Annotated in this window: 88 protein-coding genes and 2 pseudogenes (1 of these 90 only partly in view); 57 read left to right on the top strand and 33 right to left on the bottom strand. The window is 72.6% G+C overall.

What is annotated here, in order from left to right; translation table 11 throughout:
• Positions 1-146: 146 nt before the first annotated feature.
• A pseudogene (locus ACIBNE_RS29215) lies at positions 147-956 on the top strand (serine hydrolase); the annotation flags it as partial.
• A 244-nt stretch (positions 957-1,200) separates the two neighbouring features.
• Here ACIBNE_RS29215 and ACIBNE_RS29210 read toward each other — a convergent pair.
• Positions 1,201-2,184, bottom strand: a complete 984-nt coding sequence (locus tag ACIBNE_RS29210; protein WP_399276719.1) for a DUF4184 family protein — start codon at positions 2,182-2,184, stop codon at positions 1,201-1,203.
• Positions 2,185-2,380: 196 nt separating this feature from the next.
• Between ACIBNE_RS29210 and ACIBNE_RS29205 the strand changes: the two genes are divergently transcribed.
• The 5 genes from ACIBNE_RS29205 (at position 2,381) to ACIBNE_RS29185 (ending at position 10,853) form a co-directional block, all read left to right on the top strand.
• On the top strand, positions 2,381-4,117 hold the full coding sequence (locus ACIBNE_RS29205; RefSeq protein ID WP_399276718.1) for a lytic transglycosylase domain-containing protein: 1,737 nt from the start codon (positions 2,381-2,383) through the stop codon (positions 4,115-4,117).
• 194 nt (positions 4,118-4,311) lie between these two features.
• Positions 4,312-4,449: an SPW_0924 family protein gene (locus ACIBNE_RS29200; RefSeq protein WP_399276716.1), complete on the top strand. Its 138-nt coding sequence runs from the start codon at positions 4,312-4,314 to the stop codon at positions 4,447-4,449.
• Between the two features lie 60 nt (positions 4,450-4,509).
• Entirely contained in the window at positions 4,510-5,505 is a 996-nt protein-coding gene (locus ACIBNE_RS29195) for a DUF3068 domain-containing protein (protein ID WP_399276714.1), read from the top strand.
• Between the two features lie 60 nt (positions 5,506-5,565).
• A complete protein-coding gene (locus ACIBNE_RS29190) occupies positions 5,566-6,447 on the top strand; it encodes a hypothetical protein (RefSeq protein WP_399276712.1) in 882 nt (293 codons plus the stop codon).
• Positions 6,444-10,853: a caspase family protein gene (locus ACIBNE_RS29185; RefSeq protein WP_399276710.1), complete on the top strand. Its 4,410-nt coding sequence runs from the start codon at positions 6,444-6,446 to the stop codon at positions 10,851-10,853. Before ACIBNE_RS29190 ends, ACIBNE_RS29185 begins: the two co-directional genes overlap by 4 nt.
• Here ACIBNE_RS29185 and hrpB read toward each other — a convergent pair.
• Together hrpB and ACIBNE_RS29175 are read right to left on the bottom strand one after the other, a co-directional pair.
• A complete protein-coding gene (gene hrpB, locus ACIBNE_RS29180; RefSeq protein ID WP_399276708.1) occupies positions 10,825-13,323 on the bottom strand; it encodes an ATP-dependent helicase HrpB in 2,499 nt (832 codons plus the stop codon). The two genes, ACIBNE_RS29185 and hrpB, sit on opposite strands and share 29 nt — an antisense overlap.
• Positions 13,324-13,381: 58 nt before the next feature.
• The gene (locus ACIBNE_RS29175; RefSeq protein ID WP_399276706.1) at positions 13,382-14,224 is read right to left on the bottom strand and encodes a class I SAM-dependent methyltransferase; all 843 of its coding nucleotides are present in this window, start codon (positions 14,222-14,224) and stop codon (positions 13,382-13,384) included.
• Positions 14,225-14,687: 463 nt separating this feature from the next.
• Here ACIBNE_RS29175 and rpsA point away from each other — a divergent pair, with 463 nt between their 5' ends.
• The 4 genes from rpsA to ACIBNE_RS29155 all read left to right on the top strand — a co-directional run bounded on the left by rpsA (position 14,688) and on the right by ACIBNE_RS29155 (position 18,371).
• Positions 14,688-16,193 carry a 30S ribosomal protein S1 gene (rpsA, locus tag ACIBNE_RS29170; protein ID WP_399276704.1) on the top strand — a complete coding sequence of 502 codons (1,506 nt, stop codon included), beginning with the start codon at positions 14,688-14,690 and terminating at the stop codon, positions 16,191-16,193.
• Between the two features lie 207 nt (positions 16,194-16,400).
• A complete protein-coding gene (locus tag ACIBNE_RS29165; protein WP_399276702.1) occupies positions 16,401-17,339 on the top strand; it encodes a PAC2 family protein in 939 nt (312 codons plus the stop codon).
• 42 nt (positions 17,340-17,381) lie between these two features.
• Positions 17,382-17,987, top strand: a complete 606-nt coding sequence (gene coaE, locus ACIBNE_RS29160) for a dephospho-CoA kinase (protein WP_399276700.1) — start codon at positions 17,382-17,384, stop codon at positions 17,985-17,987.
• Between the two features lie 21 nt (positions 17,988-18,008).
• Complete coding sequence (locus ACIBNE_RS29155; RefSeq protein ID WP_399276698.1) at positions 18,009-18,371, top strand: tetratricopeptide repeat protein; 363 nt, start codon at positions 18,009-18,011, stop codon at positions 18,369-18,371.
• 121 nt (positions 18,372-18,492) lie between these two features.
• Here ACIBNE_RS29155 and ACIBNE_RS29150 read toward each other — a convergent pair whose 3' ends face one another.
• Positions 18,493-18,771: a DUF6343 family protein gene (locus ACIBNE_RS29150; protein ID WP_399276696.1), complete on the bottom strand. Its 279-nt coding sequence runs from the start codon at positions 18,769-18,771 to the stop codon at positions 18,493-18,495.
• Positions 18,772-18,919: 148 nt separating this feature from the next.
• Between ACIBNE_RS29150 and ACIBNE_RS29145 the strand changes: the two genes are divergently transcribed.
• The 5 genes from ACIBNE_RS29145 (at position 18,920) to ACIBNE_RS29125 (ending at position 23,328) form a co-directional block, all read left to right on the top strand.
• On the top strand, positions 18,920-19,825 hold the full coding sequence (locus ACIBNE_RS29145) for an acyltransferase domain-containing protein (RefSeq protein ID WP_399276694.1): 906 nt from the start codon (positions 18,920-18,922) through the stop codon (positions 19,823-19,825).
• Positions 19,826-19,896: 71 nt separating this feature from the next.
• Positions 19,897-20,595, top strand: coding sequence for a class I SAM-dependent methyltransferase (locus ACIBNE_RS29140; protein ID WP_399276693.1), 699 nt, complete (start codon positions 19,897-19,899; stop codon positions 20,593-20,595).
• A 111-nt stretch (positions 20,596-20,706) separates the two neighbouring features.
• A complete protein-coding gene (locus tag ACIBNE_RS29135; protein WP_399276691.1) occupies positions 20,707-21,147 on the top strand; it encodes a DoxX family protein in 441 nt (146 codons plus the stop codon).
• A gap of 207 nt (positions 21,148-21,354) precedes the next feature.
• Positions 21,355-22,764 carry an alpha/beta hydrolase gene (locus tag ACIBNE_RS29130; RefSeq protein WP_399276689.1) on the top strand — a complete coding sequence of 470 codons (1,410 nt, stop codon included), beginning with the start codon at positions 21,355-21,357 and terminating at the stop codon, positions 22,762-22,764.
• 99 nt (positions 22,765-22,863) lie between these two features.
• Complete coding sequence (locus ACIBNE_RS29125; protein WP_399276687.1) at positions 22,864-23,328, top strand: hypothetical protein; 465 nt, start codon at positions 22,864-22,866, stop codon at positions 23,326-23,328.
• A 39-nt stretch (positions 23,329-23,367) separates the two neighbouring features.
• Here the strand turns inward: ACIBNE_RS29125 and ACIBNE_RS29120 are convergent, their stop codons facing one another.
• Entirely contained in the window at positions 23,368-23,721 is a 354-nt protein-coding gene (locus ACIBNE_RS29120; protein WP_399276685.1) for a hypothetical protein, read from the bottom strand.
• A gap of 126 nt (positions 23,722-23,847) precedes the next feature.
• On the opposite strand from ACIBNE_RS29120, the gene ACIBNE_RS29115 reads away from it, so the two are divergent.
• Positions 23,848-25,356, top strand: coding sequence for a carboxylesterase/lipase family protein (locus ACIBNE_RS29115; protein ID WP_399276683.1), 1,509 nt, complete (start codon positions 23,848-23,850; stop codon positions 25,354-25,356).
• A gap of 31 nt (positions 25,357-25,387) precedes the next feature.
• On the opposite strand, the gene ACIBNE_RS29110 is transcribed toward ACIBNE_RS29115, so the two are convergent.
• Complete coding sequence (locus ACIBNE_RS29110) at positions 25,388-25,633, bottom strand: DUF2087 domain-containing protein (protein WP_399277163.1); 246 nt, start codon at positions 25,631-25,633, stop codon at positions 25,388-25,390.
• A gap of 250 nt (positions 25,634-25,883) precedes the next feature.
• Here ACIBNE_RS29110 and ACIBNE_RS29105 point away from each other — a divergent pair, with 250 nt between their 5' ends.
• From ACIBNE_RS29105 to ACIBNE_RS29095, 3 genes are all read left to right on the top strand, one after another.
• Complete coding sequence (locus tag ACIBNE_RS29105) at positions 25,884-29,006, top strand: SNF2-related protein (RefSeq protein WP_399276681.1); 3,123 nt, start codon at positions 25,884-25,886, stop codon at positions 29,004-29,006.
• On the top strand, positions 29,003-30,280 hold the full coding sequence (locus ACIBNE_RS29100) for an SWIM zinc finger family protein (protein ID WP_399276679.1): 1,278 nt from the start codon (positions 29,003-29,005) through the stop codon (positions 30,278-30,280). The genes ACIBNE_RS29105 and ACIBNE_RS29100 overlap by 4 nt, the downstream gene beginning before the upstream one ends.
• A gap of 208 nt (positions 30,281-30,488) precedes the next feature.
• The gene (locus ACIBNE_RS29095; RefSeq protein WP_399276677.1) at positions 30,489-32,582 is read left to right on the top strand and encodes an NB-ARC domain-containing protein; all 2,094 of its coding nucleotides are present in this window, start codon (positions 30,489-30,491) and stop codon (positions 32,580-32,582) included.
• Here the strand turns inward: ACIBNE_RS29095 and ACIBNE_RS29090 are convergent.
• Entirely contained in the window at positions 32,548-34,053 is a 1,506-nt protein-coding gene (locus tag ACIBNE_RS29090) for a hypothetical protein (protein WP_399276675.1), read from the bottom strand. The two genes, ACIBNE_RS29095 and ACIBNE_RS29090, sit on opposite strands and share 35 nt — an antisense overlap.
• 407 nt (positions 34,054-34,460) lie before the next feature.
• A complete protein-coding gene (locus tag ACIBNE_RS29085; protein ID WP_399276674.1) occupies positions 34,461-35,042 on the bottom strand; it encodes a TetR/AcrR family transcriptional regulator in 582 nt (193 codons plus the stop codon).
• Positions 35,043-35,266: 224 nt separating this feature from the next.
• Here ACIBNE_RS29085 and ACIBNE_RS29080 point away from each other — a divergent pair, with 224 nt between their 5' ends.
• Complete coding sequence (locus ACIBNE_RS29080) at positions 35,267-35,896, top strand: HXXEE domain-containing protein (protein WP_399276672.1); 630 nt, start codon at positions 35,267-35,269, stop codon at positions 35,894-35,896.
• Here ACIBNE_RS29080 and ACIBNE_RS29075 read toward each other — a convergent pair.
• The 4 genes from ACIBNE_RS29075 to ACIBNE_RS29060 form a co-directional block, all read right to left on the bottom strand.
• Complete coding sequence (locus ACIBNE_RS29075; RefSeq protein WP_399276671.1) at positions 35,800-36,333, bottom strand: hypothetical protein; 534 nt, start codon at positions 36,331-36,333, stop codon at positions 35,800-35,802. The two genes, ACIBNE_RS29080 and ACIBNE_RS29075, sit on opposite strands and share 97 nt — an antisense overlap.
• A 114-nt stretch (positions 36,334-36,447) precedes the next feature.
• Positions 36,448-37,104, bottom strand: a complete 657-nt coding sequence (locus ACIBNE_RS29070) for a DUF2293 domain-containing protein (RefSeq protein ID WP_399276669.1) — start codon at positions 37,102-37,104, stop codon at positions 36,448-36,450.
• 146 nt (positions 37,105-37,250) lie between these two features.
• Complete coding sequence (locus ACIBNE_RS29065; RefSeq protein ID WP_399276667.1) at positions 37,251-37,871, bottom strand: peptidase; 621 nt, start codon at positions 37,869-37,871, stop codon at positions 37,251-37,253.
• A complete protein-coding gene (locus ACIBNE_RS29060; protein WP_399276665.1) occupies positions 37,868-39,079 on the bottom strand; it encodes a pyridoxal phosphate-dependent aminotransferase in 1,212 nt (403 codons plus the stop codon). Before ACIBNE_RS29060 ends, ACIBNE_RS29065 begins: the two co-directional genes overlap by 4 nt.
• 66 nt (positions 39,080-39,145) lie before the next feature.
• Here ACIBNE_RS29060 and ACIBNE_RS29055 point away from each other — a divergent pair, with 66 nt between their 5' ends.
• The gene (locus tag ACIBNE_RS29055; protein ID WP_399276662.1) at positions 39,146-39,961 is read left to right on the top strand and encodes a winged helix-turn-helix transcriptional regulator; all 816 of its coding nucleotides are present in this window, start codon (positions 39,146-39,148) and stop codon (positions 39,959-39,961) included.
• A gap of 36 nt (positions 39,962-39,997) precedes the next feature.
• Here ACIBNE_RS29055 and ACIBNE_RS29050 read toward each other — a convergent pair whose 3' ends face one another.
• On the bottom strand, positions 39,998-40,495 hold the full coding sequence (locus ACIBNE_RS29050; protein ID WP_399276660.1) for an excalibur calcium-binding domain-containing protein: 498 nt from the start codon (positions 40,493-40,495) through the stop codon (positions 39,998-40,000).
• A 276-nt stretch (positions 40,496-40,771) separates the two neighbouring features.
• Between ACIBNE_RS29050 and ACIBNE_RS29045 the strand changes: the two genes are divergently transcribed.
• A complete protein-coding gene (locus ACIBNE_RS29045; protein ID WP_399276658.1) occupies positions 40,772-41,416 on the top strand; it encodes a uridine kinase in 645 nt (214 codons plus the stop codon).
• A gap of 26 nt (positions 41,417-41,442) precedes the next feature.
• Here ACIBNE_RS29045 and ACIBNE_RS29040 read toward each other — a convergent pair whose 3' ends face one another.
• The 3 genes from ACIBNE_RS29040 to ACIBNE_RS29030 all read right to left on the bottom strand — a co-directional run bounded on the left by ACIBNE_RS29040 (position 41,443) and on the right by ACIBNE_RS29030 (position 44,941).
• The gene (locus ACIBNE_RS29040) at positions 41,443-42,405 is read right to left on the bottom strand and encodes a carbohydrate kinase family protein (RefSeq protein ID WP_399276656.1); all 963 of its coding nucleotides are present in this window, start codon (positions 42,403-42,405) and stop codon (positions 41,443-41,445) included.
• Between the two features lie 88 nt (positions 42,406-42,493).
• Complete coding sequence (locus ACIBNE_RS29035) at positions 42,494-43,405, bottom strand: pseudouridine-5'-phosphate glycosidase (protein ID WP_399276654.1); 912 nt, start codon at positions 43,403-43,405, stop codon at positions 42,494-42,496.
• 78 nt (positions 43,406-43,483) lie between these two features.
• Positions 43,484-44,941, bottom strand: a complete 1,458-nt coding sequence (locus tag ACIBNE_RS29030) for a WGR domain-containing protein (protein ID WP_399276652.1) — start codon at positions 44,939-44,941, stop codon at positions 43,484-43,486.
• Between the two features lie 140 nt (positions 44,942-45,081).
• Between ACIBNE_RS29030 and ACIBNE_RS29025 the strand changes: the two genes are divergently transcribed.
• Positions 45,082-45,447: a cupin domain-containing protein gene (locus ACIBNE_RS29025; RefSeq protein WP_399276650.1), complete on the top strand. Its 366-nt coding sequence runs from the start codon at positions 45,082-45,084 to the stop codon at positions 45,445-45,447.
• A 55-nt stretch (positions 45,448-45,502) separates the two neighbouring features.
• Here the strand turns inward: ACIBNE_RS29025 and ACIBNE_RS29020 are convergent, their stop codons facing one another.
• The 3 genes from ACIBNE_RS29020 to ACIBNE_RS29010 form a co-directional block, all read right to left on the bottom strand.
• Positions 45,503-46,774, bottom strand: coding sequence for an MFS transporter (locus ACIBNE_RS29020; RefSeq protein WP_399276648.1), 1,272 nt, complete (start codon positions 46,772-46,774; stop codon positions 45,503-45,505).
• A 120-nt stretch (positions 46,775-46,894) separates the two neighbouring features.
• Positions 46,895-47,440 carry a methylated-DNA--[protein]-cysteine S-methyltransferase gene (locus ACIBNE_RS29015; RefSeq protein ID WP_399276646.1) on the bottom strand — a complete coding sequence of 182 codons (546 nt, stop codon included), beginning with the start codon at positions 47,438-47,440 and terminating at the stop codon, positions 46,895-46,897.
• Positions 47,441-47,515: 75 nt separating this feature from the next.
• Complete coding sequence (locus tag ACIBNE_RS29010; RefSeq protein ID WP_399276644.1) at positions 47,516-48,436, bottom strand: glycerophosphodiester phosphodiesterase; 921 nt, start codon at positions 48,434-48,436, stop codon at positions 47,516-47,518.
• Positions 48,437-48,680: 244 nt separating this feature from the next.
• On the opposite strand from ACIBNE_RS29010, the gene ACIBNE_RS29005 reads away from it, so the two are divergent.
• The 6 genes from ACIBNE_RS29005 (at position 48,681) to ACIBNE_RS28980 (ending at position 56,351) form a co-directional block, all read left to right on the top strand.
• Positions 48,681-49,565 carry an MHYT domain-containing protein gene (locus ACIBNE_RS29005; protein ID WP_399276642.1) on the top strand — a complete coding sequence of 295 codons (885 nt, stop codon included), beginning with the start codon at positions 48,681-48,683 and terminating at the stop codon, positions 49,563-49,565.
• 39 nt (positions 49,566-49,604) lie between these two features.
• Entirely contained in the window at positions 49,605-51,743 is a 2,139-nt protein-coding gene (gene uvrB / locus ACIBNE_RS29000; RefSeq protein WP_399276640.1) for an excinuclease ABC subunit UvrB, read from the top strand.
• 136 nt (positions 51,744-51,879) lie between these two features.
• Positions 51,880-52,458, top strand: coding sequence for a TerD family protein (locus tag ACIBNE_RS28995; protein WP_399276638.1), 579 nt, complete (start codon positions 51,880-51,882; stop codon positions 52,456-52,458).
• 179 nt (positions 52,459-52,637) lie between these two features.
• Positions 52,638-54,677, top strand: a complete 2,040-nt coding sequence (locus ACIBNE_RS28990) for a TerD family protein (protein ID WP_399276636.1) — start codon at positions 52,638-52,640, stop codon at positions 54,675-54,677.
• A gap of 223 nt (positions 54,678-54,900) precedes the next feature.
• Positions 54,901-55,884 carry a TerC family protein gene (locus ACIBNE_RS28985; protein WP_399276634.1) on the top strand — a complete coding sequence of 328 codons (984 nt, stop codon included), beginning with the start codon at positions 54,901-54,903 and terminating at the stop codon, positions 55,882-55,884.
• A 164-nt stretch (positions 55,885-56,048) separates the two neighbouring features.
• Positions 56,049-56,351: a hypothetical protein gene (locus tag ACIBNE_RS28980; protein WP_399276632.1), complete on the top strand. Its 303-nt coding sequence runs from the start codon at positions 56,049-56,051 to the stop codon at positions 56,349-56,351.
• 53 nt (positions 56,352-56,404) lie between these two features.
• Here ACIBNE_RS28980 and ACIBNE_RS28975 read toward each other — a convergent pair whose 3' ends face one another.
• From ACIBNE_RS28975 to ACIBNE_RS28960, 4 genes and pseudogenes are all read right to left on the bottom strand, one after another.
• On the bottom strand, positions 56,405-57,670 hold the full coding sequence (locus ACIBNE_RS28975) for an MFS transporter (RefSeq protein WP_399277161.1): 1,266 nt from the start codon (positions 57,668-57,670) through the stop codon (positions 56,405-56,407).
• Positions 57,671-57,850: 180 nt separating this feature from the next.
• A pseudogene (locus ACIBNE_RS28970) lies at positions 57,851-57,994 on the bottom strand (LD-carboxypeptidase); the annotation flags it as partial.
• Positions 57,973-58,629 carry an MBL fold metallo-hydrolase gene (locus ACIBNE_RS28965; protein WP_399276630.1) on the bottom strand — a complete coding sequence of 219 codons (657 nt, stop codon included), beginning with the start codon at positions 58,627-58,629 and terminating at the stop codon, positions 57,973-57,975. The gene ACIBNE_RS28965 and the pseudogene ACIBNE_RS28970, both read right to left, overlap by 22 nt.
• Before the next feature lie 41 nt (positions 58,630-58,670).
• Positions 58,671-59,366 carry a maleylpyruvate isomerase family mycothiol-dependent enzyme gene (locus tag ACIBNE_RS28960; protein WP_399276627.1) on the bottom strand — a complete coding sequence of 232 codons (696 nt, stop codon included), beginning with the start codon at positions 59,364-59,366 and terminating at the stop codon, positions 58,671-58,673.
• Between the two features lie 190 nt (positions 59,367-59,556).
• Between ACIBNE_RS28960 and uvrA the strand changes: the two genes are divergently transcribed.
• The gene (gene uvrA, locus ACIBNE_RS28955) at positions 59,557-62,598 is read left to right on the top strand and encodes an excinuclease ABC subunit UvrA (protein WP_399276625.1); all 3,042 of its coding nucleotides are present in this window, start codon (positions 59,557-59,559) and stop codon (positions 62,596-62,598) included.
• Between the two features lie 268 nt (positions 62,599-62,866).
• Positions 62,867-63,316 (top strand): Rieske (2Fe-2S) protein, encoded by a 450-nt coding sequence (locus tag ACIBNE_RS28950; protein WP_399276623.1) that lies wholly within the window; start codon positions 62,867-62,869, stop codon positions 63,314-63,316.
• Positions 63,317-63,404: 88 nt separating this feature from the next.
• Here ACIBNE_RS28950 and ACIBNE_RS28945 read toward each other — a convergent pair whose 3' ends face one another.
• On the bottom strand, positions 63,405-64,334 hold the full coding sequence (locus ACIBNE_RS28945; RefSeq protein WP_399276621.1) for a hypothetical protein: 930 nt from the start codon (positions 64,332-64,334) through the stop codon (positions 63,405-63,407).
• Positions 64,335-64,570: 236 nt separating this feature from the next.
• Between ACIBNE_RS28945 and ACIBNE_RS28940 the strand changes: the two genes are divergently transcribed.
• From ACIBNE_RS28940 to ACIBNE_RS28865, 16 genes are all read left to right on the top strand, one after another.
• Entirely contained in the window at positions 64,571-65,227 is a 657-nt protein-coding gene (locus tag ACIBNE_RS28940; protein WP_399276619.1) for a papain-like cysteine protease family protein, read from the top strand.
• Positions 65,224-66,084, top strand: coding sequence for a hypothetical protein (locus ACIBNE_RS28935; protein WP_399276617.1), 861 nt, complete (start codon positions 65,224-65,226; stop codon positions 66,082-66,084). The genes ACIBNE_RS28940 and ACIBNE_RS28935 overlap by 4 nt, the downstream gene beginning before the upstream one ends.
• Positions 66,085-66,313: 229 nt before the next feature.
• The gene (uvrC, locus tag ACIBNE_RS28930) at positions 66,314-68,293 is read left to right on the top strand and encodes an excinuclease ABC subunit UvrC (RefSeq protein ID WP_399276615.1); all 1,980 of its coding nucleotides are present in this window, start codon (positions 66,314-66,316) and stop codon (positions 68,291-68,293) included.
• The gene (rapZ, locus tag ACIBNE_RS28925) at positions 68,290-69,228 is read left to right on the top strand and encodes an RNase adapter RapZ (RefSeq protein WP_399276614.1); all 939 of its coding nucleotides are present in this window, start codon (positions 68,290-68,292) and stop codon (positions 69,226-69,228) included. The genes uvrC and rapZ overlap by 4 nt, the downstream gene beginning before the upstream one ends.
• Positions 69,225-70,247, top strand: coding sequence for a uridine diphosphate-N-acetylglucosamine-binding protein YvcK (gene yvcK / locus ACIBNE_RS28920; RefSeq protein WP_399276612.1), 1,023 nt, complete (start codon positions 69,225-69,227; stop codon positions 70,245-70,247). Before rapZ ends, yvcK begins: the two co-directional genes overlap by 4 nt.
• Positions 70,238-71,233, top strand: coding sequence for a DNA-binding protein WhiA (gene whiA, locus ACIBNE_RS28915; protein ID WP_399276610.1), 996 nt, complete (start codon positions 70,238-70,240; stop codon positions 71,231-71,233). The genes yvcK and whiA overlap by 10 nt, the downstream gene beginning before the upstream one ends.
• Before the next feature lie 206 nt (positions 71,234-71,439).
• A complete protein-coding gene (locus tag ACIBNE_RS28910; protein WP_399276608.1) occupies positions 71,440-74,382 on the top strand; it encodes a M14 family zinc carboxypeptidase in 2,943 nt (980 codons plus the stop codon).
• Positions 74,383-74,570: 188 nt separating this feature from the next.
• On the top strand, positions 74,571-75,578 hold the full coding sequence (gene gap, locus ACIBNE_RS28905) for a type I glyceraldehyde-3-phosphate dehydrogenase (protein WP_399276606.1): 1,008 nt from the start codon (positions 74,571-74,573) through the stop codon (positions 75,576-75,578).
• Between the two features lie 124 nt (positions 75,579-75,702).
• The gene (locus ACIBNE_RS28900) at positions 75,703-76,914 is read left to right on the top strand and encodes a phosphoglycerate kinase (RefSeq protein ID WP_399276604.1); all 1,212 of its coding nucleotides are present in this window, start codon (positions 75,703-75,705) and stop codon (positions 76,912-76,914) included.
• Positions 76,915-76,919: 5 nt separating this feature from the next.
• Positions 76,920-77,696: a triose-phosphate isomerase gene (gene tpiA / locus ACIBNE_RS28895; RefSeq protein ID WP_399276601.1), complete on the top strand. Its 777-nt coding sequence runs from the start codon at positions 76,920-76,922 to the stop codon at positions 77,694-77,696.
• A gap of 96 nt (positions 77,697-77,792) precedes the next feature.
• Positions 77,793-78,029, top strand: coding sequence for a preprotein translocase subunit SecG (secG, locus tag ACIBNE_RS28890; protein ID WP_399276599.1), 237 nt, complete (start codon positions 77,793-77,795; stop codon positions 78,027-78,029).
• Positions 78,030-78,153: 124 nt separating this feature from the next.
• Positions 78,154-78,489, top strand: a complete 336-nt coding sequence (locus ACIBNE_RS28885; RefSeq protein ID WP_003957010.1) for an RNA polymerase-binding protein RbpA — start codon at positions 78,154-78,156, stop codon at positions 78,487-78,489.
• 178 nt (positions 78,490-78,667) lie between these two features.
• Positions 78,668-79,894, top strand: coding sequence for an MFS transporter (locus ACIBNE_RS28880; RefSeq protein WP_399276597.1), 1,227 nt, complete (start codon positions 78,668-78,670; stop codon positions 79,892-79,894).
• An 87-nt stretch (positions 79,895-79,981) separates the two neighbouring features.
• Complete coding sequence (pgi, locus tag ACIBNE_RS28875) at positions 79,982-81,634, top strand: glucose-6-phosphate isomerase (protein WP_399277159.1); 1,653 nt, start codon at positions 79,982-79,984, stop codon at positions 81,632-81,634.
• A gap of 4 nt (positions 81,635-81,638) precedes the next feature.
• Positions 81,639-82,136, top strand: a complete 498-nt coding sequence (locus tag ACIBNE_RS28870; RefSeq protein ID WP_399276595.1) for a PH domain-containing protein — start codon at positions 81,639-81,641, stop codon at positions 82,134-82,136.
• A gap of 83 nt (positions 82,137-82,219) precedes the next feature.
• Positions 82,220-83,710, top strand: a complete 1,491-nt coding sequence (locus tag ACIBNE_RS28865; protein ID WP_399277157.1) for a PH domain-containing protein — start codon at positions 82,220-82,222, stop codon at positions 83,708-83,710.
• Positions 83,711-83,777: 67 nt separating this feature from the next.
• Here ACIBNE_RS28865 and pgl read toward each other — a convergent pair whose 3' ends face one another.
• From pgl to tkt, 5 genes are read right to left on the bottom strand one after another with little or no spacing between them, the layout of a single operon-like run.
• Entirely contained in the window at positions 83,778-84,563 is a 786-nt protein-coding gene (gene pgl / locus ACIBNE_RS28860) for a 6-phosphogluconolactonase (protein WP_399276593.1), read from the bottom strand.
• Positions 84,560-85,624: a glucose-6-phosphate dehydrogenase assembly protein OpcA gene (gene opcA / locus ACIBNE_RS28855; protein ID WP_399276590.1), complete on the bottom strand. Its 1,065-nt coding sequence runs from the start codon at positions 85,622-85,624 to the stop codon at positions 84,560-84,562. Before opcA ends, pgl begins: the two co-directional genes overlap by 4 nt.
• A complete protein-coding gene (gene zwf, locus ACIBNE_RS28850; RefSeq protein WP_399276588.1) occupies positions 85,621-87,153 on the bottom strand; it encodes a glucose-6-phosphate dehydrogenase in 1,533 nt (510 codons plus the stop codon). Before zwf ends, opcA begins: the two co-directional genes overlap by 4 nt.
• Positions 87,154-87,158: 5 nt before the next feature.
• The gene (tal, locus tag ACIBNE_RS28845) at positions 87,159-88,277 is read right to left on the bottom strand and encodes a transaldolase (protein ID WP_399276586.1); all 1,119 of its coding nucleotides are present in this window, start codon (positions 88,275-88,277) and stop codon (positions 87,159-87,161) included.
• Between the two features lie 35 nt (positions 88,278-88,312).
• Complete coding sequence (gene tkt, locus ACIBNE_RS28840) at positions 88,313-90,406, bottom strand: transketolase (protein ID WP_399276584.1); 2,094 nt, start codon at positions 90,404-90,406, stop codon at positions 88,313-88,315.
• Between the two features lie 298 nt (positions 90,407-90,704).
• Here tkt and ACIBNE_RS28835 point away from each other — a divergent pair, with 298 nt between their 5' ends.
• The 3 genes from ACIBNE_RS28835 (at position 90,705) to ACIBNE_RS28825 (ending at position 93,253) form a co-directional block, all read left to right on the top strand.
• Positions 90,705-91,658, top strand: coding sequence for a heme o synthase (locus ACIBNE_RS28835; protein ID WP_399276582.1), 954 nt, complete (start codon positions 90,705-90,707; stop codon positions 91,656-91,658).
• A gap of 91 nt (positions 91,659-91,749) precedes the next feature.
• Complete coding sequence (locus ACIBNE_RS28830; RefSeq protein WP_399276580.1) at positions 91,750-92,112, top strand: hypothetical protein; 363 nt, start codon at positions 91,750-91,752, stop codon at positions 92,110-92,112.
• A 79-nt stretch (positions 92,113-92,191) separates the two neighbouring features.
• Complete coding sequence (locus ACIBNE_RS28825; RefSeq protein ID WP_399276578.1) at positions 92,192-93,253, top strand: amidohydrolase; 1,062 nt, start codon at positions 92,192-92,194, stop codon at positions 93,251-93,253.
• 79 nt (positions 93,254-93,332) lie between these two features.
• On the opposite strand, the gene ACIBNE_RS28820 is transcribed toward ACIBNE_RS28825, so the two are convergent.
• The 4 genes from ACIBNE_RS28820 to ACIBNE_RS28805 all read right to left on the bottom strand — a co-directional run bounded on the left by ACIBNE_RS28820 (position 93,333) and on the right by ACIBNE_RS28805 (position 97,357).
• Complete coding sequence (locus ACIBNE_RS28820; protein ID WP_399276576.1) at positions 93,333-94,331, bottom strand: heme A synthase; 999 nt, start codon at positions 94,329-94,331, stop codon at positions 93,333-93,335.
• Positions 94,332-94,427: 96 nt separating this feature from the next.
• A complete protein-coding gene (locus tag ACIBNE_RS28815; protein WP_399276574.1) occupies positions 94,428-95,195 on the bottom strand; it encodes an ABC transporter permease in 768 nt (255 codons plus the stop codon).
• Entirely contained in the window at positions 95,192-96,118 is a 927-nt protein-coding gene (locus tag ACIBNE_RS28810) for an ABC transporter ATP-binding protein (protein WP_399276572.1), read from the bottom strand. The genes ACIBNE_RS28815 and ACIBNE_RS28810 overlap by 4 nt, the downstream gene beginning before the upstream one ends.
• A gap of 426 nt (positions 96,119-96,544) precedes the next feature.
• A complete protein-coding gene (locus tag ACIBNE_RS28805) occupies positions 96,545-97,357 on the bottom strand; it encodes an aminoglycoside N(3)-acetyltransferase (protein WP_399276570.1) in 813 nt (270 codons plus the stop codon).
• Positions 97,358-97,507: 150 nt separating this feature from the next.
• Between ACIBNE_RS28805 and ACIBNE_RS28800 the strand changes: the two genes are divergently transcribed.
• The 7 genes in view from ACIBNE_RS28800 to sufU are tightly spaced (at most 59 nt apart) and all read left to right on the top strand, a layout consistent with a single transcriptional unit that may run on beyond the window.
• The gene (locus tag ACIBNE_RS28800) at positions 97,508-98,236 is read left to right on the top strand and encodes a helix-turn-helix transcriptional regulator (protein ID WP_399276569.1); all 729 of its coding nucleotides are present in this window, start codon (positions 97,508-97,510) and stop codon (positions 98,234-98,236) included.
• Positions 98,233-99,657, top strand: a complete 1,425-nt coding sequence (sufB, locus tag ACIBNE_RS28795) for a Fe-S cluster assembly protein SufB (RefSeq protein WP_399276567.1) — start codon at positions 98,233-98,235, stop codon at positions 99,655-99,657. Before ACIBNE_RS28800 ends, sufB begins: the two co-directional genes overlap by 4 nt.
• Positions 99,658-99,716: 59 nt before the next feature.
• Complete coding sequence (sufD, locus tag ACIBNE_RS28790; RefSeq protein WP_399276565.1) at positions 99,717-100,895, top strand: Fe-S cluster assembly protein SufD; 1,179 nt, start codon at positions 99,717-99,719, stop codon at positions 100,893-100,895.
• Entirely contained in the window at positions 100,895-101,215 is a 321-nt protein-coding gene (locus tag ACIBNE_RS28785; RefSeq protein ID WP_399276563.1) for a non-heme iron oxygenase ferredoxin subunit, read from the top strand. Before sufD ends, ACIBNE_RS28785 begins: the two co-directional genes overlap by 1 nt.
• A gap of 7 nt (positions 101,216-101,222) precedes the next feature.
• Complete coding sequence (gene sufC, locus ACIBNE_RS28780; protein ID WP_399276561.1) at positions 101,223-101,987, top strand: Fe-S cluster assembly ATPase SufC; 765 nt, start codon at positions 101,223-101,225, stop codon at positions 101,985-101,987.
• Positions 101,984-103,240, top strand: a complete 1,257-nt coding sequence (locus ACIBNE_RS28775) for a cysteine desulfurase (RefSeq protein ID WP_399276559.1) — start codon at positions 101,984-101,986, stop codon at positions 103,238-103,240. Before sufC ends, ACIBNE_RS28775 begins: the two co-directional genes overlap by 4 nt.
• A 14-nt stretch (positions 103,241-103,254) precedes the next feature.
• Positions 103,255-103,417, top strand: the 5' portion of a protein-coding gene (gene sufU / locus ACIBNE_RS28770; RefSeq protein WP_399276557.1) for a Fe-S cluster assembly sulfur transfer protein SufU. It continues 293 nt past the right edge of the window; 163 of the gene's 456 nt are visible here — the first part of the coding sequence; it begins with the start codon at positions 103,255-103,257; its stop codon lies beyond the right edge, outside the window.

Here is a 103,417-nt window from a genome sequence, read left to right as displayed (position 1 = left end):
CGGGGGGGCCGGGGGGGGGGGGGGGGGCGGCGGGGGGGGGGGGGGGGGGCCCCCCCCCCGGGGGGGGGGGGGGCCCCCCCCCGGCCCGGGGGGGCCCGCCGTCCCGTATTCCGCACGTCCCGTATTCCGCACGTCCGCACCGCCAGATGGCGCAGCACCCCCATCCCTCTCGGCGACCGCGCTCCCAGACTGGGCGCATGCGTCACCTCACCTGTGCCGTCACCCTCCTCGCCGCCACCCTCACCCTCCCGGTCACCCTTCCCACCGCCACCGCCACCGCCACCGCCACCGCCACCGCCACCGCCACCGCCACCGCCACCGCCACCGCCACCGCCACCGCCCCGGCCCACGCCGTGTCCCGGGGCCGCCCCGCACCCCTCTGCACCTCCGCGCAGGACCCCGATCTCGCCGCGCGTCTCGCGCGCGACATCCGGAGGGCGCTCAAGGGCCGCGCGGGCACCGTTTCCGTGGCCGTGCACGACACCCGCCGCGGTCTGCGCTGCGGGCTCCTCGCCGACCGGCGCTACGACGCCGCCAGCATCGCCAAGGTGCTGATCCTTCAGGGCGCCCTGCGCCGCGCCCAGACCGGACACCGCCCCCTCACGGCCCGCGAGAAGCGCCGCGCGCACGCGATGATCACCCGCTCCGACAACCGCGCGGCGTCCGCGTTCTGGTGGAGCCTGGGCCGCGACCGCCTGCGCACGGTCCTGCGGCTGACCCGCGCCCACGACACGTCCCTCGGCCACCGCGGCTACTGGGGCCTCACCCGCACCACCGCCCGCGACCAGCTCCGCCTGCTCTCCGCGCTGACGTCGTCCAAGAGCCCCGTGCTCGACAAGGCGCACCGCGCCTACGGCCTCAGGCTGATGGGCGCGGTCGTGCCGGGCCAGGCGTGGGGCGTGTCGGCCGGAGTGCCGCAGGGCGTCGGTGTCCACCTCAAGAACGGCTGGCTCAAGCGCGCCACGCACGGCTGGCGCGTCCACAGCGTCGGCGCCTTCACCGGCAGGCCCCGGGCCGGCGGGTCCAAGACGGGCGGGCCCCCGGCCGGGAAGGCCCAGGACTACCGGATCGCCGTCCTCAGCCAGGGCAACCCCTCCATGGGCCACGGCGTACGCACGGTGGAGCGCGTCGCCCACGCCGTGCACCGCAACCTCAACACCGGCAGGTCGGTGGCGCGGGGCTTCACCCCGGTCGGCTCGATCAGCGAGAGGTCCGACGGGAGCGCCCCGCACGAGAACGTCCCGTCCGACGGTCCGGCCCGGGACCCGCTGCCGACACCTGTCGCCCCGACCCCGACCTCGACCCCGACCCCGTTCCGTACCGCTGCCGCATGGCCAACCCGTACAGGATGAGCCCCTGCGCGAGCCCCGCTCCCGCCCCGAAGCATGCCGTGGGAACGATGTCGAGCGGGGTCTCGATCCGGCCCCAGTAGTCGTACCAGCGCAGGCAGCGGTGCACGACGCCCAGCAGTACGCACAGCGCGATGAAGCCGATCGACAGCCGGCGGGTACGGACCGACAGCCGGGGCACCCCGGGAGGCGGCGCCCCCGCCGAGCCGCCCGCGGCCCCCGCCGCGTCAGCCGGATCCGCCGGGTCCGCCGGGTTCGCCGGGTTCGCCTGGTCCGCCGGCGTCCGGCGCAGCAGTGACGCCGTGAACCACGCCAGCCCCGCCAGGGCCACCGCCGAGCTCCCGTACTGCGCGAACAGGTACAGCGGGAAGCCCGCCACCGTCTCGTCGAGCACCGGAAGCAGCCTGGTGCCCCACCGGTCGAGGTGCGTGAAGGCGTCCCACACGACGTGCGTCAGCGCGCCGATCACCGCCGAGACGTAGAAGCGCGCGAGCAGCGGCCCCACCGGCACGTCCCGCCACCTGGCGCCCCGCACCACCGCGTACACCCGCCCCTGCCACCCGCCGGGCAGCAGCGCCACCAGCGGCTCGCGCACCAGCAGCCAGAGACCCACCAGGGCCGCCGTGACCAGCACGTCCACCGTGAAGAGCCCCACAGGCGCGTGCGTGACGTCACCGAACTCCATCGCCCCGGGCAGCATCGAGTCGGCGAAGTACGTCATGTCGGGCGCGAACGACCCCGCGACGAGCGCGGAGACGCAGAGCGGCCCGCGCGCGGTGCCGTCCCTGCGTATCGCGGGCAGCACGGCGGCCGCGTGGCTGAGCGTGAACGGCATGGTGTGGCGATCCCCTCCCGGTGCGGTGCCGTTCAGTATGCGGGACTCCTGGATTCCGGGATTTGGGCAACGGTTAGGTGATGAACACATGAAAATAGGGCTGGGCGCGCTGTGCTCGGGCCATCGGTTGACGTAATGTCGCCTGAGTCTTCGCGCTGGGGAGTGCGGGGAGCGTAGATGGGGAGGGTTCAGAGGTATGGCAGCGCAATTCGGCCGTCGGCTGCGCAGGGGGGCGACCACCACCGCCGTGGCAGCGCTCGCCGTCGCGGCGCTCACCGCGTCCCAGGCACCGGGCGCCCCGCTCGCTCAGCAGACCACCGACGACGGCCACTCGGCCGCCGACACCACGCCCTCGCCGGACACCCCGGTCAGCGGAAACTCCCCGTACTACACGGACCTGCCGCCGCTGCACACCCCGAACCCGCCGGGCAACACGGTGACCAACACCCCGATCGGCACGGGCGCGGCCGAGGCGGGCCTGCCGGCCACGGTCCTCGCCGCGTACAAGCAGGCCGAGCTGACCGTCCAGGCGGAGGACCCCGCCTGCCGCCTGCCGTGGCAGCTGCTCGCCGCGATCGGCAAGGTCGAGTCGGGCCAGGCGCGCGGCGGTGCCGTCGACGCCAACGGCACCACGCTGACCCCGATACTCGGCCCCGTCCTCAACGGCGTCGGCTTCGCGAACATCAGCGACACCGACAACGGACAGTACGACGGCGACACGACGCACGACCGTGCCGTCGGGCCGATGCAGTTCATCCCCTCGACCTGGGCGACCTGGGGCCAGGACGGGAACGGCGACGGCGCCAAGGACCCGAACAACATCTACGACGCGGCCCTCGCCGCGGGCAAGTACCTCTGCGCGGGCGGCCGCGACCTGACCGTGCAGGCGGACCTGGACAAGGCGATCCTGGGCTACAACCAGTCGCAGGAGTACCTGCGCACGGTCCTCGACTGGTTCGAGTACTACAAGAAGGGGACGCACGAGGTGCCGGACGGCTCCGGCGTGCTCCCCGACACCCGGACGCCCGACTCCCTGCCGACGCACCCCGGCCCCGTGCCGAAGCCGAGGCCGACTCCCAAGCCCCACCCGTCGAAGCCCGCGCCCAAGCCGACCCCCGACCCGCCGAAGCCGAACCCCGACCCGACCAGGCCCACGCCCAAGCCGACGCCGACCCTGCGGGTGCACCACATCGAGGACGCGGGCTCCGGCACGCTGTCCGCGACCGCGGGCGAGGAGTTCGGCGGCAGGGCGAAGGTCCGCGCGGAGAACTCGCGGGGCGCGGTCGTGCCCGGCGCCCACATCCGGTTCGAGATCATCGGCGCCACCGACGCCCGCTTCAACGGCGGCGTCAGGCTGGCCACGATCATCACCGGCGCCTCGGGCACGGCCACGGCACCGGTCCTGAAGGCCGGCGAGACGACCGGGAAGTTCACCGTGCGCGCCACGGTCCTCGGCCGTGACGTGCGGGCCGTCGACGTCGCCGCGGCGGTCACCGCGCGGGTGGCCGACACCCTCACCCGTACCGACTCGGACGCGCTGACGGCCAAGGCGGGCGAGAAGTTCGCGAACCGGGCCACGGTCAGGACCACGTACAAGGGCGTGGCGGTCGGCGACACCGCCGTGACCGCGACGATGGTCGCGTCCGCCGACGCGACCGAGGCCAACACCAAGGGTCCGTCCTTCAAGGTCGCGGGCAAGACGGCCTACAGCTTGAACCTGACGACCGGCGCGGACGGCACGCTCCAGCTGCCGGAGATGTACGCGGACGGCGAGACGGGCACGTTCTTCCTGCGGCTCACCACGGCGAGCGGCGCGGTCCTGACGATCGAGCTCAAGGTCGAGGCCGCCCCGACGACCACGCCCAGCCCGTCGTCGAGCCCGTCGTCGAGCCCGTCCCCCTCGGCTTCCGCCTCCGCCTCGCCGGGCGCGTAAGCGAGCACGGAAGCACCAGAACCTCGAACCGCCCCTGACCCCCTCCGGGACAGGGGCGGTTCGGCGTGTTCCCACCGCCGCGTCCGGCCCGTTCCCACCGTCGCGCCCGGCCTGTTCTCATCTCGCGCCGCCGTTGCTACGGTGCCCCAACCCACCTGACGAAGCATCAGATCCAGGTTCCAGGGAGGCCGAGCATGCGCGCCCTCATCGCCGCCGCCGTCGGAATGGCCGCAGCCCTCGCCCTCGTCCTCACGGTCACGGCCATCGGGGCACCCTCCGGCGAAACCTCGCCCAAACCCCTGCTGACGACCGTCCCGGGCCCCAAGAAGTAACCGGCCGCAGCCCCCTGGCCCGTGGAACGCCCGGGGAAACAACCGAAGGGACGGCCGGTCATGCGCCGCAGAGCCAGCCTCGTACTCCTCGCCCTCGCCTTCTTCTTCGCCGCCATGGCGCCGCTGCTGCGCTGGTACGCCTTCCCCCGGCTCGCCAAGGTCCCGCCCGGCCAGTACCAGGAGGTCGTCCTCGAAGCGAAGGACGCGACCCTCCTCGACTACTACGGGGGCATGAAGGCCAAGAAGGTCCCCAAGGTCACCATCGTGCAGACCCTCAAGGGCGACGTCGCGGCGTCGGAGGAGATCGAGAAGAGCGCGGGGCGCGACGTCGTCGTCTGGAACACCCTCACCCACATCGTCGACGACAAGGGCCGGATGGTCTCCCAGATCCCCGAGCGCTACATCTTCGACGCCCACAGCCAGGCCCCCGTCCACGCCACGGGGGAGTCGGTCGACGGCGCCCCGGTCAGGCGCGAGGGCATCGAGTTCAAGTGGCCCTTCCTCACCGAGAAGCGCGACTACGAATACTTCGACGCGCAGGCCCGCATCACCGCGCCCATCCACTACAAGGGCACCAGGAAGTTCCGCGGCCTGGAGGTCTACTACTTCGAACAGACCGTCCCCTGGCGGCAGGTCCCGATGCCCAGGAAGATGCCCATTCCCGACATCAGCGCCGAGGCCGTCACCAAGACCGGCATGACCCGCTGGTACACCACCAAGCGGATGTTCTGGGTCGAGCCCGTCACCGGAGCCCCCGTCAACGGCGAGGAGATCATCGACACCGAGCTGCGCGACGCGAGGAAGATGGGCCTGTCCGAGGACACCGTCACCGCCTTCGCCGGGCACGTGAAGATGCGCGAGGACTACATCGCGCACACCGTCGACCTGGTCAAGTCCCAGCGCACCCTGGTCCTCCTGCTGACCAGCCACCTCCCACGGGGCTTCGGCGTGCTCGCCGCCCTGCTCATCGCGCTCTCCCTCTGGCTGGAGGCCCGCTCCCGCCGCCCCCGGAGCCCCGCGGCCGAGCCGCAACCGGAGCTCGCGGCCAACTCCTGAGCGGGCCGGGCCAGTTGTACGATCCCACCGAGTGCAACGGCCCGGCGGGGGGAGCGCGCGATGGCGGCGATCGTGGTCGTCCACGGAATCGGCAAGCAGTACCTGGGCGCGCGGACCCAGCACGACACCCTCGCGGCCCCGCTGATCGACGGCATCGTCCACGCGGGCGGAGCCCCGCCGGACCCGGCCGACGTCCTGATCGCGCACTACGGGCACTGGTTCAGGCCGCCCGGCGCCCCGGCCAAGGGCGAACGGGCCTGGACCTACCGCGACGTCGCCGAAGGCCCGGAGCGGGAACTGCTGTACGCGATGTGGGCCGAGGCCCACCGCACGGACCCGGCCCGCGTCGAACCGCCGGGCCCCGCCCCCGGCACCAAGGCGATCACCCCCGTCACCGTGCAGCGCGCGCTGTACGTGCTCGGCGGGCTGCTGCCCGCCAGGTTCACCGACCGGTTCCTGATCGGCGTGCTCAAACAGGTCGTGGGGTACCTCACCGACGACGCCGTCCGCGCCCGCGTCCAGCAGGAGGTCGCCGCGGTCGTCGGCCCCGACACCCGGGTGCTCGTCGGCCACTCGCTGGGCAGCGTCGTCGCGTACGAGGCGCTGTGCGCCCACCCCCGGTGGCCGGTGCGGACCCTGGTCACGCTCGGCTCGCCGCTCGGCGCGCCCACCGTGGTCTTCGACAGGCTGCGGCCCGCCCCCGACCCCGCGTCCGGTCGGGGCGCCTGGCCCGGCGGCGTGCGCTCCTGGACCAACCTCTGCGCCCGGGGCGACATGGTGGCGCTCGCCAAGGAACTCGCGCCGCGCTTCGGAGCGGGGCGCGGCACGGAGCCGTACGTACGCGACGTGCTCCTCGACAACGGCTGGGCGACCCACGACCTCGTCCGGCACCTCACCGCCCCCGAGACGGGCGCGGCGATCGCGGCGGGACTGCGGCGATGACCGCACCCGAAGCCGTCCGCAGGGTCCTCGTCGTCAGCGGCACGGCCCGCTACGACCACGAGGACGAACTCCCCGAACTCCCCGGCGTCGACGCCGACCTGTCGACCGTCGCGGACGTCTTCGGCCGCATCGGCTACGCCGCGTCGCACCGCCTCCTGGACCCCACGGCCGAACAGCTCAGACGCGGACTCGCCCACTGGGCGTCCCTGGAGGACCGCACGGACGACGTCGTCGCCGTCTACGTCAGCGGCCACGGCGACCGCGACGCCAAGGGCCACTTCCTGATGTGCCGCGACAGCGTCCCCGGCCAACTGCGCAGCTCCGCCGTCGAATCCGAACGGGTCGTGGAGATCCTCGTCGAGAACGGCTTCAGCCGCATCCTCCTGCTCATCGACACCTGCTACGCGGGCCAGGGCGCCGTCGACGCGCTGCGCTCGCTGGCCGACGACCTGATCAGCCGCCGCTCCCTGGACGAACAGCGGCTCGACGCCTTCTCCGTCATCGCCGCCACCCGCCCCCAGGAACTGGCCGCGGACGGCGCGTTCGCCGCGGCCCTGCGCGAGGCCGTCGACGGGCTGCTGCTCGGCGGCAACCAACAGCCCAAGCTGTACCTCGAAGCGATCGTCGACCGGGTCAACCAACTCCTCGACCGGCGCGGCACCCGCCAGCGCGCCACCCTCGCCATGCTCGCGGGCGACGGCTTCCCGTTCGTCCCCAACCCGCGCTACGACCCCGACCTCCACCCGGGCGAACTCGACCTGGCCGAACAGCGCACGTGGATCAGCGCCCCGGCGCGCGCGGCCCGCGCCCGGCGCGACCCCCGCCAGCAGCGCGAACTCGACAGTCACTTCGGCCCGCGCGGCCGGGGCAGCGACGCGCTCCCGGGCCGCGCCTCCTACTTCACCGGCCGCACGAGCGCCATCGGCGAACTGGCCGCCTGGCTCGACGGCGACCCGGCGGGACCCGGCAGCGCCGTCCTGGTCACCGGAGGCGGCGGCGTCGGCAAGTCCGCGCTGCTCGGCCGCCTCGTCCTGCTCGCCGACCCGGCCCTGCGGACCGCGCTCGACGACATCGACCCCGCCGTACGGCTGCCCCTGTGCCCCGTCGACGCCCACGTCCACGCGCGGCACCTGCGGCTCGACGAGATCGTGGCCGCCGTCGCCGATGCCGCGGGGCACCCGGGCGCGGACGTCCCCCGCCTCCTCGCCGCGCTCCGCGAGCGCACCGAGCCGTTCAGCCTCGTCGTGGACGCGCTCGACGAGGCGGGCGCGGTCGGCGGCGCCGAGGAACCCCGGCTCGTCGCGACCACGTTCCTCCGGGAACTGGCCCGGGTCCCCCGCGTACGGCTCCTGGTCGGCGCCCGCCGCTCCGTGGACGCCGCGCTCGGCCCCGACTTCACCCGCATCGACCTCGACGACCCCCGCTGGCTCGGCCCCGACGACATCCGCCGCTACGCCCTGAAGCTGCTGCACGCGCCCGACGGCGAGGGCTCGACGGGCCTGTACGGCCCCGACGCCGAGGCGCTCGCGCGGCACGTGGCCGACTGGGCGGGCGACAACTTCCTCGCGGCCCGCCTGGTCGCCAGGGAACTGGGGCGCGACAGGGGCCGGGGGACCCCGAGCCCCCTGCCCGGCGAATCCGGCACGCGCACTCCGGTGGCGGACGCCTTCCGCTGGGCGCTGCGCCAACGGCTCGGCGCGCGCACCGACTTCGGCCGCGCCCTCCTCACCCCGCTCGCCTTCGCCGAGGGAGCGGGACTGCCCAGCGGCGGCGTCTGGCAGGCGATGGCGACGGCGGTGCTGGAACACGACGTGCGGCCGGAGGACCTGGAGTGGCTGCTCGCCGAGGCGGGCGCGCACATCGTCGAGTCCACCGTCGACAACCGCGCGGGCGAGCCGGTCTCCGTCTACCGCCTCTACCACGAGTCCCTCACCGCGGAACTGCGCGCGGAGGCCGACGAGGGGCTGCCCGAGCGGCTGGCCCGCGCACTGGTCGCCACCGTGCCCCTCGACCCCGGCACCGGCGTCCGCGACTGGGCCGCCGCCGATCCCTACGTACACGCCCACGTGGCGACGCACGCGGCCGCCGCCGGACTGCTGGCCGAACTGCTGGGGGACCCGCACTTCCTGCTCCACGCCGAACCCGCCGCGCTCTCGGCGGCCCTGGCCGAGGGCGGCCCGTTCGACGAGGACGTGGCGGCCACCGCGGCCGCGTGGCAGCGCTGCGCCCCCGACCTGCGCCCGGAGATCCCCCTCCCCGAGCGCGCCGCACGCCTGCGCCTCGCCGCGTTCCCCGCGGGAGCCGACGAACTGGCCCGACGGTTGGGCGAAGCGGTCCCCGCACTGCCGTGGGACGTGCGCTGGGCCGACGTACGGCCCACCGATCCGTACCGCGCGCTCGGCACCTTCGACCGGGCGGTCAAACACGTCGCCGTACTGCACCGCGAGGAGCGGACGCTGATCGCGACGGCGGAGGAGGGGAACAGGGTCCTGCTGTGGGACTTCGACACCGGGCACCTGGTGCGCGAGATCACCGGCCTGCCCGAGGGCCGGGTGTGTGGGCTGGCCGCCTGCCCGGTGTCCGATCCGCCCCGTCTGCTGGTGCGGAGCGGTCACGGGGCCCGCCGCGGCGGGGTGGAACACCTGACCCTCTGGGACGTGACGACGGGTACCCCGCAGGGGCCGGGGTTCACCACCGAAGCGGTCCACGCGGCACTGACCGAAGCGGGGGGCACCCCCGTCGCGGTGGTCCTGGCTCCGGACGCGACGGTCGAGGTGGTGGACCTGCGGTCGGGGGAGGTGCGCGCCGAACTCACGGACCTCGCCGGGACGCCGGGCAAGGTCCAGGCGCTGGACTGCTGCGTGGACGACGGGATGCTGGTCGTCGTCGCCGCCGTGGGGCACGACCGTCAGGACCGCCAGCGCGCGGCCGTCGCCCGCTGGACCCTGGATCCGCGGCACGGCTGGAGCGCCGTGCGGTTCGGCACCTCCCGGCTGACGGACCCGTCGGTCTGCGCGCTCCGGGCCACGGCGGGGGCGACGGACGCGGTCACCGTCGGCGATTCCAGGCCTCCCGGCGTCCAGGAGGCCGCCCCGCCGGACGGCCGCCCGCTCTTCGAATGGCGGCTCGACGTCCTGGAGGACCCGGCAGGGTTCGCGACAGCCGAAGGAGGCGCCCCGGTCCTGGTCCTCACCGACCGCCGCGGCCTGGTGGCGCACTGGGGCGGCGACGCACCGCACCGCGTCGACGTCGCCGCGCGCGAGGAGGGCACCGGCAGACTGGCCCTGGCCCGCGCGCACGACGGCCTGGCGGAGCTCGTCTCGGCGACCACGGGCGGCGAACCGCTCGCGGCGTGGACGGTCCGGCTCGACGGCCGGGACCGTCCGGCCCGCCGGGAACCCGGCACCGGGATGGCGTCCAGCGGCGACCTGGCCATGACGGCCGGGCGGGTGGCGGGCCACGAGGTGCTCGTGATCAAAAAGCCCCTCCAGGTGTATCCGGACACCTACACCGTCGGCACGGGCAGGAAGCGCACCCACCGGGGCGTGTACGGAAAGCTGGTCGAGGGCCGCGTCGACCAGCCGCTCCTGGTCTTCGACTGGGAGTACATCCCGTTCACCCAGTCCCTGCGCAAGGGCAGCATCCGACGGATCGAAGAGGGAGGACGGGCGCGGGAGGTGAAGCTGCGCCGCTACCCCCTGGACTCGCTGACCGTCCTCGCCAGGGCCGGCACCCACGAGGGCGCCCCGCTCGTCGCGGCGCTCAGCGAACGCGCCGCCCACGTGTGGCACGCGGAGACCGGCGCCAAGGTCGGCGGCTGGCGCATGCCGTTCTGCTACGCGCACGAGAGGGTCCTGCACGTCGTACAGGACGGCCCGCACCCCCTGCTCGGCGTCGGCCAGTACTCGCGGCACACCTTCCGGGTGTTCCGGCTCCCCGACGGCAAGGAGCGCCGCACGCTGCGCCTGCCCCACCACCAGCGCGACCGGTACTGGTACGACTTCCGCCCCGTCTGCGCGCTCGGCACCTGGCCGGACGGCCCCGTCGCGGGCTACGAGTCCGCCGACGGGCAGATCGCCGTCCACTGGATCGACGAACCCGACCGCACCCTCACCTGGCACACGCCGGGCGGCCAGCACGTCGCCTGGCTCTGGCTCATGACCTCAGGACGGCGCCCGGCCCTCCTGGCGCTCCTCCACGACCACAGCCTGGTCCTCGCCGCGATGGACGACCTGAACGCGGAGCCGTACCGCATCCCCCTGCGCTCCCCGGTCCTCGGCGTCGTCCCGGTCGGGGAGGACACCGTCGGGATCCGTACGGCGGCGGGCGTCCTGTGCCTGCGGATCCCGGTCCTGGGCCCCGCCGGGCAGCACCCCCTCAGCCCCGGCCCCGCCGCGCGTTGGTGAACCGCGTCGCCGCCACCGTCGAAGGGTCCTCCGGCCACGGATGCTTCGGGTAGCGGCCCCGCAGCTCCGCCCGTACGGCGCGGTACCCGTCCCGCCAGAACGACGCCAGGTCCGCCGTCACGGCGGCGGGCCGCCCGGCCGGCGACAGCAGGTGCACCAGCACCGGGACCCCCGCCACCCTGGGCGTCTCGGCGAGACCGAACATCTCCTGGAGCTTCACCGCGAGGATCGGCTGTCCACCGCCGTACTCCACCCGGATCCGCGAACCGCTCGGCACCTCGATCCGCTCCGGCGCCAGCTCGTCCAGCCGTGCCGCGTCCCCGCTCGCCCACGGCAGCAGCCGGTTCAGCGCCTGGCCCGCGTCGATCCGCCCCAGGTCGGCCGCGCGCCGCGCCCGCGACAGCTCGGGCTCCAGCCACTCGTCGGCACGCTCCAGCAGGGCACCGTCCGACACGTCGGGCCAGGGCCCGCCCACCTCGCGGTGCAGGAAGGCCAGCCGCTCGCGCAGCGCCCGCGCGTCCCCGGACCACCGCAGCAGCGCAAGCCCCGAGCCCCGCAGCCCGTCCAGCAGGGCGTCGCGTACGAGACCGGGGTCGGCGTCCCGCAGCGGGCGCGCCGCCAGCTCCACCGCGCCCAGCCGCTCCACGGACCGCGCGACGACGTCACCGCCCTCCCAGCGGACCTCGTCCCCGGCGGCGTACAGGTGCCCGGCCGCCAGCCGCGCCGTCTCCTCGTCCAGCACCGCGGCGAGCCGCACCCGCGCCGACGCGGAGTGCGCGGGCCGGTCCGCGACGGCCACCGCCAGCCACGGCGCACTGCGCAGCCGCGACCCGTCCCCGAGCCCGGCGCCCGTCCCCGACGCCATCAGGAAGGAGCCCTCGCCACGCGCGCGTGCCACCCGTTCGGGGAACGCCAGCGCGGCCACCAGGCCCGCCGCGTGGTCGTCCGGCGCCGCGCCCGGCCCGCCCGTCCGGCCTGCCCCCTCGGGCAGCCCCCGCTCCAGCCGCCGCGCCTCCGCCTTCCACCGAGCCCCGTACGCGTCGGCGCCCCTGCGCGCCGCCCGCCAGGCACCCGCGAGGTCGTCCCCGTACTCCCGCGGCGGCTCCTCGCTCAACAGCGCCACCACCTCGGCGGCCCGCCGCGCCCCCACCTCGGGGGCGCCGTCCAGCAGCGCCCGCGCCAGCCTCGGGTGCACGCCGAGGCGCGACAGCCTGCCGCCGCGCTCCGTGGCCCGCCCCTCGCCGTCCACCGCGCCGATCGCCGCCAGCACCTCGCGCGCCGCCGCCATGGCGCCCGCGGGAGGCGCGTCCAGCAGCGCCAGCGAAGCCGCCGACGCATCGCCCCAGCAGGCCGCCTGGAGCGCGAACGCCGTCAGGTCGGCCACCGAGATCTCCGGCGAGGGGAACGCGGGCAGCCGCCCGTCCTCGGCCTCGTCCCAGCAGCGGTAGACCGTGCCCGGCGCCTCGCGCCCGGCCCGCCCCGCCCGCTGCCGCCCGGCGGCCCGCGAAGCCCGTACGGTCGTCAGGGCGCTCAGCCCCCGGGCATGGTCCACGCGCGGCTCCCTGGCGAGCCCCGAGTCCACGACCACCCGCACCCCCGGCACCGTCAGCGAGGACTCGGCCACCGAAGTCGCCAGCACCACCCGCCGCCGCTCGCCCGCACTGAGCACCGCGTCCTGCACGGCCGCCGGAGCCCGCCCGTGCACCTGGAGCACGTCCACGTCCGGCACGCCCAACTGCCCGGCCACGCGCGCGATCTCCCCCACGCCCGGCAGGAAGCACAGCACGTCCCCGTCCTGCTCGCGCAGCGCCCGCCGCACCACGGACGCGACGTGCGACAGCAGCGCCGGATCGACCCGCATCCCGTGCGGCGGCCGTACGGTCGCGGACGGCGGCGCCCACACGGTCCGCACCGGATGGGCGATTCCCCCGGTCTCCACCACGGGCGCACCGCCCAGCAGTCGCGCCCAGCCCGCCGCGTCCGTCGTGGCCGACGCGGCGATCAGCTTCAGCTCGGGCCGCAGGGCCGCCCGTACGTCCAGCAGGAACGCGGCGGCCGTGTCCGCGTCCAGGTGCCGTTCGTGGCACTCGTCGATGACCACCACGTCGACGCCGGACAGTTCCTGGTCCCGCTGGAGGCGCTGGAGCAGCACACCCGTGGTGACCACCTCGACGACCGTCCCGCCGGACACCACGCGCTCGCCGCGCACGGTGTACCCGACGCGCCCGCCGACCCGCTCGCCGAGCAGCCACGCCATGCGCCGCGCCGCGGCGCGCGCCGCGATCCTGCGGGGCTCGGCGACCAGCACCCGAGCCCCGGACTCGGCCAGCGCCAACGGCACCAGGGTCGTCTTGCCGGTCCCAGGCGGCGCGCACAGCACCGCCGCCCCGTGCCCCTCCAGGGCGTCCCGGAGCGCGGGCAGGGCGGCGCGCACCGGCAGGGCCAGCCCCTCGGCACGGATCGTGGTCATGGCTTCACTCCCGTACGCGGCACAGTTCTCGGTCCCGTCCCAGTCCCGTACGGTCGGATCAGTCCCGTACGCAGACGAAGATCGCCGTCCCCGGGATCAGGTTCCCGCGCAACGGGGACCAGCCGCCCCACTCCTGGCTGTTCCACGCGGGCCACTCCGGCTCGACCAGGTCCACCAGCCGGAAGCCGCCCGCGACCACGTCCCGCACCCGGTCGCCGACCGTCCTGTGGTGCTCCACGTACAGGGCCCTGCCCTCCTCGTCCTGCTCGACGTAGGGCGTGCGGTCGAAGTACGAGGCGGCCACGCTCAGCCCCTCGGGGCCCGGCTCGTCCGGGAACGCCCAGCGGATGGGGTGGGTGACCGAGAAGACCCAGCGCCCGCCGGGCCGCAGCACGCGGCGCACCTCGCGGAACACCCGCACCGGATCGGCGACGAACGGCACCGCGCCGTACGCCGAGCACGCCAGGTCGAAGGAGCCGTCGGCGAAGGGCAGGGCGCCCGCGTCGGCCTCCACGAGCGGCACGTCGCCCTCGCCGATCCGCAGGGCGTGCTGCAGCTGGCGGTGCGAGAGGTCCAGCGCCACCGGCCTGGCGCCCCGCGCGGCCAGCCAGCGGGAGCACTGCGCGGCGCCCGCGCCGATCTCCAGCACGTCGAGCCCCGCCACCTCGCCCAGGAGTCCCGCGTCCGCCTCGTCGAGGCCCTCGGGGCCCCAGACGAAGCGGTCGTCCCCGAGGAAGGCGCCGTGCTCGCTCTGGTACTCGTCCGCGTTGCTGTCCCACCAGCCCCTGCTGGCCCGGCTGCTCTCCGCGTCGCCCGCGTCGCGCCGCGTGGCCTCCGTGTCCGCGTCGGCGCCCGCCAGGGTCCCTGCCGCGTCTTCGGCCCCATTGATGTCTTGGCTCATCGTGCCCATCGTTGTAGTTTGCGGGAAGCCGCGGTTCCGCGGGGCGGTCGGGGTCCTCCCGGGGTGTCCGCGGGTTCTTCGGGGGCTGCCGGCGGGCCGTCCGCGGATTTTTCGAGGGCCGTCCGGGGCGTGCCCGCGGAGCGCTTCCGGGTCCATCGTGGCCTCGTAGAACACGAGTTGTGCCGGGTATGGGGCGTTCCGCCCCCGGTGTGCACCTTCGCGCATTGACCCTGTCCGGCTGCCCCCGTATGCTAAAGGTTGCGCTGCGAGCCTGCGCGCCTCAGACGTAGCAGGACGCGCTCGCATCTGTGTATGTCCCCTCGGTTGTCGAGGCGCCACCGGCAGTGTTGCAGAACACCGCCCGGGTAGGCGCTTCCCAGGCTGTCCGGTTTCTCAGAGGCGATAACGGGTTCATGGCGCGGCAGTACCTACGACTTCAATGTCCGCCGGAGCCCTTTCCCACATGACGAGCAGCACCGAGACCACCGCCACCACTCCGCAGGTTGCGGTCAACGACATCGGTGACGAGGAAGCTTTCCTCGCCGCAATCGACGAGACGATCAAGTACTTCAACGACGGTGACATCGTCGATGGCGTGATCGTCAAGGTTGACCGGGACGAGGTTCTCCTCGACATCGGTTACAAGACCGAAGGTGTCATCCCGAGCCGCGAGCTCTCGATCAAGCACGACGTCGACCCGAACGAGGTCGTCAAGGTCGGCGACGAGATCGAGGCCCTGGTTCTCCAGAAGGAGGACAAGGAAGGCCGCCTGATCCTCTCGAAGAAGCGCGCTCAGTACGAGCGTGCCTGGGGCACCATCGAGAAGATCAAGGAAGAGGACGGCATCGTCACCGGCACCGTCATCGAGGTCGTCAAGGGTGGTCTCATCCTCGACATCGGCCTCCGTGGCTTCCTGCCGGCGTCCCTCGTCGAGATGCGCCGCGTCCGCGACCTCCAGCCCTACGTGGGCAAGGAGCTCGAGGCGAAGATCATCGAGCTGGACAAGAACCGCAACAACGTGGTCCTGTCCCGCCGTGCCTGGCTGGAGCAGACCCAGTCCGAGGTCCGCCAGACCTTCCTCACGACCCTCCAGAAGGGTCAGGTCCGCTCCGGCGTCGTGTCCTCGATCGTCAACTTCGGTGCCTTCGTGGACCTGGGTGGCGTCGACGGTCTCGTGCACGTCTCCGAGCTCTCCTGGAAGCACATCGACCACCCCTCCGAGGTTGTCGAGGTCGGCCAGGAAGTCACCGTCGAGGTCCTCGACGTCGACATGGACCGCGAGCGCGTCTCCCTGTCGCTCAAGGCGACGCAGGAAGACCCGTGGCAGCAGTTCGCCCGTACGCACCAGATCGGTCAGGTCGTCCCGGGTAAGGTCACGAAGCTCGTTCCGTTCGGTGCGTTCGTCCGCGTGGACGAGGGCATCGAGGGTCTGGTCCACATCTCCGAGCTGGCCGAGCGCCACGTGGAGATCCCGGAGCAGGTCGTCCAGGTCAACGACGAGATCTTCGTCAAGGTCATCGACATCGACCTCGAGCGCCGTCGCATCAGCCTCTCGCTGAAGCAGGCCAACGAGTCCTTCGGTGCCGACCCGGCCTCGGTCGAGTTCGACCCGACCCTGTACGGCATGGCCGCGTCCTACGACGACCAGGGCAACTACATCTACCCCGAGGGCTTCGACCCCGAGACCAACGACTGGCTCGAGGGCTACGAGACCCAGCGCGAGGCCTGGGAGACCCAGTACGCCGAGGCGCAGCAGCGCTTCGAGCAGCACCAGGCTCAGGTCATCAAGTCCCGCGAGGCCGACGAGGCCGCCGCTGCCGAGGGTGCTGCCGCCCCGGCCGCCGGCGCCCCGGCTGCCGCCACGGGCGGTGGCTCGTACTCCTCGGAGTCCGCGGACAACTCCGGCGCCCTGGCGTCGGACGAGGCCCTGGCTGCCCTGCGCGAGAAGCTGGCGGGCGGCCAGAGCTGAAGCTCTGACCGGCGTTAGCCAGTAGTAGTACGTAGTCGGGTAAGGCCCGCTCCCCCTGGGGAGCGGGCCTTACCTGTTGTCCGCGGCAGCGCCCCGTGTTGCCGCGGTGTGACGGCGGTGCTTCAGCCGCGAGTGACCGGCGCGAGCGGGAATGCCCGGCCCCCAACTGCGCGTTCTTCCCTGTGAACACGAGGAGGAGCGGTAATCGTGCTTGATCCGCAGGGTTTGTACGAATGGGAGCCGAAGGGGCTCGCGGTCGTCGACATGGCGCTCGCGCAGGAGTCCGCCGGCCTGGTCATGCTCTACCACTTCGACGGATACATCGACGCGGGCGAAACCGGCGAGCAGATCGTCGGCGGCCTGCTGGACGCGCTGCCCCACCAGGTGGTCGCCAGGTTCGACCACGACCGGCTCGTGGACTACCGCGCGCGCCGCCCCCTGCTGACGTTCCGGCGCGACCGCTGGGCGGGGTACGAGACCCCGACGATCGACGTGCGCCTCGTCCAGGACGCCACGGGCGCGCCGTTCCTGCTCCTCTCGGGACCCGAGCCGGACGTGGAGTGGGAGAGGTTCGCCGCGGCCGTACGACAGATCGTGGAGCGGCTCGGAGTGCGCCTGGCCGTCAACTTCCACGGCATCCCCATGGGCGTGCCGCACACCCGCCCCGTGGGCCTCACCCCGCACGGCAACCGCACCGACCTGATGCCGGGCCACAAGAGCCCCTTCGACGAGGCCCAGGTGCCGGGCAGCGCCGAATCGCTCGTGGAGTACCGCCTCATGGAGGCCGGTCACGACGTGCTGGGCGTCGCCACGCACGTCCCGCACTACGTCGCCCGCTCCGCCTACCCCGACGCCGCCCTGACCGCCCTGGAGGCGATCACCGCGGCGACCGGCCTGGTCCTGCCGACCGTCGCGCACAGCCTGCGCAGCGCCGCGCACCGCACCCAGACGGAGATCGAGCGCCAGATCGGCGAGGGCGACGAGGAACTGGTCGCCCTGGTCCAGGGACTTGAACACCAGTACGACGCGATGGCGGGAGCCGAGAGCCGCGGCAACCTCGTCGCGGAACCGGTCGACCTGCCCTCCGCCGACGAACTGGGCCGCGAGTTCGAACGGTTCCTCGCCGAACGCGAGGGAGATGCCTAGGGGCCAGTGGTGCTCCGCCGGACAGGCCCTAAGCTTCCGCTCATGCTGAGAGTGGGTCTGACCGGCGGAATCGGTGCCGGCAAGAGCGAAGTGTCACGGCTCCTCGCCTCGTACGGCGCGGTGCTCATCGACGCCGACAAGATCGCGCGTGAGGTCGTCGAGCCGGGTACTCCCGGGCTCGCGGCCGTGGTGGCCGCGTTCGGGGAGGACGTGCTCACCCCGGAGGGGACGCTCGACCGGCCCCGGCTGGGTTCGATCGTCTTCGCCGACCCCGAGCGCCTGGCGGTGCTCAACGGGATCGTGCACCCGCTGGTCAGGGACCGCTCAGCCGAACTGGAGGCGGCGGCGGGCGAAGGCTCCGTGGTGGTCCAGGACGTGCCGCTGCTCACCGAGAACGGCCTCGCGCCGCTCTACGACCTGGTGCTCGTCGTGGACGCGTCCCCCGAGACCCAGCTGGACCGGCTCGTCCGGCTCAGGGGCATGGAGCCGGACGAGGCGCGGGCGCGGATGGCGGCGCAGGCCGACCGGGCGCAGCGGCTCGCCGTGGCCGATCTGGTGATCGACAACGACGGACCGCTCGAAGCGCTCGAACCACAGGTCCGCAAGGTCTGGGAGGAGCTGCGCGCGCGGCTCGGCCAGCAGAGCTGAACGACAGGAAGGGACGGGACCGTGCCCGAGTACACGCCGGAAACGCACGTCATCGACTACCGGGCGGCCGAGCGGCTGCTGGACGCCCGCGACCCGCAGGGCGCGGTCAAACTGCTCGACTCGGTCATCGCCGCGCACCCGGAGAACACCGCGGCCCGGCTGCTGCGCGCCCGCGCCTTCTTCGCCTCGGCGCAACTGCGCCCGGCCGAGCTGGAGTTCGAGCTGGTCCTGGAGCGCGAGCCGGACAACGCCTTCGCGCACTTCGCGCTGGCCCGCACCTTCGAGCGGCGCGGTCAGCCGGAGCAGGCGAAGCGCCACTTCCGGCTGGCGGCGGCGCTCGACCCGAAGCCGGAGTACCTGGCGGCGGCGCGCTTCGAGCAGTGAGCCGCGTCCCCGGAGCGGTGATCGGTGAGCGGCTGGCGGCGGGCGGCGCGCTTGGCGCGGTGGACCTTGAGCGGCGCGCTTCGGGCGGTGGGCGTGGCGCGGCCGGCCGAGGGGCGTGCCGTCAGCCGGGCCTTTGGGGCGGGCGCCCGTCCGGGGGTTCGTACGGGGGCACGTCCCGGCGCGGCTGGTAGTGCGGGCCCTGTCGGATGTGCCGCACGACCAGCAGCAGGTCCGTCGCGACCAGTAGCGCCAGCGCCCCGCACGCCAGTGCCCATCCCGTGCCCCCGGCCAGGGCGAAGACCACGACGCCGCACACGCTCCACGCCAGGCCCCACACGCTCAGCCACAACCGCAGGCGCAGGGCACTGCGCGCGGTCACCGGTTCACTTCCCGTACGCATGGCGAACCATCTCCTACTGAAGGGATACCCGTTCGACGGGCCCGTCCCTCACCTCTCCCTCACTCGTCCCCCGTCCGTCCCCCCCCGCTCGTTCCCGTCCGTCCCCCGCCCGTTCCTCACCCGATGCGAACGTGATACGAGTGGGGTCATGCTGGACGCACTGCGCATGGCGGAACTGCCGGAAGCGCTGCTGGACCTCGCGGTCCCGCACGAGGACGTCAACGAACTGCTCGCCCTGAGACCCGCGCTGCTGCGCGACCCCGCCCTCGTACGGACCCTGGAAGGCGCCGTGCGGGAGCTGGTGCGGGACGTGGGGGAAGTGTCCGAGAAGGGGTCGGGGCCCGAGCTGGGGGAGTGGCCCGAGCCCTTCGGTCGCTGCCTGCCGGTGTTCCTGTACGCCGCCGCCCTGCCGTACGCCCGCGCCTACCACCAGGAGCGCGACATCCCGGACGGGATCTCCCGGCGCACCCTCGCGGACCTCGGGCGCAACATGGCGGTGCACCGCAGGAAGCACGGCACGGGCGGGCTGATCGCGGCGGACTGGCCCAGGCTCCACTTCCGGGGCGAGCTCTACCAGTTGGGGCGGCTGCAGTTCCAGCGGGCCAGGCTCGGCGGGCGCATGGGCCGGGCGGTCGCCGACGCGGGGACGGGGCTCGGGCCCGGCGACCCCTGCCTGGAGCTGCACATACCCGACTTCAGCGGGCCGCTCTCGCCCGCCGAGTGCGGCCGTTCGCTGGAGCTCGCGCGGGAGTTCTTCGCGCGGTACTTCCCCGAGGAGACGTACCGCGTCGCGGTGTGCAGTTCCTGGCTGCTCGATCCGCAGCTGCGCACCTACCTCCCCGAAGGCTCCAACATCCTGTCGTTCCAGGACCGGTTCCGCTCCGGGTACCCGCAGGGCGAGCCCGCCGACACCGAGCCCGTGCACTTCGTCTTCGGCGACCGCGACCTCGCGCCCGCCGAACTGTCCAGGCGCACCGCGGTGGAGCGGGCGATCGCCGACCACCTGCTCGCGGGACGCCACTGGTACGGCGGGAACGGCTGGTTCGAGTGGTGAAACGGCAGGCGGGAAGCGGGAGTTGACCTCACTGCGGGAACCGGTGTCCGGAGCCCGGCGTTGAGTGGGGCATGAGCGGACAGATGCGTACGGGACACAAGGGAACGGGACCCGGGGCCATTGCTCCGGACGGCTGTGCCGTCGAACTGTGGGCGCGGATGGTGGCGAACGACGAGCCGGACGTCGTCCAGGGCGCGGTGCCCGCCGGTTCCTCGATCCTCGAACTGGGCAGCGGCGCGGGGCGGGTGACGCATCCGCTGGTCGAGCGGGGCTTCGCCGTGACGGCCGTCGACGAGTCGCCCGAGATGCTGGAGCGGATCAGCGGGGCGCGCACGGTGCGCAGCACCATCGAGGGACTGGACCTCGGCGACGAGAAGTTCGACGTGGTGCTGCTGGCGTCGTTCCTGGTGCACATCGCCGACGAGAAGGTGCGGGACGGCCTGCTGCGGACCTGCCGGCGGTACGTCAGGGACGGCGGCCAGGTGCTGATCCAGCGCGAGGACGAGGGGCGGCACGACGGCCTCCCGAGGGAGCGGCGGCACCCGGCGGGCTACACCGTGCGGGTCGTGTCGTCCGAGCCGGTCGGGGACGGCGTGCGTTCCGTGCACGTCGAGGTCCGGTTCGACGACGCGACGTGGACGCAGACCTTCCTGTCGCGCCCGATGACCAAGGAGCGGTTCGAGGCGCACCTGGACGCGGCGGGCCTCGCGGTCGACGAGTACCTGACGGACGACGGGATCTGGGTGCGCGCGGTGCCCAAGGTGCCCTGACGGCCGTCGTCGCGCGTCCGGATCTTCGTTGCTCCGGGAGCGATGAGTTTCGCGGACGGGTGCGGTCTACCTCTTTGAAAGCACGAGGAACACCCTTCTGAGGAGCACGAGATGACCGCGCCCACCGCTTCCGCCGCAGCCCTCCCCACCGCCGTCGGCGCCCCCTCCCGCCGCACCCACCTCGCCGTGCGCGGACTCCAGGTCCTGCTGGCGCTGTTCTTCGCCGTCCCCAGCGCCTCCCCGAAGCTGGTCGGGCACTCGTCGGCGGTCGAGTCCTTCGACCGGATCGGCTGGGGCGACTGGCTGATGTACGCGGTCGGCGGCGTGGAACTGGCGGGCGCCGTGGCCCTGCTGGTCCCGGCGCTCGCGGGGGCGGCGGCCATCGGCCTCATAGCGCTGATGGCGGGTGCCTTCGTGATGCAGCTGACGGTCCTCGACCCGCCGCTCGCGGTGACCCCGCTGGTCTTCGCGGTGCTGCTCGCGGTCGTCGCGCGGGTGCGGCGCCGGGAGACGGCGGAGCTGATCGCGCGGGTGCGGGGCCGCGCGGCCTGAGGCGGGGGAACGGCACCGTGGCGTCGTACGGCGGGGAGCGGGCTTCAGGGGGCGTCGTACGGGCGGGGCGCGGACCCGCCACACGGAGCACGCGCGCGGCACCGTACGGACGCTCCTTCCCCCTCCCGTACGCAGCCTCCGGCGGTACGGACGGTTCCGCCCCGACCATGGGAGCGACCCGCACCACCGACTCTTCCGGGGGAGTTCATGAAACGCCTCACCCGCGCCTGTGCGGCGGTGGCCGCAGCGCTCACCGTGGCCTCCTGCGTCACGTCCGCCCCCGGTGCGTCGGGCGCCGACGGCCCGCCGGGATCCGGAGCGCCGCGCACCGCCGGACGGCCCGCACTCACCGACCCCCGCCCCTGCCCCGGACAGTCCGGCGCGACCTGCTCCGACCTGACCGTCCCGCTGGACCGTACGGGAGAGCTGCGCGGCACCCTGAAGCTCCGGGTCGCGACGGTCGGTGACGCCGACGCCCCGCGCGGCACCCTGCTCTTCCTGACCGGCGGCCCCGGACAGCCGGGCGTCCCGTTCGTCGGCACCGTCCGCAAGCGCCTGGCCAAGGCCCTTGCCGCGTACCGCCTGGTGATGATCGACCAGCGCGGCACCGGCGGTACGGCCGTCGACTGTCCGCGCCTCCAGAAGGAGGTAGGCAGCAGCGACACCGTCCCGCCCAGCGCCGAAGCGGTGCGCGAGTGCGCCGACGGGCTCGGCGACCTGAGGGGCCGTTACACCACGGCCGACACCGTCGCCGACCTGGAGGACCTGCGGGCCGCCCTGGGGGTGCGGCAGTGGGGCGCGGTCGACGGGGTCTCGTACGGCACCTACACCGCGGGCCAGTACGCACGCAGCCACCCGGACCGTACGAAGCGGCTGATCCTCGACTCGGTGGTGCCGCTGGACGGGGCGGGCGCGCTCTACGAGGAGTCGCTGGGCCGGGCGGGCCCGGTGCTGCGCACCGCCTGCGCCGAACAGTCCTGCGGCTACGACCCGGCGGCCGACGCGGCCGATGTGGTGCGGCGGGACGGAAACGGCACGGGACTGTTCAACCTGCTGGTCGTCGCCAGCATCATCGACCCCCGGCTGACCAACGGGGAGTTGGGCATCCTCCCCGCCCTCCACGCATCGGCGCAGGGGGACCCCGGGCGCCTCGACGGACTGATCGCACAGTTCGGCGGTTCCGACGGGGCCTCGCCCGCCGAGTTCAGCTCGGGCCTGCACGCGGCGACCCTGTGCGCGGACACCTCCTGGCCGTGGGGGGACTCGGCCGCACCGCCCGACGGCAGGGCGGAGGCGCTGCGCAGGGCGGTGAACGCCATCGAACCGCGTACGGTCTGGCCCTTCCAGCGCGAGACCGCGGGCGCACAGGGGCTGCCGCGGACCTGTCTGCCGTGGCCCGTGACCCGCCCGAACAGGGCGGCGCCCGCCAGGCCCCTCACCATGCCCGTACTGCTGCTCGCGGGAGACCGAGACCTGTCCACCCCGCTCGCCTGGGCCGAAGCCGTCGCCCGCCGCACACCGAGCGCCCGACTGGTCGTCCTGAAGGGCGCGGGACACTCCACGCAGAGCAGGTCCGTCGCGGGAGCGAGGGAGGCCGAGAAGTTCCTGCTGAAGTAGCGGGCGGCAGCGGATACCGTGGGTCTGGAGCCAACCGGTGCGCGCGCAACTGGTCGTACGCAACCGGACGTACGCGAACGGAACGGTGAAGGGGGCCCGATGGACGGCGAGTTGGTGGCGCTGGCGTCGACAGGCGGAGCGGCGCTCGTGCAGCACATGGTGTCCGAGGGCTGGGCGCAGGCCAGGGGGCTGATCGCCCGGTTCATCGCGCGCACCAGCGGGGCGGACGAGGAGGCGGTCGAGGCCGAGCTGGAGGCGTCCAGGGAGGACCTGACCGCTGCTCGGGCCACCGGGAACGAGCAGACGGCCGAGCTGATCTCGTCCGAGGTGCGGACCGAGTGGGGCAAGCGGATGCGCAACGCGCTGATCGCCAACCCGGCGGCCGCGGCCGACCTCCGCGCCATTCTGGACGAACTGGACCCGCGGTCCCGCGCGCAGCAGATCGTGTACAACAACACGGTCAACGGGGGGACGCACGCCTCGGTGATCCAGGTGGGCCGGGTGGGGACGCTGAACCAGGGCGGTGCCGCGCCCCCCGCGCCGCGAGGACCCGAGGGGCCGTGACGCGGGCGCCCGGGGCACGGCGGTGCGGTGGCCCCGGGCTCAGTGAACCGTCGTGAAGCTGCGCCACGGGAGGCTGCGCGGCGCGATGACGTTGCTGGCCGCCGAGGCCACGTACGTCGTGTCGCCTCCCGTGCAGTCGGCGGTGCGGTACAGCACGATGTCGACGAGCGTGCGGTTCTCGATCTCCTTCGCACCGGCCGGGGCGAGCCGGTGACAGCCCTTGACCGAAGGGCTGGTGACCGTGACGTGGTGGTCCTCGCCGGTCTTGTACGAGAGCGTCCCCACCATGGTGCGGTCGAGCCCGGAACAGCCCGCGACGGTGACGGCCAGGAGCGCGGCTCCGGTGGCGACGGCGAGCTTCCGGCGCCGGCTCCGGTGCTGGGTGACGGTCATGGGCGATCGTCCTTGTCTCGCTGCGTGGGGAAACGTACTGGTCGATGACACCTTGCCGGGTCCCGTACGGCACGGCATCCGGTGCGCGGCCAGTCAGGCGAAACGGTCGGACGGAAGGAGCACGTGGTGGCGGGTGTCGAGGTGGCGGGCGTCCATGGACGTCCGGTGTGCACGACCCGGCACGGCAAGGTCGAAGGGCGGGTCTCGGCGGACGGTACGGCGTCGTTCCTGGGCATCCCCTACGCCGCACCTCCGTACGGAGGGCTGCGGTTTTGCCCGCCCGTCGCGCCGGAGGGATGGGCGGGAGTGAAAGAGGCGGTGCGGTTCGGCCCGACGGCCCCCAAGTCCCCGTACGAACCGCCGCTGGACGCGCTCATCCCGGAGGAGAACCGGGACGGCGAGGACTGTCTGAACCTCAACGTCTGGACCCCGTCGCCCGGCCCCGGCGCGCGGCTGCCCGTGATGGTGTGGCTGCACGGCGGCGGTTTCGCCAACGGCTCGGGCGGCGCCTGCGCGTACGACGGCAGTGCCTTCGCCCGGGACGGCGTGGTCTTCGTGAGCGTCAACTACCGGCTGGGCGCGGACGGGTTCCTGCACCTGGAAGGGGTGCCGGACAACCGCGGGCTGCTGGACCAGATCGCCGCACTGGAGTGGGTGCGGGACAACATCGCGCGGTTCGGCGGGGACCCGGACAGGGTGACCGTCTTCGGGGAGTCCGCGGGCGCCATGGGCATCGGCGTCCTGCTCACCGTGGAGCGGGCGCGCGGCCTCTTCCACCGGGCGGTCCTCCAGAGCGGCGCCTGCCACCACTGGCTGCGCCCCGCATCGGCCCGGCTGGTCACCGCGCACCTCGCCCGAAAGCTGGGCGTCGAGCCGACGGCCGACGCCTTCGCCGCCGTACCGATGGCCGCGCTGCTGCGCGCACAGGGCGAACTGAGGGCCGAGATCGGCCGCCGACCCGAGCGCGAACTGTGGGGCGAGGTCGCGGTCAACGTGATGCCGTTCGAACCGGTGACCGGCGACGACGGGCTGCCGATGCCGGGCCCCGACTGCGGGGTGGACATCCTGGTCGGCAGCAACCGCGAGGAGTACCGCCTCTTCCTCGTGCCCGTCGGCCGCATCGACGCACTGTCCGGACGGAAACTGCGCGCCATGGCCGCCGCGTACGGGCTCGACCCGCAGAAGGGGCCCGACACCTACCGCGAGGCGCGGCCCGGTGCCTCGGACGGCGAGATCCTGGACGCGCTCGCGACGGACTGGTTCTACCGGATCCCGGCGATCCGACTGGCCGAGGCGGTACCGGGGACACGGGTGTACGAGTTCGCCTGGCGCTCCCCGAGGTTCGAGGGGCGCCTGGGCGCCTGCCACGGCGCGGAACTGGGCTTCGTCTTCGACCGGGTCGACGACCCCGCGTACGTCCCGGTGATCGGCGACGCGGCGCCCCGGGACGTGGCGGACGCGATGCACGGCGCGTGGGTGGCGTTCGCGAGGACCGGCGACCCGGGCTGGGAGCCGTACGACACGGGGACGCGGGCGACCAGGGTGTTCGGCGGCGGTGACGGCGGCGCCGAGGACGGCACGGTGGCGCACGACCCGAGGAGCCGGGAACGGCTGCTGTGGGAGGGCGTGCGCTGAGCGCGGGACGCTGCCGACGGTCCTGGGTGCGTCAGGCGGCCGCGCGCTGGTAGCTGCCGCCGTCCCTGGTGCGGGCCAGCTGGCCGCCCGTGATCAGGTAGCGGCGGAGCGCGGCGCAGTCCTCGTGGACGGTGAGCAGCGCCTCGTTCACCTCGCGCTCGGTGTAGGCGCGGCCCGGTTCGAAGAGCGTGCTGGCGAGGTGGCCGAGCAACTGCTCGCGGCGGGCCGTCTTGCGCGGGATGGCCGTGAGGCGGCCGTCGCGGAAGAGGGCGGCCACGGAGCGCGCGGTGGCGGCGGGGGCTTCGGGGGCGGCGTGCGCCGCTGAGCTGAGGACGTCGTCGGTCACGCCGGGAGCGTCGCGCACCGGCGGCGGCATGAGCAACGCATTTTTGCGCTGACCGCTCTGACCTGCGAGAACGATGAGGTGCGGGCCGTTGTCAGACCCCCGGCCTAGACTCGCCGAGTCGAGTTGATCACGGCTGTCGGCCCGGAACGGGCCCCGTGCGGGAAGGGAGGGTTGGCGCGCGATGTCGGAATCGGATGCCGGCCGGGCCGCACCGGCCTCGCTGACCCGCTGCGCCGCGGTCTTCCTGCCCGCCGCGCTGCCCCGGGAGGGGCGGGTCGCCTTCTGGTCCCCGGACGGCCTCGCGCCGACCGGTGGGACCTCTGAACTGACGGTCGTGCGCGCGCACGGCGCCGCGGGCGTCAGAAGGCGCACCGTGCCCGCCGTACTGCTGCCCCTGACCGAGGCCGTCCCCCTGCTGGTCCGCGCCCGGCACGACCCCGCCGCTCATCCGGCCGCCCGCTGCTGGGGCGCGGCGACGCTGCACGCGCTGCACCTGATCGCGCGCGGTCGGCTGCTGCCGGGCCTGACCGACGACGACCACGACGCGTGGCGGGCCGGGCCCCGCGACGCGGAGGACGCGGCGCACCTGAGGGCGATCGCGGCCGCGCTGCCCCCTGAGGGGTACGCGGTACCGGTCGGCCCCGCAGCACGCCGGACACCCGGCGTCGAGCCGGGCTCTGCGTCCGGCCTCGCGTCCGGCTCCGCGTCCGGCCGTGCGGGCTCCGCGCTCCGGCTGCCCGACCCGGAGGCGCTGGTGAGCGCGTACGTCGACGCGGTCGCCGACTCCCGGCCGCGTACGCCCGCCGCGGCCTTCGCCGTGGGCGCGCCGTTCGCGGCCCGTGAGGCGCAGCGCCTGCCGGGCGCGCGCGAGTGGGCGATCGAGGTCGCGGCGGGCGCGGACGCGGGCGTGGGGGTGTCGCTGCGCCTGGACCTGTCGGCGTTCACGCTCTTCGACGCGGCGGACGACCCCGGGGCGCGGCACGCGGCGGCGGCCGTCGTCCAGGTGCACAGCCTCGCCGACCCCACGTACGTCATCGACGCGGCCGCGCTGTGGCAGGGCGGGGGCGGCGAACAGTTCGGCCCGCGCGCCCAGATCGACGCGGTGCTCGCCCTGCGCAGGGCCGCCCGGGTCTGGCCGCCCCTGGAACGCCTGCTGGGCCAGCCGGTCCCCGACGTCCTCGCCGTCACCGAGGACGAGCTGTACGAACTGCTGGGCGACGCGGCTCCGCGCCTCGCGGCGGCGGGCGTCGCGGTGCACTGGCCGAAGGAACTGGCCCGCTCGCTGACGGCGACGGCCGTGGTCCGCCCGGCCCCCGGATCGGCCACGGACGGCACGCCCTTCTTCGACGCCGAACGGCTGTTCGCCTTCAACTGGCAGCTGTCGCTGGGCGGCGAACCGCTGACGGACGGAGAGATGGACGCACTGGCGGAGGCGCATCGCCCCGTGGTGCGGCTGCGCGACCAGTGGGTGGTGGTCGACCCGGCTCTCGTGCGCAAGGCGCGCAAACGAGAGTTGGGGCTGCTCCAGCCGGTCGACGCGCTGGCGGCCGCGCTCGGCGGAACCGCGGACGTCGAGGGCGCGAGCGTGCCGGTCGTCCCGGTGGGGGCGCTCGCCGACCTCAGGGAGCGGCTGACGGGGGAGGCCGCCGCGCTCGCCCAGCCGCCCGCCCTCGCGGCCACCCTCAGGGACTACCAACTCCGCGGCCTGGCCTGGCTGGACCGCATGACGTCGCTCGGCCTCGGCGGCTGTCTCGCCGACGACATGGGCCTGGGCAAGACGATCACGGTCATCGCCCTGCACCTGCACCGCGACCACCCCGCGCCCACGCTGGTCGTCTGCCCGGCTTCGCTGCTCGGCAACTGGCACCGGGAGATCACCCGGTTCGCCCCGGGCGTCCCGGTGACCCGCTTCCACGGCCCGGACCGCGCGCTGCCGGGGGCCGACGGAGGGCCCGGAAGCACGGGCGCGGGCACGGGTGCGGGGCCGGGCGGCAAGGCGCAGGGCGTCACGGAACTCGTTCTCCCAGGCCTCGACCTCCCGGGGCCCGGCTCCACCGAACCTGGTTCCGTCGGCCCCGGCTCCACCGACCCGGGCTCCGTCGGCCCCCGCTCCGTCGGTACGGGCTCCACGGGCGATACGGGCTCCACGGGCCCCGGTCCCGTCGCGGGGCGGGCCGGCTTCGTCCTCACCACCTACGGCACGATGCGCACCAGCGCCGCCGAACTGGCCGCCCACCCCTGGGGCCTGGTGATCGCGGACGAGGCGCAGCACGTCAAGAACCCGAACGCGACCACGGCCAAGGCGCTCCGCACGATCCCGTCCCCCGCGCGCGTGGCGCTGACCGGCACTCCGGTGGAGAACAACCTCTCCGAGCTCTGGGCCCTCCTCGACTGGACCACCCCCGGCCTCCTCGGCCCGCTCAAGTCGTTCCGCGCGCTGCACGCCCGCGCGGTGGAGAACGGCGCGGAGGACGAGGGCGACGAGGCGGTGGCGCGGCTCGCGCGCCTGGTCCGCCCGTTCCTGCTGCGCCGCAAGAAGTCGGACCCCGGCATCGCGCCCGAGCTGCCGCCCAAGACGGAGACCGACCACCCGGTGCTGCTCACCCGCGAGCAGGTCACGCTCTACGAGGCGGCGGTGCGCGAGACGATGACGCAGATCGAGGCCGCCGAGGGCATCGCGCGCCGCGGCCTGATCATGAAGCTGCTCGGAGCGCTCAAACAGATCTGCAACCACCCCGCGCAGTACCTCAAGGAGCAGCCCACCCGGCTGCACGGCCGCTCCGGCAAGCTGGCCCTGCTGGACGAGCTGCTGGACACGATCATCGCCGAGGGCGACTCCGTCCTGATCTTCACCCAGTACGTGACGATGGCCAGGCTGCTCTCGGCGCACCTCACCGCGCGCGCCGTCCCCTCCCAACTCCTGCACGGCGGCACGCCCGTCGCCGAGCGCGAGCGCATGGTGGACCGCTTCCAGTCGGGCGACGTCCCCGTCTTCCTCCTGTCGCTCAAGGCCGCGGGCACCGGTCTGAACCTCACCAGGGCGTCCCACGTCATCCATTACGACCGCTGGTGGAACCCGGCGGTCGAGGAGCAGGCCACGGACCGTGCGTACCGCATCGGACAGACCCAGCCGGTCCAGGTCCACCGGCTGATCGCCGAGGGCACCGTGGAGGACCGCATCGCCGAGATGATCGCGGCCAAGCGGGCCCTGGCCGAGGCGGTGCTCGGCTCGGGCGAGGCCGCCCTGACCGAGCTGACCGACCGTGAACTGGCGGACCTGGTGACGCTGCGGAGGCCGACGTGACGCGGTACGTGGACGACCGCCGACGCACTTTCGAGAGCGCGCCGCAGGGACCGGAGACCTGGTGGGGCACCGCCTGGAGGGCCGCGCTCGAAGCGCTCTCGCTCGACCCGCGGCGGCTCGCCAGGGGCAGTGCCTACGCCGACGAGGGCAACGTCGCGGCGATCACGGTCACGCCCGGCCGGGTCATCGCCTATGTGCACGGCAGCCGCCCCCGCCCGTACCGCACGGAGATCCGCCTGCGCACCCTCTCCGACGAACAGTGGGAGACCTTCCTCGACGACGCGGCCGCCCACCCCGCACAGCTGGCCGCCCTCCTCGACAAGGACATGCCGCAGGCCCTGGCGGACACGGCGGAGGTCCCGCTGCTGCCAGGCCCCGGCGACCTGCTGCCCCACTGCACCTGCCCGGACCAAGGGCGCCCCTGCAAACACACGGCGGCCCTCTGCTACCGCACCGCCCGGCTGCTGGACGCCGATCCCTTCGTCCTGCTCCTGATGCGGGGCAGGGGCGAGCGCGAGATCCTCGACGAACTCTCCCGCCGCAACGCCTCGCTGGCCGCCCGCGAGCGCCCGGACGCGCCCGCGATGCCCACGGTCCTGGCGCGCGAGGCACTGGCGGTACGCACTCTGCCGCCCCTGCCGCCACCGCTCCCGCTCCCCCCGCACCCGGGCCAGCCACCGGCGTACCCGACACCGGCGGCGCCCGCTGGCGGTCGGCACCCCGGCGGCGCGGCCTCCGGCGGCGCGATGCCCGATCCGCTCTCGCTGGACCAGTTGGCCATGGACGCGGCGGCCGCCGCCCACGCCTTCCTGGCCACCGGCGAGGACCCGACCGCAGGCCTCACGGTCTGGCAGGACGCGGTCCGGCTGGCCGCCGCCCGCCCCACGGCGGGCCTGACGGCCACCACCCGCGGGCTCTACCGCGAGCTGGCGTTCGCCACCCGTCGTACCCCCACCGACCTGGCCCGCGCGGTCGCCGCCTGGCGGCAGGGCGGGCGCGAGGGGCTCGCGGTGCTGGAGGAGCCGTGGGACCCGCCCGCGGGCCCCTTCGACCGGGCCCGCCCTGCCCTGGCCGCAGCGGGTCACCAGAACTTCCGCCCCTGGCGCAACCGTTACACGGGAGGCAGCCACCAGCTCAGACTCGGCCGCGACGCGCGCTGGTACGGCTACGAGTCGGACGCGGACGAGACGACCGGGGGAACCGAAGAGTGGTGGCCCAGGGGAGTGCCCGACGCGGACCCGGTGGCCGTGCTGAGGGCCCTGCGGGACGGCTGACCCGAACGGTCCCGGACCTTCCCCGGGAACCTTCTCCGGGAACCTCTCCCGGAACCGTTCCAGGTCCCCGCCCGGCCTTTTCCCTTGCCGCGCCCGGCTCTTCGGCGCCTGACGAGCCCAACTTCCCCCGGTAGCCTGCTCCTCGGCAGTGCGGACGGACCGACCGGACAGGCCGGACGGACCGACCGAGAGGGACGGGGGCGCGGAGTTGGGCGGCAGGAACGACCTCGGCGGCACGGTCAACGGCCCGGCCGTCCAGGCCCAGAGCATCGGCGCGCTGACCATCAACCACGCGCCGCCCGGGGCACAGGCCACGGCCGTGCCCTTCGCCGTCCCCGGCTGGCCGCCCCCGCGCCTGCTGCCCGCCCCCACCCGCCACTTCACCGACCGTACGACCGAACGGGCGAGACTTTCGGCGCTCGCCGCGGAGTCGCCGGACGCCCCGAACGTCCTGGTCATCTCGGGACCCGGCGGCATCGGCAAGTCGGCGATGGCCGCGCACGCGGCCGCAGCCCTGGCAGCCGACTACGACGACGCCCAACTCCACGCCGACCTGCGGGGCGACGCCGCCGCCACCGCGCTCACCCCCTCCGTCGTACTGACGCGATTCCTGCGCGCCCTCGGAGTGGCCCCGCAGTGGATCCCGTCGGACGAGGAGGAACAGTCGAGCCTGTTCCGCAGCCTCACGGCGGGCCGCCGCGTCCTCACCGTCCTCGACAACGCGCACTCCGTGGGTCAGGTGCTCCCGCTGATTCCCACGGCGCCCGGTTCCCTCACCCTGGTCACCAGCCGTCACAGACTCTCCCGGCTGATCAACGAGCGCGGCGCGCACCACATCGAACTCGGCCCGCTCGACCCGCCCGACGCCGAGCGGTTGCTCGCCCGGATCGCACGGGGCCGCGACATGGCGGGCGCGGGCGCGGTGGCGCGCCGCTGTGCGGGACAGCCGCTGGCGCTGTGCCTGGCAGCCGAACGGGTGGCCGTGCGCGAGCACCTGACCTGGAAGAGGCTGGAGCGGGAGTTGACCGCGGACCGCGCATCCGACGCCGGCTCCCCGCAGAACGCCGTCGCCGACACCTCGTACGCCGATCTCGCCCCCGACGCGGCCCGTCTCTACCGGCTCCTGGCGCTGCGCCCCTGGCCCACGGCGACCCCGGCGAGTGCCGCCGCGCTCACCGGTCTGCCGGAGCGCGACGCAACCCGCCTCCTCGAAGACCTCGCCGAGATCCACCTCGTCGAGGAGGTCGCCCACGGCCGCTACCGCTTCCACGACCTGATCAGGGCACACGCCGAGCAGCGCGCCCTGCACGAGGAGGGCCCGGCGCGCTCGGCTGCGGCGGTGCGCCGACTGCTGCGCTGGTACGCGGGAGCGGCAGCGGCGGCCGACGCCTGCGTGATGCCGGGCCGCTGGCACATCGGCCCGGCCTACGAGCGGCTCGGCCCACCCGCGTACGACACCCCGGCCGAGGCCCTGGAGTGGCTGCTCGCGGAGCGCGAGAACCTCACGGAGGCGGTGCGGGCCGCGGCCGACTACGGCGACGACGACCTCACCTGGCAGCTCTGCGAGACCCTCTGGTCCGTCCATCTGCGCTGCGGTTTCCACCAGGACTGGATCGCCACGCACCGGCTCGGCGTCGAAGCGGCGGAGAACTGCCCCGACGCGCCCATGGCGCTCGGCCGCATGCACGCCCAACTGGGCTTCGCCCACCTAGGGCTCGGCAGGCTCGACGAGGCCGAGGCCGCGTTCGGGGCGGCGGCCGACGCGGATCGCGCGGCCGGGCACTCCCGGGGCGAGGCCACGGCGGTGGAGTCGCTGGGCCTGCTCAGGCTGAGGCAGCGGCGGTACGCGGAGGCGGCCGACTGCTTCCGGCGCGCCCGTTCCCTCACGGACGACCCGCGCGCGACCGCCCTGCTCGAACACCATCTGGGCCGCGCGCTGTCGGGGCAGGAGGAGTACGGCGATGCGGTCGTCCAACTGGAGCGGGCCCGTGATCTGTTGAGGAGGCTTGAGGTCCCCGACCCGTACAACGAGGCCCGTGTCCTGACCAGTCTCGGTGAGACCGCCCTCGCGGCGGGCGACGCGCGGCGTGCGGAGCAGTGGCTGGCCGAGGCCGCGGAGCGGATGGCGCGGGAGAAGGCGACCGTGCAGCAGGCGGCCGTGGCCGAGCTGCGGGCCGAGGCCGCAGATACCCCGGCGGAGCGGCGCCGACACCTCCAAGAGGCGCTGCGGTTCCACGAGGCGACGGGGGCTCCGGGAGCGGCTCGGGTCAGGGAGCGTCTGGTCGGGCTTCCGGAGGGATGACCGCGACGTCCACGTGGTGAACGGTACGGCCGGTCCGTACGCGCAGCAGCCCGCCGAGCTCTTCGAGGGTCTTGCCGCTCGACAGCCAGGCGTACAGGGCGGAAGCGTAGGCGCCGGGATCGCACGGATCGTCGAACCCGCCGTTCGATCCGACCTCGGTCGAGCCAGCGGGTTCCGAACCGGCGGGCCGTGCGGCCAGTTCGACCGCCGTTCCGTCCCGCAGCGTCGCGACGGCACGCGTTTCGGAGCCGAGGACGCATGCCGACAGAGCGGCGTTCGGGCACCGCCGCAGCACCTCGTGCGCCCGCGCGCGGGCCGCCCGCGCTCCCTCGCCCTCGACCCCGTGCAGCAGCACCACATCGGCCAGCGCGAGCCGCCCCTCGTCCCGGCACTTCTCGGGTACGGCGGTGTGGGCGTCGTCGGCCTCGGGAAGGGCGGGCTCGTGCAGCGGGTCCGCGTACCTGGTCACCTCGACCTCGCCGGGCCCCAGGACGGACGTGAGGACCCGCAGCGGCACCTCGACCGCCCGGTCGAACCCCCGCACGTCGTCGAGCCGCTCAAGCGCTGCGGGCCGGGCGGGCTCGGGCGCGCCGCTGATCCCGTGGAACACGCGCCGCAGCAGGCCGGCGGACTCCAGGGGAGCGGACGTGGTCTGGGCCCCGACCCCGTCGTACCGCCCCGGGGCGTACCCCTTGATGGTCCGCTCGATCTGCCGCCGCAGGGGCCGCCCCAAGCGCAGCCGGGGCGCGATCCGCCCCAGCTCGGCCACGGGGGACGCCGGGTCGAGCTCCCCTTCGGGGAAGGCGCCCAGCAGTACGGGCCTGCCCAGCGCGGCGGCGTAGAACGTGACGGAACCGTGGTCGCCGATGACGAGGTCGGCGGCGATGAGCGCCTGCCGCCAGCCGTCGAGCGGCGGCACGAGCACGACCCCGGACCTACGGGCCCGGTCGAGCCACCGCCGCACCTGGCCCGGTCCGTGCCCGTACCAGATGTTGGGGTGCAGGACGGCGCAGATCCGGTACTCGTCGACGGGCAGGGTCCCCGTCAGTTCCTCCAGCAGCCAGGGCAGTTCCGCGCTGCCGAACAGCGAGTGCGGTCCCCAGGTCGAGTTGAGCACGACGAGCCGTCGGCCGTCCTCGACGCCGAACCCGCGCCGGAAGCCGGCACGGCGCCCTTGCGCCGCGAGCATCCGGTCGAAACAGGGGTCACCGGCGAGTACGGCGGTTCCGGCGGCCTCGGGGCATGCGGCGCGGAGCCGTTCGAACTGCTCGGGGTGGGAGAGCACGGTCGCGGTGGCGAGGGGCTCGCCGTCATGCAACAGCCACTCGGGCCCGAGGCCGAAGACGGGGCGGGATTCCGGTCCGGGGCGTCCCGGCGCTTCCGCCTTCTCGCCGACCCGGTGTCCGGTGTCCGGTGTCCGGTGTCCGGTGTCCGGTGTCCGGTGTCCGGTGTCCGGTGTCCGGTGAGGCAAGCCTCTTATTGTATCCAACGCCGTGCGAAAGGACGGCCAACCTCCCCTGGAACGCCTCCAGTTCACCGCCGTAGCTGGCGCTCACCACCAGGTCGAAGTCCAGCTCCTTGGCCTGCTCCCAGGGCAGTACGGGCAGCTCGACCCGGGCGAACAGCTCGTCCACCCCGGCCAGGAACGGCGACGACCCGGTGCACGTGGCCAGGCACTGCGTTCCCAGTTGGTCGTCGAAGAGCGGCAGTACGTCCAGCAGGCGCGTCGCCGAGGTCACGTTGTGCGCGACGAACAGCACGGTTTGGCCCTCGCCCCGGGTCCTCCACCGTCCGGCGTCCGGTCCCACCGGCACCCGCAGCTACTCGCCACCCACGGTCCACCCCCTCGCCGCGCCACCCTAACCCCGCGGTGGCCTTCTACGGCGCCGAAGCGGCTCCGGGCAGCACCGCGTCGACGACCGTCGCGGAGAAGCCCGGCGGGACCGGTTCGCCGCGCAGCAGGACGCGCACCCAGACGGCGCCCGCGATCAGGTCCACGACCAGCTTGGGATCGGTGCCGGGCCGCAGCTCGCCCCGGGCCGCCGCGCGGCTGAAGACCGGCTGCTCGCGGGCCAGGCGGTCGGCGAAGAAGTCGCGGGTGAGGGGGTCCAGTTCCGCGTCGCCGGACGCGAGCAGCGCGCGGGCGACGGGCCCGGTGCGGGGCGCGGTGACGAGGGTGGCGATCCGGTCGGTGAGGGCGATCAGGTCGCCGCGCAGCGTGCCGGTGTCGGGGACGTCGATGTCGAGCACGCGCGCGTGGAGGAGCGCCGCGCGCAGGAGGGCCGGTTTGGAGGGGTACCAGCGGTAGATCGTCGTCTTGTTCACGCCGGACTGCTCGGCGACCGCTTCGATGGTCAGCCGCGCGTAGCCGCGGTCCGCCAGGAGCCGGAGCGTCGCGTCGAAGATCGCCTCGGCCGCTCGGGGGCCTTTGCCGGGGCGGCGCTGGGGGGTGGCGGGCATGGGCGGGCTCCGGGAGGGCGTGAGGCGGGTGCGGGGTGGGTGCGGGGCGGGCGGTTCGACGCGACGCGACGTTGCGTTGTGTTGCGTTTGTGGATTGTGGCACAGGGGGAGGGCGGGCTAAGGTCCAGAAATACAACGCAACGTTGCGTTGCATTATAGGGCTGTCGGGAGGGCGCGTGCGGAACGCGAAAGCAGAAGCGGCGGTAGCGGGAACAGGGGCGGGGGTGGGTCCGGCAGTCACCTGGGGGCTCTTCGCCGCCTGGGCGGTCCACGACGCGGAGGAACTGGCCACCATGGCGCGCTGGATCGAGCGCGCCCGCCCCGGTCTCCAGGAACGTTTCCCCCGGGTCCCCGCCGCGGTGTGGGAGCGGACGGAGATCTCCCAGCGGGAGGTGAACGTCGCGATCGGCGCCATGGCCGGGGTCTTCGCCGCCGCGTCGGCCGCCGGGGCGCGGACGGGCGGGCGCAGCCGGTTCTTCCGGACGGTACTGGTCGGGTTCGGCCTGCACGGCGCCGTACACCTGGCGCAGGCCGCCCTGTACCGGGGTTACACGCCGGGAGTGCTCACGTCCCCCACCGTCGTCGTCCCGTACGCCCTGTGGGCCGTGCGGCGGCTGCGGGCGGCCGGCGTCGAAGTGGAGACGGTGCGGTCGGCGGCCGGCGGGCTCGTGTACTTCCCGGTCGCGGTCGCGGGGGTGCACGCACTCGCCCGGAGGACTCGGAACGTCCGGAGGGCCGGGGACCCTCGGGAGGCCGGTCACAGCGCGGCGGCCCACCGCGTCAGTTCCGCGAAGTCGGACTCGCGCAGCCCCCGGCCGGGGTGGATGCGCAGCAGGAGCGCGGGGGCGTCGTGATGGGCCGTCACGTGGGCGGTGTCCAGGTCCGTGATCATGTCGTCCACCCAGGCGAACGGCCGGCCCGCCGCCCAGGTGAGCAGATGACGGGTCTTCCAGTACAGGCCGTCGGGGTCGTGGCCGAACAGTTCGGGCCATTCGATGACGGGGAGCGTCCCGGGCAGGCCGATGACCGGGGCGATCATCTCGTTCGCCTGGTGCATCCAGGTGGTGGCCCAGGCGAGTTCGTAGGGGAGTGCGGTGAGGCGGGCGCCGTGGGCGGGGTTGAGGCGGACGGCGAGACCGCGGCGCAGGGCGCGCGATCCCGGGGTCTGCCGGGCCGACCAGTTGGCCGGGCGGAAACGGTGCGTGGTGTAGCCGCGCAGGCGCGGAAGGTGTGCCGCGTACGGATTGAGGGGGCCGTCGACGTCCAGGAGCAGCAGCGGGCGATCCGTCATGGGGGAGGGATACCCAGGGGAAGCGGCGGGTAGGTGCGGCGGCTTCCGGCCCGTACGGGAGCCCCCTCCCGCCCCCTTCCCGTCCCCCTCCCCGTCACTCCCGCCCGTCGCCCGTCACTCCGTATCTCCCCGCCACCGCGCCAGCACCGCCCCGATCCGTGCCGCGACCCGCTCGCGGGCCCGGAACCTCGGCACCCCCGCCATCAGCAGTGCGTCGTACTCCGTGTCGTCGTGCCGCACCGCCGCCCGTACCGCGGCCGTGACCGCCGACTCGTCCAGTGCCCGGCCTGCGGCCGTGCGGCCCACCCGGCCGCTGCCGCGCACCGAGGCGTGCGCGGCGATCACGCGGGCGCGCTCCTGGGGGCAGTGAGGGAAGAGCCGCAGGATCTCGGCGGTGAGCGCCGCCGTGGTGCGCACGTCATGTTCGGCGCGGCGGGCCGCGTCGCGGACCCTGCGCCGCGCCCGGGACTCGGCGTCCGCGAGGCAGGCCGCCTCGGCGAGGACCAGGGCCGCTTCCTCGACCAGGATGCCCTGGCGCTCGTACCGGGTGCGGCGCCTGTTGTGCCGTACGACCACTGCCGACAGCGCGCTCGCCTCGCGCGCCCGCCTGGTGAGGGCGGCGTTGCCGCGCGGCAGGTAGACGAGGTGGGCGAGGTCGGCGCAGGCCAGACAGACGGGCGCGTTGAACTCGACGACGTGCAGGACGAGCGGGCCCCGACGGCACTCCGAACAGTGGCGCTGCTTGCGTGGCTCGATGACCACGAGGTTCATGCGAGGGGGATACCGCCGGGAGCGCACCAGGAAACCCGCGCCCCAGGAGCGCCGGGCGAAAACGCTGGTTTGGGAACGGCACCGCCCCTAAGCCGGGGAGTACGCCCTCCGGACGGGGAGACGTCCTCAAGCCGGGAAGTACGTCCTCAAGCCTGGGCGTACCCGCCGAGCGAGACCCCGCGTCCCGCGAAGTACCTGCCGAAGTCGGCCAGCGGAAGGTCCGCGGCCCTGGTGTCGGCCGTCGTGCCCGACGGATTGTGGAAGTGGACCGTGTCGCGCGTACGGGCCGTCAGCAGCACCAGGTGGCCGCCGCGCGAGGGCGGCTCGCGGTCCGGCGTGCGGATCGCGTGGTGCACGGACGCCATGACCGTCCGGCCCGCGTCGAGCAGCGCGGGGATCTCGTCGAGCGCCAGCTCCCGGTGCACCGTCGCGTCGACGCCGTGCACCTCGCGGGCGTACTCGGCGAACGGCGCGTAGATCAGCCCCCGGATGTTCCCCTCGGCGTCCTCCGTGTACGCGCCGTACTTCCGCGCCCCGTCGCGCAGTTCGAAGAGGGACGGGGCGGAAGGGCCGAGCGCCATCTGGAAGCACGTCACCCCGCACAGGTGGTCGCTCCACCGCGCGTAGTCCTCGACGGACTCCGCACCCGACTCCGCCCACGCCGGATCCTTCGCCGCGTCCAGCCGGCCGTTCACGATCGCGTCGACCAGCCCGGGGGAGGCGAACTGCGTGTGGACGGGTGTCCGGCAGGTGGTGCACGGGGTCACTGGCGGTATCCACTCAGGAAGCGGCCGATCCGGCTGATCGCGGCGTCGAGGTCGTCAGCGTACGGGAGGGTGAGGATGCGGAAGTGGTCGGGGCGCGGCCAGTTGAAGCCCGTGCCCTGCACGACCTGGATCTTCTCGCGCAGCAGCAGGTCCAGGACGAACTTCTCGTCGTCGTGGATGGGGTGCACCTTCGGGTCGAGGCGCGGGAACGCGTACAGCGCGCCCTTCGGCTTCACGCAGGAGACTCCGGGGATCTCGTTCAGCTTCTCCCAGGCGCGGTCGCGCTGTTCGTACAGCCGGCCGCCGGGGGCGGTCAGCTCGTGGATGGACTGGCGTCCGCCGAGCGCCGCCTGGATGGCGTACTGCGCGGGGGCGTTGGGGCACAGCCGCATGGAGGCGAGCATCGTCAGGCCCTCCAGATAGCTGCGGGCGTGCTGCTTGGGGCCCGACACCACCAGCCAGCCGGAGCGGAAACCGGCCACCCGGTGCGTCTTGGACAGTCCGCTGAACGTGAGGACGACCAGGTCGGGGGCGAGCGACGCGACCGGGTGGTGGACCTCTCCGTCGTACAGGATCTGGTCGTAGATCTCGTCGGCGAAGACCAGCAGGCCGTGGCGGCGGGCGAGATCGAGGATCGCTTCGAGCACCTCGCGCGGATAGACCGCGCCGGTGGGATTGTTGGGGTTGATGATGACGACGGCCTTGGTGCGGTCGGTGATCTTCGACGCCATGTCGTCGACGTCCGGGTTCCAGTCCGCGGCCTCGTCGCAGACGTAGTGCACCGCCTTGCCGCCGGAGAGCGTGGTGACGGCGGTCCACAGCGGGAAGTCGGGCGCCGGGATGAGGATCTCGTCGCCGTCCTCGACCAGCGCCTGCACGGCCATGGAGACCAGCTCGGACACGCCGTTGCCCAGGTAGATGTCGTCCACGTCGACGTCGTCGAGCCCCATCGCCTGGTAGCGCTGGGCGACGGCGCGGCGGGCGGAGAGGACACCGCGCGAGTCGGTGTAGCCGTGCGCCTGCGGGAGCATCCGGATCATGTCCTGGACGATCTCCTCGGGGGCCTCGAAACCGAAGAGCGCGGGGTTGCCGGTGTTGAGCCGCAGCACGCTGTGCCCGGCCTCCTCCAGGGCGTTGGCGTGCTCGATGACCGGGCCGCGGATCTCGTAACAGACCTCGCTGAGCTTGCTCGACTGCCGGAACTCCATGCCGTGGCCTCCCCAGAAGTGGTGTTGCTTGGTTTTACCAAGCTCACGCTTGGAAAGTCCAACAACATGGCTAGACTGCGTGCCATGTCACCTCGCCAGACGACTGCTCGCCCGCCTCGTCCGACGCCCCGACGCGGCCGCAGCTACGACCAGTTCTGTGCCGCGGCCCGCGCCCTCGACGCGGTCGGCGACCGCTGGACGCTGCTGGTCGTACGGGAGCTGCTGGCCGGACCCAGGCGCTACACCGACCTCCACGCCGACCTCCCCGGCGTGTCGACGGACGTGCTCGCCTCGCGCCTGAAGGACATGGAGCGGGACGGCATCGCCACGCGCCGCCGCCTGCCGCCGCCCGCGGCCGCCTCCGTGTACGAACTGACGCGGCGGGGTCGCGAGTTGCTGCCGGTGCTCACGGCGCTCGCGACCTGGGGCGCGCCGGCCCTCGCGGAACGGCGCCCGACGGACGCGGTGCGGGCGCACTGGTTCGCGGTACCGCTGCTGCGGCAACTGGAGGCGGTGGTGCGTGGGGCGGGTGCGGTGAGCGCGGCCGGAACGGTGAGTGCGGCCGGTACGGCGGAGGGCGCGGGTACTGGTGTGGAGGGGACGGGGGTTGTGGAGGTGCGGCTCGACGAGGGGGTTTTCCACGTACGGGTCGGGGAAGGCGGCGACGCGTCCGGGGCGGGCGCGGGCCCGGACGGGGCAGTGGGCGCGTCCGTGTACGGCGACGGTCCCGTCGTCGACGGAGTGCCGGACGCCCGCATCGCCCTGAGCGCGGAGACGTGCGTCGCGTTGAGCCGCGGCGAGCTGACTCTGGCCCAGGGCGTCGCGGACGGCGCCGTGGAAGTGACGGGCGAGGGGCCGCTGGCGGTCGCGCTGCGGGGATGAGCGGGACCCGCGGCCGATGAGGCGGGGCCCGAGGCGCTACTCGCAGCCCACGCCGTCGCCGTCGCGGTCGAGGTGCCGTCCGTACCCCGGGTCGCCCCTGCGCACCGGCGCGGCTCCGGCGGCGCGGGCCGCGGCGCAATTGGCGTAGTGCGCGGACCTGCTGTCGTCGCTCCCGGTGTCGGAGCCGCCGCCGTTCGCGCTGCCGCTTCCGTCGTCGACCGGGTCGGGCTCGGTGGTCACGGTCGCGGTGGCCGTCACCGTCACCGTGACGGTCGGTGCCGGAGCGGGTTGCGCGGCCGGGGTCGCGGAGGCTTTCTGCGCGGGCGCGGGCGCGGCCGCGGGAGTGGCGGTCACGGTGACGGTGGGCCGGACCGCCGGTGCGGCGCGGTCCTCTTTGCCGCTGTCGCCGTTCCCCCCTTCGCCCGACGTGCCGATGCCCACGCCGAGGAACAGCGCGATCAGGAGCGCGGGTATCGCCACGCGCTTCCGCGCCCAGCGGGGACGTGGTGGGAGTGCCGGGGGCTGTGGCTGCATGGCCCCCTCCTTCGTTGCCGATGCCAATGGGACGACCGGGGGGATCGAAGGGGGCCAGTCTGCTCCGGTGTGAGGATGTGGTGAAGAGCAACTGGTGGGTAACGTGGGGCTGTTCCGGCAGCCGGTTTCGTGAGTGCAGAGCCCGAGCGGCCGAGGGGGCAGGCAGCCGTGCGGCCGCGTGGGCAGAACCCGGGCGGCCGGACGGCCGTGTGGGCAGGCGGGTGAGTGGCCGTGCGGGGGAGTGGTTGGTGCGGGGCGGTCGGCGATGATGGGTCGGTGCGACTCGAACCGATCACCTGGGAACGCCTGGCCGACGCCCTCGCCGCGCGTGCCGACGCGCTGACCCCGTCGGACGGCGGCCCCTGTCCCAGGCTCGCGGTCGACGGCGCGCCCGCCGCGGCCACCGGGCAGCTCGCGGACGCCGTGGCGCAAGCGCTGCGGGCGCGGCACGGCCGAGCGGTCCTCGTCGTCTCCACGGAGGGCTTCCTGCGGCCCGCCTCACTGCGGTTCGAGTACGGCAAGGAGGACCCCGACTCGTACTTCGGCAGCTGGTTCGACACGGGCGCCCTGTGGCGCGAGGTCTTCGGCCCCCTGGAGCCCGGCGGCAGCGGACGCGTACTGCCCGACCTGTGGGACCCGGCGAAGGACCGGGCGACCCGGAGTCCGTACCGGCAACTGCCCGAAGGCGCCGTACTGATCGTCCACGGGCCGTTCCTCCAGGGGCACTGGTTCCCCTTCGACCTCACCGTCCACGTCCGGCTCTCCCCGGGGGCCCTGCACCGGCGCACCCCCGAGCCCGAACGCTGGACACTGCCCGCCTTCCAGCGGTACGAGGACGAGGCCGCCCCCGCCGACAGCGCGGACGTGGTCGTACGCGCCGACGACCCCCACCACCCCGCCTGGGCTGCCCGTACGCACTGACCCGGTCACCCTTCCCGCGCCACCGGTCACCCTTCCCGCGCCACCGGCCGCCCTCCCACGATCCCCACCGCTTCCGCCCCCGCCGCACAGCCCGCCGCGACGGCCCCCGCCCCGTCCGCGCCCGCCAGCCGGGCCGCCAGGAAGCCCCCGGTGAACGCGTCCCCGGCCCCCGTCGAGTCCACCGCGACCACCGCGGGAGCCGCCGCCCGCACGGCCACCGCGCCGTCCGCCGCCAACAGCGCGCCCCCGGCCCCGAGCGTGACCGCGACCAGCGGGAACCGCCTGCTCAACTCCACCGCGGCTTCCTCCGGTTCGGCCGCCCCCGTCAGCAGGCACGCCTCGTCCGCGTTGGGCAGCAGTACGTCCACCCCGTCCACCGCCGCCAGGAACCGTCCCGCGCCCCATCCCGCGATGAACCCCGCCGACGCCGGGTCCACGCTCACCGTGACCCCGCGCTCCCGGGCGGCCCGCGCCGCCAGCAGCGCCGTCTCCCGGCTGCTGTCGGCGAACAGCAGGTACCCGGAGAGGTGCAGATGGGAGATGCCGTCGAGCAGCGCGGGCGACCAGTCGTCCGGATCCAGCCGCAGTACGGCCCCGCTGTCCGTGAGGAACGTCCGCTCCGCGCGCCCGTCCTCCTCGTCCACGAGCGCGACGACCGTGCCCGTCGGAGCCCGCTCGTCGACCACGAGCAGCGGCCGCACCCCTGCCCGCCGCAACCGCTCCTCGTGCCACGCGGCCGAGTCCGCGCCCACCCGGGCCAGCAGCCGCACCTCGCGCCCGCCACCGGCTCCGCGACGCGCCGCCCAGCACGCGACGTTGGCCCCCGCCCCGCCCGGCACCGTCCTGATCCTGGCGGCCGTGTCCGTGCCCCGTGAGAGCGGGCCCCGGTGCCGCGCCACCACATCGGTCACCACGTCCCCGACGACCAACAACCCCCCACCCGAGCCGCCCCCGCTCCAGCCGTCGCCACCCGAGCCGCCCCCGCTCAATCTCGTCCCCGTCCCCGTCCCCGTCCCCGGCCCCGACCTCGCCTCCGACCTCGCCCCCTGTCCGCGCTCCCCGTTCACCCCCGCCCCCTCACAGCGCCACCGCGATCCGCGCCGCGAGCCGGACGTTCCCCCGCACCGCCGCCAAGTTGGCCTCCAGGGAAGCCCCTTCGGTGTGCCGCACCAGATGGTCAAGCAGGAACGGCGTCACCGCCTGCCCCGTGATCCCCCGCCTCTCGCACTCGGCCAGCCCGTGCTCCAGCACCCGGTCGTGCAGCGCCGGATCCAACTGTTCCTCCTCCGCCACCGGACGGGCGACGATCAGCCCCGCGTCCGGCCCGCCGAGCGCGTCCTGCGCCCGGATCACCTCCGCGGCCTCCTCCGGAGTCCGCACCGTCCAGTCGACGGGCTCGCCCGAACTGCTCAGGTAGAAACCGGGGAAGAACTCCGTCCCGTACCCGATCACCCCCACTCCCAGCGTCTCCAGCCGCTGCAACGTCGCCGGCACGTCGAGGATCGACTTCACCCCCGCGCAGACCACCGCGATCCTGGTCGAGGCGAGCAGTCGCAGGTCGGCCGACTCGTCCTGGCTCTGCTCCCACGCGCGGTGCACACCCCCGAGCCCGCCCGTCGCGAAGATCCGGATGCCGGCCCCGGCCGCCAGGAAGGCCGTGCCGGACACGGTCGTCGCTCCGCTCGCCCGCGTCGCCACGGCCGGGGCCAGGTCGCGGTGGCCGAGCTTCCGCATGCCCGGATCCTCCGCGATCCGCTCCAACTGCTCCTTCCCCAGGCCCACATGGGGCCGTCCGTCCAGTACGGCGACGGTGGCGGGCACGGCGCCCCGCGACCGTACGAGCGATTCCAGCTCCTCGGCTACGGCGAGGTTGCGGGGTCGGGGCAGTCCGTGGGCGATGATCGTCGACTCCAGGGCGACGACGGGGCGGCCCTCGGCGAGTGCGTCACGCACCTCTTCGGCGAGCATCGGCTTCTGCGTCTGTGGCATGCCCCAATCACTGGCGCACGGGACACCCCGGCAAACCTCGCGCCCCGCGCCCGGCCCGCACCTTCCCCCGCGCCGCGCTCAGACCAGCCGCCTGATCTCCCCGCGCACCCGGTAGAACCCGCCCGACGCGCCGTGCAGCGCGTCCACCACGTAACGGGCCCCGGCCTGCCGTATCGCCCGGGGGAACTGGACGTTCCAGGACGGTTCGTAGCCGTCCGAGAGCACGTGCACCCGCAGTCGGCCGTTCTCCTGTACGCACTCCACGACCACGCCGCTCCCCGGCGCGGGCACGGCGCTGATCGTGGCGACCGCGGCGGGCGTGGCCGGGGGCACGTACGTCGGCAGCGCGGCGGCCAGCTTGATGTCCTGGGCGACCGGGACCGTGCCCGACTGGGCCGCGGCGATCGCCGCTTCGCTCGCGTCGACGCAGGCCAGCGAGCCGTCGGTGCTGACGAGGTACAGCTTCTCCGCGTGGTACTGCATGGAGAGCGCCGAGCCGCCGCCCGTGCCGAGCTTCCACAGCCGGGTGCCGTCCGAGGTGAAGCAGTAGACGGACGAGGCGGAGTCGCCCGCGAAGACGTACTGGCCGCCGGGCGAGGTCGCGCAGGAGTAGACCGCCGCGTCACAGGTGAAGGCCGCCTCGATCCGCCCGGTCGACTTGTCGATGCGCTGGACGACGCGGCGGCCCGTCCCGGCGTACACGGCGTGCTCCTCCTGCCAGCCGAACAGGACGTTGCCCGTGGTGGTCGTGTGCCACAGCTGTCCGGTCCCGTCGGCCGCGTAGGCCGTCACTCCCTGGCTGTGGCCGTGGTAGACCGCGCGGTCGTCGGCCCGCACCATCCAGCCGCTGTTCCCCGCGGAGTTGCGCGACCACTGGAACTCGTCCTCGTGGTCGATCACCGTCAGACCGCCGTTGCGGTCGGAGACGTTCAGCACGCCCTCGTGGATGTCCAGCCAGAAGATGTCCACGTCCTCCGCGATCTCGTACGCGGCGAACGGGACCTTCGACGACAGGTCGTACACCTTGCCGTCGTCGCATCCCGCGTAGATCCAGAAGTCGTCGGCGACCAGGCACTTGACGCCGTCGGGGAGGGAGAACCGGGAGAGCACCTCGCCGTCGTGGCCCAGGGTGTAGACGTCGCCCCGCTGGTTGCCCACCCAGCAGTGCTCCTCGTCCACGTGGATCCCGAACGCCGAGTCGCCCGTACGGAAGCGCCACAGCACCGGGGCCGTGGCCCGCGCGGTGGACGGCGCCGACGTGACCTGACGGCGCGTCACGGCGCGGGCGGCGCGCTGGCCCTGGACCGCGGGCGCGTACCCCTTGCGCACCTTCTCGCCGACCTTCTTGGCCGCCGCGGCCCGCGCCTTCTCCACGGTCGGGAAGGAGGAGGTCTGACGCTGTCCGTCGGCGCCGATCCGGCCGTACCGCACGTGCACGGTCGTGCCGTCGACGGTCACCTCGTAGAACTTGTGCGCGCCGCCGTCGTCCTGGGACAGCTCCAGATAAGTCGTGTTCCGTCCCTGCGCAGCGGACATGGCGCACCTCTCCCCAACCCGGTCGGCCCCTGCGGCCGATCCCCAGTGATCCCAAGCTAGACGCGACCACTGACAATCGCCGAGCCGGACCGCGGGACCGCACGTCAGGGGCCTGACCGGGGCAGGTTAGGGTGCCCGCCATGACGACACTCGACCAGACTCCCGCCTCCTTCGCCGTGCACATTCCGGACGCCGATCTCGAAGTGGAGCCCCTCGACCCCGAGCAGATCGTCTCGGGCGACCCGGTGGTGACCGGCAAGGTGCTGTGGGAGTCCACCGACGGCAAGCAGCTGCGCGGCATCTGGCAGATCACCCCGGGCGTGGTGACCGACACCGAGGCCAACGAGCTGTTCGTGGTCGTCAGCGGGCGCGCCACGATCGAGGTGGAGGGCGGCGACACCCTTCAGGTCGGGCCCGGCGACGCCTGTGTGCTGCGCGAGGGCGACCGGACGACCTGGACCGTCCACGAGACTCTGCGTAAGGCGTACCACATCACCCTGCCGTAACAGCGGCTCAGCGGCCCAGCGGCACCGGGGTTCCGGCGGCACCTGCGGGCGGAGGTCAGGCCTTGCGGGGCCGGCCGACCGCCCGCAGCAGCGCGAGCGCGGCCATCGGCAGCAGCAGGCAGGCGCCGATGGCGTTGAGCCAGCCGTAGCTCGCCCGCGCGACGACCAGTCCGGCGACCGCGCCGCCGATGCCCGCCGCCGCGTTCATGGTCAGGTCGGAGAGGCCCTGCACGGCGGCGCGGGCCGACTGCGGCACCGAGTCGGTGAGCAGCGCGGAGCCGGACACCAGCCCCGCCGACCAGCCGAGACCGAGGACGAAGAGACCGGCGGCGCTCTGTGCGTGGCTGGGTCCCGCCGTGCCCGCGAGCAGCGCGGCGCAGCACAGCAGCCCGACCGCCAGGCCGATCACCGAGAGCCGTCCGAACCTGTCGGCCAGCCAGCCCATCACCGGCGAGAAGGCGTACATGCCCGCGATGTGGCCGCTGATGACCAGGCCGACGAGTTGCAGGTCCGCCCCGTGGTGCCCCAGGTCGACCGGGGTCATCACCATGATCGAGACCATGACGGTGTGCGAGACGGTCACCGTCACCAGGGCGAGCCGGGCCATCGGCGACGCCGCCACCGCGGCGAGCCCGGCCCGCAGCGAACCGCTCCGCGCCGCCTGCTCGTCCCGCGGGGCCAGCGCGCGGGCGGTCAGCAGCGGGTCGGGGCGCAGCAGGACGGCGACGACGGCCGCGGCCACGGTGAAGATCCCGCCGGCGAAGACGAAGGGCCCCGCCGCCTCGGGTATCGCGGTGCCGGAGAAGAGGCGGCTGGTGGGCGCGGCGATGTTCGGTCCGAGGACCGAGCCGATCGTGGTGGCCCAGATGACCGTGGAGATCGCCCGGCCGCGCCGGTCGGGCTCGGCCAGGTCGGCGGCGGCGAACCGTGCCTGGAGGGTGGCGAACGACCCCGCGCCGAAGCCCGCCATGCCGAGCAGCAGCAGCGGGAAGCTCTCGACGACCGCGGCCAGGACCACCAGGGCCGCGCCGAGCGCGCCGATCGCGTACGCCAGCACCAGGCCGGGGCGGCGGCCGCGCGAGGCCATCAGCGCGGCCAGCGGCAGTGACAGCAGGGCGGTGCCCGCCACCGAAGCGGTGGGCGCGAGGCCGGACAGCGCCTCCGTGCCGCTCACCTCGGTCGCCAGGACCGGCGCCAGGGCGATGCCGATCGGGACGCCGAGCCCGCCGAGGATCTGGCTGGCGATCAGTACCGCCGTGGTGCGGCGGCGCAGCGCGGGCAGTTCCTCCGGCGCGGGTATGTGGGCGGCGTCAACGGTCGAGGTCACGGACGCAGTGTGCCAGCCGTTTCGCACGCGCGAAACATCGTTGTCACACCCCGTGGCCTGCTGGAAGGTCACGGACGGGCCTCCCCGCGGCGCCCGGTGGTTCCGCACCCGGCCCGGACGTCAGAACAGCGGCTGCGGCAGCACTCCCTCCAGCGCCAGCAGCTGCCGCTTGGTCTCCAGGCCGCCGCCGAAGCCGCCCAGGCCCCCGTCGCTCTCCACCACGCGGTGGCACGGCACCACCACCGGCAGCGGGTTGGCGCCCATCGCCGCACCGACCGCCTGCGCCGCGCGCGGCTGCCCCGCACGGTCGGCCAGCTCGCCGTAGTTCACCACCGTCCCGTACGGCACCCCGATCGCGAGCTCGCGCAGCACCTGGCGGTTGAAACCGGACACGAGCGTCCAGTCGAGCTCCAGGGCGAAGTCCCGTCGCCCGCCCGCGAAGTACTCCGCGAGCTGGCGTATCGGCTCGGCGAGCCGGGCGGAGCCGGGCGCCTCGACCGGCTCGGCGCCCAGCCGCGAGCGCAGCCGGTCCAGGGCCCGCTCCCGCACCGCGGGCGTGGCGTGGAAGCCCACGGTCACCAGCCCGCCGCGGGTGGCGGCGAGCAGCAGGGGACCGATGTCGCTCGCGACGACGGTCCACTCCAGGGAGTGCTCGGACTCAGTCATACGCACACGGTAGGCCCCGCCACTGACAATGCGGGTCCCGTCCGCCCGATGACGGTGCCCGGCGCGGGTTCGAGCTCAGCGGCCGGTGGCGTCCCGCACGACGTCGGGGTTGTTGGTGATGATCCCGTCGACGCCGTACCCCTGCACGCGCCGCGCGTTCGCCGCGTCGTTGACGGTCCAGGTGTTCACCCGCAGCCGCTTGCCGTGGGCGCCCTTCAGAGCGTGGACGGCCCGGACGTACTCCGCCGAGATCGTCGTGTTCGACGGGTTGATCTGGTCGGTGTACGCCGCGTACGAAGGCAGGTCGGCGATCGCGGGAGTGCCGAGGAAGCCGGTGGTGACGTCGGGCCGCTGCTGGTGCACGGCCCGCACGCTGGCCGCGCTGAAGCTCTGCACGACCAGCCGGTGCTTGACGTGCCCGCGCTTGAGCCAGCCCGCCTCGCGCAGCACCCGCAGGGTGTCGCGCTCGATGCCCGGGTACAGCTCGGGGGCCTTGATCTCCAGGAGCAGCTTCTGGTGGTTGGCGTCCACGCCCCGCAGGTACTGCTTGAGCGTCGGCACGCGCGCGCCCGCGAAGGCGGGGCCGAACCAGCTGCCCGCGTCCAGCCGGGCCATCTCGGCCGCGGTGAAGTCCTTGACCTTCCAGGGGGCACGGTCGGGGAAGACCTGCTCGACGTCGGTGGTGCGCTTCAGGTCGGTGTCGTGGACGACCACCAGTTCGCCGTCCTTGGTGCGCTGGACGTCGTTCTCGACCCAGTCGAAGCCCAGGTCGTCGGCCTTGTCGATGGCCGCGATGGTGTTCTCGGGGGCGTACGCGGAGGCGCCCCTGTGGGCGAAGACGGTCGGCGCCCCGCGGTGGCCCGCGGGAGCGGCCGCACCGGCCGACGGGTCGGGCGCCCCCGCGGAGCGGTCGGCGGCCTGTGCGGTGCCCGGCAGGAGCAGTGCGGTCGCGGAGAGCAGAGCGGCGGACGCGACGGCTGCGGCGCGTGTGTTCACAGGGGGACTCCTCGACTCAAGAGATCGTGGACGGGCCGAGGCTCGCAGCCCGCGACCAACGGCGAACAGGCGAAGGACGGCCACGAAGTGAACGGCGCCGTCCGGTGGCCGCCGCTTGGCGTTCCGGCCGGTGGGGCCCGTACCGGCGGCTTCGTGCCGAAGAATTACCGCTCGCATATTTGCTGGCCGCGCGTCTCGCCTTAAAGTCACCCAGAACCAGGGCTTCCGCGGAGGGCTAACCAGGATGCATGGAACTGTCGACGGGTTCAGCTACGGCCTCGTCACCCCGGTGGCGGCCTACCTGATGGCCTGTCTGGGCGGCGCGCTGGGGCTGCGCTGCACCCTTCGGTCCCTGCGCGCGGGCGGCTCGTTCAGATCGGGCTGGCTGGCACTGGGCGCGGTCGCGATCGGCTCCGGCATCTGGACCATGCACTTCATCGCCATGACGGGCTTCACCGTCGAGGAGAGCCCGGTCGGCTACGACCGGCCGGTCACCTTCGCCAGCCTGGGCGTCGCGATCGTCATGGTCGGCATCGGGATCTTCATCGTCGGCCACCGGGGCGCCACACCGCTGGCCCTGATCACCGGCGGCACCATCACCGGCCTCGGCATCGCGTCCATGCACTACCTCGGCATGGCCGGAATGCGGCTGCACGGCCGCCTGGAGTACGACTCGCCGACCGTCGCGCTCTCCGTGGTGATCGCGGTGGTCGCCGCGACCACCGCGCTCTGGGCCGCCGTCTCCGTCAGCGGCTTCCTGGCGAGCCTGGGCGCCAGCCTGGTGATGGGGGTCGCGGTGAGCGGCATGCACTACACGGGCATGGCGGCGGTGAGCGTACGGCTCCACGCGGGGCAGGACGCGGCCCCCGCGGGGGACGGCCCCGTCTCGGTCCTGATCCCGATGCTGATCGGTCCCGCCGTCTTCCTGCTCCTCGCGGGCGTCGTGGTGATGCTCGACCCGCTCGTGGTGCTCGGCGGCCAGGACAAGGAGCGCGCGGCGCGGAACGCACCGGGCATACCGGCCCAGCGGCGCCGCGCCCCGGCCGACTGGCAGGCCGCAGGACACGACGTCTGGAACAGCACCTGGCCCGCCGACCGGACGGCCCAGCGGCCCCCGCGGAAGCGGTGAAGCACCCCGGTTGTCAGTGGGGGGCCGTACGGTGGTTCCATGCGGCCCGTTTCCAAGATCGAACGTTCGGTGGCGCCCATTGAGGTCGTCAGCCCCTTCCAGCCCAGCGGTGACCAGCCCGCGGCCATCGCCGAGCTGGAGCGCCGCATTCGTGCGGGTGAGAAGGACGTCGTCCTCCTCGGTGCGACCGGCACCGGAAAGTCGGCGACCACGGCCTGGATGATCGAGAAGCTCCAGCGCCCGACCCTGGTGATGGCGCCGAACAAGACCCTCGCGGCCCAGCTGGCCAACGAGTTCCGGGAGCTCCTGCCGAACAACGCGGTCGAGTACTTCGTCTCGTACTACGACTACTACCAGCCCGAGGCGTACGTCCCGCAGTCGGACACCTACATCGAGAAGGACTCCTCGATCAACGAGGAGGTCGAGCGGCTGCGCCACTCCGCGACGAACTCCCTGCTCACCCGGCGCGACGTCGTCGTGGTCGCCTCCGTCTCCTGCATCTACGGCCTCGGCACGCCCCAGGAGTACGTCGACCGCATGGTGCCGCTCAAGGTCGGCCAGGAGTACGACCGCGACGCCCTGCTGCGCCGCTTCGTCGACATCCAGTACACCCGCAACGACCTGGCGTTCACCCGCGGCACCTTCCGGGTCAGGGGCGACACCGTCGAGATCTTCCCGGTCTACGAGGAACTGGCCGTCCGGATCGAGATGTTCGGCGACGAGATCGAGGCGCTCTCCACGCTCCACCCGATCACCGGCGAGGTGATCAGCGAGGACCAGGAGCTGTACGTCTTCCCCGCCAGCCACTACGTCGCGGGCCCCGAGCGCCTGGAGAAGGCGGTCAACGGCATCGAGAAGGAGCTGGAGGAGCGCCTGGCCGAGCTGGACAAGCAGGGCAAGGTCCTGGAGTCCCAGCGGCTGCGGATGCGCACCACCTACGACATCGAGATGCTCCGCCAGATCGGCTCCTGCTCGGGCATCGAGAACTACTCGATGCACTTCGACGACCGCGAGCCCGGCAGCGCCCCCAACACCCTCCTCGACTACTTCCCCGAGGACTTCCTGCTCGTCATCGACGAGTCGCACGTCACGGTGCCGCAGATCGGCGCGATGTACGAGGGCGACGCCTCCCGCAAGCGGACCCTGGTCGACCACGGCTTCCGGCTGCCGTCCGCGCTCGACAACCGCCCGCTGAAGTGGGAGGAGTTCCAGGAGCGCATCGGCCAGACCGTCTACCTCTCGGCGACCCCCGGCAAGTACGAACTCTCCCGGGGCGACGGCTTCGTGGAGCAGATCATCCGCCCCACGGGACTGGTCGACCCCGAGGTCGTGGTCAAGCCCACCGAGGGCCAGATCGACGACCTGGTGCACGAGATCCGCACCCGCACCGAGAAGGACGAGCGCGTCCTGGTCACCACCCTCACCAAGAAGATGGCGGAGGACCTCACCGACTACTTCCTGGAGCTCGGCATCCAGGTCCGCTACCTGCACAGCGACGTCGACACGCTGCGCCGCATCGAGCTGCTGCGCGAGCTGCGCGCGGGCGAGTACGACGTACTGGTCGGCATCAACCTCCTGCGCGAGGGCCTGGACCTCCCCGAGGTCTCCCTGGTCGCCATCCTCGACGCCGACAAGCAGGGCTTCCTGCGCTCGGGCACCTCACTGATCCAGACCATCGGCCGCGCGGCGCGCAACGTCTCCGGCCAGGTCCACATGTACGCCGACACCGTCACCCCGGCCATGGCCCAGGCCATCGACGAGACCAACCGCCGCCGGGAGAAGCAGGTCGCGTACAACAAGGAGAAGGGGATCGACCCGCAGCCCCTGCGCAAGAAGATCAACGACATCGTCGCCACCATCGCGCGCGAGGAGGTCGACACCGAGGAACTGCTCGGCACCGACTACCGCAGGCCGGCGAAGGGCGAGAAGGGCGCCAAGGCCCCGGTCCCCGCGCTCGGCAAGGTGGGCAAGACGGCGGGCAGGGGCAAGGGCGCCAAGGCCGGCGAGCTGGTCACCGACCGGCCCGCGACCGAACTGGCCGGGATCATCGAGGAGATGACGGACCGCATGCGCGCCGCCGCCGCGGACCTGCAGTTCGAGGTGGCCGCCAGGTTGCGCGACGAGGTGGGCGAGTTGAAGAAGGAACTACGGCAGATGCGTGAGGCGGGGCTCGCCTGACGCGGCGCACCTGCTGTGTTGCAAGACCGACACAAAAACGGCCCCACGGTGCTGCGCGGTGGACGGGACTGCGTAGGGTGCGGGACAACCGCACTCACCGACGGTGTGCGGGGCATGACGGGAGAGGGGACAGCGCGTGACGGTCAACATGACCAAGGGTCAGGCCATCAGCCTGCAGAAGAGCGACGGGGGGACCCTGACGGCGGTGCGGATGGGTCTCGGCTGGCAGGCGGCTCCGCGTCGCGGCCTGTTCGGTTCGCGCACCCGTGAGATCGACCTGGACGCCTCGGCCGTGCTGTTCGCCGACAAGCAGCCGGTGGACGTGGTGTTCTTCCGCCACCTCACCAGCGACGACGGCTCGGTGCGGCACACCGGCGACAACCTGGTCGGCGGCGCCGGACAGGGCGGCGACGACGAGGCGATCCTGGTGGACCTCCAGCGGGTCCCGGTCCACATCGACCAGATCGTCTTCACGGTGAACTCCTTCACCGGCCAGACGTTCCAAGAGGTGCAGAACGCCTTCTGCCGCATCGTCGACGAGACCAACGGCCAGGAGCTGGCCCGCTACACGCTCGACGGCGGCGGCCAGTACACCGCCCAGATCATGGCGAAGGTCCACCGCGCGGGCAGCGGCTGGCAGATGACGGCCCTCGGCAACCCCGCCAACGGCCGCACCTTCCAGGACCTGATGCCGTCGATCCTGCCGCACCTGTAGGCGGATTCCGCGCGCCCGCGAACACAGCAGGGTCCACGGGCGGCGGACGGCACGGGCAACAGAAGCAGTACGTGCAGCTCCCGGAGGCGATGCGCCGCCGGGAGCTGCACCGCATCGCAGTACCGCACGTACGGCACACGGCGACCGCACCGCGCACACGGCGACGAGGGGACAGGGCAATGACGGCCGAGCTGGTCCGGGGGCAGAACCACACCTTGCCCCAGACCCGTCTGGAGATCCGGGTATCGGCCGGCAAGCCGGTCGTGGCCGGGGCCACCCTCGGCGACGAGACGGGCCTGGTGCGCTCCGCGGAGTGGATCGCCCACCCCGCGTCGCCCCAACTGCCCGGACTCGAGGTCTCCAAGCAGGCCGCGGCCGACCACCGCCTCGCCGTCGACCTGGACGCGCTGCCCGCGGACGTGCACCGGGTGACCGTGCTCCTCGCGCTCCCGACCGGCGTGGGCGGCCCCGCCAGGTTCGGCGCCGTCGCCGCGCCCTTCGTCGCCGTCACGGGGCTCGACGGCTCCGAGGTCGCCAGCTACACGATCACCGGCCTCGACAGCGAGTCCGCGGTGACCGCCCTGGAGCTCTACCGCAGGCAGGGAGCCTGGAAGGTGCGCGCCGTGGGCCAGGGGTACGCGGGCGGTCTCGCCGAGATGCTCGCCGACCGCGGCCTGGAGCGGGCGGGTGAACTCGCCGGGACCATCCAGGAGGCCGTCGCCCGGGGCATGGCCCGCTCGGTCTCCGCGCCCCCGCCGCGCACCCAGGACGGTGACCGGGTCCGCCACACCGCCCCGACGGGCCACCACCCGGCCGCGGCCCCGCAGCCCCCCTCCCCCCAGCCGACGCCCCCGCAACCGACGCCCCCGCAGCCCTCCGCCACCCAGCCCGCGCCCCCGCCCACGGCGTCGACGTCCCCGGGAACGCCCCCGCAGGGCCCGCACACGGCGCCCACCGCCCCGGCCACCCCACCGACGAGCCCCGGCGCGGGCCCCGGCACCGGCGGCCCGGTCAACTACGCGCACCCCCGCCGCCAGACCTCCGCGCCCCCGCCGCCGCCCCCGGCCGCGCCGCCCGGCCAGCACCCCACCCCCGTCGCCGGTGACGCCACCGGCTGGTCCATGGAGGAGCGGCTGTACAACCAGGTCTGGGGGATGTTCGAGGACCTGGCCCGCTCCGTCGCCGCGTACCGCAGTGCCGTCGACTTCGCCGAGTCGCGGATGGACCAGGAGCTCGACCGGGTCCTCTCCGACCCGCGCAGCCGCATCGGCGGCACGGGCGACCAGGCGCGCGAGGCCGCCCGCACCAAGCGCGACCAGCTGGTCGACCAGGCGCGCGCCTCGCTCGACCGGGACGCCGCCCAGCTCGTGGCGGAGGTCGGCGTCGTGGAGCCCGCGCTGCCCGCCCCGTACGCCCGCTGGGACAACCCCGTCTGGCACGGCTACCGCGTCCCGATGGACAACCCCATGGCCCTGCGCGTCGGCGACCTGCACCTGCCCGAGCGTGCCGACCTGCGGATCCCCATGCTGATCCGGCTGCCTCTGGAGCGCGGCCTGTGGATCGACAGCGGGCGCACGGCGTCCGAGGCCGCGGCCATGCTGGACGAGGGCGGGCTGCGCACCCTGGCGATGGAGACCGCCGTCGCCCTCGCGGCCCGGCTGCTCGCCGCGTACCCGCCCGGGGAGTTCACCGTCCACGTCATCGACCCGGCCGGTTCGGCGGCCCCGGCGCTGGCGCCGCTGGTCCGGTCGGGGGTGCTCGACGCGCCGCCCGCGACCGGCGCGGGGGGAGTGGCCTCGGTCCTCGCCCGGCTCACGCAGCGGGTGGACCTGGTCCAGATGGCGATCCGCGGGCGCGCCTCCGACGCGCTCCCGCCCGATCTGGACACCGCCGAGCAGCTGCTCGTCGTCAACGACTTCCCGCACGGCTTCGACGACCGGGCGGTGACCCAGCTGCGGTACCTCGCGGACGAGGGTCCCGCCGTCGGCGTGCACCTGCTGATGGTGGCGGACCGGGAGGACGCGAGCGCGTACGGGCCCGTGCTCGACCCGCTGTGGCGTTCGCTGCTGCGCATCACGCCCGTCGCCGACGACCACCTCGCCGACCCGTGGGTCGGGCACGCCTGGACGTTCGAGCCCGCGCTCGTGCCGCAGGGCAGCGAGGTGCTGTGGCAGGTGTTGCGCCAGGTGGCGGACGCCCGGCGCACGTGGCGGCGCTGACCTGCGCACTTGAAGTTCGCTTTACCATTTCCTTTACCTTTCTTTGGGAGTTCCTGTACTCTCCTTTGTGCGGAGGGGAGTACTCCCGTGTGCGGCGACCCCGTCAGTACGGACCGTTCGGTCCCGGGGCGTCGGCCCGGCGCGCAGCCAGCGCGCTCGGGTGGAAGAGACCTCCGGCAGCGACGACGCTGATCAGTAGCCGTAGCGAATTGCCGGAGGCAAAGTGGACGTTTCTATGACCCTGTGGGTGCTGACCGTGGTCGGTCTGTGCGCCCTGATCGCGGTCGACTTCTTCATCGGGCGAAAGCCCCATGACGTGTCGATCAAGGAGGCGGGCATCTGGACGGTCGTCTGGATCGCCCTCGCCGTCCTCTTCGGCCTCGGCTTGCTGATCTTCGGCAACAGCCAGGCGTCAGGCGAGTTCTTCGCCGGATTCATCACCGAGAAGTCGCTCAGCGTCGACAACCTCTTCGTCTTCATCCTGATCATGGCGAAGTTCTCGGTGCCCTCGCACCTCCAGCAGCGCGTGCTGCTCTTCGGCGTGCTGATCGCGCTCGTGCTGCGGGCGATCTTCATCGCCGCCGGCGCCGCGATCATCTCCAGCTTCTCCTGGGTCTTCTACATCTTCGGCGCGTTCCTGATCTACACCGCCTGGAAGCTCATCCAGGAGGCGCGGGCCGACGAGGAGGAAGAGGACTGGGAGGAGAACCGAATCCTCAAGTCCATCGAGAAGAAGTTCGGCGTCGCCGACAAGTACCACGGCACGAAGCTCTTCGTCGTGGAGCACGGCAAGAAGATCATGACGCCGCTGTTCGTCGTCATGCTCGCCATCGGCATGACCGACGTGCTCTTCGCGATGGACTCGATCCCCGCGATCTTCGGCCTCACCCAGGACCCGTACATCGTCTTCACGGCCAACGCGTTCGCCCTGATGGGTCTGCGCCAGCTGTACTTCCTGATCGGCGGGCTCCTCAGGAAGCTGGTCCACCTCAGCTACGGCCTGTCGGTGATCCTCGGCTTCATCGGCGTGAAGCTGGTGCTGCACGCCCTGCACGAGAACGGCGTGAACGTCCCGGAGATCTCCATCCCGGTCTCGCTCGCCGTCATCTGCGGTGTCCTCGTGATCACCACGATCACCAGCCTCATCGCCTCCAAGAAGCAGGCGCAGGCGGAGCAGGACGAGAAGAAGGACAGCGTCGAGGCCTGAGCCCGGGGCCGAGCCCGGCGCGTGAAGCACTGACGACGGGGTCGCCACGACCCCGTGCACCGGTCGGAGCGGTGCGGCCCATTGCCGCCCGCCCCGGCCGGTGCTTGTTTGTACGGTGAGCGCGCCCCGAGCAGCGGGAGCGCGGCGGACCGGGGGAGGGCCCCGTGAAGTTCGCGCAGATCATCGACTTCGAGACCGACCGCATCGACGAGATGCGGGCTCTCATCCAGCAGTTCGACGAGAGCCACGCGGGACAGCCGGGCGGACCGACGCACCGCCTCGTCCTCCAGGACCGGAACCAGCCCCGCCGCTACCTCATCCTCATCGAGTTCGAGTCGCCCGAGGAGGCCGCGCGCAACGACGCGGCCCCCGACACCGTGCGGCTGGCCGAGCAGCTGACCGCCATGTGCACGCGGCAGCCGCTCTTCACGAACTGCGACGTCCGCGAGGCGACCGAGCTGAAGTAGCGCCGCGGGCCGCCCCGGGCCGCCCTGGGCCACCCCGGGCGGCCCCGCCGGGTTCAGGCGGTCGCCGCCGCGGCCGCCGTCCGCGCGGGCAGCGTCTCGGGCAGCAGGGCGAAGCAGCCGAGGCTCAGCAGCGCGATCCCGGTCAGATACGCGGCGACGCCCCACGGCGGCCCCGAACCGCCGGACACGGCCGTCGCCACGATCGGGGTCAGCGCGCCGCCGAGCACCCCCGCGAGGTTGTAGCCGACGGCCGCGCCCGTGCAGCGCACGCGGGGCTCGTACAGCTCCGGAAGATAGGCGGCGACCACCGAGAACATGCACATGAAGGCGGTCAGCGCGCCGACGAAGCCCAGGAACATCAGCAGCGGCTGGGCGGTCTCCAGCAGCGCCACCATCGGGAACGTCCACAGCGCGGACGCGGCGCACCCGATCAGACAGAGCGGGCGCCGCCCGTAGCGGTCGCCGAGCAGGGCGAAGACGGGGGTCGTCGCGGCCTTGCAGGCCACGGCCGCCATGATGCAGCTCAGCATGACGGTACGGCTCACTCCGAGCCGCTCGGTCCCGTAGGCGAGCGCCCACGTCGACACGGTGTAGAAGACCGCGTAGCCGACCGCCAGGGCGCCCGCCGTCAGCAGCACCAGCCGCCAGTGCCCGCGCACGACCTCGGCGAGCGGGACCTCTGCGGGCTCCTCGATCTCCTGGAAGCGCGGGGACTCCGCCAGCGAGCCGCGCAGCAGCAGCCCGCCCGCCGCGAGCAGCCCCGCCGCCCAGAACGGCACCCGCCAGCCCCACTCCCGGAACTGCGCGTCGGACAGTCCGGCGGAGAGCGCCAGCATCACCCCGTTGGCCAGCAGGAAGCCGACGGCCGGGCCGATCTGCGGGAAGCTCGCCCACAGCCCGCGCCGCCCCTCGGGCGCGTGCTCGGCGGTGAGCAGCACGGCGCCGCCCCACTCGCCGCCGAGCCCGAGCCCCTGGAGGAAGCGCAGCACCAGCAGCAGTACGGGGGCGGCGATGCCGATCGAGTCGTACGAGGGGACGCAGCCGACCGCGACGGTCGCGAGGCCGGTCAGCAACAGCGAGAGGAGGAGCACCGGGCGCCGCCCGTGCCGGTCACCGATGTGACCGAACAGGACAGAGCCGAGCGGACGTGAGATGAAACCGATCGCGAACGTGCCGAAAGCGGCGAGGGTCCCGGCGACCGGCGAGAACGTGGGGAAGAAGAGCGGACCCAGGACGAGCGCGGCCGCCGTCCCGTACACGAAGAAGTCGTAGAACTCGACGGCCGTCCCGGCGAGCGCGGCGGCGGCGAGCCGCGCCATGTTGACGGGACGGGCGGCATCGGGCGAGGTCGGGGCGGTGTCACTGGAGTGCATGGAGCGCCAACTACCCGGAACGGCGGCCGGTTACGGGAGCGCGCGGAAGCACATGATCGGCGCCCGAAAACTCCCGTACGTCACCATGTGGCGCAGTACGTCGTGCGCCTCGGCGCGCCGCCCGCCTCAGTACGTCACGGTGATGCGGCGACCCGGCCCGTCCACCCGAACCGCCCCACCGTACGGGACGACCACCTGGGGGTCGGTGTGTCCGAGGTCCACGTTCAGTACGGCGAGGTGCGGTGCGGCTACCAGCCGCGCTCGCGCCACTCCGGGAGGTGCGGCCGCTCCTTGCCGAGGGTGGTGTCGTCGCCGTGGCCCGGGTAGACCCAGGTCTCGTCGGGCAACTGGTCGAAGAGCTTGGTCTCGACGTCGTGCAGAAGGCTGGCGAACGCCTCCGCGTCCTTCCAGGTGTTGCCGACCCCGCCGGGGAACAGGCAGTCGCCGGTGAACAGGTGGGGGTGGCCGTGCGGGTCGTCGTAGACCAGCGCGATGGAGCCCGGAGTGTGGCCCACCAAGTGGCGGGCCGTCAGCTCGACCCGGCCGACGCGGACCGTGTCGCCGTCCTCGACGAGCACGTCGGTGGCCACCGGGATGCCCTCGGCGTCGTGCGCGCCCGCGTACGTACGGGCGCCGGTCGCGGCGACCACCTCGGCGAGGGCCTGCCAGTGGTCGCCGTGGCGGTGGGTGGTCACGACGGAGGCGATGCCGTCGTCGCCGATCAGGGTGAGCAGCGTCGGTGCGTCGCTCGCCGCGTCGATGAGGAGTTGGGCGCCGGTCGCCCGGCAGCGCAGGAGGTAGGCGTTGTTGTTCATCGGGCCGACCGCGACCTTGGAGATCATCAGGTCCGCCAGTTCGTGGACATCCGCAGGACCGCCGACCGAGACTGCTCCGCTGTACGTCATGGGGGTCAGTCTAGGACGGAGGCCCGTTGCCCAGGGCGCGGCTACAGCGGCGGGAGCTTCGGCAGAGAGCCGGACTCCGTGTGCAGGGCCGTGCCGTCCCGGCGGCCCGACAGCCAGGACATGAGGTCAGGGGCCGAGCCCGAGACCCGGACCGGGTCTCCCTCCGGCGTCCCCGGCGTCCCAGTCGTCCAGGTGTCGCCCTCCAGCGACGTGAGCACCGTCGCGGGGACGGTCGCGTTCCCCGTGAAGCGCTGCGCCAGGAAGTCGATCTCGCGCAGGACGAAGTCCCGCGGCAGGTCCTCCGGCTCGTAGCCGACGCCGAGGTCCACGTGGTGCAGCTCGACCTCGACGAGGCGGCGGAAGGGGATGCGGGACGCCGAGTCGGTCACGCCGTTGCGCAGCTCGACCGTGCGGGACCAGTCGGCGGGCGCCGCGGCCGTCGCGCGGAAGCGCTCGTCGCTCGCGCGGAGGTCGTCGAGCTGCGCGGCGAGCGGCCGGGGGGCGTCGCGCTCGATGTCGGAGTCCCTGGCCTCGGCGCTCACGTACATGGGGCGGCCTTCGAGGACGTTCACGAGGGCGTCCGCGTTGCGGGAGAGGTGGGCGAGGACGTGACCCCTGCTCCAACCGGGGAGCCGTGACGCTTCGGCGACGGCGGCGTTGTCCAGTTTTGCGGTTGCCGCCAGCAGCCGTTCGGTAGCTTCGCGGAGTGAGGCCAGGTCACGCTCGTGATCGATCATGGGGCCGACCCTAGCGCCGCCACTCGATCGGGTGAAGGTGTCTTGCCGAAGCCGTAAATCGAATGCACGTGCTATACGCTCGGAGCGGACTTCATCTACGACCTACGACATGCACTGGCCCCCCATACCCTGGACAGGGGGCCGCATGGGATGCGTTTCCCCGCTTCTCTCCAGAAAGGTGCGGACCGGCGTGACTGACCGTCTCATCGTCCGTGGCGCTCGTGAGCACAATCTCAAGAACGTCTCGCTCGACCTCCCGCGTGACTCCCTGATCGTCTTCACCGGGCTCTCCGGGTCGGGCAAGTCGTCGCTCGCGTTCGACACGATCTTCGCCGAGGGCCAGCGGCGGTACGTGGAGTCGCTCTCCTCGTACGCCCGCCAGTTCCTCGGCCAGATGGACAAGCCGGACGTCGACTTCATCGAGGGGCTCTCCCCGGCCGTCTCCATCGACCAGAAGTCGACCTCGCGCAACCCGCGCTCGACGGTCGGCACGATCACCGAGGTCTACGACTACCTCCGGCTGCTCTTCGCCCGCATCGGCAAGCCGCACTGCCCCGAGTGCGGCCGCCCGATCGCCCGCCAGTCGCCGCAGGCCATCGTCGACAAGGTCCTCGAACTGCCCGAGGGCAGCCGCTTCCAGGTCCTTTCGCCGCTCGTGCGCGAGCGCAAGGGCGAGTTCGTCGACCTCTTCGCCGACCTCCAGACCAAGGGGTACAGCAGGGCGCGCGTCGACGGGCAGACGATCCAGCTCTCCGAGCCGCCCAAGCTGAAGAAGCAGGAGAAGCACACCATCGAGGTGGTCATCGACCGCCTCACGGTCAAGGAGAGCGCCAAGCGCCGCCTCACCGACTCCGTGGAGACGGCCCTCGGCCTCTCCGGCGGCATGGTCGTGCTCGACTTCGTCGACCTCGCCGAGGACGACCCCGAGCGCGAGCGGATGTACAGCGAGCACCTGTACTGCCCGCACGACGACCTCTCCTTCGAGGAGCTGGAGCCCCGCTCCTTCTCCTTCAACTCCCCCTTCGGCGCCTGCCCCGACTGCACCGGCATCGGCACGCGCATGGAGGTCGACCCGGAGCTGATCGTCCCCGACGAGGAGAAGTCCCTCGACGAGGGCGCCATCCACCCGTGGTCCCACGGCCACACCAAGGAGTACTTCGGCCGACTGATCGGCGCCCTCGCCCAGGCCCTCGGGTTCCGTACGGACATCCCCTGGGCGGGCCTGCCGCAGCGCGCCAAGAAGGCCCTGCTGTACGGGCACAAGATCCAGACCGAGGTGCGGTACCGCAACAGGTACGGCAGGGAGCGCGCGTACACCACCCCCGCCTTCGAAGGCGCCGTGCAGTTCGTCAAGCGGCGGCACTCCGAGGCCGAGAGCGACTCCAGCAGGGAGCGCTTCGAGGGGTACATGCGTGAGGTCCCCTGCCCGACCTGTGAGGGCACGCGCCTCAAGCCGCTGATCCTCGCGGTCACGGTCATGGGCAGGTCCATCGCCGAGGTCTCCTCGATGTCGATCAGCGAGTGCGCGGACTTCCTCGCCGAGCTGACGCTCAACGACCGCGACAAGAAGATCGCCGAGCGGGTCCTCAAGGAGGTCAACGAGCGGCTGCGCTTCCTCGTCGACGTCGGCCTCGACTACCTCTCGCTCAACCGCGCGGCCGGCACCCTCTCCGGCGGCGAGGCCCAGCGCATCCGGCTCGCCACCCAGATCGGCTCGGGCCTGGTCGGCGTGCTGTACGTACTGGACGAGCCGTCCATCGGACTGCACCAGCGCGACAACCACCGCCTCATCGAGACCCTGGTGCGCCTGCGCGACATGGGCAACACCCTGATCGTGGTGGAGCACGACGAGGACACCATCAAGGTCTCCGACTGGGTCGTGGACATCGGCCCCGGCGCGGGCGAGCACGGCGGCAAGGTCGTGCACAGCGGCCCGTTGAAGGAACTCCTCACCAACGAGGAGTCGATGACCGGGCAGTACCTCTCGGGCAAGCGGTCCATCGCCCTGCCCGACGTGCGCCGTCCGATCGACCCGGGCCGTCGGCTCACCGTGCACGGCGCCCGTGAGAACAACCTCCAGGACATCGACGTGTCCTTCCCGCTCGGCGTGCTCACGGCCGTCACGGGCGTCTCGGGCTCGGGCAAGTCGACCCTGGTCAACGACATCCTCTACACCCACCTGGCGCGCGAGCTGAACGGCGCCAAGTCGGTGCCGGGGCGGCACACGCGCGTGGACGGCGACGACCTCGTCGACAAGGTCGTGCACGTCGACCAGTCGCCCATCGGCCGCACGCCGCGCTCCAACCCGGCGACGTACACCGGCGTCTTCGACCACGTCCGCAAGCTCTTCGCGGAGACCATGGAGGCGAAGGTCCGCGGGTACCTCCCCGGGCGCTTCTCCTTCAACGTCAAGGGCGGCCGCTGCGAGAACTGCTCGGGCGACGGCACCATCAAGATCGAGATGAACTTCCTGCCGGACGTCTACGTCCCGTGCGAGGTCTGCCACGGGGCGCGGTACAACCGGGAGACCCTGGAGGTCCACTACAAGGGCAAGTCCATCGCCGAGGTGCTGGACATGCCGATCGAGGAGGCCCTGGGCTTCTTCGAGGCGGTGCCCACGATCGCGCGGCACCTGAAGACGCTCAACGAGGTGGGGCTCGGGTACGTCCGCCTCGGGCAGTCCGCCCCGACGCTCTCGGGCGGCGAGGCGCAGCGCGTGAAGCTGGCGAGCGAGCTCCAGAAGCGCTCGACCGGACGGACCGTGTACGTCCTGGACGAACCGACCACGGGTCTGCACTTCGAGGACATCTCGAAGCTGATCAAGGTGCTGTCCGGGCTGGTCGACAAGGGCAACTCGGTGATCGTCATCGAGCACAACCTGGACGTCATCAAGACCGCGGACTGGGTCGTCGACATGGGCCCCGAGGGCGGCAGCGGCGGCGGCCTGGTGGTCGCCGAGGGCACGCCCGAGGAGGTCGCGGCGGTCCCGGCGAGCCACACCGGCAAGTTCCTCAGGGAGATCCTGGGGGACCGGGTCAGCGACGCGGCGGTGCCCGCGGCGCGCAAGCCCGCGAAGCGCACGGCGGCGGCGAAGAAGGCGCCCGCCAAGGCGCCCGCCAAGACAGCCGCCAAGAAGGCCGCGGCGACGAAGGCCACGGCCGCCAAGACGGTCGCGAAGAAGGCCGCGCCCGCCAAGAAGACGGCCGCGAAGAAGGCGGTGCGCAAGGCGTAGCGCGAGGGCCGGACGCGCGCGTGGCGCGGGGACGGGCCGTGCGGCACGGACAGCCGGACGGGCGGTGGGTTCCACGGGGGCCCACCGCCCGTCCGGCGTCCGCCACGAGGTGCGGCCGCGCACGGGCCCGGCGCCGCGGAGCACGCTCAGGAAGGCGCGGACGGCGCCGGGCGAGCCCGGACGCGGGGCGCGGGATCTCCGCCGGTATCGTCACTTCTGTCACCTCAGAGCCTGTGCCTGAACCCCCGCGCGTACCACTGGAGCTCCCATGTCCGCCCAGCCCACTCCCCGCCGCACCGTGCTGAAGGGTGCCGCTCTCGCCGGAGCCGCCGGGATGGGGGTCGCCGCCTGCTCGACCGAATCCAAGCTGGGCCACGCGGAGAGCCCCACCCCGACCGCGCCTGTGACGCTCGGCTCGCCCGACGAGGTCCCCGTCGGCGGCGCCAAGCTCTACCGCGAGGAGCGCGTCATGGTGAGCTGCCCCGCCAAGGGGCAGTACAAGGCGTTCAGCGCCCAGTGCACCCACGCGGGCTGCGCCCTGGACAAGATCGTGGAGGGCCACGGCAACTGCCCCTGCCACGGCAGCCGCTTCGACGTGATGACCGGCAAGGCCGTGAAGGGCCCGGCGACCGTCCCGCTGCCGGCCGTGCCGGTCCGGGTCGAGGGCGGCAAGCTCGTCGCGGGCCCCGAGAAGGCGGAGCCCGAGAAGAAGGCGTAGCCGACGGCGGGGCAGGCGCCGTACCCCGCCCTGCCCCCGCCGAGTGCCCCTGCCTCCGCCGAGGCCCCTGCCCTTCGTCGGGCGCCCCTCACTCCCAGGCCCACTCGATCCCCAGGATCCCCGGCCGCACCCCCTGTTCGACCAGGTGCACGGTGCGGTGCAGACCGCTCAGCGTCAGATCGGCGCGCGCCCCGCGCGGCGCCACCGTCGACGCCTGGGCGAAGCGCCTGCACCGCATCGGCAGCGCGCCCTCGTCGAACGCCACCTGGAGCACGTACTGCCCGCCCGCGAAGGTGAACCCGCGTACGTACTCCCCGCTGGCCCCGCCCGTGCCGTCGTCGAAGCCGTACGCGAAGAGGTACGTGTCCCCGGCCCGCAGCCGCGCGTCGAACAGCAGCTCCGCCACGACGACCCCCGTCGCCCGGTGCCTGCGCACCCGTCCCGCCCGGCAGTTCTCGCCCGCCCGCACCTGCACGCGCGCCGGATCGCACCCGGGGTCGCCGCGGTGGATCGCCAGGTACCGGTCGACGCCGTTGCGGTGGGCCCGTACGACCTGCTGCGAATCGCGGGTCAGCAGCTCGCGCTCCGGGCCGATGCGCACCCGCTCGTGGTGCCCCACGGTGTGCAGACCGCCGTCGCTCGGCGTCTCCAGGTCCGCGAACAGCTCCTCGATCGCGCCCGAGGCCTCCAGCAGGGAACGGTACGAGCGGGCGGCCGGCCGCTCCACGTCGACGCGGCCCGCCCCACCGCCCGCCAACAGCCTGATCAGGGAGTTCCCCGGCAGGTCCAGGACCTCCTCCAGGGCGCGCACCGCGCGCAGCGACTCGGGGCGCTGGGGCCGCCGCGCGCCCTGCTGCCAGTAACTGAGGCTGGTCACGCCGACCTTGACGCCCCGGTGGGCGAGATGGTGCTGCACCCGCTGGAGCGGCAGCCCGCGCACCGCGAGCGCGGTGCGCAGCGCCAGGTGGAACGGGCCGGTGTGCAGCACCTGTGCGAGATCGGCCTCGGTGTGCGGCATGAGGGCTCCCTCAGAGACGTCTCAGTGAACGTTCACGTCCGTGCGGCGGGCCGGTGGGCCGTGGACGGCGGGTGACCAGGTAGGGGAGTGCGGAGCATTCACACCCGGGCCACCTCGTTCACATCCGCCCGTCACCCCGCATTGAAGCGTGTTGACCTGGTCCCGACAACACCCGATGCTCCTCCACAAGCGTCCGGACGCGCTCCTCCGACCACCCCCCGCCAGGGAGGAACGCGATGCGCCCCCACCACAACCGAAAGATCCGGCCGAGACGACTGGCTCTCACCGCCGTCGCGGCCGCGGCCCTGTTCGCCATCCCCACGAACACGGCCACCGCAGCCCCCGCTCCCACTCCTGCTCCCGCTCCCGTCGCCGCCGCCGCGGACCAGTCCGCCGACGGCCCCTCGCTGCTCGCCGCCAAGCGCCTCAACATCACCATGCAGGCGCAGCTGAAGAGCAACTGGTGCTGGGCGGCGTCGGGCAACACCATCGCCACGTACTACGGCAGGAACTACTCCCAGAACCAGTTCTGCAACGCCTCGTTCAACCGCAGCCAGAACACCGAGTGCCCCAACAACCAGGCCACCCTCGGCAACGTCCAGACGGGTCTGAGCTGGGCGGGCATCAACCCCGGCTCGTACGTCACCGGCTGGCTCCGCTACCCCACGGTGCAGACCGAGATCAACGCCAACCGGCCGATAGAGACCCGCATCCAGTGGTCGAGCGGCGGCGGCCACATGCACGTGATCTACGGGTACGACGACGCCAACAGCTGGGTCTACTGGGGCGACCCGTGGCCCTCCAGCGACCGCTACAACTGGGCCTCCCACGCCTGGTACGTGAACAACAACGAGTTCTCCTGGACCCACTCGCTCTACCGGATCGGGGCGTGACACCGATGACCAGACGACACGTCGCGGCGACCGCCGTCGTCACCGGGGCCCTGGCCACGGTCCTGCTCGGCGTCGCCCCGCAGGCCGAGGCCGCCGAACCCCCGGTCGCCCCCACCCCCGAGGCCGCCGCTTCCGCGCCGGGCACGCTCGACACCCTCTCGCGCTTCTTCGCCAGGGACGGCGGGGACGCCGGGAGCCTCGGGAACAGCGCCCCGGCCCGCTCCGCGGCGAAGCCGCGCATCGCGGGCAAGACCGTCGCCGTCCGCACGCTCTCGCCCGCCTTCGTCGCGGGCAAGGCGGGGGCGCCGGTCGCCACCGTGCAGTTCCACGCCAGTACGGCGGTCGCGGCGGACGGCCGGAAGGCGTCCCTGTGGACGGTCCGACAGGGCGGCGGTTGGCAGGTCGTGAACATCGCCACCGGCGACGACGAGACGCGCTACGCGGCGCTCGGCGCGGCGAAGCTGCCCGGCGGCACGGTCTTCCGCGAGCCGCAGATCAACGCCTGGTACGTCGCCAAGGGCGCCGAGGTCCTGCCGCTCGACGAGGACGCGGTGCGCGCCGTCGGCAAGAACGGCACCACGCTCGCCGCGTACCGCACGCGGGTCGCCGAGGCGTACGGCGACAAGCTCCCGGGCTCCGGCTACGCGGGGTCGGGCAAGGCCGGCGGCTACGGCCAGGCGCCCGGGGCCCAGGCGGCGAAGGACGCCGCCGCACCGAAGACCGCCCCCCGGGCGTCGGACGCGGACACCCCGGTCACCGTCGCATCCGCCACCGCGGGCCTCGGCGCACTCGCCGCCCTCGCCCTCTGCGGCTTCACGGCGGCCCGCCTGCGCCGCCGCACCGCCGACGAGGCGTAACGGTCCGCCCGTCCGCACCGGCGCCCCGCCCCGCACCCGGCGAATTCCAGGGGGCGGGGCGCCGCTCCGTACGGACGATCACCCGGCGCCCCGTACGGACGATCACCCGCCGCTCCGTACGGACGGGCACCCGGCCCTTCCGTAAGGGCAACCGATCCTTCCCGTACGAACGCCCCGCCGGGTGCCCCGCCGCGCCCGCGCTGTCGGTCCCCGCCAGTAGGGTGAAGCCATGGCCGACCCCTCCAGCTACCGCCCGAAGCCGGGACAGATCCCCGACTCGCCGGGGGTCTACAAATTCCGTGACGAGCACCGCCGGGTGATCTACGTGGGCAAGGCGAAGAGCCTGCGCCCGCGCCTCTCCTCGTACTTCCAGGACCTGGCGAACCTCCACCCCCGTACGCGCACGATGGTGACCACCGCCGCGTCCGTCGAGTGGACCGTCGTCTCCACCGAGGTCGAGGCGCTCCAGCTGGAGTACACCTGGATCAAGGAGTTCGACCCCCGCTTCAACGTCAAGTACCGCGACGACAAGAGCTATCCGTACCTCGCGGTGACGATGAACGAGGAGTTCCCGCGCGTGCAGGTGATGCGCGGGGCGAAGAAGAAGGGCGTGCGGTACTTCGGTCCCTACGGACACGCCTGGGCGATCCGCGAGACCGTCGACCTGATGCTCCGCGTCTTCCCCGTCCGCACCTGCTCCGCCGGGGTGTTCAAGAACGCCGCCCGCACCGGCCGCCCCTGCCTGCTCGGCTACATCGGCAAGTGCTCGGCGCCCTGCGTCGGCCGCGTCACCCCCGAGGAGCACCGCGAACTGGCCGACGACTTCTGCGACTTCATGACCGGTCGCACGGGCACGTACATCCGCCGTCTGGAGAAGGACATGACGGCGGCGGCCGAGGAGATGGAGTACGAGCGGGCCGCGCGGCTGCGCGACGACATAGAGGCCCTGAAGCGGGCCATGGAGAAGAGCGCGGTGGTCCTCGCCGACGCCACCGACGCGGACCTCGTCGCGCTGGCCGAGGACGAACTGGAGGCCGCCGTACAGATCTTCCACGTCCGCGGCGGCCGGGTGCGCGGCCAGCGCGGCTGGGTCACCGACAAGGTCGAGAACGTCGACACGGCGGGCCTGGTCGAGCACGCGCTCCAGCAGCTGTACGGCGAGGAGAGCGGCGACGCGGTCCCCAAGGAGGTCCTGGTCCCCGCCCTGCCCGAGGACGCCGAGGCGGTCGGGCAGTGGCTCGCGGAGCGCCGCGGCTCGCAGGTCAGCCTGCGCGTCCCGCAGCGCGGCGACAAGAAGGACCTGATGGAGACGGTCCACCGCAACGCCCAGCAGTCCCTCGTGCTGCACAAGACCAGGCGCGCCAGCGACCTCACCACCCGCTCCCGGGCCCTGGAGGAGATCGCGGCCGCGCTCGGCCTGGACGCGGCGCCGCTGCGCATCGAGTGCTTCGACATCTCGCACCTCCAGGGCGACGACGTCGTGGCGTCGATGGTCGTCTTCGAGGACGGGCTGGCCAGGAAGAGCGAGTACCGCCGCTTCCAGATCAAGGGCTTCGAGGGCCAGGACGACGTCCGCTCGATGCACGAGGTGATCGGCCGCCGCTTCAAGCGCTACCTCGCCGAGAAGGAGAAGACGGGGGAGTGGGCCGATGACGGGGCCGTCCCGGAGCCGGAGGACGACGGGCGCCCCAAGCGCTTCGCCTATCCGCCGCAGCTCGTCGTCGTGGACGGCGGCCAGCCGCAGGTCGCGGCGGCCAAGCGGGCGCTCGACGAGCTGGGCATCGACGACGTCGCCGTGTGCGGCCTCGCCAAGCGCCTGGAGGAGGTCTGGCTGCCGGACGACGACGACCCCGTCGTCCTGCCCCGCTCCAGCGAAGGGCTCTACCTCCTTCAGCGGGTACGTGACGAGGCTCACCGCTTCGCCATCACCTACCAGCGGGTCAAGCGCGCCAAGCGCCTGAAATCGGGGCCGCTGGACGCGGTGCCGGGTCTGGGGGAGACCCGCAAGCAGGCGTTGATCAAACACTTCGGGTCGGTGAAACGGCTGAAGCAGGCGACAATCGACCAGATCTGCGAGGTGCCGGGGATAGGCCGCAAGACGGCCGAGACGGTGGCGGCGGCCCTCGCCGCGGCCGCCCCCGCCGCACCGGCCGTGAACACGGCCACAGGAGAGATCATCGAAGAGGACGACGGGGGCAGTACGACATGACCAGTGAGAACGCGGGAAACGGAGCGGCACACGTGAGTACGGGCACGATCGAGGCGGGCGAAGCGGCCGAGGCGGCCATCCCCGAACTCGTGATCATCTCCGGGATGTCCGGCGCCGGGCGCAGCACCGCCGCCAAGTGCCTGGAGGACCTCGGCTGGTTCGTCGTCGACAACCTGCCGCCCGCGCTGATCCCCACGATGGTGGAGCTCGGCGCCCGCTCCCAGGGCAACGTCGCCCGCATCGCCGTCGTCGTCGACGTCCGCGGCCGCCGCTTCTTCGACAACCTCCGCGAGTCGCTGGCCGACCTGGAGACCAAGCACGTCACCCGCCGCATCGTCTTCCTGGAGTCGTCCGACGACGCGCTGGTCCGCCGCTTCGAGTCGGTGCGCCGCCCGCACCCGCTCCAGGGCGACGGCCGCATCGTCGACGGCATCGCCGCCGAGCGCGACCTGCTGCGCGAGCTGCGCGGCGACGCCGACCTGGTGATCGACACCTCCAGCCTCAACGTGCACGAGCTGCGCGCCAAGATGGACGCGCAGTTCGCGGGCGACGAGGAGCCGGGGCTGCGCGCCACCGTCATGTCCTTCGGCTACAAGTACGGCCTGCCGGTCGACGCCGACCTGGTCGTCGACTGCCGCTTCCTGCCGAACCCGCACTGGGTGCCCGAGCTGCGTCCGTACACCGGCCTCAACGAGGAGGTGTCGGGCTACGTCTTCGACCAGCCCGGCGCCAAGGAGTTCCTCAACCAGTACACCGAGCTGCTCCAGCTGATCGCGACGGGCTACCGCCGCGAGGGCAAGCGGTACGTCACCATCGCGGTCGGCTGCACCGGCGGCAAGCACCGCTCCGTGGCCATGTCCGAGAAGCTGGCCGCGCGGCTCTCCTCCGAAGGCGTCGAGACGGTCGTCGTACACAGGGACATGGGGCGCGAGTGAAGGTGTACAGACGGCGCACGAGCGGTCCCGTGCTCCGCACGGGCCGCAAGCGCGGCGCGCAGCCCAAGGTCGTCGCCCTCGGCGGCGGCATGGGCCTGTCCGCGTCGCTCGCCGCGCTGCGCCGGATCACCGGCGACCTCACGGCCGTCGTCACCGTCGCCGACGACGGCGGCTCAAGCGGCAGGCTGCGCGAGGAGCTGGGCGTGCTGCCGCCGGGCGACCTGCGCAAGGCGCTCGCCGCGCTGTGCGGCGACGACGACTGGGGCCAGACCTGGGCCCGGGTCATCCAGCACCGCTTCCAGTCCAAGGGCGACCTGCACGAGCACGCGGTGGGCAACCTGCTGATCGTCGCCCTGTGGGAGCAGCTGGGCGACCACGTGCAGGCGCTGGACCTGGTCGGCAAGCTGCTCGGCGCGCAGGGCCGCGTCCTGCCCATGTCGGCGGTGCCGCTGGAGCTCCAGGCGCTGGTCAAGGGCCACGACCCGGAGCGCCCCGACGACGTCGACACGGTGCGCGGCCAGGCGACGGTCGCGCTCACGCCCGGCGAGGTGCAGTCGGTGCACCTGGTGCCGCACGACCCGCCCGCCGTGCCCGAGGCGGTCGCCGCGGTGCTGGACGCGGACTGGGTGGTGCTCGGCCCCGGCTCCTGGTTCTCCTCGGTGATCCCGCACCTGCTGGTGCCCGAGCTGCTGGACGCGCTGTGCGAGACCAAGGCCAGGCGGGTCCTCTCGTTGAACCTCGCGCCGCAGCCCGGCGAAACCGATGGCTTCTCTCCGCAGCGTCATTTGGAGGTTTTGGGACGACACGCCCCTAAACTCGCCCTGGACGTGGTGCTGGCCGACGAGGCCGCCGTGCCCGACCGCGAGTCCCTGTCCGATGCTGCCAAACGCCTCGGTGCCGCGGTCGAGCTGGCCCCGGTGGCCAGGACCGACGGCTCCCCGAAGCACGATACGGAGCTGTTGGCCGCCGCGTACGACCGTATTTTTCGGATGCATGGAAGGATCGGCCCATGGCGATGACGCCCGCGGTGAAGGATGAGATCTCCCGCCTGCCAGTCACCCGGACCTGTTGCAGGAAGGCCGAGGTCTCGGCGATTCTCCGGTTCGCGGGCGGGCTGCACCTGGTGAGCGGCCGCATCGTGATCGAGGCCGAGCTGGACACCGGCATCGCGGCGCGCCGGCTGCGCAAGGACATCCTGGAGATCTTCGGCCACTCCTCCGACCTGGTGGTGATGGCCCCCGGCGGCCTGCGGCGCGGCAGCCGTTACGTCGTACGGGTGGTGGCGGGCGGCGACCAGCTGGCCCGCCAGACCGGTCTGGTCGACGGCCGCGGCCGTCCCATCCGCGGGCTTCCGCCGCAGGTGGTCTCGGGGGCCACCTGCGACGCCGAGGCCGCCTGGCGCGGGGCGTTCCTGGCGCACGGCTCGCTGACCGAGCCCGGCCGCTCCTCCTCCCTGGAGGTCACCTGCCCGGGGCCCGAGGCCGCGCTGGCGCTGGTCGGCGCCGCCCGCAGGCTCTCCATCGCGGCCAAGGCCCGCGAGGTGCGGGGCGTGGACCGGGTGGTGGTGCGGGACGGCGACGCGATCGGCGCCCTGCTGACCCGGCTCGGCGCGCACGAGTCGGTGCTGGCCTGGGAGGAGCGGCGGATGCGCCGCGAGGTCCGGGCCACCGCCAACCGCCTGGCCAACTTCGACGACGCCAACCTGCGCCGCTCGGCGCGCGCCGCCGTCGCCGCCGGAGCCCGGGTGCAGCGCGCCCTGGAGATCCTGGGCGAGGAGGTGCCCGAGCACCTGGCGGCCGCGGGACGGCTGCGCATGGAGCACAAGCAGGCGTCGCTGGAGGAGCTGGGCGCGCTCGCCGACCCGCCGCTCACCAAGGACGCGGTCGCCGGCCGCATCCGCCGCCTGCTGGCCATGGCCGACAAGCGGGCCCAGGACCTGGGCATCCCCGGCACGGAGTCCAACCTCTCCGAGGCCGACGAGCTGGACGACAGCCTGGTCGGCTGATTCGCGCCGTAGCGCGCGGCGTGACGAGCCGCTGCCGACGCCCCCCGGAGGGCATCGGCAGCGGCTCACGCGTAGACGGATGCGTAGGGATGCGTAGAGATGGCCGTACCTCGTCGGTGTACTCGCCCGTTCTATTGACATGATCATGAGGCGTCGTGAGCCTGTCGACTGTCCTTTTTTGAGACAGGCATCTGCAAGGGGGGCTCATGAGACACAGAGCGCGAGCGATGCTCGCCGCGGCTTCGCTGCTCATGGCGGGGCTCGCGGTGGCACCGGCCGCCGAAGCCGACCAGGGGGGCGGCGGGGGCGACGGACTCTCGGTCTGGCACGCGAAGGTCACCAAGGAACAGCTGCCGGTGCTCCTGGAGTCGGGCGCCGACAGCCACGAACTGAGCGAGCAGGTCCCGGCGAAGGGGACCGCGACCGTCGAGCTGTACCTCACCGCGGACCAGGCCCGCGAACTGCGCGGCCAGGGCATCGAGATCTCCGAGCACAAGCTCTCCGCCGGGGCGCGGGCCCGGGTGAAGGCCGCGGGCGACGGCGTCTTCCGCCCGTACGGCGGCCCGAACGGACTCAAGCAGGAGATCCTGGCGACGGCGCAGGCCAACCCGTCCCTCACCAAGGTCGTCTCCCTCGGCAAGACCGTCAAGGGCCAGGACATCCTCGCCCTCAAGCTCTCCAAGGGCGCGAAGAAGTCCAAGGACGGCACCAAGCCCGCCACGCTCTACATGTCCAACCAGCACGCCCGCGAGTGGATCACCCCGGAGATGAACCGGCGGCTGCTCCACCACTACCTCGCGGGCTACGGCAAGGACCCGCGCATCACGAAGATCGTCGACACCACCGAGCTGTGGTTCGTGCTCTCGGCCAACCCCGACGGCTACGACTACACGCACTCCGCCGGCGGCGACCGGCAGTGGCGCAAGAACCTCCGCGACAACAACGGCGACGGGAAGACGACCCCGGGCGACGGCGTCGACCTCAACCGCAACTTCTCCTACAAGTGGGGCTACGACAACGAGGGTTCGTCCCCCGACCCGGCGGACGAGACCTACCGCGGCCCGAGCGCCATGTCCGAGCCCGAGACCACGGCCGTCGACCGCTTCCAGAAGCGCATCGGCTTCCAGTTCGGCATCAACTACCACTCCGCCGCGCAGCTGATCCTGTACGGGGTCGGCTGGCAGGTCGCCACGGACACCCCGGACGACGTCGTCCTCAAGTCCCTCGCCGGCACCCCGGCCAAGTCCGCGGTCCCCGGCTACCGTCCGCAGGTCTCGTCCGAGCTGTACACCACCAACGGCGAGGCCGACGGGCACGCGGCGAACGTCAACGGCATGCAGATGTTCACCCCCGAGATGTCCACCTGCGCCACCGCGTCCCGCGTCGACCCGAACGACGAGTGGGATCCGGCCGACTGCGGCTCGGTCTTCAACTTCCCGGACTCCGAGAAGCTGATCCAGCAGGAGTTCGCCAAGAACGTCCCGTTCGCGCTGGCCGTCGCCGAGACCTCGGCCCACCCCGACGAGCCGGTCTCCGTGACCGGCCAGGCGGCCCCCGACTTCAACCCGAACGCCTTCGCCACCTCCTACGCGCGCGGCGCCGACCAGGAGGTCTCCGTCGTCGCCCGCAAGTCCGTGCGGAACAAGGAGCTGAAGTACCGGGTCAACGGCGGCCGTACGCACGGCCAGGCGCTGCGGCCCTGGAAGGGCGGCGAGACCTTCGGCGGCGAGGACAACATCTACTTCGACGAGTACCGCGCGAAGGTCCGGGGCGCGGAGCCCGGCGACAAGGTCGAGGTCTGGTACACCGGCCGCACCCGCGACGGGAGGGCGACCACCAGCACCCCGTTCACGTACACCGTCGCCGACCGGCCCGCGGGCGACACGCTCGTCGTCGCCGACGAGGGCGCCGCGGCCCGGCACGCGGGCCTCTACACCAAGGCGCTCGCCGACAACAAGCGGCGCAGCGCGGTCTGGGACGTCGCCACCCAGGGCACCCCGCACGCGCTCGGCGTGCTCGGCCACTTCGAGAACGTCGTCTGGTACACGGGCGGCAAGCGCCCCGCCATCGCCACCCTGCTCGCCGCGCGCGCCTACCTCAACGAGGGCGGCAAGCTGATCAACACCGGTGAGGAGGCGGGCGGCCTGGTCGACCTCGGGCGCGGCACGCTCTCCAACGACTTCGGCCAGTACTACCTCGGCGCGTACCACCGCGCGGGGCTGAAGTCCCCGAAGACCTTCCAGGGCGCGGGCGCGTTCGACGGCACGACGGCGGGCCTCGCCGACGCGCCGGACAACCCGCTGGACAACGCGGGCGCGTACACCGTCACCTCCGACACGCTGAAGCCGGACGAGTTCCCGCAGTTCAAGAGCGCCACCGCGGGCGACTATCCGGGTCTGCGCACCCCGTTCGAGCCCGCCGAGGGCAGCTACTTCGCGGCGGCCGGGCACCAGGACGACGCCTGGATGCGGCTGTCGCGCACCGTCGACCTGACCTCCGTGCCCGCCGCCGTCAAGCCGAGCCTGCAGTTCCAGCTCAGCTACGACACCGAGCCCGGCTACGACAACGTGGTCGTCGAGGCGCACACCGTCGGCCAGGACGACTGGACCACGCTGCCCGACACCAACGGCGGCACCTCCACCACCGTCCCCGTCCAGTGCGAGGAGGGCTTCTACGTCCGGGGCCACCCCTTCCTGAGCCACTACCTCACCGTCGGCCAGGAGGCCTGCGCGCCGACCGGCACCACCGGCGCCTGGAACGCCTTCACCGGACCGTCCAACGGCTGGCGCCAGGTCGCCTTCGACCTCGCCGCCTACGCGGGCAAGCAGGTCGAGCTGTCCATCAGCTACGTCTCCGACGGCGGCACCGGCGAGATGGGCGCCTTCGTCGACGACACGAGGCTGGTCACCGGCGCCACCACGCAGAGCGAGGGCTTCGAGACCTCGCTGGGCGCCTGGACCGTCCCCGGACCTCCGGCGGGCAGCCCCGGCAACATCGGCGACTGGGCGCGCTCGGCCGCGCTCTTCCACTCCGGCGCGGGCGTCACCACGCGCGACAGCGTGCTGCTGGGCTTCGGCCTGGAGCACGTGGCGTCCGCCGCCGACCGCAAGGCGGTGATCGGCCGGGCGCTGCGGGCCCTTCGTCACTGACCGGCGGGACCTAAGGCACGGCGGTTCGTACCCTACTGGCGGGTACGGACCGCTCTGCCGTGTCCGGCCCCGTTCGATGTCACCTACCGGGCTCCGTAGAGGTAGGGTCGAAGACGGTCGGGGACATCCCAAAAATCAAAACTTCGCCGGCGCTCACGGGACCGGCGTACCAACGAGGAGATCGGTTCGTGACGATCCGCGTAGGCATCAACGGCTTTGGCCGTATCGGTCGTAACTACTTCCGCGCGCTCCTGGAGCAGGGTGCCGACATCGAGATCGTGGCTGTCAACGACCTGGGTGACACCGCGACCACTGCCCACCTGCTCAAGTACGACACGATCCTGGGCCGTCTCAAGGCCGAGGTCAGCCACACCGCCGACACCATCACGGTCGACGGCCACACCATCAAGGTGCTCTCCGAGCGCAACCCCACCGACATCCCGTGGGGCGAGCTGGGCGTCGACATCGTCATCGAGTCGACCGGCATCTTCACCAAGAAGGCCGACGCCGAGAAGCACATCGCGGGCGGCGCCAAGAAGGTCCTCATCTCGGCTCCGGCCAAGGACGAGGACATCACCATCGTGATGGGCGTCAACCAGGACAAGTACGACGCGGCCAACCACCACGTCATCTCCAACGCCTCCTGCACCACCAACTGCGTGGCGCCGATGGCCAAGGTCCTCGACGAGAACTTCGGCCTGGTCAAGGGCCTGATGACGACGGTCCACGCGTACACCAACGACCAGCGCATCCTGGACTTCCCGCACTCCGACCTGCGCCGCGCCCGCGCCGCCGCGGAGAACATCATCCCGACGACGACCGGCGCCGCCAAGGCCACCGCCCTGGTCCTGCCGCAGCTCAAGGGCAAGCTCGACGGCATCGCGATGCGCGTCCCGGTCCCCACCGGCTCCGCCACCGACCTGGTCGTCGAGCTGGAGCGCGAGGTCACCAAGGACGAGGTCAACGCCGCGTTCAAGAAGGCCGCGGACGGCGAGCTCAAGGGCATCCTGTACTACACCGAGGACCCGATCGTCTCCTCGGACATCGTCAGCGACCCGGCGTCCTGCACCTTCGACTCCTCCCTGACGATGGTCCAGGAGGGCAAGACCGTTAAGATCCTGGGCTGGTACGACAACGAGTGGGGCTACTCCAACCGTCTCGTCGACCTGACCGTCTTCGTCGGCGGCCAGCTCTGAGCCTGACCGGCACGAGGACAGGCACAGGCACCTCGATGTGAACACCGGGGCTCGGACAGCGCGACGCGGCGCTGTCCGAGCCCCGGTGCACGTGTGTGACGCTTCCTAGGAGTTGCAGCAAGCAATGAAGACGATCGACGAACTTCTCGCCGAAGGGGTCGCCGGCAAGCGGGTCTTCGTCCGCGCCGACCTCAACGTGCCGCTCGACGGCACCGCCATCACCGACGACGGCCGCATCCGCGCCGTGCTCCCCACCGTCAAGGCGCTCACCGCCGCCGGTGCCCGCGTGGTCGTCGCCTCGCACCTCGGCCGCCCCAAGGGCGCCCCGGACCCGGCCTTCTCGCTGGCGCCCGCCGCCGCGCGCCTGGGCGAGCTGCTCGGCACCGACGTGGCGTTCGCGACCGACACGGTCGGCGAGTCCGCCAAGGCCGCGGTCGCGGGCCTGACCGACGGACAGGTGGCCGTCGTCGAGAACCTCCGCTTCAACGCGGGCGAGACCGCCAAGGACGACGCCGAGCGCGGCGCCTTCGCCGACGAGCTGGCCGCGCTCGCCGACGTCTACGTGGGCGACGGCTTCGGCGCCGTGCACCGCAAGCACGCCTCGGTCTTCGACCTCCCGGCGCGCCTGCCGCACTACGCCGGCTACCTCATCGCCACCGAGGTCGGCGTCCTGAAGAAGCTCACCGAGGAGGTCGAGCGCCCCTACGCCGTCGTGCTCGGCGGCGCCAAGGTCTCCGACAAGCTCGGCGTCATCGACCACCTCCTGGAGAGGGCCGACCGCATCCTGATCGGCGGCGGCATGGCGTACACCTTCCTCAAGGCCCAGGGCCACGAGGTCGGCATCTCGCTGCTCCAGGAGGACCAGATCCCCGCCGTGCTCGACTACCTCGCGCGGGGCGAGGAGAAGGGCGTGGAGTTCGTCCTCCCCGTCGACGTACTGGTCGCCCCGGAGTTCCCCGACCTCAAGACCAAGGCACCGGCCGACCCGACCACGGTCGCGGCCGACGCCATCCCCGCGGACCAGGAGGGCCTGGACATCGGCCCCGAGACCCGCAAGCTGTACGCATCGAAGCTCGCCGACGCGGCCACCGTCTTCTGGAACGGCCCGATGGGCGTCTTCGAGCACCCCGACTACGCCGAGGGCACCAGGGCCGTCGCCCAGGCGCTCGTCGACTCCGCGGCCTTCTCCGTGGTCGGCGGTGGCGACTCCGCCGCCGCCGTGCGGATCCTGGGCTTCGACGAGAAGGCATTCGGCCACATTTCGACCGGCGGCGGCGCGAGCCTCGAATACCTCGAAGGCAAGACGCTTCCCGGCCTCGCCGCACTGGAGGACTGACCTCAATGACCACCCGTACCCCGCTGATGGCGGGCAACTGGAAGATGAACCTCAACCACCTCGAGGCCATCGCGCACGTCCAGAAGCTCGCCTTCGCCCTCGCCGACAAGGACTACGACGCGGTCGAGGTCGCGGTCCTGCCGCCCTTCACCGACCTGCGTTCCGTGCAGACCCTGGTCGACGGCGACAAGCTCAAGATCAAGTTCGGCGCCCAGGACATCTCGGCGCACGACTCGGGCGCGTACACCGGCGAGATCTCCGGCCTCATGCTCGCGAAGCTGAAGTGCGCCTACGTGGCCGTCGGCCACAGCGAGCGCCGCCAGTACCACGGCGAGAACGACGAGATCTGCAACGCCAAGGTGAAGGCCGCGTACAAGCACGGCATCACCCCGATCCTCTGCGTCGGCGAGGAGCTGGAGGTCCGCGAGGCGGGCAACGCGGTTCCCCACACGCTGGCCCAGGTCGAGGGCGGCCTCAAGGACGTGCCCGCCGAGCAGGCCGAGACGATCGTCATCGCCTACGAGCCCGTGTGGGCGATCGGCACCGGCAAGGTCTGCGGCGCGGACGACGCGCAGGAGGTCTGCGCGGCGATCCGCGGCAAGCTCGCCGAGCTGTACTCGCAGGACGTCGCCGACAAGGTCCGCATCCAGTACGGCGGCTCCGTGAAGTCCGGGAACGTCGCCGAGATCATGGCGAAGCCGGACATCGACGGCGCGCTGGTGGGCGGTGCCTCGCTCGACTCCGACGAGTTCGTCAAGATCGTTCGCTTCCGCGACCAGTGAGTATGCGGTAGGGCGGATCCGTCGTACCCTTGCGGGGCCGGGTGGCTGACCACCCGGCCCCGCTGTCCATAAAGTTCCGAGGAAGTTGGTCCAGCCGTGATTGTCGGGTTCTCTATTGCCCTGATCGTCTTCAGCCTGCTGCTGATGATGCTGGTGCTGATGCACAAGGGGAAGGGCGGCGGCCTCTCCGACATGTTCGGTGGCGGTATGCAGTCGTCCGTCGGCGGCTCCTCGGTCGCCGAGCGCAACCTCGACCGGATCACCGTGGTGATCGGTCTGCTGTGGTTCGCGTGCATTGTCGTACTCGGTCTGCTGCTGAAGCTCGACAACTGAGCTTCCGCGTGACCAGCCGTTCCTCCGCGTCCGGTGAGCGGGTGTAACTCCAATCACTGGACGCGCGTTGGGCCTTACGTAGACTGGGGCATCCTCGAGCACCATCACGCAGGGAGTTACGACCGTGGCAAGTGGCAACGCGATCCGGGGAAGCCGGGTCGGAGCGGGGCCGATGGGGGAGGCCGAGCGGGGCGAGTCCGCGCCGCGCCTCCGCATCTCCTTCTGGTGCTCGAACGGGCACGAGACGCAGCCGAGCTTCGCAAGTGACGCACAGGTTCCCGACACCTGGGACTGCCCGCGCTGCGGGTTCCCGGCTGGCCAGGACCGCGACAACCCACCGGACCCGCCGCGCACCGAGCCGTACAAGACGCACCTCGCGTACGTCAGGGAGCGGCGCAGCGACGCCGACGGCGAGGCGATCCTGGCGGAGGCGCTGGCGAAGCTGCGCGGCGAGATCTGAGGCGCCGCGCCTTCTGAAGTAACGTGATTTCCAAGGGCCTTGCCCGCGAGCCTCATTCGCGAGCGGGGCCCTTTCGTTGTGTCCGGGGCCGGGCCCGCTCCCCGCTTCGGGGGCGTTGTCAGCGGTGGGGGCTACCGTGCTCGGGGTCAGGGGGATCCGGGTGGCACCAGGGGGCGGCGTGACGACGGCACAACGGGCGGGCGCGGTCGGGGACGGGCGCACCGCGCCCGCGTGGCGCGGCGGCTTCGGGCGCCTGTGGACCGCCGCCGTCGTCTCCAAGTTCGGCGACTCCCTGCGCACCGCGGCCATGCCCCTGCTCGCCGCGTCCCTCACCACCGACCCCCTCCTCATCGCCTCCGTCACGGCCTGCGGCTACCTCCCCTGGCTGCTCTTCGGCCTCCTCGGCGGGGCGCTCGCCGACCGCGTCGACCAGCGCCGCGCCATGTGGGCGGTGGACGTCGTCCGCGCCGTGCTGATGGCCGCCTTCGCCGCCGCCGTCGCCCTCGGGCACGCCTCCATCGCCCTCCTCCTCGCGCTCGCCTTCCTGCTCACCGCCCTCCAGACCCTCTTCGACAACGCCGCCACCGCCCTGCTGCCCTCCCTCGTGCCGCCCGCGGCCCTGGGCAGCGCCAACGCGCGCCTCATGACGGGCCAACAGATCGCGGGCGGCTTCCTCGCCGCGCCCCTGGTGCCCGTGCTCCTGATGGCCGGGACGGCCGTCCCGTACGCCGCCGACGCCGGCACCTACCTGCTCGCCGCGCTGCTCGTCGTCTCGCTGCGCGCCGACACGCCCGACAAGCCGCCCCGCCCGCCTGGCAGCACCCTGCGCGGCGAGATGGCACAAGGGCTGCGCGCGCTGTGGCGCGACCGCGTGCTGCGCGGTCTCTGCGTCGCCACGACGCTGTGCAACATCGGCATGGGCGCCCTGATCGCGACCCTGGTCCTGCACGTGACGGACTGGCTCGACGGCGGCGACGTCGGCTACGCCGCGGCCGTCACCGGCTACGCCGCGGGCAGCATGGCGGGCGGACTGATCGCCGCGCGCCTGGCCCGCCGCACCGGCCGGGTGCGCGGCGTGCTCCTGGCGGGTGCCGTACAGCTGGCGGCGCTCGTGGTGCTCGGATCGGTCCGCGAGCTGTGGGTAACGATCGCGGCCATGGCGGTGTTCGGACTGATGGGGATGGTGTGGAACGTCAACCAGGTGACGCTGACGCAGGAGCGGTCCCCGGACGGGATGCTGGGCCGGATCAGCTCCGCGTTCCGCACCCTGGGGGTCGCGGGCGCCCCGTTCGGCGCACTGCTCGGCGGGGCCGCTGCCGCCGCCTGGGGACCGAACACACCCGCCCTGCTGGCGGCGGGCCTGTTCGCGCTCGCCGTCGCGTCGCTGATACCCCAGATCAATTAGGTTGGGGAACGCAGCGGGGTTACGCACGCGGGTACGCAAGTACCGCGCAGGTACGCACGTACGAGAAGAAGTGGGCTGATGTCCGAGATGAACGCAGAAGGCCGCACCAGGCTCAATCAGTTGCCGGAGTGGACCGCTCTGGCCAAGCACCGGGAGCAGCTGGGGCAGACGCATCTGCGGGAGCTGTTCGCCACCGACCCGGCGCGCGGCACCGAATACGCCCTGCGGGTCGGTGACCTCTATCTCGACTATTCCAAGCACCTGGTCACCGACGAGACGCTGCGGCTGCTCAGGGACCTGGCCGCGGCGACCGGGGTCGCGGGGCTGCGGGACGCGATGTTCCGCGGCGAGAAGATCAACACCACCGAGGACCGGGCCGTGCTGCACACCGCGCTGCGCGCCCCGCGCGACGCGGTGGTCGAGGTGGACGGCGAGAACGTGGTGCCCGGGGTGCACGCGGTGCTCGACAAGATGGCCTCCTTCGCCGCCCGGGTCAGGTCGGGCGAGTGGACCGGCCACACCGGCAGGCCCATCAAGAACGTGGTGAACGTCGGCATCGGCGGCTCCGACCTGGGCCCCGCCATGGCGTACGAGGCGCTCAGGTCCTTCACCGACCGCGAGCTCACCGTCCGCTTCGTGTCCAACGTCGACGGGGCCGACCTGCACGAGGCGGTGCGGGACCTGGACCCGGCCGAGACGCTGTTCGTCATCGCGTCCAAGACCTTCACCACCATCGAGACCATCACCAACGCCACCTCCGCGCGCGATTGGCTTCTGACCGGGATGAGGGCCGGTCAGGAGGCAGTGGCGAAGCACTTCGTGGCGCTGTCGACCAACGCCGAGAAGGTCGCCGACTTCGGCATCGACACGGCCAACATGTTCGAGTTCTGGGACTGGGTCGGCGGACGGTACTCCTACGACTCGGCGATCGGCCTCTCGCTGATGATCGCCATCGGACCCGACCGCTTCCGCGAGATGCTCGACGGCTTCCACCTGGTCGACGAGCACTTCCGCACGGCGCCCCCCGAGGAGAACGCGCCGCTGCTGCTGGGCCTGCTCGGCGTCTGGTACGGCGCGTTCTTCGACGCGCAGTCGCACGCCGTGCTGCCGTACTCGCACTACCTCTCCAAGTTCACCGCCTACCTCCAGCAGCTCGACATGGAGTCCAACGGCAAGTCCGTGGACCGCGCGGGCGACCCCGTCGACTGGCAGACGGGCCCGGTGGTCTGGGGCACGCCGGGCACCAACGGGCAGCACGCCTACTACCAGTTGATCCACCAGGGCACGAAGGTGATCCCGGCGGACTTCATCGGCTTCGCCCGGCCCGTCGAGGACCTCCGTCCCGGCCTGGTCGCCCAGCACGACCTGCTGATGGCCAACTTCTTCGCGCAGACCCAGGCACTGGCCTTCGGCAAGACCCCGGACGAGGTGCGGGCCGAGGGCGTCCCCGAGGAACTGGTGCCGCACAAGACGTTCCAGGGCAACCACCCGACCACCACCGTCCTCGCGGACGCGCTCACCCCGTCCGTGCTCGGACAGCTGATCGCGCTCTACGAGCACAAGGTGTTCGTCCAGGGCGCCGTCTGGAACATCGACTCCTTCGACCAGTGGGGCGTGGAGCTCGGCAAGGTGCTCGCCAAGAAGATCGAGCCGGTGCTCACCGGGGGAGCGGGGGGCGAGGAGCTGGACGGCTCCACCGCCGGACTGGTCGCCAAGTACCGCGAGCTGCGGGGGCGTTGATCCCGTGGGGCAGGAGGGGATACGGCTCAGGCCACCGCGCAACAGCCTGGACCGGCGGGCGGTCGGCTGGTGGCGCACGCAGTGGCTGCTCGTCACGGCGCCGCCCGTGGTGGTCCTCGCGGTGCTCGGCGCGCTCATCGAGCCCGCGCGGACGTGGCTGCTGCTGCCCGCCGCGGCCCTGGCCGCGGTGGGCCTGGCCTGCGCCGCCCTCCTGCCGCGCTGGTGGTACCGCGTGCACCGCTGGGAGGTCACGGACGAGGCGGTGTACGTCCTGACCGGGTTCTTCCTGCGGGAGTGGCGGATCGCGCCGATGTCCCGGATCCAGACCGTCGACACCGTGCGCGGCCCGCTGGAGCAGGCGTACGGGCTGGCGACGGTGACGGTCACCACCGCCTCGTCCCGGGGCGCTATCCGCCTCGCGGGCCTGGACCACGAGACGGCGGCCGAGCTGGCGGGCCGCCTCACCGAGATCACCCGGGCCACGCCGGGGGACGCGACGTGACGACGCCCGGGGAGCGGCCCGCCGAGCGGGGCGGAGCCCCGAAGGCCGCGGCCCGGGACCCGCTCCCCGGCGCGGCCCCGTGGCTGCGGCTCGACCGGCGCACCGTGCTGGTCACCGCCGCGCTCACCGCGAGCGTGCTGGGCGGCATCTGCCTGCCGGTCCTCATCGGGCTCTCCGGCGGGGCCTGGTTCGGCCGCGGTCCCCGGTACGCCGTCGCGATCGCCCTGCTGCTCACCGGCGCCGCCCTGGTGGTGCTGGCGGCGGCGGGCGTCGAGTACGTCCGCTGGAACCGCACCCGCTACCGCGTCGGCGCCGAGCGCGTCGAACTCCACACCGGCCTCGTCCTGCTCAAGCGCCGCTCGCTGCCCCGCGAGCGGATCCGCACCGTCGACCTCACCGCCAACCCGCTGCTGCGCGTCCTCGGCCTGGTCAACGTCCGGATCGGCACCGGGGAGAACGCCGGGTCGGGCGAGTCCGCGCTGGAGCTCAAGTCCGTCGCCCGCGCGGAGGGCGAGCGGCTGCGCACGGCGCTGCTGGCCCGCGCGCACGCCCCCGCGGGGCACCGGGACGGCGAGCTGGCCTCCCTGGACCCGCGCTGGATCCGTTACGCCCCGCTGTCCTTCGTCGCGCCGCTGCTCGGCGGCGCGGCGGCCGGTGCGGTGATGCAGGTCAGCGAGTGGTTCGGGGCCCAGCGGCAGGTCATCGACTGGGTCGGCGACCGCTTCGAGGACTTCTCGGTCGTCGGGATGATCGTCACGCTCGTCGCCGCGGCCCTGGTCGCGGGCCTGGTGGGGGCGCTCGGCCTCTGGGTCGAGATGTGGTGGAACTACCGCCTCGAACGCGAGCCGGGCGGCACGCTGCGGGTGCGGCGCGGACTGTTCACCTCGCGCTCGGTCTCGCTCGAGGAGGCCAGGCTGCGCGGCGTCGAGCTGGTCGAGCCGCTCGGCGTGCGGCTCGCCGGGGCGGCCCGGGTGGACGCCGTCGCCACGGGCCTGGCCGGTGGCGGCGACGAGGAGAAGGGCGGCGACCACAAGACGCTGCTGCCGGCCGCGCCGCGCGAGCTGGCGGACCGGGTCGCGGCCCAGGTGCTGCGCGAGGACGCGCCGCCGACCGGTGCGCCCCTGGTGGCGCACCCGCCCGCGGCGCGCGGGCGACGGCTGCGCCGGGCACTGGGGGCGGTGCTGGTCCCGGTGCTCGTCCTGGCGGTGCTCGGCGCGTTGCTGACGCCCGTGCTGCTGTACGTGGCGGGGGGCGTGGCGCTGGTGGGCCTGCCGGTCGCCGCGGCGCTGGCGCGGGACGCCTACCGGGCCCTGGGGCACGCGGTGAGCGGCGGCTACCTGGTCGCGCGCTCGGGGAGCGTACGGCGTACGACCGTCGCGCTCCAGCGGGGCGGGGTCATCGGCTGGACGGTCAAGCAGTCGGTCTTCCAGCGGCGGGCGGGCCTGCTGACGGTGACCGCGACGACGGCGGCGGGATCGGGGGCGTACGCGGTGTACGACGTGGCCGAAGGCGAGGGCCTGGAGTTCGCGGCGGACGCGGTGCCCGGCCTGCTGGAGCCGTTCCTGGAGAGGTAGGCGGGGACGGCGAGGGGCCCGGCCCACCGTGGGGTGGACCGGGCCCCTCGTCGTACGGACCGAGCGGTCAGGGCGAAGCGGGCGGGTACAGGCCGCGCGGCAGCTGCGAGGCCGCCGCCGCGTCCAGCAGCCACAGCGTGCGGGACCGCCCGTACGCACCGGCGGCCGGAGCCTGGATCTCGCCCGCGCCGGACAGCGCGATGGCCGCGGCCTTCGCCTTGTCCTCGCCCGCCGCGAGCAGCCAGACCTCGCGGGCGGCGCGGATCGCGGGCAGCGTGAGCGAGATCCGGGTCGGCGGCGGCTTGGGCGCGCCGCGCACCCCGACCACCGTCCGCTCGGTCTCGCGCACCGCGGGCAGCTCGGGGAAGAGCGACGCCACGTGCGTGTCGGGCCCGACGCCCAGCATCAGCACGTCGAAGGTGGGCACCGCGCCGTGGTCCTCGGGACCCGCGGCGGCGGCCAGCTCCCGCGCGTACGCCGCGGCGGCCGCGTCCGCGTCGCTGCCCCACTCGCCGCCCGCCGCGGGCATGGAGTGCACCCGCTTCGGGTCGAGCGGCACCGAGGAGAGCAGCGCCTCGTACGCCTGGGTGTCGTTGCGCTCCGGGTCCCCGGCGGGCAGGAACCGCTCGTCGCCCCACCACAGGTCCAGACGGCCCCAGTCGATCGCGTCCCGCGCGGGGGCCGCGGCGAGTGCGGCCAGCAGGCCGTTGCCGTTGCGGCCCCCGGTCAGGACGACGGACGCGGAGCCGCGCGCGGCCTGGGCGTCCACCACCTTCGTGATCAGCCGGGCCGCCGCGGCCTGCGCCATCAGCTCCTTGTCGCGGTGGACGACGAGCTGCGGAGCCGTACTCACTTCGCGGCCGCCTTCTTCGCGGGGGCGGCCTTCTTGGCGGAGGCGGCCGGCTTGGCACCGCCGTCCTCCTTCGCCCCGTCCTCGCCCTTGGCCTCCTGGGCCTCCGGCGCGGTCTTCTGCGCCACAGGGGCCACGGGCTCGCCCAGCCGGTCCACGCCGAAGCGCAGCGCCGACGCGTAGGTGTCGTCCGGGTCGAGCCGCCGCAGCTCCTCCGCGATCAGCTCGGCCGTCTCGCGGCGCTTGAGCGCCACGGCACGGTCGGGCTGCCCCTGGATGGAGAGCGTCGCCAGCGAGCCGTCGGCGCGGTCCAGGACGATCGGGCCGCAGGTGGTCTCCATGCGCACGGCGGTCAGGCCGGGGCCGGCCGAGAGCGTGCGCTTGACCGGGACGCCGAGGCGGTCGGCCAGCCACATGGCCAGCAGCTCGCAGCTCGGGTTGAACTCCTCGCCCTCCACCTCGACCGCGGTGACCTCGCAGCTGACCTGGTCGAGCGCGGCGGCGAGCATCGAGCGCCACGGGGTGATGCGGGACCAGGACAGGTCCGTGTCGCCCGGGGCGTAGTGCTCGGCGCGCGCCTGGAGCTCGTGGATGGGCTGCTCGGCGGCGTATGTGTCCGTGACGCGGCGCTGGGCGAGCGCGCCCAGCGGGTCCTTGGACGGGTTGACCGGCGAGTTCACCGGCCACCAGACGACCACGGGGGCGTCGGGCAGCAGCAGCGGCAGGACCACCGACTGGGCGTGGTTGATGACCTCGCCGTACAGCCGCAGCACAACCGTTTCGCCGGTGGACGCGTCCGCGCCCAGGCGGACCTCGGCGTCGAGCCGCGACTTGGTGCGGTCGCGCGGGGAGCGCGAGACGCGCTTGATGACCACGAGGGTGCGCGAGGGGTGCTCGCGGGACGCCTCGTTGGCCGCCTTGAGCGCGTCGTAGGCGTTCTCCTCGTCGGTGACGATGACCAGGGTCATCACCATGCCGATGGCGGGCGTGCCGATGGCGCGGCGGCCGAGCACGAGCGCCTTGTTGATCTTGCTGGACGTGGTGTCCGTCAGGTCGGTCTTCATGGCCTGCGCCAGCTCCGTCCGTCTCGTGCGAGCATCTCGTCCGCCTCGACCGGGCCCCAGGTGCCGGACGGGTACTGCGCGGGCTTGCCGTGCTCGTCCCAGTACTGCTCGATCGGGTCGAGGATCTTCCAGGACAGCTCGACCTCCTCGACGCGCGGGAAGAGGTTCGAGTCGCCGAGCAGGACGTCGAGGATCAGCCGTTCGTACGCCTCGGGGCTGGACTCGGTGAAGGACTCGCCGTACGCGAAGTCCATCGACACGTCCCGGACCTCCATGGAGGTGCCCGGCACCTTGGAGCCGAACCGCAGCGTCACGCCCTCGTCCGGCTGGACCCGGATGACCAGGGCGTTCTGCCCCAGTTCCTCGGTCGCCGTGCGGTCGAAGGGGGAGTGCGGGGCGCGCTGGAAGACGACCGCGATCTCGGTGACGCGGCGGCCGAGGCGCTTGCCGGTGCGCAGGTAGAACGGCACGCCGGCCCAGCGGCGGTTGTCGATCTCCAGCTTGATCGCGGCGTACGTGTCGGTCTTCGACTGCGGGTCGATGCCGTCTTCCTGGAGGTAGCCGACGGCCTTCTCGCCGCCCTGCCAGCCCGCCGCGTACTGCGCGCGCACGGTGTCCTTGCCGAGATCCTTGGGGATCTTGACGGCGCCGAGCACCTTGACCTTCTCGGCCGCGAGCGCGTCCGCGTCGAAGGCCGCGGGCTCCTCCATCGCGGTCAGCGCGAGGAGCTGGAGGAGGTGGTTCTGGATGACGTCACGGGCGGCGCCGATGCCGTCGTAGTACCCGGCGCGGCCGCCGATGCCGATGTCCTCGGCCATGGTGATCTGGATGTGGTCGACGTACGACCGGTTCCAGAGCGGCTCGAAGAGGGTGTTGGCGAAGCGGAGCGCCAGGATGTTCTGGACGGTCTCCTTGCCCAGGTAGTGGTCGATCCGGAAGACCTCGTTGGGCGGGAAGACCTCGTGGACGACCTCGTTGAGCTCCTTGGCCGACACCAGGTCGTGGCCGAACGGCTTCTCGATGACCGCGCGGCGCCAGGAGCCCTCCTTCTGGTCGGCCAGCCCGTGCTTCTTGAGCTGCTGGACGACCTTGGGGAAGAACTTCGGCGGCACGGAGAGGTAGAAGGCGAAGTTGCCGCCCGTGCCCTGTGCCTTGTCCAGCTCCTGGATCGTGGCCTTGAGCTGCTCGAAGGCGTCGTCGTCGTCGAAGTCGCCCTGGACGAAGCGCATCCCCTGGATGAGCTGCTGCCAGACCTCCTCGCGGAAGGGGGTGCGCGAGTGCGCCTTGACGGCGTCGTGCACCACCTGGGCGAAATCCTCGTCCTGCCACTCGCGGCGGGCGAAGCCGATGAGCGAGAAGCCCGGCGGGAGCAGACCCCGGTTGGCGAGGTCGTAGACGGCGGGCATCAGCTTTTTACGGGACAAATCGCCCGTGACACCGAAGATCACCAGGCCCGACGGCCCCGCGATGCGCGGGAGCCGTCGGTCTGCGGCGTCACGGAGCGGATTGGCCCCATGAGAACCAGACAAGGGTCTTACGCCTCCGAAGGTGCGAGGCGCTTCAGCTCCGCCTCGGTGGACTTGAGCAGGTCGTTCCAGGACGCCTCGAACTTCTCGACTCCCTCGTCCTCAAGGAGCTGCACCACGTCGTCGTAGGCGATGCCCAGCTTCTCGACGGCGTCCAGCTCGGCGCGGGACTGCTCGTAGGTGCCGCGCACGGTGTCGCCCGCGACCTCGCCGTGGTCGGCGGTGGCCTCCAGCGTGGCCTCCGGCATGGTGTTCACCGTGCCGGGAGCGACCAGGTCCACCACGTACAGGGTGTCCTTGTACGCCGGGTCCTTGACGCCCGTCGAGGCCCACAGCGGGCGCTGCTTGTTGGCCTGCGCCTTGTCGAGGGCGGTCCAGCGGTCGGAGGAGAAGACCTCCTCGTACGCCTCGTAGGCCAGGCGCGCGTTGGCGAGGGCCGCCTTGCCCTTGAGGGCCTTGGCCTCGTCGGTGCCGATGCCGTCCAGGCGCTTGTCGATCTCGGTGTCCACGCGGGACACGAAGAAGGACGCCACCGAGTGGATCTTCGCCAGGTCCAGGCCGCGCTCCTTGGCCTTCTCCAGGCCCGCCAGGTAGGCGTCCATGACCGCGCGGTAGCGCTCCAGCGAGAAGATCAGCGTGACGTTGACGCTGATGCCAAGGCCGATGACCTCGGTGATCGCGGGCAGGCCCGCCTTCGTCGCCGGGATCTTGATGAGGGTGTTCGGCCGGTCCACCAGCCACGCCAGCTGCTTGGCCTCGGCGACGGTGGCGACGGTGTTGTGCGCCAGGCGCGGGTCGACCTCGATGGAGACCCGGCCGTCCTGGCCCTGCGTCGCGTCGAAGACGGGCCGCAGGATGTCGGCGGCGTCCCTCACGTCAGCCGTCGTGATCATACGGATGGCCTCGTCGACGGTGACCTCGCGGGCGGCGAGGTCGGCGAGCTGCTGCTCGTAGCCGTCGCCGCTGCTGATCGCCTTCTGGAAGATCGACGGGTTGGTGGTGACACCCACCACGTGCTGCTGGTCGATCAGCTCGGCGAGGTTGCCCGACGTGATCCGCTTGCGCGACAGGTCGTCGAGCCAGATCGCGACGCCTTCGTCGGAGAGGCGCTTGAGTGCGTCCGTCATGAGAGTTGCATCTCCTACTAGTTCGTGTACCGGCGTCAGCGCGCTGCGGCGGCGAGAGATTCCCGGGCGGCGGCGGCGACCGCTTCGGCAGTGAAGCCGAACTCGCGGAAGAGCACCTTGCCGTCGGCCGAAGCCCCGAAGTGCTCCAGCGAAACGATGCGCCCGGCGTCGCCCACGTACTTGTGCCAGGTGAGCCCGATGCCCGCCTCGACGGCCACGCGCGCCTTCACCGCGGGCGGCAGCACCGAGTCCCGGTACCCCTGCTCCTGCTCCTCGAACCACTCGACCGACGGCATCGAGACGACCCGGGTGGCCACGCCCTCGGCCTCCAGCGCCTCGCGCGCCTCCACGGCGAGCTGCACCTCGGAACCGGTGGCGACCAGAACCAGGTCCGGCGTCTCCTTGGACGCCTCGACCAGCACGTAGCCGCCCCTGGCCGCGCCCTCGGTGACCGCGCGGTCGTACGTCGGCACGCCCTGGCGGGTCAGCACGATGCCGTGCGGGGCGCCCTTGCCGAACACCTTCGTGTAGCGCTTGAGGATCTCGCGCCAGGCGACGGCCGTCTCGTTGGCGTCCGCGGGGCGGACCACGTTCAGACCGGGGATCGCGCGCAGCGACGCCAGGTGCTCGACCGGCTGGTGCGTCGGGCCGTCCTCGCCGAGGCCGATGGAGTCGTGCGTCCACACGTACGTCACCGGCAGGTGCATCAGCGCGGACAGCCGCACCGCGTTGCGCATGTAGTCGGAGAACACCAGGAAGGTGCCGCCGTAGACGCGGGTGCCGCCGTGCAGCGCGATGCCGTTCATCTCGGCGGCCATCGAGTGCTCGCGGATGCCGTAGTGGATCGTGCGGCCGTACGGGTCGGCCTCCGGCAGCGGGTTGCCCTCGGGGAGGAAGGACGACGTCTTGTCGATCGTCGTGTTGTTCGAGCCCGCGAGGTCGGCGGAGCCGCCCCACAGCTCGGGGACCACGGCGCCGAGCGCCTGGAGGACCTTGCCGGACGCGGCGCGCGTCGCGACGCCCTTGCCGGTCTCGAACTCCGGCAGGTGCGCCTCCCAGCCCTCGGGCAGCTCGCCGGCGGTGATCCGGTCGAAGAGGGCGGAGCGCTCCGGGTTGGCGGTGCGCCAGGCCGCGAGGGCCTTGTCCCACTCGGCGCGGGCCTCGCGGCCGCGGTCGCCGAGCGCGCGGGTGTGCGCGAAGACCTCGTCGGAGACCTCGAAGGTCTGCTCGGGGTCGAAGCCCAGCACGCGCTTGGTGGCGGCCACCTCGTCGTCGCCGAGCGCCGAGCCGTGCGAGGCCTCGGTGTTCTGGGCGTTCGGCGCGGGCCAGGCGATGATCGAGCGCATCGCGATGAACGACGGCCTGTCGGTCACGGCCTTCGCGGCCTCGATCGCGGCGAAGAGCCCGGCCGGGTCCAGGTCGCCGTTCTCCTTGGGCTGCACGCGCTGGACGTGCCAGCCGTACGACTCGTACCGCAGGCAGGTGTCCTCGGAGACCGCGGTCTCCGTGTCGCCCTCGATGGAGATGTGGTTGTCGTCCCAGAGCAGGACCAGGTTGCCCAGCTTCTGGTGGCCCGCGAGGGAGGACGCCTCGGCGGAGATGCCCTCCTGGAGGCAGCCGTCACCGGCGACGGCGTACACGAAGTGGTCGAACGGGCTGGTGCCCGCCGGGGCCTCGGGGTCGAACAGGCCGCGCTCGTAGCGGGCGGCCATCGCCATGCCCACGGCGTTGGCGACGCCCTGGCCGAGCGGCCCGGTCGTCGTCTCCACGCCCGCGGTGTGGCCGTACTCCGGGTGGCCCGGGGTCTTGCTGCCCCAGGTGCGGAACGCCTTCAGGTCGTCCAGCTCCAGGCCGAAGCCGCCCAGGTACAGCTGTACGTACAGCGTCAGGGACGAGTGCCCGGCGGACAGGACGAACCGGTCGCGGCCGGCCCACTCCGGGTCGGCCGGGTCGTGGCGCATCACCTTCTGGAAGAGGGTGTACGCGGCCGGGGACAGGCTCATCGCCGTGCCGGGATGGCCGTTGCCGACCTTCTGTACGGCATCGGCAGCCAGGACGCGGCCGGTGTCAACGGCCCGCTGGTCCAGTTCGGTCCAGGCGAGGTCTGTGATGGTCGGCTTGGTGCTCACCCTGAGTCAGGGCTCCTCTCCACATGCTTCACATGTCGAATCCCGGTGACTGGTGGGCGTACCGGGCGCTGTCGAGCCTACCCCCGCACGCACATGCGTCTTTCCCGTGATTCCAGAGTGCGGTCAGTCGCCGGGGCCCGCCTCCCGAAGGTTCCGTACCTCCTTTGAGGCACCACTCCCAACACGACCCCACCCCCGCGAAGGTCGGCCCGTGGGCAACGTCTACAGTGGTCGGGTTCGCGCAAGTCTTTACCGGGCCTTCATCACCCGGAGCTTGCCTGGTATTTCTCTGTCAGGGGTGTGCGTGACGGCCGTCGAGTCCCGACCCGCAGGGGTCGCCTTGACTCCGAGCCCGGGGGGCCATCGGCCGTTCGGGGCCCGCATCAAGGCATTCGTGGCGCTGACCAAGCCGCGGATCATCGAGCTGCTGTTGATCACCACCGTTCCGGTGATGTTCCTTGCACAGCAGGGTGTCCCGAACCTGTGGCTGGTCTTCGTCACGTGCCTCGGCGGCTATCTGTCGGCGGGCGGCGCCAACGCGCTGAACATGTGGTACGACCGCGACATCGACGCCCTCATGGACCGCACGTCGCAGCGTCCACTGGTCACCGGCATGGTCTCGCCGCGCGAGTGCCTGGTCTTCGGCATCACGCTCGCCGTGGTCTCCACGCTCTGGTTCGGCCTGCTGGTCAACTGGCTCTCGGCCTGGCTCTCGCTGGGCGCACTGCTGTTCTACGTGGTCGTCTACACGATGATCCTCAAGCGGCGCACCACCCAGAACATCGTCTGGGGCGGCATCGCGGGCTGCATGCCGGTGCTGATCGGCTGGTCGTCGGTGACCAACTCGATGTCCTGGGCCGCCGTGATCCTCTTCATGGTGATCTTCTTCTGGACGCCGCCGCACTACTGGCCGCTGTCGATGAAGGTCAAGGACGACTACGAGCGCGTGGGCGTGCCCATGCTCCCGGTCGTCGCGGGCAACAAGGTGGTCGCCCGGCAGATCGTCCTCTACAGCTGGGTGATGGTCGCCGTCTCGCTGCTGCTCACCCCGCTGGGCTACACCGGCTGGTTCTACACGGCGGTCGCGCTGCTGACCGGCGGCTGGTGGCTCTGGGAGGCGCACGCGCTCCAGACGCGCGCCAAGGCGGGCGCGACGGGCGGCAAGCTCAAGGAGATGCGCCTGTTCCACTGGTCCATCACCTACGTGTCGCTGCTCTTCGTCGCGGTCGCGGTGGACCCCTTCCTGCGGTAGTCCCGACGTACGCGAGACGGGCGGGGCACGTGGTCCAGGCCACGTGCCCCGCCCGTCGCCGTATCCACTACCCGTCGGTAGCATCTTGCGCATGGCAGAGACGGCACAGACTCAGGTGAACCCCAAGCAGGCGGCCCGCGCCGAGCGCCGCGCGCACAAGCTCGCCCGGCAGATCGGCGCCTTCGCGGACAAGCACAACGGCGCCGAGGGCCAGATCGCGTACATCGGGCGGATCGGCACCCGCATCGTCCTCGTCGGCAAGGACGGCGGCTGGGGCGACCTCGTGGCGCCCAGCTACGACGTCGCCGAGCGGGCCGTGCAGATCTCCGGCATCACCCGCCACGACGAGTTCGACGGCGAGTTCGCCGCCCGCGTGCGCACCGGGCACTACGAGTGGAAGCGCATGGCGGGCATCCAGCTCGGCGGCCCGAGCAACATCCCGACCAACGCCTGACGGCACGGCCCGGGGGCCGAAAACCGGGCACGGTCGGCGCCCGGCCACACCTGACGCGGTGTTCGCGCGTTAGTACGGTGTGATGGAAACGCCGTCCCTGGTGGACCAGTACTGCCACGGAGTGCTCCGCACGGAACTGGGCCTCGGCACGTTCGAGGCCCACCTCGGGCGCACCGGCGGCCCGCCCGCGCCCGGCACGACCTTCTTCGACACCCGGACGGGGTTCGCCGTACGGCGCTGGTGCCCGCCGCTCCTCGGGCTCGAACCGCACTGCCCGCCGGCCCGCTACCTGGCGCGCCGCAGGGAACTGGGCGTCATGGAGGCCGGGCGGCGGCTGCTGACCGGCAGCGGCGTCTCCACGTACCTCGTGGACACCGGGCTGCCCGACGACCTCACGGGGCCCGCCGAGCTCGCGGCGGCGGGCGCCGCGTCCGCGCGCGAGATCGTCCGCGTCGAACTGCTCGCCCAGCACGTCGCGGACACCTCGGGGACCGTGGACGCCCTGCTGGCCAACCTCGCGGAGGCCGTGCACGACACGGCCGCGTCCGACACCGTCGCCTTCTCGTCCGTCACCGGCGTGCGCACCGGGCTCGCGCTCACCCCCGACCCGCCGGGACCCGGCGAGGTGCGCGGGGCCGCGGGCCGCTGGCTGGCGCGCCGCCAGGCCGGGGGAGCGCTGGACGACCCCGTACTGCTGCGGCACCTGCTGTGGAGCGCGGTCGCCTCGGGCCTGCCGCTCCAGCTGCACGCGCGGGGCGGCGACCCGGCCCCGCTGGCGGACTTCGCCGCGGCGACGGCCGGGCTCGGCACGGACCTGGTGCTGCTCGGCACCCATCCGCACCACCGCGCGGCCGCCGAGCTGGCGGGCGTCCACTCCCACGTGTACGCCGACGTGGGGCCGTCGACGGCCGCCGAGCTGGCCCGGATGCTGGACGTCGCGCCCTTCGGGAAGCTGCTGTTCTCCAGCGGCGCGCGGGCGCTGCCCGAACTGCACGTGATCGGCGTGCGCGGGTTCCACGAGGCGCTGTGGCGGGTCCTGGACGGCTGGTCCGTGGACGGCGTCTGCTCGCGCGGGGACGCGGAGCGGGTGGCGCGGATGCTGGCCGCGGAGAACGCGCGGCGCGTGTACGGGCTCGAATGACCTGCCCTGCCTGCCCTGCCTGCTACGGAAAGGGGGCGGGAACCGTGGTGCGGCCCCGCCCCCGTCCGGAATGCGTGCGTCAGACCGGCGACAGCTCGCTGTCCGACTGGGCCGGGATCGCGGGCCTGCCGTCCGTGCGCTCGCGCAGGCTCAGGGCGAGGCGGATCACCGCGATCCACATCAGCGACGAGCCCAGCATGTGCGCCGCGACCAGCAGCTCGGGGACGTCCGTGAAGTACTGCACGTAACCGATGCCGCCCTGGAGCAGCAGCACGACCAGCAGGTCGCGGGCCCGCGCCCGGGTGTCGTCCGGGGCGTCCACCACCCGCAGCACCAGCCACATCGCGACGGCCAGCGCGCACACCAGCCACGCGGCGATCGCGTGGACGTGCGCCGCGACCGTCCAGTCCCACGGCATGCGCGGCACGTCGCTGCTGTCGCCCGCGTGCTTGCCCGAACCCGTCACCGTCGTACCGAACACGATTACCGCGACCGAGGCCGCCATCAGCGCCCAGGACAGCTTGCGCACCGGGCGCGGCACGCGCGGCTTCGGCGCGGCGTCGCCCTCCTTGGTGGCGCGGTGCCAGGTGACCACGGCGACCGCGAGGAGCGCGTTCGCGGTCAGGAAGTGTCCGGCGACCGTCCACGGGTTGAGCCCCGCCCAGACGGTGATGCCGCCGAGGATGGCGTTGGAGAAGACGATCCAGAACTGGACCCAGGCGAGCCGCGTCAGACCGACCCGGCGCGGCTTCAGCGAGCGCACCGCGATGATCGCCCAGCCGACCGCGGCCGACAGGACGTACGTCAGCATGCGGTTGCCGAACTCGATCGCCCCGTGCAGGCCCTGCTCCGGCGTGGCGAGCAGGCTGTCGTCGGTGCACTTGGGCCAGGTGTCGCAGCCCAGTCCCGAGCCGGTCAGCCGGACCGCGCCACCGGTCACGATGATCAGCACGGACATGACGACGGCGGCGAGCGTCGCACGCCTCAGGGCCCGGGGTGAGGGGGTCCAGCGGTCCGCGACGAAGGCGAGCGGGTTTCGCGCGAATTGAGCGACTTCGGCTCGGGTCAGCTTTGGCACGCGCCCTATCGTAGGCGGACGCTTGTGCAAGCTTTCACGAGGGGCGGGGCGACACGGAACGCGTTCGCCCGGTCACTCCCGCCCGCCGCGCCCTGCTCACTCCCAGCGGAAGAACCTCGCCGCCGCGCCGAGGCCGAGCACCGCCCACACCGCGAGGATCCCGAGGTTCCCCCACGGCACGCCCGCGCCGTGCTGCAGCACGTCCCGCAGGCCGTCCGAGAGCGCCGAGATCGGCAGCAGGCCCAGCACCGATCGGACCGCGTCCGGGAACTTGTCCAGCGGCACGATCACCCCGCCGCCCACCAGGAGCAGCAGGAAGACGAGGTTCGCGGCCGCCAGCGTCGCCTCCGCCTTGAGCGTGCCCGCCATCAGCAGGCCGAGCCCGGAGAAGGCGGCGGTGCCGAGCAGCAGCAGGAGCAGCACGGAGAGCGGGTTGCCGTGCGGCGACCAGCCGAGGCCGAACGCGATCGCCGTGAGCAGGGCGACCTGGAGCACCTCGGTGACCAGGACGGAGAGGGTCTTGGCGCACATCAGCGCCCAGCGGGGCAGCGGCGACGCGCCGAGCCGCTTGAGCACCCCGTACCGCCGCTCGAAGCCGGTCGCGATGGCCTGTCCCGTGAAGGCCGTGGACATCACGGCGAGCGCGAGGACACCGGGCGCCAGGAAGTCGACCGCGTCGCCCTCGCCGGTGTCGATGATGTCGACGGTGCCGAAGAGGACGAGGAGGAGGGAGGGGATGATCACGGTGAGCAGCAGCTGCTCGCCGTTGCGCAGCAGCATCCTGGTCTCCAGGGCCGTCTGCGCGGCGATCATCCGGGGGAGCGGGGCCGCGCCGGGGCGAGGGGTGTAGGTACCGCTGCTCATGCGCGGAGCTCCTTGCCGGTCAGTTCCAGGAAGACGTCCTCAAGGGTGTGCCGTTCGACCGAGATGCCGTCGGGCATCACGCCGTGCTGGGCGCACCACGAGGTGACGGTCGCCAGCAGCTGCGGGTCCACGTTCCCGGTGATCAGGTACGCGCCCGCGCCGGTCTCGGCGGCCTGGGTGCCGTCGGGCAGCGCCTTCAGGAGCGAGCCGACGTCCAGCCCGGGGCGGCCCGTGAAGCGCAGCGTGTTCTCGGCGCCGCCGCGGCACAGCTGCTCGGGGGAGCCCTGGGCGACGACCCGGCCCGCGTCGACGATCGCGACGTCGTCCGCCAGCTCCTCGGCCTCGTCCATGAAGTGCGTGGTGAGGACGACGGACACGCCGTCGGCGCGCAGCTCCCGCACGAGGTCCCAGGTGGAGCGGCGGGCCTGCGGGTCGAGGCCGGCGGTCGGCTCGTCGAGGAAGACCAGCTCGGGGCGGCCGACGACGGCGAGCGCCAGGGCGAGGCGCTGCTGCTGGCCGCCGGAGAGGCGGCGGTAGGCGGTGCGGCCGCAGGAGCCGAGGCCCAGGCGCTCGATCAGCGCGGTCACGTCCAGCGGGTGGGCGTGCAGCTTCGCCACGTGGCGCAGCATCTCGTCGGCGCGGGCGCCCGAGTAGACGCCGCCCGACTGGAGCATCACGCCGATGCGGGGGCGCAGGGCCGCGGCCTCGGTCACCGGGTCGAGGCCCAGGACGCGGACGGTGCCCGCGTCGGGCCTGCGGTAGCCCTCGCACGTCTCGACCGTGGTGGTCTTGCCCGCGCCGTTCGGGCCCAGGACGGCGGTCACGGCGCCCGCGCGGACGTCGAGATCGAGGCCGTCCACCGCGGTTTTGTCTCCGTACCGCTTGACCAGGCCCCGGACCTGGACGACGGACTCATTTCCCATGCGGGGAAGTCTAGGCAGCCGCCGGACGGGCCGGTGCACGGGTCCCCGGGACGCGGCACGCGTCCCCGCGCCGGTGCGCGGGGGCCCCGCGCACCGGCGCGGGGAACGTTTTCCGTCATTCCCCCCGGGGTCCCGCGCCTGCCGGGAAACGCCTTTGGCCGGTTCTCGTCACCAGGCCCCCTGTCGCAACTCCCGCTCCTGCTCCACCATCTCTCTTCGAGCCGCGAGAAGGGGGAGGCGGGTGCCTCCCGCCGCGCGTACCGGACGACCGAAAGGGCCGATCCGGCCCCCTGACCCCCACGGGATCGGAACCGGCCGCGCCGCACCGGCCGTCAGTCGGTGCGGCGCGGCCGGTGCGCGGGAGGGGTCCGGCGGTGCGCGGGACGGGGTCGGCGGTGCGCGGGACGGTCCGGCCGGTCGGCCGTGTCAGTGGACGACGCCCGGCCGGTGCTCGGGCAGCCAGGTCCCGGCGAACGCCACCGCGTCCGCCAGCGGGAAGAGCCGCGTCGCCGCCGCGCCCACCCTGCCCGGCGAGACCGACGCCGGGCGGGCCGCCTCGAAGGCCGCGCCCAGCTCGTCGAACCGCTCCTCGCTGATCGCCGGCTCCCGCACCGTCAGCCACTTCCTGCCCTCCGGCGTCATCACCGCGAAGGAGTTCTCGACGAGGGGCGAGGGGATCCGGTACTCCGCGAGGTGGAACGCCGTACAGCTGTCGTACCCCGCGCCCAGCAGCAGCACCCGCGCGCCCGCCTCCTCCAGACGCGCCAGCGGGCTCGACTCGCCGAGCCGGTCGTCCACCCGGTGCCCCGCGGTCAGCTCCGCCGCACGGGGTCCGACCGCCGCGAACGAGGTCTGCGGATGTGCGCTGCGCACCGCGCCCGGCCAATTGCGTACGGTCTCCGGGACGACGCCCATGCCGCGCGTAGGAGACGTACGCGGATCGTAGGCGGGCATGGTCGCGCGGATGGTCGGCCACCAGCTCTCTGGGACGGGCGGACTGCCCCATTCCGAGGGGTCGGAATTGCCCCCGGAGTGTGCCGGGACGACCAGCGTGCCGTCGTCGCCCAGCGCGTCGAGAAGGGCCTGGACGAGCGCTTCCGCACCTCCGCAGACCCAGCCGAGCGCGGACAGCGAGGTGTGGACGAGAAGGGTCTCACCAGGGCGGATGCCGATGCCGCGAAGATCGCTCGCGATCGATTCGCGGGTGCAGAGCGGGCCTGTGCCAGGGGTCTCGGGCATGGTCCGGAGTGTGCCCGACGCGGTGCGGTCCGACCACCGAATTTGATCATTTCCGCAGGTCAACTTAGGTGTGCCTAAGTGATGCACCCCACCGGATCTTGCTCCGGGCGCGGCTTGTCGCCGTCCAGGGAATTACGCAACAATGGCGTTGTGAAAAACGTCGGCGAGGCTCCGCAGGAGGAGACCGCGACGGGATCTCGGGCGGACCAGTCCACCCGCGACCGCGTCGCGCGCTCCATCCTGCACCACGGCCCGTCCACCGTGGCCGACCTCGCGGGACGCCTCGGTCTGACCCAGGCGGCGGTCCGCCGCCACCTCGACGCACTCGCTCTGGACGGCGTCGTCGAACCCCGCGAACAGCGGGTCTACGGCGCGCGCACGAGGGGCAGGCCCGCCAAGGTCTTCGCGCTCACCGACTGCGGTCGGGACGCCTTCGACCAGAGCTACGACAAGCTCGCCGTCGACGCGCTGCGCTGGATCGCCGAGACCGCGGGGGACGAGGCGGTCGCCGCGTTCGCCCGTGCCAGGATCGGCGTCCAGGCCGAGGCGTACCGCGCGGCCATCGCCGCCGCCGGCCCCGACGAGCGGACCCAGGCACTGGCAAGGGCCTTGTCCGCAGACGGGTACGCTGCTACGGCGCGCACCGCGCCCTCCCCGCGCAGGGGGGAGCAGCTCTGCCAGCACCACTGCCCGGTCGCCCACGTCGCCGAGCAGTTCCCACAGCTGTGCGAGGCGGAGACCGAGATCTTCTCGGCGCTCCTGGGGACTCATGTCCAGCGCCTGGCCACGATCGCCCACGGCGACGGGGTCTGCACGACCTACATCCCAGAAACCATGACGTCAGCATCTGCAAGCAAGGCCGGGAGGAACCCCGCATGACTCTCCCCATCGAGGAGACTGCTCACCCTGAGCTCGAAGGGCTGGGCAAGTACGAGTACGGCTGGGCCGACTCCGACGCGGCGGGCGCCGCCGCCAAGCGCGGTCTCAGCGAGGACGTCGTACGCGACATCTCCGCGAAGAAGAACGAGCCCGAGTGGATGCTGAAGCTGCGGCTCAAGGGCCTGCGGCTCTTCGACAAGAAGCCCATGCCTAACTGGGGCTCCGACCTGTCGGGCATCGACTTCGACAACATCAAGTACTTCGTGCGGTCCACCGAGAAGCAGGCCGAGTCCTGGGAGGACCTGCCGGAGGACATCAAGAACACGTACGACAAGCTCGGCATCCCGGAGGCGGAGAAGCAGCGCCTCGTCGCGGGCGTCGCGGCCCAGTACGAGTCCGAGGTCGTCTACCACCAGATCCGCGAGGACCTGGAGGAGCAGGGCGTCGTCTTCGTCGACACCGACACCGCGCTGAAGGAGCACGAGGAGCTCTTCAAGGAGTACTTCGGCACCGTCATCCCGGTCGGCGACAACAAGTTCGCCTCGCTGAACACCGCCGTGTGGTCGGGCGGCTCCTTCATCTACGTGCCGAAGGGCGTGCACGTGGAGATCCCGCTCCAGGCCTACTTCCGGATCAACACCGAGAACATGGGCCAGTTCGAGCGGACGCTGATCATCGTCGACGAGGACGCCTACGTCCACTACGTCGAGGGCTGCACCGCGCCGATCTACTCCTCGGACTCGCTGCACAGCGCCGTCGTCGAGATCATCGTGAAGAAGGGCGGCCGCTGCCGCTACACGACGATCCAGAACTGGTCGAACAACGTCTACAACCTGGTCACCAAGCGCGCCGTCGCCTACGAGGGCGCGACCATGGAGTGGGTCGACGGCAACATCGGCTCCAAGGTGACCATGAAGTACCCGGCCGTCTACCTGATGGGCGAGCACGCCAAGGGCGAGACGCTGTCCATCGCCTTCGCGGGCGAGGGCCAGCACCAGGACGCCGGTGCCAAGATGGTCCACCTGGCGCCGAACACCTCCTCCAACATCGTCTCCAAGTCGGTGGCGCGGGGCGGCGGCCGCACCTCCTACCGCGGCCTCATCGAGATCGGCGAGGGCGCCCCCGGCGCCAAGTCGAACGTGCTCTGCGACGCCCTGCTCGTCGACACGATCTCCCGCTCCGACACGTACCCCTACGTGGACGTGCGCGAGGACGACGTGTCCATGGGCCACGAGGCGACCGTCTCCAAGGTCTCCGAGGACCAGCTCTTCTACCTGATGAGCCGCGGCATGACCGAGTTCGAGGCGATGGCCATGATCGTGCGCGGCTTCGTCGAGCCGATCGCCAAGGAGCTGCCCATGGAGTACGCCCTGGAGCTCAACCGGCTGATCGAGCTGCAGATGGAGGGTTCGGTCGGCTAAGGCCCCGCACCCCCGCAGCGACTGACTTCTTGACCCAGAGAGAGAGCATCACGACAGCCATGGCCCAGCAGAACATCCCGGCGGGTGCCACCACCTCCGGCTCGATCGCGGTGGCCGCCGAGTCGACCGTCGCCACGCGCATGAGCGCGCCGCCGTCCTTCGACGTCGCGGACTTCCCCGTCCCGCACGGCCGCGAGGAGGAATGGCGCTTCACCCCGCTGGAGCGGCTGCGCGGCCTGCACGACGGCACCGCCACCGCGACCGGCGACGGCGTACGGGTCGACGTGACGGCCCCCGACGGCGTCACCGTCGAGACCGTCGGCCGCGACGACGCCCGGCTCGGCAGGGCCGGCACGCCGGTCGACCGGGTCGCGGCCCAGGCGTACAGCTCCTTCGAGAAGGCCTCGGTCGTCACCGTCCCCAAGGAGACGGTGCTGACCGAGCCGATCCGGATCGCCGTGCACGGCGAGGGCGGCGTCGCCTACGGCCACCAGGTCGTCCAGCTCGGTGCCTTCGCCGAGGCCGTCGTGGTCATCGACCACACCGGCGACGCGGTGCTCGCCGCCAACGTCGACTACGTGCTGGGCGACGGCGCCAAGCTCACCGTGGTCTCCGTCCAGGACTGGGACGACAAGGCCGTCCACGTCGGCCAGCACAACGCGCTGGTCGGCCGCGACGCCTCGTTCAAGTCCGTCGTCGTCACCTTCGGCGGCGACCTGGTCCGCATCCACCCGCGCGTCGAGTACGCCGGGCCAGGCGGCGAGGCCGAGGTCTTCGGCCTGTACTTCACCGACCAGGGGCAGCACCAGGAGCACCGCCTCCTGGTCGACCACAACACCCCGCACTGCAAGTCCAACGTCGTCTTCAAGGGCGCGCTGCAGGGCAACGAGGCGCACGCCGTCTGGATCGGCGACGTGCTCATCCGCGCCGCCGCCGAGGGCACCGACACCTACGAGATGAACCGCAACCTGGTTCTGACCGACGGCGCCCGCGTCGACTCCGTGCCGAACCTGGAGATCGAGACCGGCGAGATCGCCGGCGCCGGTCACGCCTCGGCCACCGGACGCTTCGACGACGAGCAGCTCTTCTACCTGATGGCGCGCGGCATCCCGGCCGACGAGGCCCGTCGCCTGGTCGTCCGCGGCTTCTTCGCCGAGCTGGTCCAGCAGATCGGCCTCCCGGACGTCGAGGAGCGGCTGCTCGCCAAGATCGACGCCGAGCTGGAGGCGTCCGTCTGATGGCCGACTTCGTCCGCGTCTGCGCGCTGAGCGAGCTGGAGGACGACACCCCCAAGCGGGTGGAGGTCGGCTCCGTGCCCGTCTCGGTCGTGCGCACCGAGGGGGAGGTGTTCGCGGTCAACGACATCTGCTCGCACGCGAACGTCTCGCTCTCCGAGGGCGAGGTGGAGAACTGCGCCATCGAGTGCTGGCTGCACGGCTCCAGCTTCGACCTGCGCACCGGCAAGCCGTCCGGCCTTCCCGCGACGCGCCCCGTCCCCGTATACCCCGTACAGATCCAAGGGGACGATGTGCTCGTCTCCGTCACCCAGGAGTCCTGAGTCACCCATGGCAACGCTTGAAATCCACGACCTGCACGTCTCCGTCGAGGCGGAGAACGGAGCCCGCGAGATCCTCAAGGGCGTCGACCTGACCGTCAAGCAGGGCGAGACCCACGCGATCATGGGTCCCAACGGCTCGGGCAAGTCGACCCTGGCGTACTCGCTGGCCGGTCACCCGAAGTACACGATCACCGGCGGCACCGTCACCCTCGACGGCGAGGACGTCCTGGAGATGTCCGTCGACGAGCGCGCCCGCGCCGGCGTCTTCCTCGCCATGCAGTACCCGGTCGAGGTCCCCGGCGTCTCCGTGTCGAACTTCCTCCGCACCTCCGCCACCGCCATCCGCGGCGAGGCCCCCAAGCTGCGCACCTGGGTGAAGGAGGTCAGGGAGACGATGGAGCGGCTCCAGATGGACCCCGCCTTCGCCGAGCGCAACGTCAACGAGGGCTTCTCCGGCGGTGAGAAGAAGCGCCACGAGATCCTCCAGATGGAGCTCCTCAAGCCGAAGATCGCGATCCTCGACGAGACGGACTCCGGCCTGGACGTCGACGCCCTGCGCGTCGTCTCCGAGGGCGTCAACCGCGTCCGCGAGACCGGTGAGGTCGGCACCCTGCTGATCACGCACTACACGCGGATCCTCCGCTACATCAAGCCCGACTTCGTGCACGTCTTCGCCAACGGCAGGATCGCCGAGTCCGGCGGCGCCGAGCTGGCCGACAAGCTGGAGAACGAGGGCTACGAGGCGTACGTGAAGGGTGGCGCATCTTCGTGACACAGCTGCCGGGCCTCCTCGACACCGAGGCGATCCGCAAGGACTTCCCGATCCTCGACCGGGTGCTCCACGACGGAAAGAAGCTCGTCTACCTGGACAACGCGGCGACCTCGCAGAAGCCGCGCCAGGTGATCGACGCGATCAGCCAGTACTACGAACAGCACAACGCCAACGTCCACCGCGGCGTGCACGTGCTGGCCGAGGAGGCCACGGCGCTGTACGAGGGGGCGCGCGACAAGGTCGCCGCCTTCATCAACGCGCCGAGCCGCGACGAGGTGATCTTCACCAAGAACGCCTCGGAGTCGCTCAACCTGGTCGCCAACATGCTGGGCTGGGCCGACGAGCCCTACCGCGTGGACCGCGAGACCGAGATCGTCATCACGGAGATGGAGCACCACTCCAACATCGTGCCGTGGCAGCTGCTCTCGCAGCGCACGGGCGCGAAGCTGAAGTGGTTCGGCCTCACCGACGACGGCCGCCTCGACCTCTCCAACATCGAGGAGGTCATCACCGAGAAGACGAAGATCGTCTCCTTCGTGCTGGTCTCCAACATCCTGGGCACCGTCAACCCGGTCGAGGCCATCGTGCGCCGCGCCCAGGAGGTCGGCGCGCTGGTCCTGATCGACGCCTCGCAGGCGGCGCCGCACGCGGTGCTCGACGTGCAGGCGCTCCAGGCCGACTTCGTGGCCTTCACCGGCCACAAGATGTGCGGCCCGACGGGCATCGGCGTCCTCTGGGGCCGCCAGGAGCTGCTGGAGGACCTGCCGCCGTTCCTCGGCGGCGGCGAGATGATCGAGACCGTCTCGATGCACTCCTCGACGTACGCCCCGGCGCCGCACAAGTTCGAGGCGGGCACGCCGCCGATCGCGGGGGCCGTGGGCCTCGGCGCGGCCGTGGACTACCTGAACTCGATCGGCATGGAGAACATCGCGCGCCACGAGCACGCGATCACCGAGTACGCGGTCAAGCGCCTCCTGGAGGTGCCCGACCTGCGGATCATCGGCCCGGAAACGGCCGAGGACCGCGGCGCCGCGATCTCCTTCACCCTGGGCGACATCCACCCGCACGACGTGGGCCAGGTCCTGGACGAGCTGGGCATCGCGGTGCGCGTGGGCCACCACTGCGCGCGGCCGGTCTGCCTGCGGTACGGAATTCCCGCGACCACGCGGGCGTCGTTCTATCTGTACTCCACCCCGGCCGAGGTCGACGCCCTGGTCGCGGGTCTGGAGCACGTCCGCAACTTCTTCGGATGAGGGGCTGACGACGCGTGAAGCTGGATTCGATGTACCAGGACGTCATCCTGGACCACTACAAGCACCCGCACGGCCGGGGCTTGCGGGACGGCGACGCCGAGGTGCACCACGTCAACCCGACGTGCGGCGACGAGATCACGCTGCGCGTGAAGTACGAGGGCGAGCGCATCGCCGACG

It is taken from the genome of Streptomyces sp. NPDC050504 (assembly GCF_044458065.1).
Classification (GTDB): Bacteria; Actinomycetota; Actinomycetes; order Streptomycetales; family Streptomycetaceae; genus Streptomyces.
The sequence above is the reverse complement of the archived record's forward strand: the minus strand, read 5'-3'. Positions and strand labels throughout refer to the sequence as shown.

What these genes read in the sequence shown, in the direction of transcription:
- sufC (WP_399276561.1), top strand. Translation starts at nt 101,223, where the DNA reads ATGGCAACGCTTGAAATCCACGACCTGCACGTCTCCGTCGAGGCGGAG.
- rapZ (WP_399276614.1), top strand. Translation starts at nt 68,290, where the DNA reads ATGACCAGTGAGAACGCGGGAAACGGAGCGGCACACGTGAGTACGGGC.
- ACIBNE_RS29200 (WP_399276716.1), top strand. Translation starts at nt 4,312, where the DNA reads ATGCGCGCCCTCATCGCCGCCGCCGTCGGAATGGCCGCAGCCCTCGCC.
- rpsA (WP_399276704.1), top strand. Translation starts at nt 14,688, where the DNA reads ATGACGAGCAGCACCGAGACCACCGCCACCACTCCGCAGGTTGCGGTC.
- ACIBNE_RS29120 (WP_399276685.1), bottom strand. Translation starts at nt 23,721, where the DNA reads ATGACCGTCACCCAGCACCGGAGCCGGCGCCGGAAGCTCGCCGTCGCC.
- tal (WP_399276586.1), bottom strand. Translation starts at nt 88,277, where the DNA reads ATGACGGACGCACTCAAGCGCCTCTCCGACGAAGGCGTCGCGATCTGG.
- ACIBNE_RS28945 (WP_399276621.1), bottom strand. Translation starts at nt 64,334, where the DNA reads ATGCCGCACACCGAGGCCGATCTCGCACAGGTGCTGCACACCGGCCCG.
- ACIBNE_RS29195 (WP_399276714.1), top strand. Translation starts at nt 4,510, where the DNA reads ATGCGCCGCAGAGCCAGCCTCGTACTCCTCGCCCTCGCCTTCTTCTTC.
- ACIBNE_RS29075 (WP_399276671.1), bottom strand. Translation starts at nt 36,333, where the DNA reads ATGACGGATCGCCCGCTGCTGCTCCTGGACGTCGACGGCCCCCTCAAT.
- ACIBNE_RS29025 (WP_399276650.1), top strand. Translation starts at nt 45,082, where the DNA reads ATGACGACACTCGACCAGACTCCCGCCTCCTTCGCCGTGCACATTCCG.
- ACIBNE_RS29035 (WP_399276654.1), bottom strand. Translation starts at nt 43,405, where the DNA reads ATGCCACAGACGCAGAAGCCGATGCTCGCCGAAGAGGTGCGTGACGCA.
- ACIBNE_RS29085 (WP_399276674.1), bottom strand. Translation starts at nt 35,042, where the DNA reads ATGCCCGCCACCCCCCAGCGCCGCCCCGGCAAAGGCCCCCGAGCGGCC.
- ACIBNE_RS28910 (WP_399276608.1), top strand. Translation starts at nt 71,440, where the DNA reads ATGAGACACAGAGCGCGAGCGATGCTCGCCGCGGCTTCGCTGCTCATG.
- ACIBNE_RS28785 (WP_399276563.1), top strand. Translation starts at nt 100,895, where the DNA reads ATGGCCGACTTCGTCCGCGTCTGCGCGCTGAGCGAGCTGGAGGACGAC.
- ACIBNE_RS29205 (WP_399276718.1), top strand. Translation starts at nt 2,381, where the DNA reads ATGGCAGCGCAATTCGGCCGTCGGCTGCGCAGGGGGGCGACCACCACC.
- ACIBNE_RS28950 (WP_399276623.1), top strand. Translation starts at nt 62,867, where the DNA reads ATGTCCGCCCAGCCCACTCCCCGCCGCACCGTGCTGAAGGGTGCCGCT.
- ACIBNE_RS29050 (WP_399276660.1), bottom strand. Translation starts at nt 40,495, where the DNA reads ATGCAGCCACAGCCCCCGGCACTCCCACCACGTCCCCGCTGGGCGCGG.
- ACIBNE_RS29055 (WP_399276662.1), top strand. Translation starts at nt 39,146, where the DNA reads ATGGCTAGACTGCGTGCCATGTCACCTCGCCAGACGACTGCTCGCCCG.
- sufB (WP_399276567.1), top strand. Translation starts at nt 98,233, where the DNA reads ATGACTCTCCCCATCGAGGAGACTGCTCACCCTGAGCTCGAAGGGCTG.
- ACIBNE_RS28960 (WP_399276627.1), bottom strand. Translation starts at nt 59,366, where the DNA reads ATGATCGATCACGAGCGTGACCTGGCCTCACTCCGCGAAGCTACCGAA.
- sufD (WP_399276565.1), top strand. Translation starts at nt 99,717, where the DNA reads ATGGCCCAGCAGAACATCCCGGCGGGTGCCACCACCTCCGGCTCGATC.
- uvrB (WP_399276640.1), top strand. Translation starts at nt 49,605, where the DNA reads ATGCGGCCCGTTTCCAAGATCGAACGTTCGGTGGCGCCCATTGAGGTC.
- opcA (WP_399276590.1), bottom strand. Translation starts at nt 85,624, where the DNA reads ATGAAGACCGACCTGACGGACACCACGTCCAGCAAGATCAACAAGGCG.
- ACIBNE_RS29130 (WP_399276689.1), top strand. Translation starts at nt 21,355, where the DNA reads ATGAAACGCCTCACCCGCGCCTGTGCGGCGGTGGCCGCAGCGCTCACC.
- ACIBNE_RS28990 (WP_399276636.1), top strand. Translation starts at nt 52,638, where the DNA reads ATGACGGCCGAGCTGGTCCGGGGGCAGAACCACACCTTGCCCCAGACC.
- ACIBNE_RS29015 (WP_399276646.1), bottom strand. Translation starts at nt 47,440, where the DNA reads ATGACTGAGTCCGAGCACTCCCTGGAGTGGACCGTCGTCGCGAGCGAC.
- ACIBNE_RS28805 (WP_399276570.1), bottom strand. Translation starts at nt 97,357, where the DNA reads ATGCCCGAGACCCCTGGCACAGGCCCGCTCTGCACCCGCGAATCGATC.
- pgi (WP_399277159.1), top strand. Translation starts at nt 79,982, where the DNA reads ATGAACGCAGAAGGCCGCACCAGGCTCAATCAGTTGCCGGAGTGGACC.
- ACIBNE_RS28940 (WP_399276619.1), top strand. Translation starts at nt 64,571, where the DNA reads ATGCGCCCCCACCACAACCGAAAGATCCGGCCGAGACGACTGGCTCTC.
- ACIBNE_RS29150 (WP_399276696.1), bottom strand. Translation starts at nt 18,771, where the DNA reads ATGCGTACGGGAAGTGAACCGGTGACCGCGCGCAGTGCCCTGCGCCTG.
- ACIBNE_RS28830 (WP_399276580.1), top strand. Translation starts at nt 91,750, where the DNA reads ATGGCAGAGACGGCACAGACTCAGGTGAACCCCAAGCAGGCGGCCCGC.
- ACIBNE_RS29145 (WP_399276694.1), top strand. Translation starts at nt 18,920, where the DNA reads ATGCTGGACGCACTGCGCATGGCGGAACTGCCGGAAGCGCTGCTGGAC.
- ACIBNE_RS29005 (WP_399276642.1), top strand. Translation starts at nt 48,681, where the DNA reads ATGCATGGAACTGTCGACGGGTTCAGCTACGGCCTCGTCACCCCGGTG.
- ACIBNE_RS29105 (WP_399276681.1), top strand. Translation starts at nt 25,884, where the DNA reads ATGTCGGAATCGGATGCCGGCCGGGCCGCACCGGCCTCGCTGACCCGC.
- ACIBNE_RS29175 (WP_399276706.1), bottom strand. Translation starts at nt 14,224, where the DNA reads ATGAGCCAAGACATCAATGGGGCCGAAGACGCGGCAGGGACCCTGGCG.
- ACIBNE_RS29125 (WP_399276687.1), top strand. Translation starts at nt 22,864, where the DNA reads ATGGACGGCGAGTTGGTGGCGCTGGCGTCGACAGGCGGAGCGGCGCTC.
- ACIBNE_RS29060 (WP_399276665.1), bottom strand. Translation starts at nt 39,079, where the DNA reads ATGGAGTTCCGGCAGTCGAGCAAGCTCAGCGAGGTCTGTTACGAGATC.
- ACIBNE_RS28965 (WP_399276630.1), bottom strand. Translation starts at nt 58,629, where the DNA reads ATGACGTACAGCGGAGCAGTCTCGGTCGGCGGTCCTGCGGATGTCCAC.
- tpiA (WP_399276601.1), top strand. Translation starts at nt 76,920, where the DNA reads ATGACCACCCGTACCCCGCTGATGGCGGGCAACTGGAAGATGAACCTC.
- ACIBNE_RS29070 (WP_399276669.1), bottom strand. Translation starts at nt 37,104, where the DNA reads ATGAACCTCGTGGTCATCGAGCCACGCAAGCAGCGCCACTGTTCGGAG.
- ACIBNE_RS28975 (WP_399277161.1), bottom strand. Translation starts at nt 57,670, where the DNA reads ATGGCGCGGCTCGCCGCCGCCGCGCTCGCCGGGACGGCCGTCGAGTTC.
- ACIBNE_RS29135 (WP_399276691.1), top strand. Translation starts at nt 20,707, where the DNA reads ATGACCGCGCCCACCGCTTCCGCCGCAGCCCTCCCCACCGCCGTCGGC.
- ACIBNE_RS29190 (WP_399276712.1), top strand. Translation starts at nt 5,566, where the DNA reads ATGGCGGCGATCGTGGTCGTCCACGGAATCGGCAAGCAGTACCTGGGC.
- coaE (WP_399276700.1), top strand. Translation starts at nt 17,382, where the DNA reads ATGCTGAGAGTGGGTCTGACCGGCGGAATCGGTGCCGGCAAGAGCGAA.
- whiA (WP_399276610.1), top strand. Translation starts at nt 70,238, where the DNA reads ATGGCGATGACGCCCGCGGTGAAGGATGAGATCTCCCGCCTGCCAGTC.
- ACIBNE_RS29210 (WP_399276719.1), bottom strand. Translation starts at nt 2,184, where the DNA reads ATGCCGTTCACGCTCAGCCACGCGGCCGCCGTGCTGCCCGCGATACGC.
- ACIBNE_RS28815 (WP_399276574.1), bottom strand. Translation starts at nt 95,195, where the DNA reads ATGAGCAGCGGTACCTACACCCCTCGCCCCGGCGCGGCCCCGCTCCCC.
- uvrC (WP_399276615.1), top strand. Translation starts at nt 66,314, where the DNA reads ATGGCCGACCCCTCCAGCTACCGCCCGAAGCCGGGACAGATCCCCGAC.
- ACIBNE_RS29185 (WP_399276710.1), top strand. Translation starts at nt 6,444, where the DNA reads ATGACCGCACCCGAAGCCGTCCGCAGGGTCCTCGTCGTCAGCGGCACG.
- ACIBNE_RS28900 (WP_399276604.1), top strand. Translation starts at nt 75,703, where the DNA reads ATGAAGACGATCGACGAACTTCTCGCCGAAGGGGTCGCCGGCAAGCGG.
- ACIBNE_RS29140 (WP_399276693.1), top strand. Translation starts at nt 19,897, where the DNA reads ATGAGCGGACAGATGCGTACGGGACACAAGGGAACGGGACCCGGGGCC.
- ACIBNE_RS28810 (WP_399276572.1), bottom strand. Translation starts at nt 96,118, where the DNA reads ATGGGAAATGAGTCCGTCGTCCAGGTCCGGGGCCTGGTCAAGCGGTAC.
- ACIBNE_RS29030 (WP_399276652.1), bottom strand. Translation starts at nt 44,941, where the DNA reads ATGTCCGCTGCGCAGGGACGGAACACGACTTATCTGGAGCTGTCCCAG.
- hrpB (WP_399276708.1), bottom strand. Translation starts at nt 13,323, where the DNA reads ATGACCACGATCCGTGCCGAGGGGCTGGCCCTGCCGGTGCGCGCCGCC.